This window comes from Kordia sp. SMS9, from assembly GCF_003352465.1.
Lineage (GTDB): Bacteria > Bacteroidota > Bacteroidia > Flavobacteriales > Flavobacteriaceae > Kordia.
The window spans coordinates 1,345,757-1,461,099 of the sequence record NZ_CP031153.1; the positions used below are offsets into that span (position 1 = coordinate 1,345,757).

Below are 115,343 nucleotides of genomic sequence, written 5' to 3' on the forward strand. Positions count from 1 at the left end.
CGTAGCTGATACAACAATCACAACGACAACAACTGCAGCAGACGGAACCTATAGCTTTGCTGGTGTAACCGTACAAAATACGTTAACAATTGTAACTGTACCAGGAAATACAGCAACTTTCACATACACATTAACAACACCAAGTCAAGTAAACACAAGTTCAACAAATGTAAATGTTGACAATGTAGACTTCGGAATCAATGAAGTTGAAGTAATTGACTATAACATTTCAGGTGTTGTATTTGATGATGATAACGAAGATGGTAACAATGATGCTTCTGAAGGTAGAATTCCAAACGTAGTAGTAAGATTATACGAAGACGTTAACGAAGATGGAGCATTAGATGCAAACGATGTTCAGTTAGCTAACAGAGCGACAGGTTCTAGTGGTGAGTACCAATTTGAAAACGTAGCTAAGAAGAAAACCTTAGTTGAATTTACAATCCCTGCAAACTCACCAAACTTTACGTATACAGCAACAACTCCAGACGTAGTTGCGGTAACAGGAACAATCAATGATGTAACAGATGTTGATTATGGAGTGAACCAACGACAAGTTATCGACTACAACATCTCAGGAACTGTATTTGATGACGATAATGAAAACGGAACACAAGATGCTGGTGAGCGTGATTTAGACAATATTACGGTTACTTTATATGCTGATAACAATGATGACGGTGTGGTTGACGCAGGAGATACAGTAATCTCTACAGCTACAACAGCTAACGATGGTGTATATAACTTTACAGGTGTAACAACAGAAAACACAATTGTAGAGGTAACAGTACCAGGAGACACTGCAAACTTTACTTACACATTAACTACGGCAGGTGCTGTTGACACAAGTTCATTAATTACAGATGTTGTTGCTGACTTTGGAATCAACCAAGTAGAAATCATTTTATACGATATCTCAGGAACTGTATTTGACGACGACGATGCAAACGGAGTAAGAGACACAGGAGAAGGATTTGTACAAGGAGTCGTAGTTACTTTATATGCAGATAACGACGGAGACGGAATCCTTGGAGGAACAGATACTGTAATCGGTTCTACAACTTCAAGCACAGCTGCTGGAGATTATACTTTTGCAGGTGTAACAGTAAGAAACACTATCGTAGAAGTAACGGTTCCTGCAAATCAACCATCTTTAACATATACATTAACAACAGCAGCTACACAAGCAGTAAGTTCTGCTATTACAGATGTAACAGGTGTTGATTTCGGAATTGACGAATTCTTAATCGTAAATTATAACATCTTCGGAACTGTATATGATGACGATAACGAAAATGCAGTATTAGATACTACTGAAACGGGTAGATTAGCAAACGTAACCTTAACATTATATGTTGATGATGATGCAGACGGAAGAGTTGGAAGTGGAGATACAGTAATCGCTACAACAACTTCAGCAGCAGACGGAACGTATTCATTTCTTAATGTAACCATTCAAAACACATTAGTTTCTGTTACAATTCCTGCCAACGATGTTAACTTCAACTACACGTTAACAACTGATGCAAGAATAGATACAAGTTCAGTAAGTACTGATGTAACAGATGTAGACTTCGGTATCAATCAAGTATCTACTACGTATACTGTATCTGGAAATGTTTTCAACGATGTAAACGCTGATGGAGTAAACGAAGCAGCAGAAGCTGGATTAAATGGTGTAGTAATCAACTTATTCGATGACGTAAATGGAAACGGAAGAGTAGATAGAGGCGAGCCATTAATTGCAACTACATCATCTGATAGAAGTGGTAACTATCAATTCGGTGGAATTACAGCACCAAATGTAATTCTTCAAATGGTATTACCAACCAACACTCCACAGTTTACTTACATAGCAACAACACCAGTAAGTGTCGTATTAACTGGAGGTGTTTCAACAACTGTAGACTTTGGTATCAACAGACAATTAGTAGTTTTATACAATGTATCAGGTGTAATTTGGGATGACCAAAATGCTGACCAAATCAAAGATGCAAACGAGCCTAGATTATCAGGAATTGGAGTAACTCTTTTCCATGATGTCAATGCAAACGGAGCGTTAGATACGAGTGATATCTCACTAAGTACTGTGGTAACTGGAACAAACGGTGGATACATATTCACAGGAATCAACCTTAGAAATGTATTAGTAGTTCCAACAGCACCAGCAGACGGAACATTTACAACACCAAATACAAGAGCAGTTTCAAGTATCAGTACCGATGCTATTGATGTTGACTTTGGTATTAGCATTGCTTCCTCATTATTCCAAGTAACAGGAGTTGTATTTGATGACCAAAATGAAAACGGTATTCTTGATGCAGGAGAAAATTCTATTGATGGATTGCCAGTTGAAATTTATGCGGATACTGATAATTCAGGAACACTAGATACAAACATAGATTTACTAGTAGCATTTACACAAACATCAAACAATGGGTTCTTAATTGAAGATCCTAACTATGTAGTGGATTCTGTACCAGGAGGTCAAGTATTAATCAGAATCGTAGTTCCAGAAGATACACTTCTTGTAACATACACCATCACATTTGATCCAGATTCAGGAACAGCGGCACCAGACGGAGTATTTGCAACGTTTATGTCGGGTAACTTATCAAACATCAATTTCGGTCTTAAAATTGAAGATACGAGTTCTACATCAAGAGCAGCAAACGATGCAGACGTAATGTTTACGCAAGATGGAGCTCCAGAAGATGTATCAGACAGATTGCGATTATATCCAAACCCAACAGTACAACAAATTGCCATCAATGCAGAAGAGTTTGCAGGCGATGTTACTGTTGAGATTTACAATGATAGAGGATACAGAGTATTAACTACCACAGTAAGTCCATTTGGAAATGAAGTTAAAGTAGACGTTCAAAGGTTAGCGCCAGGAATGTACTACGCTAAATTCGGATCTAGAAACAAAGTTGCTAGTAAGAAGTTTATTAAAAAATAATTAATAGCAAGTACCCTATAACCTCAAGAAGAGCCGCTGAAAAGCGGCTCTTTTTTTTTATAAAAGTTTTTATAAAATTGATAGTACACAATAAATAGTAATACCAATGTACACATAAAATGATGTTTATAAACTCGTTCATTTGACAGTCTAGTTCTTTGCGAATACGTTCCGTAGCTACGGCTATGCAAATCATTCACAGCATCCTATACAGCCAAAGCAACTTCGTATCCAAAACACCATTTTAAATGTAATTGGTATTATAACTTTTATAACCTAAACCAAATAATGAGTTAAATTGGTATTATATCTTACTTGTAGCTACATTGTAAACATTCCGTTTGTAGTAGCTAGTAGTGAACGAATTTTTAGCGTTTTCTGACAAGAGCTAAATATCTGTTTTTAAAGTCAAGCATAAATTTTCTAATGAATATCAAGTTGTATAAAAATGTAGTTTAGGACAAAATTAGGTTCGTACAACAATATAATTAACACGAAAAAACTTAATCATCATTTTTTAAATTTATCGGTGAAAAGATAAAAATTATTTAAAATAAACGATTTAGTCTTCTAAACCTAAAAAAAGACTATCAAAAAGTTTATTTTACATACAAACAATATAAGTTTATAGCTATAAAATGCTTTTTTATCGAGCTAAAAAGTTGTTTCATCTAATTACACAATTAAAGTAAGGCAAGTCTTATTAAAAATATTTATTTTCGTGATCGAGACATAAGCCGCTTATCCCGAAACCTAGTATTAATCTTTTTTATTGTGTAAAAAAAATACCCACGATAACTAACTAAACAACAATCGATTTAATGAAAAAAATCACACTAAATGCATTGGTGATGCTCTTCGCATGCCTTACACTCAATGCATTTAACTCCCCAACAAATGAAGCCTCTAAATCTCCAATTGCAGAGAACATTTCAGAAGACAACGCTTCAGACACAGTAGACCTAAACGGTTTCTTATTTGAATTTTTAGGTGTTCAGTACAACCTTAACGGAACATCCACTTGGACCTACAAAGTTACAGGTGTTGGTGCTAGAAGAAACCTATCACACTGGAAACTAAAATTATTTGATGAACACAATGTTACAACTTCATCTCCCAACACTTGGGAAGTACATGTAGATCCTCATTTTGAATATTACGGTATCAAATGGGATTCCTCTGTACATAAAAATGGAGGTGTCAAAACATTCTCTTTTACCTTAAATGGTTGGTATGATGTAGGTGACGTAGATTTCGGCTATAAAGCTGGAAGAAAGTTATTTCACGGAATCATTCACGGACCAACAAATCTCTCTACGACTTCTATTTCTGGAACCGTATTTAACGATACCAATGCGAATGGAATTCAAGATGGTGTAGAAGGTTTTCTTCCAAATGTACAAATCAATCTCTATAATGATACCAATGGAAATGGTCTTATTGATGCTGGAGAACCAGTATTAGAAACTACAACAACCGATGGAGTTGGTGGATACATATTTGATAACACCAGTGCTTTACATATTATTGTTGAAGCGGTGCCACCTTCTAATACTGCCGATTTTTCATACCAAGCAACAACACCTTCCATAATAACACGATTTTTGACTATCAATGACGTAATGAATGTTGATTTTGGAATCAAAAGATCACAAATAGCTTTTTACAATATTTCAGGAGTTGTCTATGATGACAACAATCAAAATGGAATGAACGAAAGCGAAGTTGGCTTGAGCGCTGTTGTCCTAAAAATGTACAACGATACCAACGCAAACGGTACGTTAGATGCAGGAGAATTGCAAGTAGCAACCACAACCACAGACGCAAATGGGGCTTATATATTTGCACAAGTTATGTACACTCACGTTATTATTGAAGTAGTAGTACCAGGAAACTCGTCTTCGTTTGACTATATCGCTACAACAGATACGCAAGAAGCAATCACAATGTTAAATCAAAATATCATTGATGTTAACTTTGGAATTTTTAAAGTACAACAAGCAGATTACAACGTCTTCGGAACGGTATATGACGATGATAGTGAAAATGCAGCATTAGATACTACTGAAACAGGAAGATTAGCAAACGTAACCTTAACATTATATATTGATGATGATGCTGATGGAAGAGTTGGAAGTGGAGATACAGTAATTGCAACAACAACTTCAGCAGCAGATGGAACATACTCATTCCTTAATATAACCGTTGAAAACACAGTAGTTGCTGTTACAGTTCCTCAAAATACAACGAACTACACATATACATTAACAACAGCTGCAAGAGTAGATACAAGCTCTATAAGTACTGATGTTACTGGCATTAACTTTGGAATCAACAAAGTAGCGGCTACTTTTGTTGTTTCTGGTAATGTATTTAGTGATGAAAATGCTGACGGAGTAAATGCTGCAACAGAAGCTGGATTAAATGGTGTAGTAATCAACTTATTCGATGACGTAAATGGAAACGGAAGAGTAGATAGAGGTGAACCATTCATTGCCACAACGACTTCTGATAGAAGTGGTAATTATCAATTTGGTGGAATTACAGCACCAAATGTAATTCTTCAAATGGTATTACCAACCAACACTCCACAGTTTACTTACATCGCAACGACACCAGTAAGTGTTGCAATAACTGGCGATGTTTCAACAACTGTAGACTTTGGTGTCAACAGACAATTAGTAGTTTTATACAATGTATCAGGTGTAATTTGGGATGATCAAAATGAAGATCAAATAAAAGACGCTAATGAAAATAAATTAGCAGGAATTGGAGTTACTCTTTTCCATGATGTCAATGCAAACGGAGCGTTAGATACCAATGATATCTCACAAAGCACTTTAGTAACCGATACAAACGGATACTACCAATTCACAGGAATCAACCTTAGAAATATATTGGTAGTTCCAACGATGCCATCTAACGGAACATTTACAACATTTAATACAAGAGCAGTTTCAAGTATCAGTACCGATGCTATTGATGTTGACTTTGGTATTAGCATTGCATCTTCATTATTTCAAGTAACAGGAATTGTATTTGATGACCAAAATGAAAATGGAATTCTTGATCTAGGAGAAAATCCTATTGATGGATTGCCAGTTGAAATTTATGCGGATACTGATGGCTCAGGAACACTAGATACAAACATAGATTTACTAGTAGCATTTACCCAAACATCAAACAGTGGGTTCCTAATTGAAGATCCTAACAACTACATAGTAGATTTTGTGCCTGGAGGTCAAACATTTATCAAATTGGTAGTTCCAGAAGATACACTTCTTGTAACATACACCATCACATTTGATCCAGATTCAGGAACAGCGGCACCAGACGGAGTATTTGCAACCTTAATGACGGCTAGTATATCAAATATCAATTTTGGACTTAAAATTACGGATTCTACCTCTGTATCAAGAGTAGCAAACGATGCAGACGTATTGTTTACGCAAGATGGAGCTCCAGAAGATGTATCAGACAGATTGCGATTATATCCAAACCCAACAGTACAACAAATTGCCATCAATGCAGAAGAGTTTGCAGGCGATGTTACTGTTGAGATTTACAATGATAGAGGATACAGAGTATTAACTACCACAGTAAGTCCATTTGGAAACGAAGCTAAAGTAGACGTTCAAAGGTTAGCGCCAGGAATGTATTACGCTAAATTCGGATCTAGAAACAAAGTTGCTAGTAAGAAATTCATCAAGAAATAATACATAGCAAGAATCTTATCAATCCAAAAAGAGTCGCTGTAAAGCGGCTCTTTTTTTATGTGAAGTTTAGATTGAAAAATCTATAGGACGAGAGTTCATTAGCTAAAAATTATAAGTGTGAAAACTCCGAGAAACCGAATCTACTACTGAACTTGATTCGCGCTACCATCTAATACGATTCAATTCCTATACGAAACTCAAATATTAGCGTATATTTGCATCAAAATAATTAGCATTATGTTTAGTGATCTCGCAAATACCATATTTCAAGAAAGCATTGAAAAATACCATATCATAGATGATGTAGACCAACCGTTTGAAAATCCGTATCCAAAAGATAAAATAGAACACTTATTGTACAGAAAAAATTGGATTGATACCGTGCAATGGCATTATGAAGACATCATTAGAGATCCAAACATCGATCCGGTAGCTGCACTAAAATTAAAACGATTGATTGATGCGTCTAACCAAGACAGAACCGATACTGTAGAATATGTAGATAGCTACTTTCTACAAAAATACAACGACGTTCAAGTAAAAGATGCTGCAACAATCAACTCGGAAAGTCCTGCGTGGGCCATAGATCGTTTGTCTATCCTAGCCTTAAAAATATACCACATGCAAGAAGAAGCAGCTCGTGAAGATGCTTCAGACGCACACAGAGCAAAATGCCAAGAAAAGTTAAACGTACTGCTAGAACAACGTGTAGATCTTTCTACCGCAATTGATCAACTCATCGCCGACATTGAAAGTGGCGACAAATACATGAAAGTCTACAAGCAAATGAAAATGTACAACGACGACGACCTCAATCCCGTATTATACAACAAAAACAAATAAAGGCGTTTTGCATAGCTAAACACTATGGAAAAAGCTGGCAAACATATTTTAGTCATACGACTCTCGGCCATGGGAGACGTGGCAATGACGGTTCCTGTCATCAATGCCATGGTTCGCATGCATCCCGAGGTGAAAATAACGGTAGTTTCGCGCGCTTTTTTCAAACCAATCTTTCAACACATTCCCAACGTATCTTTTTACGCAGCCGATGTCAAAGGAACACACAAAGGTGTTTTGGGACTTTTCAAACTATACAAAGAACTTAAAAAACTAAAAATTGATCTCGTAGCAGATATGCACAATGTCTTGCGATCCAAACTGTTGCGTTTTTACTTTTCGTTTGGCAAATACAACATAGCTTCCATTGACAAAGGCAGAGCGGACAAAAAAGCATTGACCAAAGCAGAAGGCAAAGTTTTCAAACAACTCAAAACGACACACGAGCGATATGCGGATGTTTTTACAAAACTAGGATACAGTTTAGAGTTTACAAAAGAAGATGTATTACCGCAGCTAAAAATGACGGAAAACATCGCTGAGTTCATTGGGAAGTCTACAAAAAAATGTATTGGCATTGCACCTTTTGCTGCTTTCGCGGGAAAAACCTATCCAGCATCACAAATGGAAGTGGTAATTTCAAAACTAAATGCAACCAATCAATATACAATTATCCTTTTTGGTGGTTCAGCAGATGCAACACAACTATCTACATGGCAAGAAACGTACGAACACGTACAAAGTTGTGCAGGTGTATTTTCTTTTGAAGAAGAACTCAAGCTGATTTCCAACCTAGATCTCATGCTTTCTATGGATTCGGGAAACGCACATTTGGCGGCAATGTTTGGCAGAAAAGTAGTTACAATATGGGGCGTAACACATCCGTATGCTGGCTTTTACCCATTTGGGCAACCTGAAGAATACGCCTTATTAGCAGACCGATCAACATATCCACTATTGCCAACGTCTATCTACGGAAACAAATATCCAGAAGGCTACGAAAACGTCATGCAAACCATTACGCCTGAAGCGGTTTTTGATAAAATTTTGGATGTAGTTTAACATTAATCATATAATTATATTAAATTGATTTTTAAGCATTTATGCCAAATCGAGCATTATTGAAATCTAAATATATTTTGATTGAAAATACTTAGCGAAGCTATCGAGATTCAATCGAAACTTTAGTTTTTTAACTGTTCTCATAAGCGACGTTCGGTAGCTACGATAATGCTTAAACAAGAAAGCCCTGAGATTAAATATCACAGAGCTTTCAAGAGAATTATAACTACTTTAAATTACTTTTTTATCAATTTTTTAGTCGTAGTACCTTCATCGGCAGTTAGTTTTATAAAATAAGTGCCAGCATTTAAGTAAGATACATCAACACTTATGGTATTCGTTGTATTTTTAAGATGTACCGTATTGACCAATCGCCCTGTAATATCATAAACTTCAAGCTTTTGTAAAGCAAGATTATTGTCGTTTACTACTGTAATTTGACGCGTTGCAGGGTTAGGATAAAGGGTTAAGTTACTTATGTCTACGTCAAAATCTGTAACATCTAATGTTGATGCATCTGTTTCATAAGCACCAACATCAATAGCACTATCTTGTATTCTTATTTGCCCAGTAATATCTGTAGCTTCTGTGTTTAAACTACTATTACCCGCATCAATAAGTACACTATTTGCTGCTGGCACTAAACCATCGTCTTCGGTTCCTAACAGGTTATCGACACCATCTATGTCTGCACTGTTGGTAAATGGGTCTGTTGTTAAAAGGGTAAAGCCAGCATCTGTAAAATCTTCAGAAAAATTATTAGTTCCTGTGATGGTACCACCAGAAACATTTTCTATGTCTGTGCTATTATTATATAATACACTATTATTCAATGTTGCAGAAGCACTAAGAGCATTACGTATACCACCACCAGCAGATGTTGCTCTATTTCCATAAAAAGTACTGTTAGTTATACTTGGCGAAGCACCTCCATTATATAACGCGCCACCAGTTGGGCATAAATTAAAAGCAAAAACAGCATTAATTAATTGAGGAGAAGCACTCTCATTATACATTCCACCGCCTCTAAAACTAGCTCTATTACCAACAAATACAGTATTCGTTACAGTTACAGAAGAAGCAACATTGCTCATTCCACCGCCACTATTGCCTGAAAAATTTTGGCCGCTGTAAGTGATGGACCCACCATTAGCAAAACCTCTTTGAAATATAAACCCATCTATTAGTGCAGCGTTACTTAAACCTGTAGTTATCATTACGTGGTAGGCATTTTCGGTATTGTTAGTAATACTTAAGTTAGAACCAGCTCCTGCTATGACATCATCTCCATTAAAATCTCCACTTAAAATACTAGGATTGTTATACTCTTGAGTATCTGTAGTTGGGTTATAACTTCCTTTGATAATTACATCACTATCTAAGTGAAAAGCATTGTTTCTGTCGGTGGCAGTAGTTGCACTACCATCTGGTTTTTCTGTAGGTAAGTAGATGCCAGACGCTACACGTATTTCGGTAATAGTAGCACAAATAATCGCTTGGTCTATAGCTTGTTGTAAATCTGTAAAGGCATTTGCCCACGAAGAACCATCTTGTGTCCCACTCGTAACCGAGGCATCTACATACATAACATTAGAACTCGGACAAGGCTTTGTTTCATAAGCTCCGACATCTATAGTATTATTTTTTATACGTAGATTCCCTGTAATATCTAAAACTTCTGTATTTAAGCTACTATTACCAGCATCTACAAGTACACTATTTGCTGCTGGCACTAAACCATCGTCTTCGGTTCCTAACAGGTTATCGACACCATCTATGTCTGCACTGTTGGTAAATGGGTCTGCTGTTAAAAGGGTAAAGCCAGCACCTGTAAAATCTTCAGAAAAATTATTAGCGCCTAAAATAGAACCAGAAGAGGTGTTATCTATATCCGTAGTATTACCATAGAAAACAGTATTGTTTAAATTAGCTGATGAAGGGTTAGAGCCATTACCGATACCTCCTCCAGATGAGGTTGCTCTATTTCCATAAAATGTGGCGTTAGTAATGTTTAAGGAAGCACTATTGGAAATTCCACCACCAAAAGAAGCAGTGTTAAAAGCGAACACAGTATTGGTTAATGATAGGGAGGCATTGTTACCATTTAGAATGCCACCACCACCAAGAGCCGAATTGCTGGTAAACACCATATTTGTGAGTGAAGGAGAAGATTGCCTATTTTGCAATCCACCTCCGTTATTACGGAAAAAAAGCACACTATTATATGTATATCCTTGCACTAGATTGGCGTTTCCTCCTTTAATAGTAAATCCATCTATTATAGTAGCGTTGCTTAGATTTACGCTAATAAATACACTATACACATTCTCGTCATTGCCTGTAATAGTTAATGTGTTTCCACTACCAGTTATCACATCATTTCCACTGTAATCACCACTTAAAATACTTGGATTGTTATACTCTTGAGTATCTGTAATTGGGTTATAACTTCCTTTTAGGATGATATTTGTATCTAAATGAAACGCGTTGTCTCTATTCGTTGCTGTGGTTGAACCACCAACAGGTTTTTCTGTAGGGAAATAGATGCCAGACGCTACACGAATTTCGGTTACATTAGCACAAATGGCTAAGTCTAAAGCTGGTTGTAAGTCTGTTAAGGCATTTGCCCACGAAGAACCATCTGCCATTCCACCAGTCACAGCAGCGTCTACATAGATAATACTGTTAAAAACTGCGCATGGAGTTCTCTCGTAAGCACCAACATCAATGGCGCTTTCGTTGATTCTAGCTTGCCCAGTAATATCTATTGTTTGTGTATTTACACTACTATTGCCAGCGTCTATAAGTGGACTGCCAGCTGCAGGTACCAAACCATCATCTACAGTACCTAGCAGGTTATCTACTCCATCTGGATCTGCACTATTGGTAAATGGATCTGTCGTCAAGGTTGTAAAACCTGTTTGTGCAAAGTTTTCAGAAAAGTTGTTAGCTCCTGATACAGAACCCGAAGCTGAGTTTTCGATATCGGTGCTGTTTCCATATAATACAGTATTCTCAATAATCGTAGGGGAAGTATTCACAATATTACGCATTCCACCACCATTTGCAGAAGCAAAATTACCATAGAAAGTGCCATTAATGATGCTAGGTGAAGATGAATCATTATACATTCCACCTCCTAATTGTGCTGAATTAAAAGTAAACACAGTATTTGTAAGCAAGGAAGAATTTAATAAATTGTACATACCACCACCTGAAAAAACGGCTGAATTACCAGAAAAGGTTATGTTGCTTAAGCTTGGGGAAGAGGTATCATTATACATTCCACCACCATACCCAGCAAAAAAACTTTTACCACTATAGTTAATAGAAACGGACGAACTATTAGCATTTCCGCCTTCGATGTTAAGTCCATCTATGACTGTGGCATTGCTTAAGCCAGTAGTTATAAAAACGTGATAGGCATTTTCTGAATTGTTGGCAATAGTTAAGGAAGCACCAGCTCCTGTTACAATATCATTTCCATTAAAATCGCCACTTAAAATACTGGGATTGCTATACTCTTGAATATTTGTACTTGGGTTGTAACTTCCTTTGATAATTACATCAGTATCTAAATGAAAGGCGTTGTTTCTGTCGGTTGCTGAAGTTGTTGTACCGTCTGGGTGCTCCGTAGGCAAGTAGGTACCAGAGGCTACACGTATTTCGGTTACATTGGCACAACTTGTGGCTAGGTCTATTGCTGGTTGTAAATCTGTAAAGGCATTTGTCCATGAAGCACCATCTCCTGTCCCTGTAGATGCGGCATCTACGTATACTGTGTCAAAATTATCTGCTACTACGGTAACAATAGAGGAACAGAATCTTTCTTCCCCTGAAGAACTCAATGCTCTATAACTAAACACAGTAGATCCTATTGGCAAGAAAGAGGTACCTACAGGACCACCAATTTGGGTAACAGTAACTGTTTCGCAAATTTGTGTAGCGGTTACTATTGGCGGTGTATATAGTATGCCAGCATCGCAATTAGCAATAAGTGTTAGAGGTAAACAACTGCCTGTATTAAATTCTATGGGTGATATTTCAACAGTTATTGTCGCTGTACAGGTAGATTCGTTACCAGCCTCGTCTACAACTCTTAAAGTTACAGGGTTATCACCAATACTACCACAGCCAAGAAGTATATCGGTCGTAAATCCAGATGCTCCAAAGAAAAGGGAAAGATCTCCACCTGCATTATCAAAACTACCATCGTTAATGGCACTAACGGGAACCGATATTATCGGAGTTCCGGTATTTGGTAACGTTACTGTAATGTCTTTACATATTGCTGTAGGTGGAGTTGTGTCGCCTATTGCAGAAAGACTAAATGCCATATTGTTGAAGTTCCAATCTGGTACAGCGAGGTTACATCCTGAAGAAGTAATATTGGGACCACAAAGAGTTATTCCTCCATTTCCCAAAAATGGATCTGCACCTACGGTTACAGGAACATTACCCAACACAAAAACATTTGCATTACTCACAGCTTGAAACATTACGGTGATTTCATCATCTACAGGATATAAATTTGCTTGTGTTGGATCTATATTTAGATCAACGGTATATGCTCCAGAAGCAGGAGGCGTATAAGAGATACTACCTTCAAGAAGAAGATTGTTTCCTTCAGTACAAGGAGAACCTGATACACCGGTAGCTGCACATTGATCAAATATAGATACATAAAGCGTTACAGGTTGCAAAGCATCACCAGGGTTGTGGAATAAGTTAACCGTAATATTTGTAAGCAATCTATTTGTACCATCAAGAGTTACAACATCTCCAATCCTAGTAGCGTCGTTTTTATTAGGAGCGCTTATAGGAATCGCTAAAACAGATCCAGAAGCAGCAGTTGCTTGGTATATTACTGCTTCAGTCATTTCTGTTTGGTAAGCACTAGTAGCTCCATTAGATATGGTTGTTGCATTTTCAATAGTTACGTGTTCATTTTGTTGCATTCCATTAGTTATTGGAACAATATTTTGACTTTGTACAAGAGGACCTACAAGTACTAACAGCAATAGGATTTTAATTGAGATACTCTTTTTAGGGGTATTTGTTTTCATAATACAGGAGTTATAATTTCAACTGTAAAATTAGAGGTCTTAAAGAGTATTTAAAATACGTAATCAGCGCAAATATTACGTAGGATACGTAGTTTACTGAATCGTTATTGCGTAGAAAAGAGCGTTAAAAGAATTTGAGATACTTGCTTTGCTTTACAGTGATAAAAGAATCTCTTTATGTTCTTTTGCCCATTGAGATAAGGTATCAGCAGCAGGATCTAAGTCCAATTTGAGTATAATGTTAGTACGGTGTTTTTGTACAGTTCTTGGGGAGACTTTTAAAATTTCTCCCACTTCCGTAGAATTTTTACCTTGAGAGATCAATCTGATAATCGTGCGTTCCGAAGGTGTTAATTGTGCTACTTTTTTAAGTTCATTATCCACTACTTTTTCAAAATTAGATTCAAAAGAGTTGCTAAAGTAGATATCTCCATTCATGACAGCATTGATACAGTTTTCAATTTCCTCAATACTATCTTCTTTTAGCAAATAGCCATCAATACCTACTTTCTTTGCTTGTATCACAAAACTTTTTTGCTTGTGATAGGACATTATGATAAACTTAGTTTTTAGTTTCTCTATTGTTTTGCAATGTTTAATAACCTCAAAACCATTCAGTAATGGCATTTCTATATCTAAAATAGCGATTTCGGGTTGTAGGTTGGCAATACTATCTACTGCGGCAGCACCATTTTCTAGCGCAGCTTCAACGGTGTATCCTGCATGCTGTAACTCTTGTAATAGACCATTGCGCATAATTGGATGGTCTTCGGCAATTATAATAGTAATGTTTTTTTTCAGCATAATTTTTCAGCTTTCTTCTATGCAAAATAGATTTTTATTTTAATAAATAATTAAGTTTTCTACGAAGTAAACATGAACTAAAGCACAACTTTTATGCTTGTATTAGTCCCTCTGTTTAGTTGTGAATCTATATTTAATTTTGCATTGATGATTTTAGTGCGCTCCAATAAGGACTTCATTCCTAAACTCTTGGAGGATGCTATTTTTTTAGAATATTCAAACCCTTTGCCATCGTCTTTGATACGAATCAAAATAGTATTCTTTTCTTTTGTAATGGTTAGGAAAACAGTATTAGCATTTGCATGTTTTAAGGTATTATGGAGTGTTTCTTGAATAATTCGATACAAATGTAACGCCTGATCTTTGGTGATGAACGTATCAATATTTTCAATGTCGCTCGTAAAAAATATATCTGAGTTTTCATCAATAGTGCTCACTAAATCTTCAACTGCTGCCGTAAAACCCAATCGCTCTAAAACAATAGGATGTAGCCCTTGTGATATCGTACGCACAGTATCTAGCGTATCCTTCGCAAGATTTTCTAACATAGGATCGTTGTAGTTTTTAGAGCGCCTTGTTAATAGCATCAATTGTTGTCCTACACCATCATGAAGTTCTTTTGCTACGCGACCTCGTTCTTCTTCTTGCGTGTTCAAAATATCTTGCGTAAAATTTTCTTGTAATTTTTGTTTTTTACGAGCAAAATTTCGAGAGCGTATTACCCATACAAAAGCAAAAACAGCTAACAGTCCCAGTCCGCCAAAAAACAGCCATTGGTTTTTAACTTTGTTTTCAGCATCTAATAATGCAATATTTACTTGTTGATTTTTAATGGTTAAATCGCGCTTTTCAGTTTCATAAATCGTTTGATAATAGACCAACTGATTTTTTAAAGAATTTTCTTTGGTATCATTCAAATATTTTAAAACAAAATAATCTTGTTCTTTAGCCTTGACAGTTTGTCCAGAAGCTGTGTAAATTAGTGCTAATAGTTCATGCGCTTCTTGCAAAATTTCTTTAGAATTAAAAGATTCTGAAAGTTTTAATTTTTCTAAAGCAAATTTTTCTGCGGCATCATAATTTTTTAAAGCATATTGATGATATGCTTGTACTTCTAAAAATAATATCTTGTGAAAAACACTATTTTTAAATTTTGGAAAAATCTCCTTTATCTTTTCAAAATAGGTGCTTGCAAGTGCTGCTTTATCTTGTTGGGAAGCAAAAACGACATAGCCGTGATAGCATAAAAATGTATAATGGTCTATATTTAAAAGTGCTGCATTTGCCAAAGCTTTGTCTAAATATTCTTGTTGTGAGGTGTAATTTCCTTGTAATTTTTCATCTAACGCAGCATTCAAATAATCTATAACTAAGGTTGGATAGTTTTTTATTTTCTTATTGTATAAGATAGATTCATCACGCAAAGTTTTAGCGGGTTTATAAAGACCGTTTAAGCTGTAAGATACTGATAATGAAGAGTGGAAGTCATTTAGTTTTTCATCGTTTTTTTGATATTTATATAGTTTCATAGCAGAAAACGCATGCGGAATAATGTTAGAGAAGTTATTAGATATAGTAGCATTATCTACTCTAAGCGCATGTGCATTGGCCCAGTCATAATATGATGAGTCGTTTGTCTTTTCAAAAAGTTGAATACTTTCATCACTATATGCTATTGCTTTCTTTGGGTTTGTATTTATATAAAACAAACAATGCGATAGTACAGATTTTGTAGTTGCTCTTAAAGCTATGGGAACATTTGTTGTTAAAAGTGGTGCAATGGGTTTTACTTTTAAAATGGAATCAAATCTACCATTTCTTGCCCAGTCCAAACCTAGTGTTTTGAAGGTGTAAAGGGTATTAATGGTATCTCCTTTACTATAATATTCATTGAACTTTGTGGTAGCATACGCCTTATATTCTTTTCTATCTTTAAAGATGCCTTGACTCACAAAAGTATTGAATAGCGTGTCAGCTACTACCAAGTTTTTTGTAGTAGCGATCGTTAGCAAAGCTTTTTCCTTATCTATTTTGTTTTGCGAATAGCAGAAGTTAGATAGTAGAATAATAATGTATAGTAATTTTGTTCGCATTTGATAAGTGCTTTTTTTGTATGCTGACTGCATTCAATTATTGACTCCAAATGGTATTAAAATTAACTAAAAATAGTATTCGAAATGCTAAATATCATCAAAATCCACCGCAATTGTTGCTGTTGTAGGGTGCGACTGACAAGCCAAGACCATGCCTTCTTCAATTTCACTATCCGTTAAAATCTGATTCTTTTCCATCACCGCTTTTCCTTCGGTAATTCTACAAATACAACTGCTGCAAATTCCTCCTTGACAAGAGTATGGTGCGTCAATTTTTTGTTTCAATGCAGCATCTAAAATGGTTTCACTGGCGTCCATTTCAAAGGTAAATTCTTCATCATCAACCGTCACAGAAATCGTGGATGTTCCAGAAACATTTTCAGCGGCTTCATTGGTTTCTGAAGATGAGGTAAACAATTCAAAATAAATTGTATCTTTTGAAATACCGTTATTTTCTAAGGTTTCAGAAACGGTATGAATCATGGCTTCTGGTCCGCAAATATAATAATGTTTAAAATCAACAGCTTTCATTTGATTTTTGATCACATAATTTACCGCAGTACTATCAATACGTCCAGGCAATGCATTTTCGGCGCGTGCCTGACTGTATACAAATTTTAAATAAAAATTAGGATACTTCTCCGCCAAAGCGATCAATTCGTCATGAAAAATAGTTTCTTCCGTTGATTTATTTCCATACAACAATGCTACTGTATTTCCGTAGTCCAACGCTGTTTTTAAAATACTCATGATTGGCGTAATGCCACTTCCGGCGGCAAAAAGCGCAATCGCACCTGGATGCGTAGAAGGCGTGTATACAAAATTTCCTTCTGGCGAATGTACGTCTAGCGTAGTTCCTTCGGTCAACGATCTATTAGCATAAGTAGAAAACACACCGTCTTCCACTTCTTTAATAGCAACGCGAAGCTTATTTTCTTTTGGCGCGGCACATAACGAGTACGCTCTGCGAACTTCTTCACCGTTTAACTGCGTTTTTAAGGTAATATATTGTCCAGCTTTAAACGAATACGAAGGTTGTAATGCTTCTGGAACATGAAATTCTACGCTTACTGCGCTTGGGGTTTCTCTATGAATATGACGTACTTCTAGTGAACGAAAATCTGACATTGTGCAATTTTTTTAAATAAGTCATCGCGTTTTGCGAATTGTTCTGCAAAAATAAACAATACCGAAAGGCTTTTAAAATGATTTTAATAGAAATTATACCTAAAAAACTTATGCATAAGAAAATTATGTATTATATTTAGATCATAATTTTGATTATGGGAAATTCAAAACTCTATAAAGGAAGTCTAACAACCATCATTTTAAAGCTCTTGGAGGAGCATGGAAAAATGTATGGATACGAAATCACACAGAAAGTAAAAGACATCACAAAAGGCGAATTAATGATTACAGAAGGTGCCTTATATCCTGCCTTACATAAACTTGAAGCAGAAGATTTACTAGACGTAGAAGTGGTCAAAGTGGACAATCGCATGCGGAAATACTATAAACTTACTGAAAAAGGGAGTGAAGAAACAGTTAACAAGCTAAAAGAATTGGAACAATACATTCGAAATATGCACGTATTGGTAAATCCAAAATGGAGTATTGACTAACATTCATCAAATATATATTTAACACAAAAGTGATGCAACTCAATTATATACAAATACAAGAACTCTACAAGTTTACAAGAGAGCAAAAGGTAAAGCACTTTGATTTGCAAACAGAATTAGTAGATCATTTAGCTAATGGTATTGAAAAACAATGGAAAGAAAATCCAACATGTACGTTTCAGGAAATATTAGCACTAGAATTTGAAAAATTTGGACCTGATGGTTTCAAAAAAGTAATTGAAAAGCACGATGTTATTTTAGACAAAAAATATAAAAAATTACTAATAAGATTTGCATTAGAATACTTAAAACTGCCAAAGATTATTGGTACAATTGCAGGAATTTTTATTTTAGTGTATCTTCAACAGTATGAGGAGTATTTTAAAGGTTGGGGAATAATATTTTTCGTTTTTATGCTGATACCTTACATTTTTCTTGCTTCTTTTCAGTTAGAACTACAATACAAGCGAAAAGTAAAAAAAACGAAAAAGTGCTGGAAATTGGAAGAGATGATTTTTAATTCAGCGTATGGATTTACAATAATATTGTTCTTTATTCAATCTATTTATAATTTTGACTTGCATGAAATTGATAGTATATACATACAACTTTTAATTGCTATTTTGATGATGTGCTGCCTAATCTTTACATATATTGTCTTTATTGTATTGCCCGATAAAGCTTCAGAACTTTTACGAGAAACCTATCCTGAGTATGAACTTTTGGCGTAAACTGTAACAAATTCAAAAAACGGCTACTAACCATAACAACTAAATTAACTATACAATGATTCAAAAATTTATCAGTCTTCAATGGAAAGAATTTCTCCGATCTGCTTCTTTCCAAAAAGGAGTCGCTATTAAAGTATTGCTTTTTATTGCCGCCGCGTATGTTGGTGGAATGGCAATAGTGACAGGAGCAGGATTGTACTTAGGAATTAAAAAAATGATTCCTGGTGTAGATCCTATGTTGATTGTCAACAGCTTTATTATTTTTTGGTTTATGGCCGATTTGCTACTTCGGTACTTCATGCAGCAAATGCCCGTCATGAATATTAAACCACTGATGATTATTCCCATCAAGCAAAAAAATATCATTCACTTTTTACTAGGAAAATCGGTCATTTCATTCTTCAATCTGCTACCGTTATTGGTGGCCATTCCTTACTGTATTACCGCATTAATAAATGGAAATCATTCGCCGCTTAATGTTATTTTGTGGTTGCTTTCCATTATTATAATTACACTTTCTATCAACTTTTTAAACATGTTGGTCAATAAAAGCAATACCGTATTTTATATTGTAGCAACGGTATTGGTTTCATCCATAGCATGTCAATATTTTGGAGTTTTCAATATCGCACAATATGGCGGAATGGTTTTCTACGGATTGTATATGAATCCATTCTACATCGTAGTTCCTATTGCGATTTTAGCATTGCTATATTACGCGAATTTCAACTATTTAAACAACCGTTTTTATTTGGATAGTGCCATTTCTAAAAAAGTAAAAGAAGTCAACGCGTCCGATCTTTCATGGCTTGACCGTTTTGGTTCGATGGCAACTTTTTTAAAAAACGATGTACGTATGATTTGGCGAAACAAACGTCCAAGACAAGTAGTAATCATGTCGTTTCTGTTTTTGTTTTATGGAGTTATCTTTTTTACGCAAAAAGTATACAATGATATGCCTGCAATGTTAGCGTTTGCTTCTATTTTTATTACGGCAGGATTTTTATTCTCGTTTGGGCAATTGGTGCCTTCTTGGGATAGTGAACATTACAAAATGATGATGAGCCAAAACATTCCGTACCGACAATATTTGGAGTCCAAATGGTATTTAATGGTGTTGGCAGTGTTGGTATCTTTTATATTAAGTACGCCGTATATTTACTTTGGTTGGGATAAATACGCCTTAATTGCCGCAGGTGCATCGTTCAATATCGGAATCAACACGTTTGTCACACTATTTGGTGGCGCGCTTAACAGAGTTCCTATCAAACTGAACGAAAAAGCAAAAGCATTTAGCAATACCAATGGTTTCAATCCGACACAACTGTTGATTGCGTTGCCAAAATTACTATTGCCTGTAGGACTTTTTTGGCTACCTTATTATTTGGCAGATTATAATTTAAATGCAGGCATCATCACGCTGGCAGTCAGTGGCTTGTTAGGATTGGTGTTTAAAGATTTTTTCTTGACGAAAATAGAAAAAGTATATCAAGACGGAAAATATAAAACCATTGCCGCATTTGACGAAAAATAAAAAATTACTAAACATACAAACATGATCAACATACAAAATATATCAAAAACATACGGACAAAATACCGTTTTAAAAATAGATTCACTCGACATTCCAAAAGGACAAAGTTTTGGCTTGGTAGGAAATAATGGAGCTGGAAAAACAACACTTTTTAGCTTGCTGTTAGATTTGATTCAACCTACTACAGGTCACATTGAAAATAACGGAATTACCGTTCACGAAAGTGAAGCATGGAAACCGTTTACCTCATCATTTATTGATGAAAGTTTTTTAATTGGCTATTTGACACCAGAAGAATACTTTTACTTTATTGGCGATTTGCGCGGACAAAACAAATCGGATGTAGATGCCTTATTAGCTCAGTTTGAAGATTTCTTTCACGGGGAAATTCTCAATCAGAAAAAATACCTGCGCGATTTGAGTAAAGGAAACCAGAAAAAGGTCGGAATTGTAGCGTCATTTATTGGAAATCCGGAAGTCATTATTTTAGATGAGCCTTTTGCCAACTTGGACCCAACTACGCAAATTCGACTCAAAGGAATCATTAGAAAACTATCAGAAGACAATCAAGTCACAGTTTTAGTGTCTAGTCACGATTTAATGCATGTAACCGAAGTTTCTGATCGTATTGTAGTGTTAAACAAAGGCGAAGTTGTCAAAGATATTGAAACGTCTGAAGCCACTTTAAAAGAGTTAGAAGCATTCTTCGCAAGCTCGGCGGTTGCTGCTGCTGCTTTGGAAGAGGAATAATTTTATATCACTTTATTATAAAAAAAGCACTAAACCATACATTTATGAGTATGTTTTAGTGCTTTTGTTGGTGCTATTACCAATAGTTATGTTCTTACGACAACCTTAGCTATACTTACGTAAAGGAAGTTAGTTTTAAGGTGTTACTTGCATATTAAACAAAGTTACAGACTCCCTCATGCCTGACTCTATTCTACACAAATAGAAGAACGTATCTATTAATTCCATTGTTCATTTTTCTTTTCAACTTTTTAAGGTCAAAAATTTTCGACATTGATACTCTGAACAATTCATTCGAGGGTAATAGCATTGATTTACGGTTTAACCACAAACTATAAATTATTTGTTTATCGGTAAGTACTAACACCTCTTCAATTTGTCAGTACTTTATGATTTTTTTTTGTTTTTCACTACACCAAACATGAAAATAAAAACACTAGATATCAAGACAATTAATGAAGGTACGTTGTAGCTAAGCGATAAGAGTATAATTCCTATAAACATGCATACCATTCCTAGTAAAAAATATCCTGGTATATTTATCTTTTCTTTCATTTTAAAACGTTTTTGTAACGTGTGTTGTTAGTAGTGTATTACTACATTGAAATTAACACTGAACACGGATATGTATGATCACTTTTTTAGTAAAGTGTTAATTTCAATTTTAGTGTATTGATCCGATTGAGTGATTTTAGAAATACTTATCTAAAACTGCTGCTGTTCCAAATCCTGCGGCGATACTAACTACTGCTACAATTGTTGCTGTAACAATAATTCCACCAGATACAGTTTCTAACTGCTCATCACTAAGCTCCATATTGTCTACGGTTACTTTACGTGGAATGTTTAAGTAAATTACAGAATCATCTGATTGGTCTTCTACTACAATTTTTTGAGATGCAGGCATTTTAAATGCTGGTGCAATTTCTCTAATAGTTTCTTCAGGATTTGAGATTAAACGATCTTTGAAAGATGCATTTTCCCATGCTTTGCTTACGAGCTCTTGAAACACTTCCGTGCTTTTATCCATTTGTTTTTGTGTAATCATCTTATATATGTTTTAATGTTAATACTTTAGCATTTGTGTTTACTACACATTAGTTTTTAACAGATGCATATAATGCAATTCCAGCACTAAATCCTGCAACTCCTAATGCTACCAATGCGATACTAGCAGAAACGACTAATCCTCCAGCAACTTTTTCTAATTGCTCATCCGTTAATTCCATTTCATCTAAGTTTGGTTTCGCTGGAATGTTGATATATACCACATTATCATCAGATTGATCTTGTACTACCACTCTTTTACCTTCTGGCAATTCAAATGACTTTCCTGTTACACTTTCAATTGCTGCTTTAGGATCATTGACCAATTGCAGTTTAAAAGTTTCACTTTCCCAAGCTCTAGTAATAAGCTCTTGCATTAACTCTTGTCCTTTTTCTCCGTTATTTTGTGTATTTCCCATGATTTTCTTTTTTTGAATGGTTTAATAAATTTTATGTTGGTTGATTAGCTTTTTGTGTATACGATTGGTTTGATTGGAAAACAATCAATCGGTGGAAATGTTGGGTAAATCGTAACGTCAATGAAACTTGCTACTGATTGTCCTCCAGCAACTAACTCTAACTGCTCTTCGTTTAACTCCACGTTATCCGTATCTTTTGCAGCAGGAATGTTAATATATGCAGTAGATTCTTCTGATTGATCTCTCACTACAATTCTTTTTCCAGCAGGAATATTCAATCGTACACCTGTTACACTTTCAATTGCCGCTACAGGATCTGCCATTAATTCTTTTTTGAAATCTGCATCTTCCCATGCTTTTTGTACTACATCTCTGTATAATTTTTGGTCTTGTGTATTTTCCATGATTTATTAAGTATTTATTTGGTTCTTATTATATATGTGTTGCATGTATATTAACTAAAAGCTTCTTCAATTGCATGCCCTGCCATAGCTCCGATAAGAACTCCTCCAGGACCTCCAATAGCTCCAACAGCACCACCAATTGCAGCACCTAACCAACCACCACCAGCAACTAATTCTAATTGCTCGTCAGTCAATTCAAGATCTTCTGGGTTTGGTAATTTTGGAATATTTAAGTAGAAAACATTATCTTCTGTTTGGTCCACAACTTGCATCTTTGTTCCTTCTTTCAAGCTCAACTTTTCTCCTGTTAAGTTTTCGATAGCCTCAAGCGGATTTGTCATTAATTCTTGCTTAAACGTTTCGTTTGTCAAAGCCTCTTCTAAAGCTTTTGCAAGCAACTGTTGTGTGCGCTCTTGTTTTTGAGATGTTTCCATGATTTAAAGTTTGATTATGAATAAATTTGTGTTTAAAAATGTGAATTATTTAAAACCATCTTTTGATGGATTGGTTGGTAAATTTATAATGGGAAAAGTCCAAACAGCCGATCCACCTGCTACAGCTTCCAACTGCTCTTCATTAAGTTCCATATCTTCAATATTTGGTTCGGCAGGAATATTTATATAAATAGCAGAAGTATTGGTCTGATCTTTTACTATAAGTGTTTTTCCTTCTGGTAATCGGATACGCTCTCCAGTCGCTCTTTCAATGGCATCAATTGGATCTTCAATTAATTCTTGCTTGAAATTTTCATCTTCCCAAGCTTTAGTGATAATTGTTTGTAACAATTCTTGCGATTTTTGTTGTTGCGCTGTCAGTTTCATTTTTATCTAATTAGCGTTGTTCTTTCTTAACTACAGTGTAAAGATACTTGCATGAATAGTGATAAAAATGCCGAAAAAACTGATAAAACTGTTAGGAGTAATTTTATGTAGCGTTTGTAAAAAAAGAAGTAAGTATTTCTATTTCATTTACACGCTTATAGGATCTACTTTCTGTGGAATAGGCGTTGTGGTAGTCAAATCTTTCTGCTCTTTTGCATGCTGTACATAGTACATTTGAAGCTCTCCTTTTCCTTTGGCTGTAATTTTTCCGCGGTATTCAAAAGTGAAATCAGGATCATCTTTAACCAGCGCAAACGTATTGCTGCTAATATTTACTTTACCAATAGTGCCATTACTTTCCATTCGACTCGCAATATTAACCGTATCGCCCCAAACGTCGTATTGAAACTTTTTCACACCCACAATTCCTGCCACAATAGGTCCTACATGAATGCCTACACGCATATCAAAAGCAGGTTTGTCTAGTAAGGTGTTTTCTTGCTTTCTTTTGGTCACAAATGCTTGCATGTCTAAAGCAGCTAAAATGGTTTTTTTCACGGCGTTGGCATCTGGTTTTGGCAATCCTCCAGCAGCCATGTATGCATCTCCAATGGTTTTTATTTTTTCAATCTTATAATGTCCAATGATGGCATCAAATGCTTTAAAGTAAATATTGATTTGTTCTACAAGTTGTTGTGGTGTTAAGTGTGAAGCTGTCTCTGTAAACGATTTAAAGTCGGTAAACAATATGGAAGCAGTTTCAAAATCTTGTGCATCTACAAATCCTTTTTCTTTCAATTCGTCCGCAACTTCTTCAGGAAGAATATTGTGTAATAAATGTTCCGAGCGATCTTTTTCAATCTGAAGTCTGGCTTTCGATTTTCGCATGTAATTCAATCTACCAAAAATTGCCAACACAATGATAACCGCAAAACAAACTGCAATGATGAAAATATTGCGTTGCTTTTCTTTCTTTGCCACTTCTTCTTTGTGTTGAAGTTTTAGAATGCGTTCTTTTTCCACATTGGCAATACTATCAAGAATCATTTCCTTTTCAAACTCCATGTTCAGTATTTTGTCAGAAGTTTGTTTGAGGTTCAGACTGTCTCGTAACAAATACATGCGTTCATTGTATTGCAATGCTTTTATAGGATTGTTTGTAGCTTTATATGCATTGTACAAACAATTACAGGCTTCTTCCTGAATAGATACTGAATTTATTTTTTTGGCAATTTCCAATCCTTTTTTACATCTCGCGACAGCGTTTTGCTTCTTCCCAATTTTTAGATTGATGTTGCCCAGAGCAATCAACGCTGAACTTTCATTCAAATTACTTTTGGAAGTTCTGGAAATAGTTAGTGATTTGTTGTAATAGTTTACAGCTGTGTCGTACTCGTTTTTGTCTTCGTGTAATTTTCCTAAATTGAAAAGTACTTGTGCTTGTGTTTGCGTAGCTTTGTTTTTAGTTGCCAATTCGAGTGAAACTTCAAAGTTTTGCAGTGCTTCGGTATAGTTTTTCTCCTTTGCGTACACATCACCCAAACTACTGAGTACTAATGAAAGTGCTTTTTCGTCGTTGGATTTTCTGTAATTTTTCTCGGCGATGCCAAAGTATCTTTTTGCCTCTTCAAATTCATTTAAGATGGAATAAATGTTTCCTATATTTTGTGTAGTTCCCGCAACTTGCTTTTCGTTATTCAAGTCTTCGTGAAGTTGTACTGCAATCTTGTAATGATCAAGTGCTTTGGAGTAATTTCCCAAAAAGTAATAAATAGCACCAACATTATTGGTAGCAGACGCAAGTCCATTTTTAAAATTGGCTTTTTTAAAATAGGAAGCGCTTTTTTCAAAATTTGTGAGTGCTTTATACGGTTCGCCTTGGTAGTAAAAAATGGTGGCTATTTGATTATAGCCATCTCCAATAGCTTTGTAATCTTGTATTTCCTGATATATGGATACACTTTGGTTTGCTAAAGTCAATGCTTTGCCAAAGTTTCTATTTTTTATTTCCTGCTTGCAATCTGCTATCAAACTATCGGCCATACGTTTCTGTTTTGATTGCCCAAGGATGATTAAGGGCATCAAGACAAAAAAGAGAAACATATATATTTTGTGTTTCTCCTTTTGTAAATAGCGTATGTGTGTAGCTTTAAGCATAAAAGTGGTATGTAAGTTTATCCGCCAGTCGTTCCAGGAGGTGGCGGTGGTGGTGGATCGGTTACCCCTTGAATTACGGGAAGTGGATCACCTCCGCCAGCAAGAATTTCTAATTGATCGTCTGTCAACTCCATATCATCTAACGATGGCATTGGACTGATGTTGATATAAATAGTATCACTATTTGTTTGGTCACATACTTCTACTGTTTTTCCTTCAGGAACATCAAAATGCTCACCGGTTAAGGCTTCGATGGCATGTACTGGATCTTTAATCAATGCAGTTTTAAAAGCATCGTCTTCCCACGCTTTTTCTACAATAGTTCGAAATAATTTTTGTTCTTTTGTAAGTTCCATAATATCAGTTATATGTTCAGTTAATACAACTTTAAAATTACGCTTTAGGGTAGGTAAGAAAATGCCAAAAAGACTGACAAAAATCACAGAAGTATGAAATCTAAACGTATAAAATTCAATTGGCGAAAGTATTTTTTTGAAACACTCTCTATGTTTATTGCGGTGATTTCTGCATTTGCTCTTAACAATTGGAATCAAGAAAGAAGAGATTATAAAGCAGAGAAAGAAATCATTAAAGCGGTAAAACTGGCGGTAAAAAATGATCTTCAAACCATCAAAACAAATAAAGCTGGCTACAAATTGTCTAAAAAGTCCTGTGCGCATTTACGAGACTTGATTGATAACAAGCCGATCAACCAAGATTCTATTCACGAATATTATACACACGTATTTGCAAATTTTATCTTCTTGCCAAATAAAACAGGATATGAAGGATTGGCTTCTAAAGGATTGGATATTATTAAAGATGATTTATTGCGCGCACGTATTACGTATTATTACAATTATTATTTTGATTTGTTGGTAAAGTTTGAAGAACAAAGCGATCCAGAAGCGATTTACCTAGAAATCAATACCATTTTAGCAAAATATATGGAGTTTGACGAAGCCGGAAAACTCTCAGGAGTTACACAACCTATTGACATTACGGAAGCGCAACGAAAAAAAATATACAGCTATTTATGGCAAATTGAAGCAAACCGCGATCAAAAAATTCTAGTATATCAATATTTAGAAGAACAAATTACGACGCTGCAATCGCAAGCAGAGAGCATTTTAGAAACGATGGATTAAGCTAAGATGTTACGACAACGTTCTATAAAGACTTTGGTCGGTTTATTGTTTGGAATCAATGCATGTGCGGCTTCAAAATATTGCTTGGCATCTTCTAGTTTGTCTGCTCTAAAAGCCGTTAATCCTTGTAGGTATTTCGTGTTGAAGGCTTCTTGTGTTTTAGACAATGGCGTGGTGTTTTGTCCTAACACAGAAAACACACGTACCGGAATATTTTTTCCTTTTACCAACAAGGTGTCAATTTCGATACAGTGAAAATCATTTTTTACTTCGTGATAGGTGTTTTCACAGATTAATAATTTGACACCGTAAGTTTTCGTAGCACTTTCCAAACGCGCTGATAAGTTTACAGAATCGCCAATTACAGTATATTCAAAACGTTTTTCAGCACCAATATTTCCAGAGACTACATTTCCTGTACTGATGCCAATTCCGATGTTTAATGTGGGTAGTTTTTTGTTGGCTTTATTCAATTCGTCCAACATAGCAAACATATCTAGTGCACAATTGACGGCATTTTTTGAATCGGAAATGTTTGCATACGGAACACCAAAAACCGCCATAATGGCATCACCAATATATTTGTCTAAAATGCCATTGTATGTATGCACTGAAGCAATCATTACTTCAAAATATTTGTTGAGCAATTCTACAATTTGAATGGCGCCAAATTCTTCGGTAAGCGTAGTAAAGTTTCGAATATCGGAGAATAAAACGCTACATTTTGAGAAATTCCCCTTTAAGAGCGATAAATTATCATGATTCATGACTTGCTTTACCAAATGCTGCGGAATGTATCGACTCAAATTTGACTGAATGCGTTTTTCTTTTGAAATATCATTAAAAACGACAATAGCACCAATAATATTTTCTTTTGCGTCTTGCATTGGTAGCACGCTCAAGTTGACGGTAACCGATTTTTTAGTATTGATTTTAACGTTGAGTTCTTCGTAATAGCTTTTTTCTCCAGTTTCAATCGTTTCTTTACAATAGGCAAACAACGGTTTCAATTCATGCGCTAACGTATCAATGTGCTGATGGGTAAAATCTTGCGATTCTTCGATCTGAAACATGCTGTTAAACGTTTCGTTCACCGTACTTATCTTAAAAGATTTATCAACCGTAACGATTCCGTTATCTAAGTTTTGCACCAAAATATCTAAGTGATTTTTCATGCCTTGAATTTCATCAAAGAGTTTGGCGTTTTCAATAGCAATGCGTATTTGACTGGCAAATCCTGTTAAAATATCCAAGTCGTTTTCATCAAAATCGCCCGTTCGTTTGTTGATCGCTTGAATGACACCCAATACCTGATTTTTAGCGTTGAACACCGGAACACTTAAAATAGATTTGGTAACGTATTTTGTTTTTTTATCTACCGCAGGATTAAAATGCGGATGGTTGTACGGATCGTTGACAATAACAGCTTTTTTATTTTTGGCAACTTCTGCTACAATTCCTTTTCTAGTACGTACTACTTTGTCTTCCAAGCCTTTGGCAAAAACGGTCCACAATTCACCCGTTTCTCCATCTACCAAAAAGAGCGAACTCCTATCTGCATTGGTAATTTCGGCTGCTTTGTTCATCACTACTTGGATGAGTTTGTTTAAATTCAACTCGGATGAAACTGCCTTGAAAACATCTAACAGCGTTGAAAAGTTATTTTTAATATGTTCACTAGCTAAGTATAATTCGCTATTTTTTATAATTAAAGTGATTGCTGCTGCAAAGCTGTTCAATATTTTAATGTCTTTTTGTGTGAATGCGCCTTGTTGTTTGTTTAAACATTGCAATGCGCCAACGGCATCTCCTTTTTCATTGAATACAGGCACACAAATGGCGGATTTGGTCACAAATTGCAGTTGCTTGTCGTACGATTTTTCAAAAGCCACGTTGTTTTCCGTATTGTTTACAATGATGGCTTCTTTGTGTTGAAACATAGTTCCTACAATTCCAGTGCCAACAGGAACCGAAATCATGACATTTTCCACACCTTGTGCTACTAAACTTTCAAGTGTATTTGCGGTTTCATTCCATAGAAAAAAAGTACTGCGTTCTACATGCATTAGTGTAGAAATTTGATCTAAAATAGCGTTTACTTCCTGTAATATTTTTTCACTTTTTTGTATCATCATGCTGTAAGTACTTTTTTGCGGTTGTATGTTTTGTGTAATGTTTCCAATCCTTGTGTGGATGCTAAGGTGATCATATCTACTTCACAGATGCTTTGTATTCTGTGTACATGTTCTTGAGCAGAAGTGATGTTGCCTAAAGCAGTATCAAATTCTACAAGGGTATCACTAATTTTATAAATCAACATTTGCAATCCTTTGAAGGCTTCTTCCGAAAGTGCTATGGGCGATTGATAATTTTGCAAACGTCCACCATTTCTATAGTTGGGATAGTTTTCCAATCCCATAAAACGCAAAAACCATTCTTTGTCAAATCGTCCCAATACTTTGGTAATTCCTGCGTAATCGGCAATAATTTCATCGTGCATATTGTTTGCCATACTTCCGTAGTGTTGCAAGGTAAATATATGTGCACATTCATGTTCTCTTCTGATGATGAGCGATGCGTTTTTCCATGCTGCATCGGTCATGCGTACTTCGTGACTTTGAACGCCGCTATAGCCTTTTTTGCTCAGCACAATAATTTTATCTTTGTATAAATGTGGTTTTGGAGCTACTTGTTTTTTAAAGAATTCATTCCAATTGCCCAACGGATTTTTTTGCAACCATGCTGCTTTAAGTGAATGTATTCTGTGCCAATTATTAAGTCCATTAATGCACAACGCGCCCATAGAAGCAGGAAATGCTTTTGGTTCGTTTTTGTTGGCAAGAGCGCAAATAATCGTTGTAAAATCGTCCGTATTTGGAACAATAAGTACAGGAATTTTTCCAATCATCGGACTTTCATACAGCACCAATTCAATTTCATCGGGATGCTGTAGTTGTAAAAAATTGGTTCCTGTTTTTTGTTTGCCTCTTAGGGTTACATTTTTATAAGCTTCTGTTTGAGAGATGCCTTTTGTGATTGGAAATTGCAGTTGCACCAAGTATTTTTTCAGCGTTGCAAAAGCACCTGCTGTTTGTGCTTCTTCATGATAGCGTTCCCAAGTTTCTATAAATTCCTTTGGCAACGTATGTACTGTTGAATTTTTGTTGGTGAATTTATGTTGTGCATACACTACCAACTCATCGACAGCTTTTTCATTGTGGATAAGTTGTTGAATACACAAACGTTTTTCTTTTTGATGCATCATGTATGAGCTTACTAAGCGATTTGTCTTTTTGCTAAACTTGAGAATATGCCGCCTTGCTCCATTAATTCTTCATACGATCCGTGTTCTACAATGGTTCCTTTGTCCAATACATAAATACGATCGGCATTGCGAACCGTACTCAAACGATGTGCAATTACAATTCTGGTAGCTTGTAGTTTGTCTAAACTTTCGGAAACAATGTTTTGGGTTCTATTGTCTAACGCACTTGTTGCTTCGTCCATAAACAACAATCTTGGTTTGTGAACAATGGCGCGTGCAATCATTAAACGTTGACGCTGTCCTCCAGAAAAAGTGCCGGCGCCTTCACTGATCACAGTATGCATTTCCATCGGCATTTGCTTGATGTCTTCTTCCATTCCTGCCATACGTGCTGCTTCCCACGCATCGTCTAAGGTTAATTCAGAGTTTCCCACAATGTTTTGGTAGATCGTTCCCGACATCAAAGCTCCATTTTGAAGCACCACTCCAATTTGTCTTCGCACCAAATCCTTATTCATAGAATCGAACGCATCTCCATCATAATAAATAGATCCTGCTTCTGGCTCTTCAAATCCGAGTAATAAACGCATAATGGTAGATTTTCCAGATCCTGATGTGCCTACAAAAGCAACCATTTCTCCACGATTTATTTTGAAAGAAACATCGTTTAACACCAAGGGTTGTTCGGAGTGATATCTGAACGAAACTGCGTTCATTTCAATATCGCCAACTAATTCTCCTGGATCGGTACTTTGCGTTGAAGATTCAGGAATTTCTTCTAAGATGGGCTTTACACGTTCGTATAATGTAATGATGTTTAACGACGTAATTAAGGCCATGCTCATTTTTAAACAATCGCCTAAAAACTGATTGAACGCACTGATGAATGCCATAAATGCACCTACAGAAATCATGGTGCCAGCCACAGCGGCATTGCTAACGGCATAGTATATGAAAGCGAAGAAAAAGATGCTGGTAAATAACGGATACGAACCATTGAAGATTTCTACGAAGTTTTGATAGCTTCCTGAGGTAAATCCTAATTTTTTTAATCTTGAAAATTTAGTTGCCCATAGTGTGAATATTCTTTTTTCGCCACCTGTGACTCTAATTTTGCTAATTCCAGAAAGGAATTCAAATAGAAACCCTTGCAAATCACCTTGCACGTCCGAGATGTCACGATCGTGTTTTAATTTTAACCAACCAATAATTAGCATGAAGGTAATGGCAAGTACTGCCAATCCTACACCAATCCACGCCAAACTTGAATCGTAATAAAATAACAATCCTAAGTTGACAAATGAAAAGGCACCACTTAATACGGCAGTCATTACGGTACTGGATAATATTTGTCGAATACCGTTGATGCTTAACGCTCTGTTGGTTAAATCGCCCGCGGCATATTTTTTATAGAAGGTAACTGGCAATCGCAATAAATGGTCCATAACACCTGCTTGCATGTTGATACTTGATTTGGTTTCTACTCTAAGTAATAAAACGCCTTGTACCAATTGCAATCCTGCGGTTACAAAACCAAGAATTAACATGATGCCAAATACTTCAAAGTGCAATGATTTGTCGGCTGCGGGAATGACATCGTCAAACATAATTCCTGATAAGATAGGCACGAGCAACCCAATAATACTTCCTGAAAAGGCAGCTAATAATAAATATTTAGCATCTTTTTTGATGCCTTGCGCCGCAAAGTTTGCTATTTTTTTTACGGAAGTCATGGTGCCAGTAAACCCGTAGAAAAACATGTAGCAAATAGGTTCTAACTGTTCTGCAATTTCGTAATTTACTTTGTGTTCTTCACCCGTAGTTATATCTTTCAAAACATAGGAAGTTGGTGAACTTTGAATCAAAGCTACAGGTCTTTTGTCTTGTTTGTAGAACGCAAGTAAATGTCCATTTTCATCTTTCCACCACGTACCTCTTAGGATGATTTTTCGAACTCTCACTTTGGAAGCTTGCGCAATGGCATACAATTGGTTTTTGGTACTGTTTTTATACGACTCCATGTATTTTGGAGCTTCAAAATTGAATCCGACAGCATCTCCAATAGTTTTACAAGCGGCAAATAAGTTATTGTCTATATTTTTGTCTAGAGAAGACGAACCATTACCATCATCTTTTTTACCCATGACAATGGTTCGTAGTTGATTGAGCGTTTTGGTAAGATTGGAAGTTTCTGACTCAACTCTGTCTGCAATACGCAATTTTTCTTCTTCGATGCTTACTTCGTAATTTTTAATGAGTGTGGTGTGCAAATGATTTTGCAGGTCATTCAGTGCCAACATGAAGTCAATTTCATCTTTTAACGCTTCTCTAGTGCTGATGACTTTGACGCTTACGTTGTCTGAAGCAGCAGTTGCCCATAAAGCGTTTGAAACAGGAAAAGGATATTTAAATTCATCATTTGTTGTGACAATTTGATCGCTGGCATATTTTGTAATTTCGCCTTCTTCCAATAGACACCATACCAATCCTTTTGTAGGAAAGGCAATGGTTTCTTTTTTTAAGGTTGTTGTTTCATACGAAACTAAAGGCGTATATACTCTTGGTGAAATTACTTGTTGAATGATACTTGCCGTTTTTAGAATCCAATTCTCCATCATTTTTTTGAGAAAGAGATGATTTATTTCAAACAGCTTATTTTTATTGATGGCAACTAAAGAAGCACCTTTACTAACCACTAATAATTTGATATTTTTTTCTTCCTTTTTAGAAGGAACTAAGCTTAATAGCAATTCGCCCGATTTGGCACTGTATAAATAATTTAAGGCACTTACATACGTTCCATCTTCGTCAATATCAGCATAAAAAACATCGACTTCACCAGCGGTAATCATCCAAAAGCGATTGTATTCATTGAGAACCAATGATTGGTTTGCAGCTAATTTTATTTTTTCATTTTCAAACATAATCTCACTTATTTTGAATCGATTAACTTGGCGTATGTACCATTTTTACTTAATAATTCTGAATGCGTTCCTCGTTCTACAATTTTTCCAAATTCCATAACGATGATTTCATCACAATCCATAATGGTGCTCAATCTGTGGGCAACTATTAAACAGGTGCATCCACGTTTTTTGATGTTGTCCATGACTACTTTTTCCGATTTCGGATCTAAAGCACTTGTGGCTTCATCCATGATTAAGAACGTAGGATTTAGTGCGAGTGCTCTGGCAATTTCGAGTCGTTGTCGTTGTCCACCACTGAAGTTAGATCCGCGTTCCAATACTTCACTATCGTAGGCATTGGTTCTTGCAGCCACAGTATCGTGAATGGCAGCATCACGAGCAGACTGAATGATATGCTTTTCAGGAATTTTGGTGTCCCAAAAGGCGATGTTTTCTTGAATGGTTCCTTTAAACATTAACACTTCTTGGTCAATGACAGCAACGGATTGCGTAATGACGTGTCGCGGTAAATCTTCTCTAAGTTTTCCATCAAATCGAATTTCTCCGCTCCAAGGTTCGCAAAGTCCAGAAGCCAATCGTGCTACGGTTGATTTTCCACTACCAGAACCTCCAACAAGTGCTACTCTGCTTCCTGGTCGTAGGCGTAAGCTAAAATCTTCAATGAGTGCAGGCATGGTGGTATTGTAGCCAAAAGAGATGTTTTTCATTTCAAAATGTCCCGTAAGCTTGTTGAAACTTTCTGGGGAAACATTGTTCTTTTTGGCAGCATTTTCTTCGTTAAATTCCGTGGCAACTTCGTAGTTAAGTACATCATCAATGCGACTCATGTCGCCTTCCGTTTCTTGCAACATTCTACCCATGGTTACTAGCTGATTTACAGGTCCCATAAAGTTGTTCATCAAGTATAAAAAAGCGACTAACATACCAAGCGTCATTTGTCCATCCATTACGCGCATGGCACCAGTTCCTAGTACAATGGTGGTGGTTAACGACATTAATAATGGCGGGATGATGTTTAGACGCGTTGTCAACCAACCGAGTTCTTGTTGTGCATTCATTACTTTTGCCAAATAACCTGTCCACGTTGTGAAGAAGTCATTTTCTCGTCCAGATGCTTTTAGGGTTTCAATCATGCTGATTCCAGAAGTGGTTGTTCCTAATAACTTTCCGTTTTCATTCATGAATCTTCGGTTTCCGTCTTTTCGCGCTCTTGACACAAATTTTAGTGCTACAATATTGAGCGTTGCCATTCCTATTCCGATACAGGTCAATACGACATCATACGAAAACATCAGTAAGGCATAAAAAACAACGACAATTGCATTTAATGCGGAGGTTGCCAAGTCGCCACTGAGTAGTTTGGCTACTTTGTCATTTAAGGAAACTCTGTTCCCGATTTCCCCACTATAACGTTGGGTAAAAAAGGCGATAGGCAAGTGAAATACATGCCATAAAAACTTACTGGAAGTTGTGAGTGCTAATTTTGTTTCTAATCGTAATAAATAGTATTGTTGCAGATAGATGAGGAGCGAATTAATGATTAAAACGCCTCCCATGACCAGTAATAATGGCATGATAAATTCTGAAATACCGTTGACTAGATATTTGTCAATAAACATTTTTGTGAACGATGGAATGACGAGTCCAGGAATGACCAAGAATAAACTTGCCAAAATGATATAGGTAATGCTCATTTTAGAATTGGCAACTCTAGCAGCCAACGAACTCATGAGCCCTTTTTTCTCGTTTCCTTTTTCGAAGTTTTCACCTGGTTTAAAAGTCATGACTACGCCTGTAAAAGCATCGTCAAATTCTTGGTGACTTACATGATATCTACCTTGCGCAGGATCACTCAAGAATACTTTGTTTTTTGTAAATCCTTCAATGACTAAGAAGTGATTGAAATTCCAGAAGATGATGGCAGGCATTTTTACCTCTTTTAGTTTTTCAATGGATTTTGCGTATCCTTTAGCTTCTAATCCGTATTGTCGTGCCGCTTTCAATAAGTTGGATGCTTTGAGTCCATCTCTAGATACACCGCAGGAAATTCTCAATTTTTCTAAGGGAACAAATTTTCCGTAATATCCAAGAATAATGCTCAATGCAGCAGCACCACACTCTACAGCTTCCATTTGTAACACCGTAGGTGTTTTTACTGGACGAGGCAGTTTTTTTTTGATTGGTTTGGTCGTTTTTTTGCTCATGATTCCTAGCGATTAGTATAGATCAAAGAATTTTTTTAGTGCCGGAACGACCACTGCGACAGGCGGTTCGGATTTTACGGTAATTTTCCCCATACAGGATGTTCCTTCGTTGATGGCAATTTCAGGTCCTGTAGCGGAAGTCCATTTGAAACCGCTGTATGAATTTGCATCTTTTTCAAATTCTACATATACTTCAAAGAGTGCGCCTCTGGATAATAATCCGGATACTAATTGATCGTTTTTCACCGTCATCATCATTCCTTTTTGTGTAATAGGAAAGTCAGAAACGTAGGTTACTTTTCCTTTTATAAATCCGTATTCTTGTGGTTGCACTGTTGATGGAACTACTAATGCTTCCATGCCTTCTTTGATTTTTTTACCATCTTGCGAAGGAATATATAATACACCTCTAAGTTTATCATCGCCCGCAATGCTACTTTGATTTTTTAGTTTGAATAATGGTGTTCCTTGTCGTACCACAATTCCAGCTTCTGTCAATACTTCAACTACTTCGCCTGTATACGAGCTTCTGATATTTGTTTGAATGTCATAACGTTCTTTTAAATGTTCCAAACGTCTTTCAGCTTCAGAAATACGTTGTTTGCTAACGTTGATTTTTTGTTGCAAGTCGAACCCAATATTTAGTTTTTGACTTGAGGTTTGCACCAATTGACTTTTTAAGCGTTCAATGGAGTTTTTGGCAGCATCAATTTGTTGTTTGGTGTTCATTAATTGCGTGTTGGTAATGAGTCCTTTTTTTAACAATCCTTCTTCCGTAGCCAACTGCGTTCTTAGGAAACCTAAGTTTTTGTTTTCAGATTGTATTTGTAGTTCAATACTGACACGTTGTTGTTGAATGAGTTCGCCTTGCAAACGCGTATCTTGATTTCCGAAAGAAAGCAAACGTTGCAAATCGTATTCGCGTTCTTTTAAGGAAGCTTTTACTTCTTCAATTTGTTGAAATAATTCGGGTTGTTCAATGGAAGCTACAATTTCACCTTCTTGTACAGCATCGCCAATATTGACATTTAAGTTGATCAATTGTCCTTGTGAGGTAGCGACTACTTCATGAATTTCTCCACCAAGCAAAACGCCCACTACATTGAGTTTGGTTTTGATACTGCCCATAAAAGACCAAGTAATTCCTGTACCTAACACTATTGCGATAGTGAGTAAGGCAATCCATCCTTTAGGACTTGTAACTTTTATAAGCTGATCTAATTTTTCGGGTGTAGATAACTTTTCTAATGCTGCTTTTCTGAAAAATCCTGCTGCCATGATCGTATGTTTTTTTTATTTATATTTAGTTGGGTATCGTAAAGAATAGATCTTTGTTGATACTACTATTTTGATTTTTGTTTGCTACTAAAGTTCCAGTTTCAAATCGGAGGTTTACAATAGCATTTGCAAATTCCTGTTGTGCGCGTAAGTATTCTATTTGTGCAAATGTTAATCGCTCTTGAAATTGTATGAGATTTAATAAAATGGTCATTCCATTTTTGAATTTTTCTTGCTCATTGTCAAATACTTGTTCGTTAAATTCGAGGGCTTCTTTTGCTTTTTCCAACACTTGTACGCTGTTTTCTAAATTGTTAAGCGCAATAGACACATTTAGGTCTATATTTCGTTGTAAGTTTGTGGTGGTAATTTCTTGATCTTTGAAAGCAATTTCGTTCTGAATAAAGTTTCCTTTTGCAAGATTGTTGTTTAGTGGAAATGAAAAACTCAACCGAACACCATAACCAAAATTTCTTCCTTCATTTCTGGAAAAAGCTGCCAATGCTCTGTCAATGCCGTTTCCCATATTCATGCCGCCATAGTTGACAAATCCTGTAAGGTCTAGTTGAGGTCGTTTGTTATTTTCTGTAAATTGTAACTGGAGTTCTATGGCTTCCAGTGTTTGTTTTGCGGCTTCAATATCTGCTCTATTGCTTTGCGCGATTTGTAAAAATGTAGTTTCATTTAATCCTTTTGCATAGCCTGATGCTTCAATGGAAGGAAATTCATCGAGTGGATTTCCGAGTTGTTTGCTGGTTTCTTCGCTGAGTCCAACAACACGACCTAAGTTTAATTTGGCGGCGTATAATATTTGTTCTGCAACTCTGGTTTGCCGTTCTTGATTAGCCAAATCTGCCTTTACCTGGGCTAAATCTCCAGCAGGTCTTTTATCAGCCTTTACAAGTTCTTCAGTGATTTCTAACACACGTCTTACTCTGGCTTCATTTTCGTTAAAAATTTCTAAGCTTTTATACGCGGATACATATTGCCAGTACGCCGTACTCATTTGAAACAGTTCAAATGAATTTGCAAAATTTGCATTGTTATCGGCACTTTCTATATCTAATTTTGAGGCTTCTTCTAATGCTGTGGCAATGCTTCTTCCTCTGCCTCTCAATAACGGCTGCGTTAACGAGAAGGTACTTGAAACCGTATGATTGTCAATAAAAGCACCTACATTTTGGTTGAACGTATTGATTGGGAAATTGTCCGTAGCCAATGTATAATCTACCGATAACGCGGCGGTAAGACTGGAACGAAATGTTTTTTGCAAACCAACAGAAACGCCTGCGCCTCTTGAATCCAGCGGATCATTGAAGAAACTATTTCTTGGATCTGCTGTAAAAAGATTAAATTCATCACGATTCCAGGAAATGCCCGAAGTCAATTGATAGTCAAAAATACTTTTTTGCACCAAAAAACCACCTTCAGCACTTGAAATGGTTAATATATTTTGCTTTACGATGGGACTTTCCGCTAAGGTAATCTGCGATAGTTTTACCAAATTTACAGGTGTAGTGCTTTGGCTGAACATTTGGAAAGTTGCCAACAGTACTATCAATTGTATATAAAAGGCTTTTTTTGTCATTACGATGGGATTTATACTTCTGAAAATTTTTGAAGTATTTGCCCAAATCGAGAACCTGCCTGAGAAATACCGTCTAATACATTTTCGTCGATAACGTCAACTTCATCAGGGTTTCCATATCCTAATTGGCTTGTTGTTTTACGCAATCTGTTTGATAAGAATAGTGAGATAGCGTAGTAAAAGTTGGCTCTGAACTCTAAATTTGTTGCCAATCGGCTATTCATTAATTCTCTGGAAATACAATATACAGTGGTAGGTTGTGTTGCAATTACAGAAACGGATGGTGGTCTGGATTCTAAGAAAGACATTTCGCCCACAATTTCTCCGGCTCCAATAAGCGCAATATGTTTTTCACTGGAACCGTCATTAATTGACAATTCGCCCGATAATACAATATAAAGGTTCTCAATAGTTTTTCCTTTGCGAATTAATCGGTCTCCTGTTTCTAAAGACGCTTTATTTCCATTGTTAATCATCCATTCAATATCCAAATCATTTAGATGTCCTAATAAAAAGAGTACACGTTTCATTTCCTTTTGTATTAAAGTTAGTGACGCTAAGGTATATTTTGATACCATTGTAAAACTGACAAATACGCAGAAGAATATGACATTTATAGTAAGATAAGTACAAAGAATTCTGAAATTAGATTGCTTTTATAGATTCAAGAAATTAGTGTACGCGTATATATAATGTTAAAAATTCAGTTGCGACAGGTCAAAAGAAGCATGACTATTTTTCGAATAAATTCTGAATTTCCTTTTTAACACCTCTATACAAATAATACCAAGACGTTGCTTTTGTATGGTTTCCTGCGCCTGTAACCGTATCTAGCTGATCTTCATTCAAATCAGTATCATCTGTATGTACAGGTTTTGCAGGAATATTTAAATAAATATGATCAGGATTTGTTTGATCTTCTACAATTAATACCTTTCCATTAGGCAATGCACCGTTCTTTCCTGTAAAACTATTGAGCGTTTGTATAGGATTTTTGACTAATTTTCTCAAAAAAACCTTATCTCTCCAAGCTTTCTTGTAGATGCTTTTTAGGAAAAAATTTGCTTTATCTTGCTTTGCGTGTTCCATTATTGGTAGTAATCTGTAGCAAAAGTACAGGCAAAAGCTCATGTGAAACTGCCAAAAATACTGTTAGATACCAGCGGCTGCTATAAATTTTGGCCATTTACAGCTTCCGTTCTCTCAGCAGTTCTTTTGGAAATGCTCCATATTGCTGACAGAATAGTTTTGAAAAATAATGTGTATCGTAATAGCCAACAGCATACGAAATTTGAGAAATGGTATCGTACATATAATCGTCTATAAACTGTTTTGCTTTGTGCAAACGCAAGATTCTAATGTACTTATTGGGCGTTAAATGCAGTAAACTTTTAATCTTACGATGCAATTGTCGCTCGCTTACTGCCATTTTATACGACAAATCGTAGAGGTTTAAGTCTTTGTGTTTAATGTTTTTATACACTTCACTCTCCATTTCAATCAACCAAGAAGTATCTTGTTTTGAAATTTTATTCGGATTAATCTCTTGTTTACACATAGATTTTACACGTTCATTTCCGTGATAAATTTCATAAATGATGGGAAGCTTTTCTACAGGTTTGTTGTTATTTGCCAACTTGACAACCTCTTCAATTAAACTAGCAATCTCTTGACTGCTAGTAAAAATAACTTCGTTCGTATCATTCTTTTCCATTGAAGTACCAACATTGGTCAATCGTTTGTTGGCTTCCATTAAAGAAGCCAAAGGCACTTTCATTTCCTTCACAAGTTGCATTAAAACATCGGAAGAGTTTGTTCCTATAGTATTCTTGCTTTCTAAATTCATATCAGTAGATATTTATGCGCTAAATGACATTGTGTTATTTCCATTACTTAGTGCCTTGATGTAGGCAGCGTTAATTCGCTCATTTAAGATTTCAGCAGCTAAGTGCTTATTCTTATTGTAAAATTCAATCAATCCGTCATAGCTCATTGCTACAGGAATCGTTTCAGAACCAAGATAATTCAGCGGTTTTCCAATAACCTTTGTTTTGATGCCCATGAGGTTGAGCACTCGCAACAGTTTACTATCACATTCAGCAAAAGCGATATTGTGTTCGTGTTGACAAACAGGAGTAATAGCGCAAATCATCAATTGTTTAAAAAGGTTGAGGTTGGTGATGTCTTTGCGAATTGCGAAACGTCCTATGTGGTATATTTCATTGATGTTTGGTGTAGTAATGGCAAGGAGAGGATTAATGCCAAAAATCTTTTGTAGAGGGAGTGTGTCAATAAAATTCCATTTCAATACTCTAATAGAGCCAAAAATAGCTCCAGAATAATCCTTGCTTACAAAAACTTCTGAATTTTCGTAATACTTTAGTTCTTCTTTTTGAATAGAAATGACATCCTTTTTGTAATTTTGTGGAAGTTTTCCATCCGTATGATATTTAAAGTTTTCCGCTACAACGAATTCTGCTAAATCATACATTTGATGAGGTTTCAATTTTTCTAAATAGTTTTGTGTAAGTATCATGTCGATTGGTTTTATTCAAAATTATCCATGAATCGAGCGACTTTCATTACACAAAAAGGTAGTAGATGCAATACCTCTAAAAAACCACACAAAAGGGTAGGTTTTAAAAAAATAGGTATATTTGTAGCAAAAAGGAAACCTTGGCAAAAATTGATGACTTTTTCTCTGGCAGAAATACTGTGAATGATATTTCTAATACAGAAAGAGAACAAACCGCGAATTACTTAGTACCAATTGAAGCTTTTGCAAGGACAACTTACAAAAGTATTTACGTCATTGACTATCAGGAAAAAGGATTTGAATATGTATCAGATAATCCTTTATTTTTGTGTGGACATACGTCAGAGGAAGTAAAAGAAATGGGATATGCATTTTACTTCAAATACGTAATTGAACCCGATTTAAAACTATTGCTCAAAATAAACACAGTAGGGTTTGACTTTTATGAAACCATTCCCTTAGAAGAGCGTAAAAATTATACCATCTCTTACGATTATCACCTTAAAACTCAAGAAGGCAAAAAGATTCTCATCAATCAGAAACTTACACCTTTATTTCTTACAGGTGATGGAAAAATATGGAAAGCCATCTGTATCATTTCACTCTCCGCAGAAGAAAAATCTGGAAATATTAAAATTCATAAAAAAGGAGATAATAAGTTGTTTAGTTACGATTTAGAAGGAGAATTTTGGAAAGAAAGGGAAGTCATAAAACTAACGAGCAGAGAGCGAGAAATTCTACAATATTCTACTAGAGGATATACCATTAATGAAGTAGCAGAAGCTATTTTTGTTTCTCCTGATACTGTTAAGTTTCACAGAAAAAAACTATTCGAAAAACTGGATGTAGCCAACATTTCAGAAGCCATTGCATACGCAACAAACAACAAACTCATCTAGTTATCCGTTCATAAGGGTAGACAAATAAAACTCTGGAAACTTCTTAATTTTATTGCCAGTAGCAATATTAAACAACAAATGTGCACACATAGAGGCAACGGTCCATGAAGCAATGGATAATTGTGGTGGCGGAAGTTGTGCAACCTCACGTTTATACTTTTCTATAATTTCGTCAATCCATATATGTGGAGTACGCCAAAATTTTAGATAACTGGAAGCATACTCTACCATGGTAACTTCGTTGAATTTCGTGTCTTCTTTGGCTATAGAACTCAAGGACAATCCGTCAGGTGTAATGACAGTCACCAATCCTCCCCAACCCAAATTATACGGATGCAACACAGGAATATCATTGTCTTGACAAATGCTATCAAACACTAAAGGAACATCTGAGGAGAAATCCAATGCATTAATGGCAATCTTATGTCCTAAAACATATTCTTCAACATTTTCGGTAGTCAAAAAACAATTATGGGTTGTAATCTTAGCATTTTCATTAATTGACAACAAACGATTCTTAATGGCATCAACCTTATGTATTCCAACATCGTGACTGGTATAGTTTTGCCGATTTAGATTTGAAGTTTCTACCACATCACCATCAATAATGGTAATATGCTCAAAACCTAGCCGCAATGCACATTCTGCAATTACACTTCCAATGCCTGAGCCACCCAAAATAATGGGACAATTCTTTATAGTTTCTTGTTCGTTTTCTGTGAGGTAAATTCTATTCCTACTATACCTTGATTCCATTTACAATTGTTTATCCCAAAAATAATGAGCAATTAGCAGCAATGCCTTACTCAAAAGGGTAGTTTTACTTCTTATAAGCTTGTTTTTAATTTCCCTTAAAATTAATTTTTGGATCTAAAAGTCAACCTTAGGTAAAAAATTCCCCCTTTAAGTTGAGTATATTAAATCATTAAGTAGGTATGATTTCAAAAATAGTAAAATACCTACAATTACTATAATTTTTTATAAAAAAAATTTCTTAAAAAAGTTGATTTTTTTTAAAACGAACAGTACAAAATTTTAACAAGTAGTAAGCTTAAAAGTGCACCTATCTGATTAAAAGAAGTTTATGGAATTCTTTGGGCGTTTCCATACTAGCGCATTTCAAGTGCCTCAATGTGCTAGTATGGTTAGGCTATCCGCGTTACACAATAACTTGCTCCTATCCTTAACGCGAAATAGCATCTTGTTATGCTGAGCCAAGTCAAAACAACATTCTCAAAAACCTTACAAAGACACAGGATGAGCATCGCTGCAAATAACATTATACCAATTCTACTATAATCTTAATTCTAATACATCGCAGATTATTGTAGAATTGGTATTGTATCCTAAAACCGATCCAAGTTGATCTTCACACTCTAACATATAGACAACTGCACAAATAATAAAATAGTGTTGTTTATCAAGTTGCCGCGTACAAAAACGGGCAAATTTTCAGCTTTTGGTTCCACATAAAAAGTCTTTTGCTTTTTATGCGATTGCAAACTGAGTGATAGTGATCAGTAAAAGGCTTAAAATAAATACTGTCTTTTTCATTTTTTTGATAAATAGAGAGGAATGATTTTTTGATCTTGAGTTGTGATAAAAAGTGTGTCTTGATGCAATAGTTTTGAAATGTTCAAAAAATAATCACAATGAGAAGTAAAGAGCGCTTTTGGTGCAAATCCGTTAATAGCTTTCAGTGTATCGCCCAGCTGTAACTTTGAATTTGGAACAGTTCTATTTACAATCCAAAGGGAATCGCTCAGAATGCCAGGAATGAACTTGTGTTCTTTGGAAATTGCTACCTTTTCTAACGGTTGCAGGATGATTTTTTGGTGATCATAATCCAAATAAATTGTAAAATGTTCCAAAAAATCAGTTCCCAACAACGCTTTATGTAGCGAAGAAAATTGCACTGGAATTTCCGTGTGGAAATCGCCCAGTTGCACCTTTAATTTTTTAACGATTAATGTATCGCGATTGCTTCCAAAAATTCCTGAAGTCGATTGATCAAAAAAGAACTCCGACGCTACATTTGGAAACTGTGAAACATAGTTCTCAGGAATGACCAATCCGCCATTAAAACCTACATCGAACAGCACATTTTTAATTAGTTTTCCATTCACTTCAATGTCAATTTTCGGAATCCCAGATCTAAAAGAAGTTCTAAAATCCAACCTGTGATAGCGTGTATTTTCTGGCGGAAACAAAGTATTTTTGGAAGCTGTTAAAAGCTGTTTTTGAAAATCAATCTTCCAATTTGCCAATTTGATAAGATTGGCACCAATAATGCCATCTGGAGCTACACACGGACTGTACGATTTGGCATCATATTTTAGTTTTCCTGCGGAAATTCCGTAAAAAACCACATCGTCAAACAAAATAGAATCTACAACGGTAGTTTCAATCGTGCGTCGAATGCCTTGCGCAGTTCCATTAGATCGTCTGGATTTTGTGAGCAATTGTAAGTGTTCTGCCAGCGAATATTCTACTTTGCTTTGAAAAGCACCTGTGTCAAAAATAAAGCGATTTTTAGTAGTTTTTTGCTGCAAATTTGCTTCGACAACCATCAACCCTTTTACATAATCAAACGGAATTTGGTGGGTGTTTTGATCCGCTGAAATTGCTGTGTCCGACCGTAATTGTTGATACGCACTGCAACTCACGAATACGAGAATCATCCCGAAAAGGGAATACTTATAAAATGGGTGCATACAATGGAGTGTTTTATCGTTGAAATGATTTTTCTACCTTTTTTTGCCAAAAAATCAACAATGGAACTCCAATTAATGAAGGCAGCGCAAATGCCAAAAACGGATTCATCAAGTCGAAACGTGTCACCATTGTGGATAAAAATGCCGTGAAAGTCGCAATATAGCCGCCCATCATATTCCCAATATGCGCCATATACCAATGATAGGCTTCTTTTGGGCGAATGACAAACGGTTTCAAATTGGCATACGAAATTGCCAAACCGCCAATGCCAAAACCTACGGTGAGCAACGCACCGCCTGTGGAAACTATATCGAAAAGGAAATAATACAATCCCAAGCCTAAAAAGACAGCATTTGCCAAGGTATTTAGGATTCCAGCAAACCAATCGTACCATTTGGGCGATTGTGTTTTGTGTAATTTTTTCAGTTTCAAACTGCGCACACCGCAAAACACACTGTAATAACTTAGAAACGCGATTAAAAACAGAAAGCGATTCATTTTATACCCTGCAATGACGATTCCCGTAATAAAAACGGCAGTCATCGCGTAAAAATAGATTTTTCCCGATTGGCGATGCCACATTTTTCCCTTCGCACTAAAAATAGCAATGGCTCCAGAAATTAATGAAATCGTGCCGACAAAAATGTGCAAATACAACGTATATTGAATAACTTTTTCCATCTGTTTTATTTTTTTGATGGAACAAATCTGCAAATAAAACCTTGGAAATGTCTTTTATATAAAGGCTTTGGTGTATTTGGGACGTATTTGGGAAGAATGGTCTTTACAACACTTGAAGATACTCAGAAATTTGACTGGCTTTGCTGCGCGATACAGGAATTTTAAAGGCAATTCCACGCAAACTCAACTCTAAATTTCGCGCATTTCCTTCAATTTGTACAATGTAATTTCCATTGATAAGGAAGCGATTGTGACATCTAAAAAAAGTCGTTATTGGCAACTGTGCTTCCAAACTTTTCAGTCGATTTCGGATGAGTTTTTTATGTACGGTTGTATCTATCTCATAAAAAACTTCTACATAATTTCCGTCGGATTGCAAGCAGATAATTTCAGAAGCAAATACTTGCAATTCCACCTTTCCGTTTTCGGCTTTGAGTTGTAATTGTTGGTTTGAAACCGTTTTTGTTTGCAATTTTTGATTTTCCGCTTTTAGCGATTGTGTCAACTGTTGCGCGTAAGTAAATTGTATTTTTTGTTGACGATATTGTTCAAATAAGACTAAAATTACTATCGGAAAAAAGCTGATACACAATGAAATAAACGTCGTTTTTGCAAACACTTCCCAAGCAGATTGATTGGCGCCGTACAAAGTGAAAATCCCTAAAAAAACGCCCAAAATAATCAGCAAAACCACGATGAGAAATAGCAAAATTTCGCGTCCAACAGTCCAACGATCTTCTTGTGTAAACGTTGGAAATAGCTTTTGGAGCAATTTTACCGTTAAAAAGATAATCATGGAGACAAAAACACCAATACAAAGCGCGTACAGACTTCGTGATGTGAGTTCCAATTCTTTAAAATCGAGCGGTGCTAATAACAAAATGATCAAAAAACTCGCTGCGCCAGGAATGACAACGCTGTATGCGTTAAAAATAAATGGATGTGGTTTTTTTAGAAATTGAAACATGATTCGGTAAAGTTAGAAAATCGAGTGATTTTTTGGAATAAAAAAGAGTTTTGAGTTGAAAACTGTTGCTTCAAAAAAGCACTCTTTTTTATTTTCAAGAATTTCTAACGGTGAAAAACCCCAAAAAACGCGAGTTTATCACAGATTTTATCGAATTTTTCAAAAAGAAATGTATTTTTACCTTTCTGTATACTAAATACTTCAAATTTTAGTTTTACAATTACTAAATAGATCACCTTGAAAAAAACACTTTATATATCGGTAACGCTATCAGTATTAGGCATTTTGCTCTTTAGCTGCTCTACCAGAAAAGATTCATTCATCAACAGAAATTGGCATTCTGTCACCACCAAATACAATGTAATGTTCAATGGAAAAGTGGCTCTTGAAGAAGGACGCACTGCTTTGATGAACGCGTACATTGATAATTATTGGGAAATTCTTCCGATAGAACGCATGGAAATTTTGGACGATGTAACGCTTCCTGGACAAGGAGGAAAAAACCCAAATTTTAAAAGAGCAGAAGAAAAAGCCGTAAAAGCCATTCAGAAGCATTCGATGGATATCAAAGGACGTCAGCGAAATCCGCAAATGGACGAAGCCTATTTATTGTTAGGACAAGCGCGCTATTTTGATCAGCGATTTATTCCTGCATTAGAAGCCTTCAATTATACCATTGGTGAATATCCAGATAGCGATAAAATCAATTTGGCGAAAATTTGGCGCGAAAAAACACATTTGCGTTTGGAAAATGAAGAGTTTGCTATTGCCAATTTGAAACGCTTGCTAAAGTTTGAAGAATTGGAAGATCAAGAATATGCAGATGCCAATGCCGTGTTAGGTCAGGCATACATCAACCTCAAACATAAAGACAGCGCAGTTCAAGTACTAAAACGTGCGGCGGCGGCTACGGAAATTCGTGAAGAGCAAGGTCGTTTCAATTATATTATTGGACAGTTATTTAATGAATTGGGCTATAAAGACAGTGCCAATATTGCCTTTGACAAAGTGATTGCTTTAAACAGGAAATCGCCACGTGTGTATATGATCAACGCGAAAATTCAAAAAATAAAAAATGTTGATTTAGATACGATCAATAAAGAAGAATTTTTAGAAAAGTTAACAGATTTAGCGGAAGATCGTGAAAACCGACCGTTTTTAGATAAAATTTACCGTCAATTAGCAGAATATCATCTAGCACAAGATTCGCTAGAATTGGCAGAAGAATATTTCAATAAATCGCTTCGCAAAGTACGAACAGACAAATTTTTAAAAGCATTGGATTACGAAAGTATTGCTGCGTTACGTTTTGACGAAGCCCTGTATAAAGATGCAGGAAAATATTACGACAGTACCTTGCGTAATTTAGAAAAGAACACGCGAAAATTTAGACGAATTGAAAAGAAAAGAGCCAATTTGGAAGATGTAATTGCGTATGAAGATGTTGCCAAGGCAAATGACAGTATTTTGCAATTGGTCAATTTCTCGGATGAGGAACGCACCGCGTATTTTCAAGAATATATTGACAAATTGAAAGCGGAAGAAGAAGCCGCAAAAGCACTTGAAGAGCAAAAACAAGCCATTGCTGATAACGAATTTGCTTCTAGTAGAGGAAAAGATAGTAGAGGCGGCGGTAGTGACGAATTTTACTTTTACAATCAAACGACGGTAGCGTATGGAAAAAACGAATTCCGTAAAAAATGGGGCGATCGTGCCTTGGAAGATAATTGGCGTTTGTCTGATAAAGGTGTCATTGCCAAAACCAGTGCTGAATCTGCCGTAACAGAAACGAAAGATACTGGAACAAAAGATATATATTCTGTGGCTTTTTATACTGATAAAATTCCAACCGACGAAAAAATTCTTGACAGCATAGGCAAAGAACGCAACTTTGCATATTATCAATTAGGCTTAATTTACAAGGAAAAATTTAAAGAATACGAATTGGCGGCAAACCGTTTGGAGCAATTATTACAGAACAATCCTGAAGAAAAACTTGTGCTGCCATCAAAGTACAATTTGTATAAAATTTATGTGCTTTTAGAGCAACCAACAAAAGCCGATCAGTGGAAAAACGACATTCTAACGAATCACGGCAGTACGCGTTATGCGCAAATTCTTCGCAATCCGCAAGATGTCATCGCGTCTGATGAAAACAGTCCTGAAAGTTTGTATGCCAAAACCTATAAAAAGTTTACCACACAAGATTTTGAAGCCGCATTGAATGATGCCGAAACATACATCCGACAATTTACAGGCGAACCGATAGTGCCTAAATTTGAAATGCTCAAAGCAATCATTACAGCTCGATTAGATGGTTTTAACGCCTATAAAGATGCGTTGAATTATGTAGCACTGAACTATCCGAATGACGATGAAGGAAAACGCGCGCAGGAAATTTTAAAATCTTCTTTGCCAAAAATAGCCAACAAAGCGGTAGTAAATGATGACAAATCTACCAGTTTTAAAATCATTTATGCATTTCAAAAAAATGACACAGAAGCGATGGAAGCGTTGGAAAAAACCATCAATCAAATGATTGAAGATAAAGGATACAATTCGCTTTCAATTTCGCGTGATGTATACGATAGAAGCCAACAATTTGTAGTGGTTCATGGGTTTAAAACCAAATTAGCGGCCATTACCGTAGAAGATTTATTGGAAACAGAAGAATTGTATTTAGTAGAAAAGGAAAACACAATTGTATCTGCGGAAAACTATCAAACCATTCAAATTCATAAAAACATAGAAGAAATCAAATAATACCCCAAATTAGAACAAATTAATCTCTCAAAACGAATAGCCATGTTTTCAGAATCAAAAAAAGGTCGCAACAACGAAACTACGCGTGGACAATCAAATCGAATAGGAAAATCAACAAGTATCAAAGGTGAAGTTGTTTCGCAAGCTGACTTTCGCATTGATGGTAAGTTGGATGGTAGTGTAGAAACTACGGGAAAAATTGTTATTGGTCAAAGTGGTGTCATTACAGGAAAAGTTATCTGTGCCAATGCAGATGTTGAAGGACGTTTTCAAGGCGAATTGGTGGTAACGAATTTGTTGACGTTAAAAAGTTCGGCAATCATTGAAGGCGATGTGACTGTAAGTAAATTATCTATAGAACCAGGCGCTACGTTTAATGCTACCTGTACGATGAAAACAGGAATCAAGGAACTCAAAACAAGTGAAGGAAAAAAAGCCGATAAAACCGCTTAACAGCTATGTAAAATTTACAGGAATAGCATTTCAAATGGCAGTTGTCATTGGACTTGGTGTTTACCTGGGAATTTGGCTTGATGAAAAATACCCTAATAAACACCAACTTTTTACAGTTATATGTTCTTTCGTATTTGTAAGTTTGTCCATGTGGCAAGTCATACGACAACTCAAAAAATTCAATAAAGACTAAAAAGAGTGAAACAAAACGTACTCAAATTCCTTACACATTTTTCTATTTTTACAATTTCGCTTTTCGCGATACATCAAGTATTGCATTCATGGGTACTTACAGAAATGGCATTCTTTTACAATCCTTGGAGCATTCACCTCTTTCTCTTTCTAATTACTTTTCTCTTGTATGTCGGAGTAGCCTATATAAAAACCATTTTTAAGGACAAAGCCGCGTTGGTATTTTTAGGTGGAAGTTTTTTAAAAATGCTCGCTGCAATTCTATTTTTAGTGCCTTATTTTAAAAACAGAGACTACTTCAATATTGAAAATATTTTGGCATTTTTTATACCTTATTTTCTATACTTAGCCTTTGAAGCCTTCTATGTGCTAAAGCTCATAAACCAAAAATAAAGGACTCCTAAACAAACTTTGAAAAAAACTTTTATTTGAATCGAAAAAAAAATAGTTATTAACGTTGTATTGTTAATTAAAAACTTACCTTTGCACCGAAATTTAGGAACCATATATTTATATACAATACAATAAATATGATAGCTAAAAAATCTATCAAGAATCTAATTCTAGCAGTGCTTTTTGCATTACCACTATTCGCAACGGCAAGTGGAAGTACAAAAGAAGGAGAAGAAAAAGAATTTAATGTAGTAGAAATGATCATGCACCATATTGCTGATTCGCACGAATGGCACTTATGGGGAGAAGGTGATAATTCAGTATCTATTCCACTACCTGTAATTTTATATACGGACAATGGTTTGGTAACTTTCATGTCTAACGAATTTCATCATGATGATTCTGGTCATCATATTGTGACAAAAAACGGAATGAATTTCGTGAGAAATCACGGGAAAATTTACCAATTAAATACTGGTGAAACTTCTGTAAAAATGGATGCTGAAAAGCATATCACAAATGGAGTAAAGCCACTAGATTTCTCTATCACAAAAAATGTAGCGTCAATGTTTGTATCAATCTTCTTGATATTATTCATATTTACAAGAATCGCTAGATCATACAAAACATCAAAAGTTCCAACAGGATTTGCAGGATTAATGGAGCCGCTCATTCTTTTCGTAAGAGACGACATCGCAAAATCATTAATCAATGAAAAAAAGTACATGAAATATGTACCGTACTTATTAACGTTGTTCTTCTTTATTTGGGTAAACAACTTATTAGGTTTAGTGCCAACAGGAGCAAACCTTACAGGGAATATTGCTACTACAATGGTATTAGCCGTATTAACGCTATTAATTGTAAACTTTAGTGGTAATGCACATTACTGGAAACACATCTTTTGGATGCCAGGCGTACCAGCACCCATGAAGTTAATTTTAGCACCTATTGAATTTATAGGAATCTTTACAAAGCCGTTCGCATTAATGATTCGTTTATTTGCAAACATTACCGCAGGACACATTATCATTTTAAGTTTAGTATCATTAATATTTATCTTCCAATGGGCAGGAACACCTTCTATGCTATTGGCCATCTTTATTATGATATTAGAATTTGTGGTAGCATTTGTACAAGCATACATATTTACCTTCTTAACAGCATTATTCATCGGAATGGCTGTAGAAGAAGCACATCACTAGAATTAGAGAAACAAAAGAAATAAAGAATTAATTTTTAAATTTTATTATTATGATTGGTAGTATCGCAGCATTAGGAGCTGGACTTGCAGTATTAGGAGTAGGTCTTGGTATCGGAAAAGTTGGTGGACAAGCAATGGAAGCTATGGCTAGACAACCAGAAGCAGCAGGTAAAATACAAACAGCAATGATTATTGCTGCCGTATTTATCGAAGGTGCAGGAATGTTTGGTATCGTAGTATCATTGTTAGGTCTTAGATAATCTAACTAAAAATATAACTCTTGTAGTACGGTTGGTATTACAAGAGTTATTACTATTTAAAATTTAAAAAAAGATAAATAATAAATACTATGGATTTAATTACACCTGCAATTGGATTGGTATTTTGGGTAGCAATTGCTTTCTTAGCATTAGTAGTAATTCTAAGAACAGCGGCTTGGAAGCCAATCTTAGGCGCTGTAAAAGATAGAGAAGACTCTATCAAAAACGCTTTAGAAGCAGCAGAAAATGCAAGAAAAGAAATGCAAAATTTGCACGCTGATAACGAAAAGCTATTAAAAGAAGCTCGTGCAGAAAGAGAAGCGATGTTGAAAGACGCCCGTGAGATCAAAGACAAAATGATCGCTGATGCGAAAGGAGAAGCACAAGTGCAAGCAAACAAAATGATTGCACAAGCGCAAGAAAGTATCCGTAGCGAAAAACAAGCCGCATTAGCAGAATTGAAAAACCAAGTAGCCAACATTTCTGTGGAAATCGCAGAAAAAGTGGTGCGAGGCGAATTAGCAGATAAAAAGAAGCAATTATCTTTAGTAGATAAAATGCTTGGAGACGTTACATTAAATTAATAACAACACTATCATGGCAGGATCTAGAGCAGCAATACGCTATGCAAAAGCAGTTTTGGCATTGGCACAAGATCAAAAGGCAGGAGAAACGGTAGCAACTGATATGGACAGCATCGTAAAAACAGCTGCAAACAGCAAAGACTTACGAATGATGTTAAAAAGTCCGATTGTAAATCTGGAGGATAAAAAAGCTGCGTTACATGAAATTTTTGCAAAAGTTCATACGATCTCTGAAGGACTAATCGATGTTCTTATTGCAAATAAGCGTGTTGATTTATTAGAAGATGTAGCAACACAATATGGAATCTTACACGATGCGTTACAAGGAAAAGAAAAAGCAGTCGTTACCACTGCAGTTCCGCTAACAGACGCGTTAAGAGAAAAGGTATTACAAAAAGTAAAAGACCTTACAGGAAACCAAGTAACAATAGAAAACAAAATCGACGAAAGTATTATCGGTGGATTTATTTTACGTGTGGGCGATTTGCAATACAATGCAAGCATCGCAAACCAGTTAAATACACTCAAACGAACTTTCTCTCAAAATTAAATACTAAATAAAATGGCAGAAGTTAAAGCTGCTGAGGTATCAGCAATATTAAAAAAACAACTTTCAGGATTTGAAGCAACTGCTTCACTTGACGAAGTTGGAACTGTACTACAAGTAGGTGATGGTATCGCTCGTGTGTATGGATTGGCTAACGCTCAATACGGAGAATTAGTAGAATTCGCAACAGGCATGGAAGGTATCGTATTGAACCTTGAAGAAGACAATGTTGGTGTAGTATTATTAGGACCTTCAAGAGGAATTAGTGAAGGTGCTACGGTAAAACGTACACAACGTATTGCTTCTATTAATGTAGGAGAAGAAGTTGTAGGACGTGTAGTTGATACTTTAGGAAATCCAATTGATGGTAAAGGGCCAATCGGAGGGAAATTGTATGAAATGCCTTTGGAGCGTAAAGCACCAGGTGTAATTTTCCGTCAACCCGTAGATGAGCCAATGCAAACTGGGATCAAGTCCATCGACGCCATGATTCCTGTAGGTAGAGGTCAACGTGAGTTGGTCATTGGTGACCGTCAAACAGGTAAAACCACCGTTTGTATTGATACAATTCTAAACCAAAAAGAATTCTATGATGCTGGTGAACCTGTATTTTGTATTTATGTAGCTATTGGACAAAAAGCGTCAACAGTTGCAGCAATTGCAAAAACATTAGAAGAAAAAGGAGCATTAGCATATACAGTTATTGTAGCAGCTAACGCATCAGATCCTGCACCAATGCAGGTATATGCACCATTCGCTGGAGCAGCTATCGGAGAATATTTCCGTGATACAGGTCGTCCTGCATTAATCGTGTATGATGATTTATCAAAACAAGCGGTTGCATACCGTGAGGTATCGTTATTATTACGTCGTCCTCCAGGACGTGAGGCGTATCCAGGTGACGTTTTCTACCTTCACTCTCGTTTATTAGAGCGTGCGGCAAAAGTAATTGCCGATGATGATATCGCTAAAAACATGAACGACTTACCAGATTCTTTAAAGCCACTTGTAAAAGGTGGTGGATCGTTAACAGCATTACCAATCATTGAAACACAAGCAGGAGATGTATCTGCCTATATTCCAACAAACGTAATTTCGATTACGGATGGACAGATATTCTTAGATGGTGATTTATTTAACTCTGGTGTTCGTCCAGCAATTAACGTAGGTATTTCAGTATCTCGTGTAGGTGGTTCGGCGCAAATTAAATCCATGAAAAAAGTAGCAGGTACGTTAAAACTAGATCAAGCGCAGTTCCGTGAATTAGAAGCGTTCGCAAAATTTGGTTCTGACTTAGATGCGGTTACTTTAAACGTAATTAACAAAGGTAAACGTAACGTTGAGATCTTAAAGCAAGCGCAAAACGATCCGTATACAGTAGAAGATCAGGTTGCAATCATTTATGCTGGATCTAAAAACTTATTAAGAGATGTTCCTGTAAATAAAGTAAAAGAATTTGAAAGAGATTTCATTGAATTCTTAAACGCAAAACACAGAGACATTCTTGATACATTAAAAGCAGGAAAACTAACAGACGAAGTTACAGATACGTTAACGCGTGTTTGTAAAGAGATGTCTGCGAAATACAATTAGTAATTAGTATTGAGTACAAAGTATTGAGATAGTTCGATACTTTGTACTTTCAACATAAAAATATGATATTGAGTTTCAGTCTCAACACTAACAACTCAATACTCAATACTAAAAACAAATGGCAAACTTAAAAGAAATACGTAATAGAATTACTTCTGTAAAATCAACAATGCAGATAACGAGTGCTATGAAAATGGTATCCGCTGCAAAGTTGAAAAAAGCACAAGACGCCATCACAGCGATGCGTCCGTATGCTAACAAACTTACAGAATTACTACAAAGTTTAAGCGCAACCTTAGATGCAGATAGCGGAAGCAAATTTGCAGACCAACGTGAAGTAAACAAAGTATTAATAGTAGCTATTACATCTAACAGAGGATTGTGTGGAGCGTTTAACTCAAACATCATCAAACAATCCAACCATTTAATCAACAATACCTACGCTGGAAAGCAAGTAGATGTATTGACGATTGGTAAAAAAGGAAACGATATCCTATCTAAAACAAACACGATCATTGAAAATCGTAGCGATGTTTTTGATGCGTTAACCTTTGATAATGTAGCTGAAATTGCTGAAAAATTAATGGAATTGTTTGAAAACGGATCGTATGATAAAATCGAGATCGTTTACAACAAATTCAAAAATGCAGCGACACAAATCGTCATGACGGAACAATTTTTACCAATTGTCCCAATGGAATCAGAAGAAAACGTTCAATTAGATTATATTTTTGAGCCATCAAAAGAAGAAATCGTTGAAGGATTGATTCCGAAGTCGTTAAAAACACAGTTATACAAAGGAATCAGAGACTCTTTTGCAAGTGAACACGGAGCGCGTATGACAGCGATGCACAAAGCAACCGACAACGCTGCAGAATTGAGAGATTCCTTAACATTGACCTACAACAAAGCACGTCAGGCAGCCATTACAAACGAAATCTTAGAAATCGTTGGTGGAGCGGAAGCGCTGAATAACTAAATAGTATTATTTTGTCGTTCCTGCGAAGGCAGGAATCTAAAAGAATTACTGAATATATAAGTCTAAAACCTCATGTTTCCATGAGGTTTTTTGTTTTTATACCTATTTTGAAACGTCATTGCGAGAATTTCAAAGAAATTAGTGGCAATCTGTGAGTTTCAAAACACAATTATCATATGATATAAACAGATTACTTCGTCATACTTCCTCGTAAAGACGTATCAAAATCCAAACCGTCACTTCGAGTGGTTTTTCTGTCATATTGAGCGCAGTCGAAATAGATAGAAAAATTGTATCGAGAAGTACTATGAAAACGAATTGCTTCAAAGCAATTCTCGATACAATTCGCTTAGGCGAATCACTCGAAGTGACGATCAGTAATAAAAACAAATTCACAAATTGACGAATCCACAAATTGACAAAAATAAAACCCAAAACACAACGTTATCATTTTAACACTAAAAACCTTAATTCTGTATCTTTGTAAAAACTGTTACCAATCGCATGCGCCAAAAATCCCCTTATTTCCTCTTTCTAATGCTATGTTTTAGTTTGAATACCTTTTTAAACGCACAAACCGAAAATGATTCTTTGGCGAAGTATAGTTATGAGGAGTTACATGCGCTAATTGATAGTACAAAATATGATAAACAAGAATTGTCAAAATTATATACAGAAGAATATTTAAAACGAGCTAAACTAGATGGAAATGAGATAAAAATATCTAGAGGGTATTTTTATTTGACATATTATTATTATGATAAAAATATTCTTTTAGGATTGAAATACGCAGATAGTATTATAGATACATGTAAAGACTGTAGGCATAATAAATATCCAGCTCTAGGTTACTACTTCAAAGGATATTTTTATAGTTTGGATGGACTTACTAATACTTTAGCTTTAAATAACTTTTTAAAAGCATTAAAAGTTTTAAGTAAAAATAGAAATGTTGAGTTAGAGCTTGATACTAGAAATGCAATAATAAGTATACAAGGAAATTGGTCAGCGAATGAGGAAACCCTTGATTTTATTAAAGAAGATTTGGAATTTTTAATTACCAATAAAGAAAACATTCAAGATTTTAAAATAAAGTATTTGTATGCTTTAGGAAATCTATGTAAAGGATATATAAAAAATAAAAAGTATAATGAAAGTTTGAAAATTTCTAAACAAGGAATTCAAGAAAGTTTAATCTTCAAAGACACTCTAGAGTCTTATGATTTTACTTCTTTAGCAGGACAAACTCAATATTATTTAGGAAATTATCAGGCAGCTATAGATAGCTCTTTAAAAGTATTACCTCATTTAATTAAAATTGATGACAGAGATTTAGTAATGGAATACTATTACTTAGCCAAAAGCTACAACAAACTCAAGCAACCAGAAAAGGCACAATTTCATTTCTTAAAAACAGATTCCATTTACCAAGCTACCAAAGACATTTTCCCAGAAATGCGAAATGTGTATGAACATATCATCGAGTATTACAAAAGCAAAAATGATGTTGAAAATCAAATCAAATATTATGATCGATTAATAGAAACGGATAAAATTATTGATTCAACGTATACATACGTAACAGAAACTGTCAACAAAAAATTCGACACACCACAAGCCATTGCAGAACGCGCACGTTTGCTAGAAGAAGCGCAAGCCAAAGAAAACTCTTGGAAATATCGTTTTGGAGCTATTAGTGGAATTTTGTTAATCATTCTCGGTATTTTAATCGCAGCATTTCGTCGTCAAAAATACTATAAAAAACGTTTCGAGAATTTGATGAATGTAGAACAGCCTCAGAATACTCCAAAAAAGAGCGCTGAGGCTCTCGAAGCGCGGAAAACACAAACCAAAGAAATCGACGTTCCACAAGAAATCGTGGAAAACATTCTAACTCAATTGCAAAAGTTTGAAGCTTCTCAAAAATTCACCAAACAAATTTCTTTAGCAGACTTAGCAAAAAAGCTAAAAACCAATCCAAAATACTTATCAAAAGTCATCAACGGACATTACGAAAAAAACTTCAGTTCGTATATGAACGAATTGCGCATCGAATATGTCATTTCCAAACTAAAAACAGATTCTAAATTCAGAAACTACACCATCAAAGCCATTGGAAAAGAAGCAGGTTTTGGGAATACAGAATCGTTCTCCAAAGCATTTCATAAAATCACAGGAATCAAGCCTTCATACTTCATCAATCAATTACAAAAGCGCTTGGAAAGCAAAGACTAAAAGTAGTTTTAAGAAAATAAGAATTTTGTTTTTTCTTTACATCAGCTATTCTACAAACTCATACCATTTTATAGTCTGATTGGTATTACTTACGACTTATTCATCAAACCAAGAATAAGAAAAATAGGGAAAACAACATATCCAGAATATAAAAACCACGGATGTTTTGCATCTTCAAGAACGGCTTCAATTCGGTCTTTGGTTCTTCTTGGAAAAGCGTCTGCATCCTTTTCAATACGATGACAAGAAGTACACTCAATACGAACTTTTTTACCATACGCAAAGAATAAAATTTTCAATGCAAAAAACTTGGAATGCACTTTTACGTTCAGACTTTCCTCAGTATTGCAACGATCACAAGAAGTTTTTTTTACAATTTCATCAGCAATAAGACGTTCAGCAATGAGAGGCATAAAGGTAAATTTAGAGGTGTGAATGTATCAAAAATAACAAAAAATAACTATTCTGCAACAGCATAAAAAAGTTCAGCATAGAAAATGAATCAATACGTTTGAATTTATAGAGAAAAGACAAATCCAAAAAACAATAAAAAATTCGTGCATTCGTAGTAAAAACGCATAAGAGTGCGCAAAACAAAAACACAACAGGAAGCAATCTAAAAGCAAAGCGGTCCAAAAATGTTCACACTGAGCGGAGTCGAAGTGTAACATTTTCAAAAAACTGCATCTAAAGGGAAAATCAAAAAAACAAACAGATGAATATCTTTAGAAAATTAATCGTTTTATTCGCCGTTTTTGTGAGTTACACAATGCAATCACAAGAAACCGCATTTCAAGTAAAAGTCACAGGAAAAGGAAATCCAATCTTACTATTTCCTGGTTTTAGTTGTACAGGCGACGTTTGGAACGAAACCGTAAAAGAACTTTCCAAAACGAATGAATGTCACATATTTACCTTTGCAGGATTCGGAAACGTTCCCGCAATAGAATCTCCATGGTTGGAAACCATTAAAAATGAGGTCCAAAAATATGTCGCTCGTAAAAACTTAGAAAAACCAACCATCATCGGACATAGTATGGGCGGATCGTTGGCACTGTGGTTAGCTTCCGAAAATCCAGAAACCTACAAACAATTAATCATCGTAGACGGACTGGCAAGTATTGGCGCACTTATGATTCCTGACTTTTCACCAGAAAAAGTAAGCTATGACAATCCGTTTGCCAAACAACAATTGGAAATGGACGCCACAGCATTCAACAAAATGGCAACACAAATGGCAGCAGGAATGACCTTGACCAAAGAAAAACAACCTACATTAGTTTCTTGGATGGAACAAGCCGATCGAAAAACCTATGTGAACGGGTATATTGACCTTATGAAGTTAGACTTACGAGAAAACATCAAAAGTATTCAAATTCCGGTAACAATTATGGCGTCTGTGAGCTTCTACCCAAAACCACAAGTAGAAAAACTATACACAGAACAATATCAAAAACTAACAAATAAAAACATGCTATACGTTGAAAATTCGGCGCACTTTATTATGTTTGATCAAGCGGAATGGTTTCTGAAAGAAGTTAAAAAGTTAATTCGTTTATAGTTGTGAGTTGTCGGTTGTCAGTTAGTTCAAACAAATTTACTACGAACCGACTAACAACAAAGAGCCAAAAAAATATAAAGAATCTAAAAGCGCAGCGATCTAAAAACAAAAAAGTGAATCCACAAACCAACAACTTCAAAAATATATACCAAGATCATTATGAAAAGGTCTACAGACTCTGTCTAGGATACGTCAATGGTGACGAAACGTTGGCGAAAGACTTAGCACAGGAAGCGTTTATTAAAGTTTGGGAACATTTGGAGCAATTCAAACAAAAATCGAGCATTGGCACTTGGATCTATCGTATTACCGTAAATACCTGTTTGCTATTCATTCGAAAAAACAAAAAAGGAAGCTACAGTTTGCCCGAAATACAACAAGACGACACCAATGTAGTGGAAGAAGAAAAAGTGCGTCAAACGCGTTTACAACAAATGTACGCGTGTATTCAGCAACTCAAACAAACCGAACGAATTGTCATCTTACTGGTTTTAGAAGGCATACCACAAAAAGAAATTGCGGACATCACAGGACATTCACACCAAAACATTCGTGTGATGGTACACAGAATCAAAGAAAAACTCACAAAATGTGTCACTCATGGAATTTAAAGACATACAAAATACTTGGCAACAGCAATCGGGAAAAACAACGATACCCGATTTTACACCTGCACAACAAAAACTTCAAAAATTACGCAAAGAACAACGCATCACACAACTAATTTTGGGCGTTACAGGAATCATACTCATTGTATTCTTCTTTTACATTTCAGCCTACAAATACAGCGGAACGCTCTTAGGAATGTTACTCATGATCAGCGTCGTGGTCATCCGTGTGTTTATTGAAATTAGAAGCAGGCAAAAACTGCGAAAAATCAACGTATTACTTACGTTAGAAGACTTCAAAGGGCAACTCATTCATTACTATCAAAACCGTAAAATATTGGCGTTTAGAACCATTCCAATCCTATTGATTGTGTACAATCTTGGTGTTGGCATCATGATGTATTATTTTTATTTATATCTTTCAAGAGGATTTTTCTATTACGTGTTAATCTCGTATTTAGTTTCGTTTGTCGTACTGTTTTATTTCATCCGCAAACAAGTCTTGAACGAACTTTCAATACTTAAAGCCCTGCAAGAATCATAGAAACTATTTCGTGTTTTGTTATTGGTTGTCAGTTTTCAATTCATTCATACAAAATGCTATTTGATACGAAAACCATTCGTGCCAATTAAAAAGTAAAAAACGACCAAAAAACCATTCGTGAATTCGTGGTTGAAAAAGTTATCAGTTTTCAGTTATTTAAAAGAAAATGCACAACGAACCGACTAACAGCCAAAAGCAAATTAATAACAAATAAATGCACAAACACGTCACAAAGATATTATTAGTAATACTGATGACCAGTTTCAGCAACTGCTCCTCACAACAAAAAACGATGAAACTTCAAGAAAACACACCGTTTACAATTGAAGCTGCTTTTTCACAAGTATGGACAGGCGGACAACCCGATAGTGGAAGCGGCATCAATGTACACATCACCATTCAAAATCCAAACAACAAAGAAATTGAACTTCAACATTTTTACTTCAGAGGAAAAAAGACAACGCTGGAAGACAATACAAAACGCACCAAAGGATTATACATAGCACGCTTCATCAAACTGGCTGAAAAAGAAATCATTTTACACAACGATCCTAAAAAAGAAGCCCAAAACGAGCCGCCAAAATTACAAGCTAAATTTCCATTCACGCTAAAAGACAATGAAGGTGTGTTAAGTTATGAGGAAAATGGCACGCTAAAATATGTCAAACTTAAAAATATCGAGGAAAAACTTCCAAATTACTATCCAAGCGCTCCGCAAAACAAACAATAACCGAACTTGGGAAATCCCAAAGAAATCAATACATTTGGGCGTAAACAAAACATTCCTTGAGCGCACTACAAAAGTTCTTCAAAGACACCATTATCTACGGAATTGCAGCAATTCTGCCACGAGCCATCAATATTGGCTTGGTAGGTTTACATACCGATGTTTTTGGACCAGAACGGTATGGTGTCAACACAGAATATTATGTATACGCAGCCTACCTAAATGCCTTGCTCACGTACGGAATGGAAACCGCCTTCTTTCGCTTCTTCAGTAAAGAACAAGAAAAAGGGAAAATCATTTCTACGTCGTTTATCAGCTTATTAGCTACAACGGTGATCTTTTTGATAGTAGGATTGACGTTTGCACCTGAAATAGCACAAACGTTTGGTTTTGAAAAAGTAATGTATGTCAAAATTCTAGTGTGGACAGTATTTTTAGACACGATTGTCGTCATTCCATTTGCCTATTTGCGGGTCACCAACAGACCGATTCGCTTTGCAGGAATCAAAATTGCCAACATTCTATTTTTAGCAGTGCTAAATGTACTGTTCTTATGGGCAATTCCAAATGGAATCTTATCCAAAGAAATCCTGCCTGATGTGCTCAATTTCTATGTAAAAGATACGCCAGAAGTCATCTATATATTTTTAGCGAATGTCTTTGCAAGTTTCTTCACACTCCTATTATTACTACCGAATATCCTAAAAATAAAATGGACGTTTGATAGGAAAATATTGCAAAAACTACTCATTTATGGTTCGCCCATCATGATTGGAAGTTTGGCGTATGTAACCAACGAAAACATTGACAAACTCTTCTTAGGCGACATCATCGGGAAAACAGAAATGGGGAAATACGCAGCTTGTTACAAACTCGGCGTATTCATGACGTTGTACATAACGGCATTTCGTTTGGGTGCCGAACCGTTCTTTTTCAATCACGCGAAAGAAAAAAATGCCAAAAACAACTATGCAACGATTCTCAAATGGTTTACAATTTTGGGAGCAATTTTTATGTTGGTTGTGGTGGCATATATTGATCTCTTTGCCAGTATCTTAATTCAACAAAAACAATACTTAGATGCGTTGGCAATTGTTCCAATCATCCTGTTGGCAAACCTCTGTTTAGGAATTTACAACAACCTATCAATATGGTACAAACTTACCGACAAAACTCGGTACGGCATGTATATCTCTATTTTTGGTGCGATTGTGACGATTCTGTTCAACATTATTATGATTGACAAAATAGGATTCATGGCATCTGCGTGGGCAACTTTGGTCGCGTACGGAAGCATGATGATCATTTCGTATGTATTGGGACAAAAACATTACAAAGTACCGTACAATGTCAAGCAAATAATCGGTTATATTGTCTTAGCGGCTGTACTGTCAGCAATAGCATTCTATGATGGAATTCGTGGAAACTATATCATGGCAACTGTATTAGTTTTAGTATTTTTGACAGTGATTTACATAGTTGAACGAAAAGAATTAAAACGCTTATTGCGGAAAGGCTCATAGTTTATAGTAGTATTGAGTATTGAAAAGCCCAAACGTCACTTCGAGTAATTTTCCAAAGGAAAATTGTATCGAGAAGTACTATAAAACTTAAAATGCAAAAAAACAAATCAACAAAAAAGAAGAGTAAAGCGATAAACAAATAATAAAAACAATAAAAAGCTAGAAGCAAATAGCTAATAGCCAAAAGCTATCAAAAAATGACCATAAACATCATCAACAAATCTCAGCACGCATTGCCGCATTATGAAACGCTGGCTTCCGCCGGAATGGACTTACGTGCAAACCTTACGGAATCTGTAACCTTACAACCAATGGACAGAGCCATTATCAAAACAGGTTTGTTTATAGAATTACCCATTGGATACGAAGCACAAGTTCGCCCACGAAGCGGTTTAGCCGCCAAAAAAGGAATCACTGTACTCAATGCGCCTGGAACGATTGATGCAGATTATAGAGGTGAAATTGGCGTAATTCTGGTCAATCTATCCAAAGAAAGCTTCACTATTGAAAACGGAGAACGCATTGCACAAATAGTCATCGCACAACACGAACGCGCCGAATGGCAAGAAGTATCCGAACTCTCAGAAACCGACAGAGGCGCAGGCGGATTTGGAAGCACAGGAACGAAGTAGCTTAGAAATTATAAATGCTAAATGTAAAATTATAAATCGAAAACTATTTTTGAATAACGAATTGACAAGTCAACGTATCAGCAAATTAACAGAAAAACCAAACGTCACTTCGAGTAATTTTAGAAGAAAATTGTATCGAGAAGTACTATGAAACGGTAAAGAGATTAGGTTTTAGACAATAGGAATTAGTAAGTTTCTCAATAATCAACAGATAACAAATAATAAAGTTTATAAGTTTAAGTTTTGGATTAAACATCCAATAAAGGAAACAACAAATTGACAAATCAATAAAAATAAAAAGTAAAAGTAATCAAGAAATATTCGTGAATTCGTGACAAAAAATAAAAAGCAAGAGTAAGCTAAACAAATCGAAAAAAAACGAATCAACAAAAAAAACAGACAAATGAAAATAATAGTTCCCATGGCTGGAAGAGGTTCACGCCTTCGTCCACACACACTTACCGTACCAAAACCATTAATTCCCATTGCAGGAAAACCCATTGTACACCGACTCGTTTCTGACATTGCCAAAGTATTAGGCGAACCTATCGAAGAAGTGGCGTTTGTATTAGGAGATCCAGCGTTTTTTGGCGACGATGTAGTACAAAGTTTAACGGAACTGGCAGAAGGCTTGGGCGCAAAAGCAAGCATCTATCGCCAAGATGAACCACTAGGAACTGGTCACGCCATTATGTGTGCGAAAGATTCACTATCTGGTCCAGCAGTCATCGCGTATGCAGATACCTTAATTCGTGCCGATTTCAATCTGGACAAAGATGCAGACGCTGCCATTTGGGTAAAACAAGTAGACAAACCCGAAGCGTATGGAGTTGTGAAACTAAACAATCACAATGAAATCGTAGAATTGGTAGAAAAGCCAGCCGAATTTGTCTCAGATTTAGCCGTGATCGGAATCTACTATTTCAAAGATGTAGCGGTATTAAAAGAAGAATTACAATACGTATTAGACAACAATATCATTCACGGTGGCGAATACCAAATCAATGACGGAATCAAAGGAATGATGGCAAAAGGACGTCGTTTTGTTACGGGAAAAGTAGATGAATGGATGGACTGTGGAAACAAAAACGTCACCATAGAAACCAACGGAAAAATGCTAGGCTTTTTACAAGCTGATGGCGAAAAATTAGTAGCAGATTCTGCTCAAATCATCAACTCTGAAATCATTTCGCCTTGCTACATTGGTGAAAATGTTGTGATTAAAAATGCGACGGTTGGACCAAATGTTTCTGTGGGAGACAACACCACATTAGAAAACGTAACTCTTAAAAATAGCTTAATACAAACCAATACTACCGTAAAAAATGCTAATTTAGACGAAGCAATGATCGGAAACCATGCAACATTTGACGGAAGCTTTACGAAAATAAGCATTGGCGATTATTCAAGCTTGGAATAATAATTGAAGACAAATACACATGAAAAAAATTGTATTACTATTATGTATTTTTATAAGTTTTCAAACCTTTGCACAGCATGGCTGGACAGAAGGAACGCTGTATTTAAAAAACGGAACCGAAAAAAATGGACTCATTAAGTTTCCAAGAGTTTCAAAAAATCTAATTTCTTTCAGTGGAAAACAAAAAGTAAAATTCAAAACAAACAAAAAGGCAAAAAAAGAACAATTCGATCACAAACAAGTAGATAAAATTGTCTTTACGTATGCTAATTCGGAAACTGCTGTTTACAAATACATTACAGTTTCTAAAAACACACACGAGCTTTTTAAGCTTATTACTAAAGGAAATGCAACCTTATATGCCCGAAGTGTCAGTTATACATCATCGCCAGCAGTATTTCATCCTGGAACGATGCAGCCCATAATGTATGACTTTAATGATTTTGATGAATTTTATGTATTAAAAAAAGGTGAAAAAATAGCACAACCTTTAATCACCATGCGTATTTCTAGATCGTTTAAAAAAAGAGCGATGGAATATTTTGCCGATTGTCCAAGTATAGTAGCGAAACTAAAAAACAAAACTTACAGAAAACAAGATGTAGAAACAGTTATAAAAGCGTATAATAATTGCAATTAAACTAAAAGACAGATGAAAAAATACATGTACATACTTTTACTCTCAGGAATATTCACGTTTATTCCTAAGTATGTGCATGCGCAAGAAGAAGAAAGTGCCGAAATATCGCTAGAAGAAAACATTGACGAATTTCAAGAACATTTCTTTGAAGCCTTAAAACAACGCGGTATTGAAAACTACGATCGCGCTGTGGACGCATTGCTAAAATGTCAAAAAATTGACGACAATGCGACCATCGCTTTTGAATTGGGGAAAAACTACTTTTCGCTGAAAGACTATGAAAAAGCGAAAGAATCGTTTCAAAAAGCAGTCAACAAAAAACCACAAAACCAATGGTATCTTACTGGCTTATTCAACGTGCAAGTCAAAATGGGTGAACGTGAAGAAGCCATAGAAACGGGTAATAAAGTCGTTCGACTCAATTCTGGTTTTAGAGAAGATGTAGCCAAAGTCTATGTGAGCATGCGCGAATATAAAAAAGCACTCAAAGAACTCGAAAAACTTCAAAAAGATGGCGGACTGACTTTTACAGCTGCAAACATGAAAGACATGTTGGAAAAGCAAGTAAAACGCAAACGCAAATCTGACGGTAAAGTTGCCGAGGTTATTGACCAAACCCCAACACCAAGAGTTAGAGGTGACGGGAAAATCATAGATCAAGTAAAAGATGCGTTGCAAACCAAATCCTATGAAGCAGCCAATAGACTTGCAAAAATGGGCTTAAACGACTTTCCTTCGCAACCAAAACTCTATTTATACAATGCAAAGGCATTAACTGCGTTAAAAGAATATGGAAAAGCGATAGAAATGCTAGAAATTGGCTTGGATTACATTGTTGATGATGCCGCGCTTGAAAAAGAATTCTATCAAACTTTTGCAGCTGCGTATAAAAAAATGGGCAACTCCAAAAAGGAAAATTTCTATCGTAAAAAAATACAATAAACGTTCGCGTGAACTAAAAAACACACACTTGAAAAACAGCATTCACATCTTTATTACAAGTTTCGTATTGCTCTTTTTAGTCGGTTGCAAATCGTCTAAAACGATCGTGTCTTCGGGACAAGTAGCCAATCTGTCTGCCAAAAATATCATTAAAAATCATTACCGAAACGCAGTAAACTTTAAAACGATTCGCGGAAAGCTCAAAGTGGATTTTGACGATGGTAAAATGCAGGATAATTTCACGCTAAATCTCCGCATGGAAAAGGACAAAAATATCTGGATCAGTGCAAAATTAGGAGTTGTTAAAATTCTCATCACACCTAAAAAAGTAAGTTTCTACAACAAATTGGACAATACCTATTTTGAAGGCGATTACAAACTGATCAGTAAATTTATAGGCACAGCACTAGATTTTGAAAAAATACAAAACTTACTAGTGGGCGAAGCGTTATTCAATCTAAAAAAAGAACGATTTACTTCTGAAATTGTAGATAAAACCTATGCATTATCGCCAAAACGCGATTTGGAACTTTTCACTCGATTGTTCTTCTTAGATGCGTTTCATTTCAAAGTAAAAAAACAACAACTTGCACAAGAAAACGAAAATCGCTTATTAACGATTGATTATCCAGCGTATCAAAAAATAACGGGACAAGCATTTCCAAAAAATATAGCAATACAAGCGGAAGAAATTCATAAAACCACCACAATTCAAGTCGAATATCGCAAAGTGACATTCAATGACAAGGTGCGTTTTCCGTTTAAAATTCCAAGTGGATACCGAGAAATAAAAATATAGTGAAGTTACAATTTAGCAAACATATTCATACAAAAATCCTCCTCGTACTGCTGTTATTGGCAAGTACGGTCAGTGTTGCGCAAGAAGATAAAAAAAAGGAACTAGAAGCAAAGCGATTGCGTTTGCAAAAGGAAATACGATTGATCAACAAGCTGATTCGCAAAAACACCTCGAAAACAAAATTTATAGTTGATGACGTACAAAGCATCAATCATAAAATTCGCGTCAAGCGCGATTTGATCAAAGTAATGAACCGCGAAACAAATCTGCTCACAAGTCAAATAAACAGCAACATTAAAAAAATAGGACAATTACGGAACGATTTAACGAAGCTAAAAGCGGATTACGCTGAAATGATCCGAAAGACGTACAAAAGTCGCTCTGAGCAAAGCAGATTGATGTTTTTACTTTCGTCAGAAAGCTTCCTGCAAGCCTACAAACGTGTGCAATACATGAAGCAATATGCGAATTACCGAAAGGAGCAAGGCGAAGCGATTGTGGCACGAACGCAAGAATTACAAGCATTGAACAAAACCTTTTCCAAACAAAAAAAGCAGAAAGAAGCATTGATTGTGGAAAATCGAAACGTGCAAAAAGAGCTTGAAAACGAAAAAAAGATTCAAAATGAAATGTTGGCTTCCTTGCGAAAAGATACGAGCAAATACGCTGCACAAGTAAAAAAGAAGCAGCGACAAGCCGATGAAATTGATCGTCAAATTGATAAAATAATTCGTGATGCCATTGCGAGTTCCAATGTAAAAGCAGGAAAAACAACTACGAGTAAAACATACGCATTAACGCCAGAAGCGAAAGCCATTGGAAACAGTTTTGCAGCAAACAAAGGAAAACATATTTGGCCAGTTTCCGAAGGAACCAAAGTGCGCGGCTATGGAAACTATCGTGATGTGGTCAACCCGAATGTAACGAGAGTCAGTAACGGAGTTATTATTGCGACCAATCAAGACGAAACGGTGCGCGCGGTGTACAACGGAGAAATCACGCGAATATTTGCAACGAAAGAAGGTGTAAAATGTGTATTAATTCGCCACGGAAGCTACTTTACCACGTACTTCGGACTCAAAACAGTTTCGGTAAAAACGGGTGATACAGTTTCCAAAAAGCAAGAAATCGGAACCATGTACACCAACAAAAGTACGGGAAAAACCGAACTCAAATTCACGGTTTTCAAAAACACCACACGACTCAATCCAGAAACTTGGTTGTATCGAATGTGACGCACTAAGCGTGCGTCATGCTGAACTTTTACACTGAGTTAAATCGAAGTGTGATTCAGCATCTATTCTGTCATTGACTTCGTCGAATCTTCGATTTTCTGGCACTTGTACTGAGTTTGCCGAAGAAGGGCAGGAATACAATCTTAGGAAAAATAAAATCACAGGATATCTCGACACACATTTTTTTCAAAATTTACTCGATATGACAGTTTTGAGATCAATAAGAAAATTAGGAGTTCTGTGTAAAATCTACAAATCCACAAACAAAAAGAGTCTAAAAGCGATCTAAAACAAAGTGCACCTATGAATTAAAAAACAACGCTTTCAATTCTGTAGCTTCAGCAGGTTTCATCTTTCCAGCCAATACTAAGCTTAATTGACGACGACGCAATGCACCTTCAAAACGTTCTTTTTCCAATTCCGTTTCAGGAATCAACTCAGGAATGCGAACAGGTCTTCCGGTATCATCTACAGCAACAAAGGTATAAATAGCTTCATTGGCTTTGTCGCGCATGCCCGATTCACGATCTTCAATCCAAACATCAATATAAATTTCCATCGACGATTTAAACGCGCGTGAAATGTTGGCTTCTACCGTTACCACACTTCCCACAGGAATGGAACGATTGAACGCTACGTGATTTACAGAAGCGGTTACGACAATACGTCGCGAATGTCTACGTGCGGCAATACTTGCAGCTCTGTCCATACGTGCTAATAGTTCACCACCAAATAAATTATTTAACGGATTGGTTTCACTTGGCAATACCAAGTCAGTCATAATCGTTTTCGAGGCTTTTGGATGTTTTGCTTCCATCAAAAAAAGTTTTTGCAAAGGTACGGAGATTCGTTTTGAAGCAACTTAAAAAAATGTGAATAATTGTCATAAAAAAAGACCGCTTTTGCAAACAGTCTTTTATAAATATCTAAAAATGGATTCTTTTATTTCGTCACTAACAACCAAGCTTCTGGAGCTGTGTTTCGTTTTATTTGTGCCAATGCCGTAATGGCTTCTGCACGTGTAGTATAACTTGCGTATGATACTTGATGCAATCCGTAGCGATTTTTTCCTAGCAATTCTGCTTCAAAACCTTGCGTTTGCAATTCGGCTACTTTTTCGTGTGCGTTTTTTTCAATTCGAAAAGCGCCAGCAACTACGTGATAGTTTTGAATTTCTTTAGCAACTTGCAATGTAATTGACGGCAATTCTACAGGATTGGCACTAAAAAAGGTCGCTTGTTGAATGTACTGATCAATAGATTTCTTCGCTTTTTCATGCTCCACAACTTGTTGTTTCTTTTGTTGTGTGTTGCTGTATTCGTTAAAACCGAAAAAACCTGCGCTCAAAATGATAGCGGCTGCGGCTGCGTATGTCCAAGGAAAACGTTTACGACGTGTTTCTTCCACAATTGGCAACGGAATGGCTTCTGCAACTTCTTCTTTGATGACCAAAGGTGTTTTTTCTTTCTGTACTTCTTCCACAATACGCTCTATTTCAGAAGAAACAAACGAAGACAATCCGAATGATGAAGTTAAATAATTGAGTTGATATGATGGCTCAAACTGCATTTTTCCTTCCATATTCAAGAAAAGATCACCCACATTTTCAAGAGAAATAATCTCAGAATTATCCAAGCGCTTTTTCCAAATCGCAACTTCCGATTGTACTTTTTGAAGTGTAGTTTCATACTCTTCTTTGGTCACATCGGCAATGTATTTTACCAACAAACCGTCATTAGAGTTCAATTGTGCATTGAATGATAATTCTTTGGTTGGTGGATAAAAAGCATTGGTAGTATGGTGAACTTGCGCTCCTTTTCGTTGCGTTAAAAAAGCACCGAAGTTAGGAATTGTCACACATTCATATCTGTATAAAAGGTCGCTTATGTATAATTCTAATCTCATTAAAACAAATTTAGAAAAAAAAGAAAGCCGATCACATATCGACGTAACTTTTTATTAACATTCGATTTTGTGTATTTAAATGATTGGTGATGCATTTACTTCTCCAATAAAGCCCAATTCTTCCTCTTCTTCTTCTGTAAAGAATACCATATCAATGGGAAGATGCGATGCATCAAGCAATTCTCTGATCATTTTTGGTTCTTGCGCGTTTTTATAAATGATTAAAATATCAATATCGTTTTGTTCTTTATGTGACTTTAGTGAAGACCCAAATACATAGAAACGAATATGCGCATGCGTCGTGGTAATAGTTCGTATTTGAGAAACTAGGCTTTGTTCCATGCTTTTGATAAATTTGTTAGTAATTCGCCCCAATAATAGATTTTAATAGCATGATTTTTAGCATAAGTTTGCGCTTGGCGAGTAATTCTTGCTTTTGAGTTTAGAGATAATATTGCGTGAAAGTTTTGCTGTTTAGATTTTGCATACCGAAGACTTTCTATACCAATGTCATATTCTTTCAATGTACAAATAATTATAGTAGGCAGTTGATGTCTGGTTATTTCATACCGATTGGAATCTAATTGCTTCACATTTTTCACAGCATCGTGTTTCAATAGAAAACTTATGGTAAAATCATATTTTGTGAGTTCAAACGTCCAAATGGCGTCTTGTTTTATTATTTTTTTGAGCTTACTAAAGCTGCCATGATCAATTTGCATCTGATTTAAAAACTGCAATGTATCAGCAGATGCATACGGTTTTTCTACAAGATTGAGAATGAAGTTGGGTGTATGTAACTGCAATTCATGTTTTATAGTCGTTAGATGCATATTTCTAACAGCGATGATCAGTACATGAATCGTATCGCCATTATTTTTATAAATCTGAAACCGATTTGTGTCCGTTTTTTTAATGGATTTAATGCTTGGCAATTTGCTAATTCTATGGAGTACCCAATTTGCTATGTTCGATTGATTTTTGATACGATTATAATGAAGTTTTATGTATAAAATTAGTCAATTTTGAGTGTTATATTTTTGCTCATCCAAGTGGTGACTTTATCAAGCGTTTGTTTAGAGTTTACCATTAATTCAAGTAATTTTTCATTGTAGGGATGTTTATAAAGTTTTTCGGTTTTTACATCTTTTCCGAAAGCGTATTTTAATTGTTTTTGAATGACTTTAGGATCGCTAAGCAAAGTTTTCAGTGTATAAGAGCGATGAATAGTTCCTAATGAATTTATGTTTCGCTCCACATGATGACAAGAAGAATAATAGGTTCCTTTTGACGTAACAACACCATATAGTAAAAAAGCAGGACAAGGTTCTGATGTTTCTTCAAAAGCATCTGAGTGAGATATGTTTGCGCTTATTGGAACATTTGAACCTGTATGATTATTTAAAATTGCTTTTACTTTTTTATACATAGCAATCTGTGATTTTAAAGGAGCTAAGGTATTTGTGGTAATATTTACAGAATTTGGTTGTAAGGTGGTTGCAATTTCTATGAATTGAGGTAGCGAATCAATGTTTTCCGAAGTTGCTACAAAAGAAAGTTCAACGAGTGGTGTTATTGCCTTGCCTTTACTTTTGATAAGTTTAGAAATATGATGCAACGTTTTGTCGAAACTTTTATGAGAAGTTCCATGCATTTTTGCATATACTTCAGCATTTCCTGCGTCTATAGAAAATCGGACATCATTGCAATGATTTACAATAGCTTCTCTCATTGCATCTGTCATTAACGATCCATTCGTAATTAAACTAACGGATTCAATATGTTGAGAAGCAAAGGTTATAAAGTTTACAATAGATTTGTGTAATAAAGGTTCGCCGCCGCCACAAAGTCTAATTTTTGAGACGCCTCCTTGCGCAGCTTCACGAATTGTATTGTAAAAAACTTCAGTATCTATAAAACTTTTAGCACTATTTGATTCAGCAGAAATGCAAAACGTACAATGATGATTGCATATATTAGATGGAAAAATTTCAATCAGTTCTGGAAAATAGGGTTTTCCATCAATTAAAGCATCAATTTTTTGCACATGCCTTTCATTCAAAATAAAATCATGCGCTTTACCCACAAACTTACTTGCCTTTTCCATAATTACATCAGTTTTATAATTCCTTTATTACAATCCATAGAAATTGAGGTCATTTCAGGAATAATGGATCGTACTCCTACAATACATGGAATTTGCAATTCTCGGCTCACTATTGCCAAATGCGATAGCATTCCTCCATACGTGCAAATTATTCCATCATACGCTTTCAAATTGTTGGTGTTTTCAACATTAGCCTCTTTGAGCATTAGTATCTTTTTTGCGCCTTTTGGCAATTGTAGATTGGAATTTTTATAAACTACAACACCTGTTAGCTTTCCTTTAGAAGCTGGAATTCCCTTTAAAATATTGGGAGTTTTTTCAATTTCTGTTGTATATGAAGTGATTTCAAAATCTATCGGACTCGTTAAATCCCTAATTTGAAATATGTAGAGTTTACCTTGCTTGTCAATTCCCCATTCCATGTCAATACCATTTGGATATTCAGATGTAAACGAAGAGGAAATCGCATGTAGCTGCAAAAGTTTTTCAATAAAAAAATTAGGCGCTTTACGCGGACAATTGCCATATACAGATATTTCATTATCCATTGTTTTTTGAAAGTATCGTATTCTTTTTGGAAAATCAGAAAGGCTGGTAAGTAAGATATTTCCAGACGTTGCTATTTCAAAATTCGTTTTATCAAACAATGTAGGATGTGTAATAAATTGATGATATTGATCTCCTGTGTTGTTTAGGTGTCGCCATGTTTCGTTGTTGTAATGAGAAATATAGGGCGTTGTAATGCCATCTACAACAGTTCTACAACCTCCAAAGAAAGATTCTGTGTATATTTTTAACAAATCATCATGATAAGAAGCAAAAGTGACGCCACTATACATGCTTGCTACGGTTTTTTGTATTAAAATGTGGCAAGGATTGGAAGTGTTATTTTTTTCTTGAAAGTCACGGATAATAGCTTTGGAAGCATTTACAATTTCATCAAAAGATTGTAAGTTGTTAAATGACAAGTATTTTCCAGCGTTTGAATTGGTTTTTGTGTCTTCATCCATTGAAGCAGAACGAATGGAAATACCTGTAGTGGGAATTTCGAGACTCTCTAAAATTCGCGTTATTTGGCGCTCAACATTTTTTAAATCACCAAAAAAATAGTCAAAAGCTGGTACCTCAATTCTTTTTTCTTGTAAATTGAGTAATCCTTTGATTTTTGAAGGAAGTTCTAGTTTATGTTGATGATACAATGGATTCTAATTTAGTTCGTATAAAATTTCTTTTGGTATCATTTTATGATACAGTACTTTGTTCTACTTCATTTATGATATTTTGTAAGGATGAAAAGCTGCTATTTTGCAACACTTTCTCATCTTTAAAAAATAAGTGCATCCATCTTACAAAACGTGCTTGCCAATAATGCCTGTATTCTTCATTTACTTGTAGTACATGCAACATGTAAAATATAAATTCAATATCCGAAATGTCAGCATCAGGCATTTTGTTGCTCATAGCTGTAGGGTTATTGTTCAAAAGTTCTTCAGCTACTGTAATATTTTTAAGGAAGTGCGCTACATCATAACTAGAATTTGTTTTTTCATTTATAAACTTGATTGTTGCACTTACATCGTCATTCTGTATACTTTGTCTTAAAAAAGCAGTATTCCAAAAATAATGTGCGGCATTGACTGCACAAACAGTTTCGGTTTCAATTCTTTTTTTAGTTTCGTCTCCATACCATTTTAAATGCGAAAAAGTAGGAGTTTCTATATACGTACGTTGAAATTTTTGAAATAATTCATCATTAGATGTGTTTTCGTTTAAAAACAAATAAAAGGTTTCAAAAACTTGGTTGGAAAGATTGATAGAAATAAGCGTTACCAGCTCTATATATGTTTTTTCAAACAGATTTCCTATGTTCTCATTGCAAACGTATCGTCTTTCCAGTTCAATGCAATTTTGGGCAAATGAATTGCGTGTTTCAATACTTAATTGTGCAATGCGAATAGCATACTCTGTATAGCCTGATAGCTTTTTTAAAAGTTCGAACTTAAAAGGCTCGTATTGACTGCTATTAAATTTAAAAACGCAGTCATCTACAATTTTTAATTGTAAACTATCATCAAAACCCAGAAGCTTTACAAAATGTGAAGCGGCTCTAGCATAAGCCTCTAATTCCGCATACACGTTTGATGCGTAAATTAGAGGCAAATGAACGACTTTTTCTTTTCTTTCATCTATATGTAAATCCAAAATCCATAATGAATCTTTGATTACTGTATTGAATATATCATGTAGCATGAAGAAATAAAGGTAAATATTTAATAATTAAGAACTATTTACCGATGGACTTTTTCTTAGCTTCCTCAGATAGCTCTTTGTACGAATCTAACAACTTAGATTCAAGCTCTTTTACCCTTTCGGAAGAACCTTCACCTTTTTTGTCAAGATCGGACATTTCTGCCTTGATTAATGCTATTTTTTCTAAGTTGTCCCCAAAGGGGAAAGAACTGTTGTTTTCTTTGAGAGATCTTAATATCTCTACTTCTTTTCCGTATGATCCCATATTTGTAAGTGTTTGTGTTAATAGTATCTTAAAGTTAAGCATTTTCTTGCAAAAAATCAACTTTTTTAAGGGAAAATTCATTGCGTAAATATGGTGGCAAAATTCTAATTTTATCAAAGAATTATAAGGAAATATTTGATGCTCCAAATGCCCATAACAAAAGGCGTTCACGACAAATATATGAGTATTGAAACATTAAAATGCACTTGTGCATATTCAATACAGTTATTCATGTTTAAGGACGCCGTTTTACGTTTATAAATTAAATGGTAATGTATGGGAATAATCTGTAAAAATCCTGTAACTTTAGTAGTTTAAAATGAATTGAATATGCATTCGGAAGAAGAATTATTGGCTGCGTTAACACTTCAAAAAACGGCAAAAGTTGGAGATGTGATTGCCAAAAAACTGATACGTCATTGTGGAAGTCCAGAAGCGGTATTGAAAGAGAAGAAAGAAAACTTACTCAAAATAGACGGAATTGGTACGTATGTGTTGGCAGATTTGCAACATAGTGAAAACAGAAAAGCAGCGGAAAACGAATTGAAATTTATTCAAAAAGAAAACATTCAAGTACATTATTTTTTAGACAAAAGCTATCCGATGCGTTTACAACATTGTGCTGACGGCCCTATTTTATTATTTCAAAAAGGAAATGCCAGTTTAAATGCTGCAAAAATGATTAGCATTGTTGGCACACGAAAAGCGACGAGTTATGGAAAAGAATTTTGCGAAGAATTGATTTCAAGTGTATCACCATTACAACCCACAATTGTTTCAGGTTTTGCCTACGGAATTGATATTGTAGCACAACGCGCAGCAGTCAAAAATAACATTCCAACCATTGGCTGTTTGGCGCATGGTTTGAATCAAATGTATCCGAAAGTACATGCGAAATATGTAAAATTTGTAGTAGAAAATGGAGCGTTTGTTACGGATTTTTGGAGCACGTCCAATCCCGATCGAGAAAACTTCTTGAAGCGCAATCGTCTTATTGCAGGAATGTCGCAAGCCACCATTGTCATTGAATCTGCTGAAAAAGGCGGAAGCTTAGTCACGGCGCATATTGCCAATTCGTACAATAGAGATGTATTTGCTGTGCCAGGCAGAGTAGGCGATTCGCAAAGTATTGGATGTAACAATCTCATCAAACAGCAACGCGCACATCTTTTAACCTCTGCAGCTGATCTTGTCTATCTTTTAGGTTGGGAATTGGACGCAGAGCCGTTTCAACCTGTGCAAAAACAACTTTTTGTCGATTTAAGTCCAGAAGAAGCTAGTATTCATTCGTATTTACAAGAAAAAGGACAATCGTTACTAGACAGCATTGCGCTCGAATGTAAATTCCCCATTCATAAAATTACGCCTATTTTATTGCAATTAGAAATGAAAGGCGTAGTAAAACCGTTGCCAGGAAAACTGTTTGAAGCGTTGTAGTTTTTCACTAAAATATCATTTATGAATCCGATTTCAACCTTAATTAATAAAATACACGAAAATGATCTTTGGGATGAAGAAATCACGCTCAAGCGGAATGAATATTTAAAAGTTAAGGGAAGCATTGATACGAATCTTTACTTTGTAAAAAGTGGAAGTTTGCGCATTTTTGTCATTGACGCAGCGGAAGAACACACCATCCGATTTGGGTATAAAAACAACCTCATTGCGGCTTTAGATTCTTTTTTGAATGGCAAACCTTCAGAACTGTACATCCAAGCACTTAAAAAAACGGTGATAAAGTCTATTCGTAAACAAAAGTATGCCAACTTCATTGAATCTTCTGCGGAACATAAAAAATTGTGGCTTGCCATTTTAGAAAGTTTTGTGTTGCAACAAATGGAAAGAGAGCGCGATATTTTGACGTCATCTCCGTTGGAACGTTATCAAAGAGTATTGCAAAGAAGTCCGCAACTATTTCAAGAAATCCCGAATAAATATATTGCTTCTTACTTGCGCATGACGCCCGAAACATTGTCAAGAATTAAAAAATCTTAATTTGAATCAATTTTTTTGCGCGCGTCAATTCTGAAATTTGCCATAAAAAAGATCATGGTATCCACTTCAGAACAATTATTGCAAGACTTACTAGAACTTACACAGGCAAATTTGAACGCTATAGAAAACTTTAAAAACCAATCGAAGGACATTCTAAATTGGAAAGAAAACCCAAAAAGTTGGAGCGTTTTAGAATGTATTGCACATTTAAATCGTTATGGAGATTTTTACATTCCAGAAATCAACCAAAAAATAGCCAATGCTAAGCACAAAAGTGTAGCTATTTTTAAAAGCAATTGGTTGGGAAAATACTTTAGCAAATCTGTTGCATACAGCGAAAACGTACACAAAATGAAAACCTTTAAGGCTATGAATCCTTTACATTCAAACTTGAACGAGCAAACACTTGAAACATGTATCTACCAACAACATCAAATCATTGAATTGTTGAACAAGGCAAAACACGTACATCTTGACAAAACAAAAACGGCCATCTCTATTTCAAAGCTTATTAAATTAAGACTGGGCGATACTTTTAGAGTGCTTATTTACCACAATGAACGACATGTAAAACAGGCAGAAAAAGTAGTGCAAATGGCAATGAAAAGAGTTGTTGAGAACGAATGAGAATTGGTGTAAATTGTATAAAAAAAGGTGAACAATTGAAAACTCCAGCTAAAATAGTAAGATCGACGGCATTTCCAAAAGTGAAGCGGTCTAACAATCAAAAAGCGTTAGCACGTCTAAAAGTCTTGTTTCTAAATTAATATCCCACTTTCTTACGAACTCTAGCCAGCACTTCATTAGCAATTTTGTGTGCTTTTTGAGCACCAATCGCTAAAGCATCATCAATTTTGTTTTTGTGTTCCATATAATGATTGAAACGTTCGCGTTCTGTAGCAAATCTTTCTACTACCAATTCAAAAAGTGCTTGTTTTGCATGTCCGTAGCCGTAATTTCCGCCCGTGTAATTTTGACGCATGGTTGCAATTTGAGCTTCGTTCGCTAACAATTTATACAACGCAAATACATTATCCGTATCAGGATCTTTCGGATCTTCCATTGGCGTACTATCGGTTTTAATACCCATAATTTGCTTGCGCAATTTCTTATCTGTTTGAAAAATATCGATCACATTATTCTTGCTCTTGCTCATTTTGGTGCCGTCCGTTCCAGGAATTAACATGGTATTTTCCTGAATCTTGGCTTGCGGCAATACAAACGTTTCTCCCAATTTTTCGTGGAAACGTGAAGCTACAACACGTGTAATTTCCAAATGTTGCTCTTGGTCTTTTCCTACGGGAACAATCTCTGCATCGTATAACAAAATATCAGCCGCCATCAACATTGGATAGGTAAACAAACCAGCATTTACATCGTCCAAGCGATCGGCTTTGTCTTTAAAACTATGCGCCAATTTCAAACGATTGTATGGAAAAAAACAACTCAAATACCAAGAAAGTTCGGTGACTTGTGGCACATCACTCTGGCGATAAAAAACGGTTTTATTGATGTCTAATCCAAAGGCAAGCCAAGTTGCTGCCGTTTTGTAGGTGTTTTCTCGTAACGTTTCTCCGTTTTTAATCTGTGTGAGCGAATGCATGTCTGCAATAAACAGGAAAGAATCATTCTCCGCATTTTGAGCCATTTCAATTGCAGGAACAATTGCTCCCAAAATATTGCCCAAATGTGGGGTTCCTGTGCTTTGAATTCCTGTAAGTATTCGTGCCATAGGTCGTGTTTAATTATGAAATTTTGACAAATGTACTTCATTTATCAAGAATTTTTTAAAAATTGTCGTGTGACATTTCATAAAAATAAAATTTAAATGCATTTTCGAAACTTTAGTGTATTTTTGGCGACGATGATAACGTTTATTCAGCATATTGGAAGAATTTTGTGGCGGAGTTGGTTCTATCTTTTAGTTCTGATTCCCATACTTTTATTTTTTCCCTTATTAGTACTTTTTAGTGCGAGCCAAAAGTGGTATCCGCAGTTTTTTTGGGTTGCTAGAAATTTATGGGCAAGACCTATTTTATACGGAATGGGCTTTTTTCCAAGATTCAAATGCCAAGAAAAAATTGAAAAAGGAAAGAGTTATATGCTCATTGCCAATCATACAAGTATGACGGATATTATGCTGATGTTGATCGCATCTAAAAACCCATTTGTTTTTGTAGGGAAGAAAGAACTCTCCAAACTGCCTATTTTTGGCTTCTTTTACAAACGAACGTGTATTTTGGTAGATAGAGGAAGCGCTCGAAGTCGAAAAGCCGTGTACGACAGCGCGCAAGAACGTTTGAATCAAGGGATGAGTATTTGTATTTTTCCAGAAGGCGGCGTACCTAAAGAAGACATTGTGTTAGATACCTTTAAAGATGGCGCTTTTCGTTTGGCAATAGAACACCAAATTCCGATTGTGCCGATGACTTTTGCAGACAACAAAAAACGCTTTCCGTATTCGTTTTTTAGCGGCTCACCAGGTCGTATGCGCGTGACGATTCATCCGTTTGTAAGTACCAAAGACAAGAAAATAGCTGACAAAAAAGAAATGAGTGAGAACGCCAGAAATATGATTTTGAGCGAGTTGACGGCGTATGGAATTTCTTGAAAATAAGGGGTTTTGTGCTTACTTTCCCGTAAAAAAACTTTTCAATTTGCTAAAGAAGCCTTTGGATTCGTTTTGACTTTTATCTAAAATTTCTTTTTCTTTTTTATGAACTTCCGCAGCCAGTTTTTGAGCGAGTTCACTGTCGTTTACAGACATTCTTTGTTTTTCCGGGAATTCTTCTCCTGATAATTTTTCAAATTCCGCTTTTGCTTTTTCAAAAACTTCAATTTCTACTGCTGGTCTTGTGTCTACTTGGTTTAACTCAGGGAAAAGTCCACTGGAATTTTTAACAGATTCAGATTCAAAATCATTCATAATTCCTTGGTAAATTTGCATCGCATGTTCCGTTTGTCCCACAGCTGCATACGATGCTGCAAATTGAAGCATATCATTTCCAATTGCTTCTTTTGGTAGTAAATTTGCAACTGAAGTAGTAATTTGTGCTTTAGCAGCACTAATATTTGCGACAGATTTTACATCATCTTTGGCTTTTAAAAGATCAATAAATTCTTGAAAACTAGCTCTTAAATTTGGAGAAACTTGATATGTTTCAGGAATATCCGAAAGAAACACTCCTTTTTCCATCGCAGTATTGGCGAGCAATCGGATAAATCCAGCAGTTTTAAAAGCTAATTTCACCAAAACATCTGAATATGCTGTAAATTCCTTTTGGGAAATTTTGGAAGTTTTCAATGCTTTGTAAATTTTCAAACCTTCAAAAAATTCTTCTTGATACTTTTTCGAATCAAAACTTTCGCCGTCAATTTCTATATTTTCTTCACCATTCAGAATCGCTACCAAAAATTGCTGGATGGCTAATGCATCTTCATCATTTTGAATTTTTTCTTTTAGTTCTTGAAATTTATTTTGTGTTATTAAATCTATCATTTTATGAAAGTATCAAGTGAATTATAAACTTTGCAAAAGAAGTGATGCCGTTTTGAAAACAATTATCCGTATTCTTTTTTCAAATTCCTGCTTTTCGATAAAGCTAACGCAATCTGTAAAAACCTCAAAAAGGAAAGGATATTTTTTAGGTTTCCCAGAGAAGGACAGTTAATTTAAATTTTTATGAGCTCTCAGATTTTTCGTTGTCAACGTTATGTTGCCGTTCAAATTTTTCATGTATTATTTCACCAACTTCAAATCCTATCAAAATCACAAAAACCCATAAAGGAGTTAGTATGTTTAATCCAGTTATTACAATTACAGTAAGAAATAGCAAGTTCATTAAAAAATAAATACTATTGAATACAAAATTGTCAGCATCCATTTTTTTGAAAATAGGCATGCGAATCAGAAAGAAATATATTGAAAAGAAAATAAGTAAAAGGCTTGCGTATACTATGAATGAAAAAAAGAAACTTAATTGATCAGAATAGTAAGTAATAAAGTGTTCTAAATATGGAAACAACAGGATTCCAAACATCACTGCTAAAGTGATTTTAACACCTCGGAATATGATTTCTTTTATCATTCTATGAAAATAAGAAGAATTTGAATAAATTTCAAAAAAAGCATTAAAAAAACCGCTTTCTTAAACCACTAAGAAAACGGTTTTTAAACATCACTGCTTTTAAGGTATATATGGCATACCTAACCAACTAAAAAACTAAAACCTAAAACTGACTCCTGTATAAATCCCTACAGAGTACGGATTGAAGTTGCCAGTATTTCTTGAAAATGTATTTAACTGATATTTTAGCATCGGCTCTAAGTTGAACTCCAATTGATCGGAAAATTTGTAATCAATTCCGAAGCCAATATTGGTACTAAAACTCACGTCATTTACATTGGTAGCTTCTCCCAATTCTGTCAATAATAGTGGAGAATCTAATATGATGCTATTCTCTGTTAAGAGCAGCGTACTCATACCGCCAATAACATTAATACCTATTTTTTTATCTAAAACTGCGTATTTTACTTCTACGGGAACTTCTATAAAACTCATGCGTTGATTTAAGTCTCCTTCAATTTGTTTTTGAAAAATGGACGATTCTGCCGTAGATGCCATTTGATATTGTGAAAATGTTTCATTAGATGGCGCTTGACGATCTTGAATCTTAAATGCTACATTATTTGCGCGGAAATCAATAGTTGTTATGTTTGGACCATCAATGGAAGGCACAATTGCAATATCTTTCGTGCTATAACTATAATCCACGCGGTGAATTCCAGAACGAACCGTTAAGCGTTTTGATACATCATAGCCAACATTGACACCATAACTCAAATTGATATCACCGCTTTTGGTATTGTCCTCAAACGATTCGTGAATTGGGGAACCATTGCCAAGTGTATTGTAATACACAGGTGAAGCATTTGGTGAAATGGTCCATCTGCTAAACGGAACATCTACAACTTCTTTTTTGTTCTCTTCTAAGTCATGCAAATCGTTGATGACGTCTAAAATGGATCTTTTGATTGTTTCTTCTTTCTCGTCTTTTTCAGTAGCTGCTACTGCATTTTCAATAGTTGTTTCTGCATTTTTGAGCGTGCTACTTTTTAAATCTGTTGTGTTTGTATCACTAGAATTGGCTTTGTTCGGAAGTTCATTTTGTGCAACTGCATTCTTATTAGCAATTGTGTTTGAAGTTGAATTTACTTCAGAACCTTTACTATTTACTTTATTTGAAGTGTTGTTAGTTGCGCCATTCTTCATATTCTCTACAATTGCTGTTACTTCGGCATTGCCAGAAACATAATCACCTTTTCCATTGATTTTATAGTTTCCACCTTTAAAGCGTTTTCTTTGCTTTTGAGTCAAGGTTTTATCTTTTTCATTGACAGTAGTTGCAACCGCATTTTTGGTATTTCCTAAATTCTTATTTTGAATGTTGTTTGGATTTTCACCGTTGTTTTTATGTTGCGAAGTTGTGTTTGAACCTTCTTGCTGAGCAACAGAATTTTGCAATGCATTTCCTTGTGTTACACTATTTTCTTTTGTTCGTTGCGATGAATTGTTTACTGCATTTGTAGCATCTTCCGTATTTTCATTCGCAATTTGGTCTGAGTTTGACAATACATTTTTTGGAACAGTATTGTTATTTTTTTGGGATGAATTTTCTTGGGAACTGTTATTAGTATTTGTTATTTGGGAATTGTTCTGAGTTCCATTAAGGTTTTCGTCGGATGAATTCTGTTTCGTCGTTGAAGTGGTTTGTTCCTCAGAATTGATATTACCATCATTCGTATTAAAAATAGCATTTCCTGCAAAAAACAGCAATGCAATCGCAGCGGCAATTCCTGCAGCTCTGTACAGCCAAGGCAAAAATACAATGCCTTCTTTCTCTTCGTTGGCTTCCTTTTCGTCTAATCGCTCAGAAATTTTGTTCCAAACCTCGGGATCGGGTTCGGACTCAAAATCTTTGAACCGATTTCGAAAGAAATTATCTATATCATGTTGATCACTCATTTATGGCGATTTTTTTTTTAAACGATTCTACTTTCTTCTTTAAAATCATACGTGCGCGTGCTAAATTCGACTTTGAGGTTCCTACGGAAATGTCTAGCATTTCTGAAATCTCTTGATGCGAATAATCATCCAACACATATAAATTAAATACCAATCGATACCGATCGGGTAATTCTTGTACGATGTCCAACAAAAAATCGATGGAAACATCTTCTTCATACACGGTTACAGGTTCATCTTTGAGTACGCGTTCATTCACAACTTCAAAAACACCTTTACTTCTATATTTTTGAAGCACGGTGTTGATGGTAATTCTCCGCAACCAACCTTCAAACGAGCCTTTAAAGGTGTACTGACCAATTTTTTCGAAAATAACTAAAAAGCTATCTTGCAGATTGTCTTCCGCTTCAAGCCTGTTCCGAGAGTACTTTAAGCTGGTAACGTATAGTTTTTTGGCATAATCTCTATACAATTGTGCTTGCGCATCGCGGTCGTTATTCGTACATTTATGTATGAGTTGTTCTAAACTCACTCGTTTTGTTGGTTTTTAGTAGCGTATAATTTTTAGTTATTGTTCAACAGGCACTTCATACGTTAAAAAAATATCCTGTCCTTCATCATCTTTTCCTTGCCAAAACCTAAATGTATACGGTTCTAGATCAAGAGCACTAAAGTTAAATGTTTCGGTTTTAAACTCTTCTTCTAAGGGCTCACAGTTGTTTCCAGGGGTAACAAAATTTACCACGGCAACAATTCTTAAATTCTGTGGTTGTTGTTGATAATCAAAGTTACTAAAGGTATGACATGTTGATGGACGCTTGTATGTCACACTGATAGTATGTGTGCTTCCAAGATTGAAAATAGAAGGCATTTCCACACTCTCAATAGGAATAAATTCAAATTGAAATTGAATATCGGAAGCAACATCATCAACCGAACACGAATTGAAAAGCACCGAACTTAGTATCAAAGCTAGAAATAATATCTTCTTCATAATCAAAATTATAAACTACTTTTCAAGTAGATGTGCAAAATAGTAAAAGGTTGCGTCTAAAAATAAAAAAAATCCCAAGAAGGGATTTTTTAAATTTAATGAACTTATACTCAAATGCTTTCGCATATAAATTTGTATGGGTTTTTAGCTATTGGCAATAGCATCTTTTATTTTAATTTCTAGTTCTTCCAATAATTCTGGATTGTCTTCTAATAAGGTTTTTACAGCATCACGACCTTGTCCAAGTTTGGAGTCGCCATAACTAAACCAAGAACCACTCTTTTTTATGATTTCGTAATTTACACCGATGTCTAAAATTTCTCCTACTTTAGAAACTCCAGCGCCATACATAATGTCAAACTCAACCGTTTTAAATGGTGGTGCAACTTTGTTTTTCACCACTTTTACACGTGTTTTGTTTCCTTTTACTTCGCCATCCGTACTTTTTATTTGTGTAGAACGTCTGATATCTAAACGAACAGAAGCATAAAACTTTAAGGCATTTCCTCCAGTTGTAGTTTCTGGGTTTCCAAACATCACACCAATTTTTTCACGCAATTGGTTAATGAAGATTACTGTACAATTGGTTTTGCTGATAGAAGCTGTTAATTTACGTAAGGCTTGCGACATCAAACGCGCATGCAATCCCATTTTAGAATCTCCCATTTCACCTTCAATCTCACTTTTTGGCGTCAATGCGGCAACAGAGTCAATTACTACAATATCAATCGCGCCAGAACGAATTAAATTATCAGCAATTTCCAAGGCTTGCTCTCCATGATCTGGTTGAGAAATAATTAAATTATCAATATCAACACCTAAACTTTCAGCATAAAAACGATCAAAAGCGTGTTCTGCATCAATAAACGCTGCAATTCCACCTTTTTTCTGAGCTTCTGCCATGGCATGTAAAGTCAACGTTGTTTTACCTGAAGATTCAGGCCCATAAATTTCAACAACTCTTCCTCTTGGATATCCACCAACGCCTAAGGCAATATCTAAACCAAGCGAACCTGTAGGAATGGTATCCACTTCTTCTACAACAGAATCACCCAATTTCATCACAGCACCTTTACCGTAGGTTTTGTCTAGCTTATCGAGGGTTAATTTTAACGCTTTTAATTTTGCTTCTTTTTCTTTATCTGTACTCATTATGTCAATTTTCTATTAATTTGAACGTTGCTAAATTACCATTTCTTTTCGCTGAAAACAATTCGCGCTTTCTCATTTTAAACAAATCCACCAGAAAAAATACAAATAGACGCAACCTTTTTCAAAATCATGTATCTATTAAGTATAAAAATGATTCAAAAAAATGAGAGTATTTAATAAATTTGTTTATCAAACACAGGACAACGCTTCGTTCCCAATATTCGGGAATTGCAAGCTAGACGGTGGCTAGCTTCATTGTTAATTCTATTCTTTAATAGAGAAATTTTTATATTAACAATGAATTAGCTAGTAAGAGTGCTTCTGTCCACATAGAAGCACTTTTATTTTTCCCGTAGTTGCAGTAAAAAGTTTTTTTCAGTCTTCAAAAACATGCTTTTTTACTTCTTTTCCATCTTTTCCCGACCTGTAAATCATCTTCAATTTTCGTGTTTTTACATACAATTTCATTTTTACTTTCACTAAAATACAGCATTTCTTTAGATACAATCAAATTGACTTTGTAAGCGTCGATTTTTTTTCATAAGCGTTGTTTTTTCTTCGAAAATTCGGTAGTTACCACAAAAAATGTAATTTTGCCGAATATATACACTTTAACCTTAATCATTGATATAGCATGCAACTGTACAATAAATTAAGTGCGAAGGAAAGAGCTGAACTCATCGCTAAAGCGGGAAAAGAACGCCTAACGATATCTTTCTACAAATACGCACACATCGGAAATCCAGAAATTTTACGAAATCACTTATTTATCAACTGGGACAAACTCGACGTTTTAGGTCGAATTTATGTGTCGTACGAAGGTATAAATGCACAACTTTCCGTGCCTGCCGAAAATTTTAATGCATTCAAAGACCATTTGGATACAATTGCCTTTTTAGAAAACGTACGTTTAAATGTTGCCATTGAGCAAGACAATATGTCGTTCCTAAAACTAAAAGTGAAAGTACGCGATAAAATTGTAGCGGATGGATTGGAAGATGAAAATTTCGATGTTACTGACAAAGGCGTACACGTTGCCGCAGAACAATTTAATGCATTGCTCGATGATGAAAATACCATTCTTGTTGATATGCGAAATCATTACGAAAGTGAAATTGGTCATTTTCAAGGTGCCATCACGCCCGACGTGGATACATTTAGAGACTCATTGCCCATCATAGAAGACGATTTACAAGCACACAAAGAAGACAAAAACTTAGTCATGTATTGTACAGGCGGCATTCGTTGCGAAAAAGCCAGTGCATACTTTAAGCACAAAGGGTTTAAAAAAGTATATCAGCTAGAAGGTGGAATTATCAATTATGCGCGCCAAGTAGAAGCGCAAAACTTGGAAAACAAATTCATCGGTAAAAACTTTGTATTCGATCACCGAAGAGGCGAGCGTATTTCAGAAGACATTATTGCCAACTGTCACCAATGTGGAAATCCGTGCGATACGCATGTAAACTGCGCCAATGAAGCCTGCCACTTGCTATTTATTCAGTGTAAATCTTGTGCGGAAGCCATGAATGATTGCTGCTCTGACGACTGTAAAGAAGTACACAGCTTGCCAGCAGATGTGCAAAAAGAATTGCGCAAAGGAAAAGAAGTCAGCAACAAAATATTCAAAAAAGGACGATCAGAAGTATTGAAGTATAAAAAGTAGATTTTCAATGCTACGTAAATAATCCTATCTTTACAACTTTAGAAAACAATACGAACCCTACATCTGCATCCCCGAATTGCAGATTCTATATATAAAAATATGAGTTGTAACAGTTGTTCAACTGGTAAAGACGGCCAGCCCAGAGGCTGCAAAAACAATGGTACATGCGGTACGGATAGCTGTAACAAGCTCACAGTATTCAATTGGCTGTCAAACATGTCATTGCCTAGCAATCAAAAACCCTTTGATTGTGTAGAAGTGCGCTTTAAAAACAGTAGAAAACATTTTTATAGAAATACAGAAAACTTAACCCTAAGTATTGGTGATATTGTAGCTACAGAAGCGTCTCCTGGACACGATGTAGGTATTGTAACGCTTACAGGCGAATTGGTACGTGTGCAAATGCGCAAGAAAAAAGTAAGTCCTGAAAGTGAAGAAATCAAAAAAGTATACCGAAAAGCTTCTCAAAAAGATATTGATGTTTGGTCGCGTTCGCGCGATAGAGAAGAAGAAATCAAAAAGCGTTCGCGCGAATTGGCAATTGCCCTTGGTTTGCAAATGAAAATCTCAGATGTAGAATTTCAAGGAGATGCCTCCAAAGCAACGTTTTATTATACTGCGGAAGATCGTGTAGACTTTCGTCAGCTTATTAAAGACATGGCAAAAGCCTTTAGCATTCGTATAGAAATGCGCCAAATAGGTTTCCGTCAAGAAGCAGCTCGCTTGGGCGGAATTGGCTCTTGTGGACGCGAATTGTGTTGTTCTACATGGTTGACCGATTTTCGTTCTGTAAATACGGCTGCCGCCAGATATCAGCAACTTTCGTTGAATCCTCAAAAATTGGCAGGACAATGCGGAAAACTTAAATGTTGTCTCAATTTTGAATTAGATGCCTATTTAGAAGCCTTGCAACAATTTCCAAAAAGTGATGTAAAATTATACACAGAAAAAGGAATTGCCGTTTGCCAAAAAACAGATATCTTTAAAGGACATATATGGTACGCGTATGAAGGTGAATGGATGAATTGGCATAAACTCACTACCGATCAAGCCAATGAAATCATCGCGCTAAATGCGAAAAAAGAAAAAGTCATAAGTTTAGAAGAATATGCTTTAGAACTTATTGAAGAAGATGAAAATACTAAAACAAACTTTGAAAACGTTGTAGGACAAGACAGCCTTACACGATTTGATAAAAAACCCACTCGAAACCGAAAAAGAAGAGGCGCACAACACAAGAAAAAGCGTAGAAACAACAATACCAAAACAGGCGCAACTGCAAAAAATACCAACAACAACCAAAAGAAAGCAGGAACCGCTCCTAAAAAAGGCAATACAGGTGGAAAAAACAATCCTCGAAACAAAAACAACAATCGCAATAAAGCGACTACTGAAAATGCGAGAGGACCAAAAAACACCGGTAACAAGAATAACAACAGACGTAAAAAATCGAACAAAAATGCAAAGCCTAACTAAAAGCGCATTTTTTATAGCTATTCTTAGTATCCTACTCATTTCTTGTGATGGCAACCGTGTGTATGACCAATATGTTTCTACAGGAAACTCTTGGGACAAAGACACGCCTCTGACATTCAAATTCCAACAGCCAGACACGATACACAAATACAATTTGTTTATCAATGTGAGAAACACCAACGAATATGAATTTCGTAACTTGTTTCTCATTGTCAACATGAACTTTCCAAATGGAAATGTTGTCAAAGATACCTTAGCGTACGAAATGGCAAAACCAAATGGAGAATGGCTTGGTACAGGTATGACGACCAAAGAAAGTAAACTTTCATACAAACCAAACGTACGTTTTCCGTTTGAAGGAACGTATGAAGTAAGCATACAACAAGCCATGCGAAAAATTAATGAGCCTCAAGGAATCCAGAGCTTACAAGGAATTACAGAGGTTGGCTTTAGAATCGAAAAAAAATAGTGCAAACAACGTATTAAAATGGCAAAAAAGCAGGTCAACAACAAAAAACAAAAACCTACCAAATTTAGAAAATTCGTCAAGTGGTTTTGGATTGTCTTCGCAGGAGGAATTTCCAGTATCATCTTATTATTTTTATTAGCTTCTTGGGGAGCTTTGGGTGATATGCCTTCGTTTGAAATCTTAGAAAATCCACAAACAAACTTAGCATCACAGGTGATTTCTGCCGACGGAAAAATATTAGGAAAATACTATCTAAAAGATAACAGAACACCTGTTAATTACAAAGAACTACCAAAAGATTTGGTCAACGCACTCATTGCGACAGAAGATGCGCGTTTTCACGATCATTCCGGAATTGATGTACGCGGAACTGTGAGAGCATTTGCATACTTAGGAAGCAAAGGTGGAGCGAGTACCATTTCGCAACAGTTGGCACGACAATTATTTGTAGGTGTCCGATCGAGAAATTTATTCGAAGCTGGGATACAGAAAATCAAAGAATGGGTCATTGCGACACGCTTAGAACGCCAATACACCAAAGAAGAAATCATTGCGATGTATTTCAATATTTACGATTTTGGAAACAACGCCGATGGAATTCGCTCTGCGGCGCGAATTTACTTTGGGAAAGAGCCGAAAGAATTGAAAATAGAAGAATCGGCAATGTTGGTAGGCATGTTTGTAAACTCTTCTTTATTTAATCCAAGAAAAAGACCAGAACGCGTAAAAGCTCGACGAAATGTAGTGCTTGGGCAAATGTATAAATACGATTACATTACCGAAGCAGTAAAAGACTCATTGCAAGAATTACCATTGGTCATAGATTACAATCCAGAATCGCATAATGAAGGTTTAGGAACGTATTTTAGAGAACACTTAAAAGGATTTTTGAAGAAATGGATCAAAGAAAATCCTAAAAATGCCAAAGGTGATAAGTACAATATTTATCTCGACGGATTAAAAATTTATACGACGATTGATTCGCGCATGCAAAAATATGCAGAAGAATCTGTGGAAGAGCACATGAAAAAACTGCAAGCAGAATTCTACCATCAAAACACGAAAAAACGGAATAAAAATGCACCATTTGCCAAAGATGTTGAGCAAAAATCTATTGATTTCGCTTTAGAAAGAGCCATACGACAATCCGAACGTTGGCGCATCATGGAATCAGAAGGAAAATCAGAAAAAGACATCATAGCTTCTTTTGATCGAAAAACACCGATGACCGTTTTTTCATGGACACACAAAAACAATCGCATCGACACCATTATGACGCCGCGTGATTCTATCAAGTATTCAAAATTCTTTTTGCGTGCAAGTTTTATGTCGTTAGAACCACAATCAGGAAAAGTAAAAGCGTGGGTTGGCGGTATCAATTATAGAAACTTTAAATATGACATGGTCAAACAAGGAAAGCGTCAAATTGGTTCTACATTTAAGCCTTTTGTATACGCTACCGCGATTGATCAATTGCACTTATCACCTTGCGATTCTATGCCAAACGGACCGTTTTGTATTGAAGAAGGCAAATACGGTTTGTTAGAACCTTGGTGTCCAAAAAACTCCGATGGAAAATACGAAGGCATGCGAACGCTGAAAGGTGCGTTGGGAAGCTCGGTAAATACAGTGACAGCGCGTTTAATGGACAAAGTAGGTCCAGCCAATGTGCGCTCTTTAGCACAGCGATTGGGTGTAGAATCTGAAATACCAGAAGCACCATCCATTGCTTTAGGAACACCAGATATTTCACTCTACGAAATGTTGGGTGCGTACGGAACTTTTGTCAATAAAGGGGTGTACGTAAAACCCGTAATTGTGACACGAATTGAAGATAAAAACGGAACCATTCTTTACGAATTTGTGCCAGAAACCAAAGATGTATTGAGTGAAGAAGTTGCGTATACCGTTGTCAACTTGATGGAAGGTGTTACCACAAATGGTTCGGGAAAAAGATTGCGCCACAAGGGAATGGAAAGAAACCATGTATACAAAGATATCATGACAGGGTATCCATACCAATTCAAAAATCCAATCGCAGGAAAAACAGGAACCACACAAAACAACAGTGATGGTTGGTTTATTGGAATGGTACCTAATTTAATTTCTGGAGCTTGGGTTGGAGGCGAAGATCGTCAAATTCGCTTTGCGAGCACAACCTACGGACAAGGAGCTTCCATGGCATTGCCAATTTGGGGATTATTTATGAAGAAATGCTATGCAGATACTTCGTTATCTGTTTCGGCAGACAAATTCCCAAAACCTGACGAAGAAGATATGACGATCAGAGTGGATTGTGACAAAGTTACGACCACTAAAGACGATACCAAAGAAGATCCTAATGATAAATTGGAAGGAATTGATTTTTGATTAAAAGAATTCCTGTTGGGCATTACTCAGCACTTGGCAAAAGTATATGAAAGATAAAAATCAGCTCATAAGATTGATTGTGATTTTAGGAATTGGAATCTTTCTAATGTATCAAGTTTATCAGTTCAAATTTTCTTTTTTTGTATTTGATGGAATCATATTTGGTACAATAGCATTTTTTGGTAGTACATATTGGATTTGGGCTGTTTATAAAGATATTCGAGCATATAAATCGACTAAGAACAGTCGTTTTTTAATGATACCAAGTATAGGAATAGCTTTTATAGCAGTAATTGCAGGATTGAACTGGAAAAATAACGCCGAATTCAACAAGCAGACTTTAGTTCGTGCGTATTATGATGGAGATTTTAATGGAACAAGTATTGACTTCAAAGAGGATGGAACCTATATTTTTGATAACCAAGCAATAGGATTTAGCACGTATGTTTACGGTAATTATAAAATCAACGGACAATCAATTCGTTTAGAAAGAAGCGAAATTGATAATGTCATTAAAACCGATTTGCTCGAAATCAAAAATATTGTGGAAAATGGAATTGATCATTTGGCTGGAACCTATATTTTTCAAATAGAACCCAATGGAAATGAGTTAAAACTTGCTACTAAATTTAGAGTTGTTGAAGACAATAGAAAAAAATAGATTTCTCATTATAGTTCTAACCTTCATTACAAAGCTTATTATAGAATTTGGCTTAAACTCAGATTAAATTATTCCTAAAAATTCAAAACATCTTTTAAAAATTTCGTAATTTTCAATCAAACTATTGATTGATGATTAACAAAAAGATACATTCTGTGCAAAAAGCCGTTGCAGGCGTTACTGATAATATGACGTTGATGCTTGGCGGTTTTGGATTGTGCGGAATTCCCGAAAATGCCATTGCCGAATTGGTACAACTTGGTGTTACAAATTTAACGTGCATCTCAAATAATGCAGGTGTGGACGATTTTGGACTTGGATTATTATTGCAAGGACGACAAATAAAAAAAATGATTTCTTCGTATGTGGGTGAAAACGACGAATTTGAACGTCAAATGTTGTCGGGCGAATTGGAAGTAGAACTCACACCACAAGGAACGCTTGCCGAAAAATGTAGAGCTGCACAGGCAGGATTTCCTGCATTTTATACACCAGCAGGTTATGGAACCGAAGTTGCTGAAGGAAAAGAATCCAGAGAATTTAACGGAAAAATGTACATTTTAGAAAAAGCCTACGAAGCCGATTTTGCGTTTGTAAAAGCTTGGAAAGGTGACGAAGCTGGAAACTTAATCTTCAAAGGAACTGCACGCAACTTTAATCCGTGTATGTGTGGCGCCGCCAAAATTACGGTGGCTGAGGTAGAAGAATTGGTGCCTGCGGGCGAATTAGATCCGAATCAAATACACATTCCTGGGATTTTTGTACAACGTATTTTTCAAGGAGCGCATTATGAAAAAAGAATAGAGCAACGCACCGTACGCAGTCGTTAATTTGATGATTTGAAGATGGTTTAATTTGAAAATGATGTATCAAAGAACAGTTGGATGAGAAATGACAGGTATAAGGTAATTGTACAACCAGCGAGATGCAGTTATTAATTTGATGATTTGAAGATGGTTTAATTTGAAAATGATGTATCAAAGAACAGTTTGATGAGAAATGACAGGTATAAGGTAATTTTACAACCAAGCGAGATGCAGTTATTAATTTGATGATTTGAAGATGGTTTAATTTGAAAATGATGTATCATGGACAGTTGGATGAGAAATGACAAGCATAAGGTAATTGTACAACCAGCGAGATGCAGTTATTGATTTGATGATTTGAAGATGGTTTAATTTGAAAATGATGAATCAAAGAATAGTTAAATGAGAAACGACAAGGACAACGTAATTGTACAACTAACTTTTGAATTTTCTCTTCAAGTTATTAAGTTCTCTGAAGAATTAAGGAGTTTGCATAAATACGAAATGAGTTCTCAAATTTTTAGAAGTGGAACGTCCATAGGAGCGAACATAAGAGAAGCGCAAAATGCAGAAAGTAAAGCAGATTTTATTCATAAGTTTAAGATTTCTGCGAAAGAAGCAGACGAATTGGAATATTGGTTGTTATTATGTGAGAAATCAGAGTTTTATCCAAATCCGACAAAAAAACTATTTTCAGATTTGACATCCATCATAAAAATAATAAGTAAAATCATAGCAACCGCTAAACGAAGATGAACATGAGCGTTGTTAAAATAAAGTAGTATCTAATTTCAAATCAATACATTTTCAAACAAAAAAAGAATAAAAAGAGTCAAAATATTTAGTTTGATAGAGCAGCGTTTCTAAAGTTGAACAAAATATAGAACGGAAAAGAGTTGCATTATCAAATTTTCAAATCGACATATTTTCAAACAAAAAAAGAATAAAAAAGAGTCAAAATATTTAGTTTGATAGAGCAGCGTTTCTAAAGTTGAACAAAGTATACAACGGAAAAGAATCGCATTATCAAATTTTCAAATCGACACATTTTCAAACAAAAAAGAATAAAAAAAGAGTCAAAATATTTAGTTTGATAGAGCAGCGTTTCTAAAGTTGAACAAAGTATACAACGGAAAAGAATCGCATTATCAAATTTTCAAATCGACACATTTTCAAACAAAAAAGAATAAAAAAGAGTCAAAATATTTAGTTTGATAGAGCAGCGTTTCTAAAGTTGAACAAAATATACAACGGAAAAGAGTTGCATTATCAAATTTTCAAATCGACACATTTTCAAATCAAATAAAAAGATGTTAGACAAAAACGGAATCGCAAAACGAATTGCAAAAGAAGTAAGAGATGGATACTATGTAAACTTAGGAATCGGAATTCCTACGTTGGTGGCTAATTTTGTAAGAGATGATATAGAAGTAGAATTTCAAAGTGAAAACGGCGTGCTCGGAATGGGACCTTTTCCTTTTGAAGGAGAAGAAGATGCCGATATTATCAATGCAGGAAAACAAACCATTACCACCTTGCCAGGCGCTAGTTTTTTTGACTCCGCTACGAGTTTCTCTATGATTCGAGGCAAACATGTCGATTTAACAATTTTGGGCGCCATGGAAGTTGCGGAGAACGGAGATATTGCCAATTGGAAAATTCCAGGGAAAATGGTCAAAGGAATGGGCGGCGCAATGGATTTGGTCGCTTCTGCAGAAAATATCATTGTGGCAATGATGCACACCAATAAAAGAGGTGCTTCCAAACTATTGAAAAAATGTTCCTTACCACTTACGGGAGTTGGTTGTGTAAAGAAAGTGGTGACCAATTTAGCCGTTTTAGAAATTACTTCTGATGGTTTTATATTATTAGAAAGAGCGCCTGGCGTAAGTGTTGAAGAAATTGAAAAGGCTACGGAAGGCAATTTGATAGTAAACGGCGATATTCCAGAAATGCAACTTTAATAAGAATGTGTAATTAAAAAAAGTAAAACTCCTAAGTTATATATTAAATACTTAGGAGTTTTTATGCAATTATTAAGTTTACAAAACCATGTAATAGTTTGATAATCATATACTTATTTTACATAGAATAGCATAAATTAATTACACATAGTTCCTGGCTGTTTTGATGTATCTGTGAATGTTTCTATAGGAGTGGTATCATCATTACAAGTTCCATGAGGGATTTGTGACCTGCATGAATTGCAGTCCGAAGGTCCTTCTTCTGTTTCTCCAAATACTGGACGATTTCCTCCATTGATAACTTGTAAATTAGAAATAGACTTTTTGTTTAGCTCTAATGATTTAAGATTCTTTTTTTTCATTTTGTATTTTATATAAGTTAATATTTTTTCAATTCTACAAATAAAATTTTTTGTATACAAAGTTTTGAGATTAAATTAACACAGGTAAATTGTTATTTTTATGTAAAAAAAATAAGTAAAATTCTTAAAAAAAATGTACATTAATAATTACAAGATTAAATTGTGTTAAAAAATTGTGACAAACCTTGCTGTTTTAAACGTTACAACAGAAGGATTTGAATTGCTCGAAAGAGTTCTTGGTGTTTCAGTAGAAGAAATCAAAAATGCGACTGAAGGAAACTTAATTATAAACGGAGATATTCCAGAAATGCAGCTCGATTAGTATTTTCATAAAAACAATAAATTTTCAAAAAAAAGTGTCATATTCTCAAAAATGCGACACTTTTTTTGTGAATTCATTAAAAAAAGTAATAAATGTTTTAGCCTATATATTTCACAGATAATAATCAGAAAATCAAAGGATTATAAAATTGTTAATTCTTACGAATACTCGAAAGTTTTCGTGCATTTCATCGAAAAAATCAGTATTCTACCGTGTAATTCACAAAAAATTAACATATTTGGGACGCTTTTAACAAATGTGTTAAAAAAATAGAGTGCTAATTAACCTAAATACTTTTTTTATGAAAAAACAAATTACTTTACTCTTATTGAGTTTTCTATTTGTTGGAATGCTATCGGCTCAAGATCGAAATTGTTCCTCAATGGATAACTTACAATACAGAAAACAACTCGATCCACAATTGGAAGCACGCATGCAGCAAATTGAGGATTTTACAAGACAACAAATTCAATTATACGGAACACCTAAAAGTATCTCTGGAAATGTAATTACAATTCCTGTAGTAGTACATGTTGTTTATAGAACCAGCCAAGAAAACATTAGCGATGCACAAATACAATCGCAAATAGATGTATTAAACGAAGATTTTAGAAGAACAAACGCGGATGCGGACAACAGATGGTCGCAAGCGGTAGATACAGAAATTCAATTCTGTTTGGCTTCTGTTGATCCGAACGGTAATCCTACCACAGGAATCACAAGAACATCAACTACTAGAACTTCTTTTGGGACAAATGATGCTATCAAAAGTGCATCTCAAGGCGGAGTTAATGCTTGGGATACTTCTCAATACCTAAACATGTGGGTAGGAAACATTGGTGGAGGAATCTTAGGATACGCACAATTTCCAGGTGGAAATGCTTCTACTGACGGAGTTGTGATGAGCCCACAATATTTTGGAAGTAGTGCTAAAGGATCAGGATTTTACCTGTCAGCTCCTTTCGATTTAGGAAGAACAACTACACACGAAGTAGGTCACTTTTTAAACTTACGTCATATTTGGGGAGATGGAAACTGTAACGTAGATGATTTTGTATCTGATACACCAAATTCCGATGGTCCAAACTATGGATGTACACCAACACACGTTTCTTGTTCAAGTACAGACATGGTCCAAAACTATATGGATTACTCAGATGATGGATGTATGAACTTATATACAGCTGGACAAAAAGCACGTATGCGTGCTGTATTAAATTCTGGCGGTGTACGAAGAAGTTTAGCATTATCAGATAAATGTAGTTCAACACCACCACCGCCACCAACATGTGATGACGGAGTTCAAAATGGTGATGAAACTGGAGTAGATTGTGGAGGTTCATCATGTGCGCCATGTCAATCAGGTTGCTCGGATAATGAAGTAATTTTAACGATTACATTTGATAATTACCCTGAAGAAACTTCTTGGTCGTTAGTAACTGACGGAGGATCAAGCGTGGCATCTGGAAGCTACTCGGCTGCAAATGCAGATGGTTCAACGGTTACAGAAACGTTATGTTTACCAAACGATTGCTATACATTTACAATTAATGATGCGTACGGAGACGGAATTTGCTGTTCTTACGGAAACGGATCGTATACATTAACAGGACCGGGCGGAGTAATTCAGTCTGGAGGAAGTTTTGGTTCATCTGAAACTACAGAATTCTGTGTAGGTAGCACACCGCCGCCAACACCAACTTGTGATGATGGAATTCAGAATGGTGACGAAACAGGCATTGACTGTGGAGGTTCATCATGTGCGCCATGTCAAACTGGAGGAACTACAGTATTACACGAAGGATTCTTTGAAACTGGCCTAGACGGATGGCAAGATGGAGGAAGCGACTGTTTCCGTTACAACGGATCACGTTCGTACGAAGGATCATTCTCTATCCGTTTACGTGACAACTCTGGAACTGCTTCGGCAATGACTTCAGAAACCTTTGATTTAACCCCATTCAATCAAGTAGAATTTAACTTCTATTTCTATCCAAATTCAATGGAAAATGGAGAAGATTTCTGGGTACGTTATTTCGATGGATCTTCTTGGAGTACGGTAGCAACCTATGCGAGTGGAAGTAGCTTTACCAATGGAAGCTTCTATACAGCAACTGTGACCTTAGACAGTAGTCAAGTAAACTTTGCCTCTAACTCACGATTCAGAGTACAGTGTGATGCAAGTGCCAATGCAGATCAAGTTTATATTGATCAAGTAACCATCACAGGTATCAACGGAGGTGCAAGAACAAAAGCGGATGGAATACAAGTATTGCGTAGCGGACCACCAAGCACTTCAAGCAATGATCTTTTAATAACACCAACCATTACACGTGGTGATATTACAGTGAACTTAGCAAGCTATAACGTTAATTCAGCGTATAGAATCTTAAATTTACTCGGTCAAACTGTACAAGAAGGAAGCTTGAAAGACGGGCGACTAAATGTAAGCGTACTGAAAACAGGTGTATACTTGTTAGAAGTAACGGATGAAGAAGAAACAATTATTCAGAAGTTTGTAAAGCAATAAGCGACAACTTCTCAGTATATTTTATACAAATGGAAACTCCCAAGTGTGAACGCTTGGGAGTTTTTTTATGTCGTACAGATATGTTGATTCTTTCTCTGTTTTACCACGAATTCACGAATGTTTTTCAAACTTTTCCTTTTTAGGAATAAACACTAATTTTTTAGGTGTTTCAGTTTGAAGAATTTTGACGTTTCTATTAAAATATAAAATAACAAAGCGGACTCACTAAAAAGCAAGTGCCGCTTTGCTGAACTAAAAAACAGCGTTACCTAAAGATTCCCCAATCCAACGTGATACTTAACTACCAACGGCTGTTTTCTAGCATAATAACCAACTAACTAAATTATGTTATGATATATTTTTTAAAAAATTTGAAACCGTTTTTCCTGTTCTCTTTTGGAATGCTTTTGAGAATGAATCTCGGTTACTAAAACCTGCTTCTTTCGCCATGGCATGTACGGTGTAGTTTCTATAATTTGTGTTGTTTTGTAATTCTTCAATGCTATATTGTACGCGCAAATCGTTGATGTAATTTCGAAATGATTTTAGTTTGTGGGTATTGATTACTTTCGATAAGTATTTGGTGTTTGTCCGTAGTTTTTTTGAAAAAGCATGTAGTGTAATTTTAGTATTTAAAAATCCTTTTTCGTTTTCAAAAGCTTTTAAATTTTCGAGAATTGTATGTACAATTACGGGATCAATATCAAGTTTTTTGTCTTTCGTAATTTCATTTGAATGATGTTCAGTTTTTTGATATTTTTCTAATAGAGACACAATCTTTTCCAGTCGTGTATTGCCGCGTTTATTCCAGAAACATAGTATTCCAAAAAGTATTATTAAAAACAACACAATACCAATGAAGACAAAATACTTACCTTCAAACGCTTCTTGTTTCTCCAGCAAGGTTGCAATCATTTTTTCTTGTTGCTGCAATACGGCTAAACTATCTACTTGTATTTCCTTTTTAGGAACGGATAAATTTTGGAGACTCTTAGATGCTCTCCTGTTTTCACTTCCGTAGCTCGTACTTATATTTACTGTGCAGATGATTACTAATATAAATATGTGATATATGGATTTCATAGTAGTGTGTTTTGTAGTTAAATGTGCTGTTTCAGTTCATTTTCGATTTCTTCATCGACTTCATTTCTTGTTTTTCCTGTATTTTTCTTTGTAGAACTCATTGCATATAATGTCACGAAAACGACAGCAAAAGCAGCAAAAACGATACAAGTTGTTATAAAGAATTCAGTCATGATGTTCATTTTTTTGATTAAAAAATTAGTTTCTAAAAGACATGCCGATGGCAGGCTATGCTATGGAGAGCATGGCTTTTTGAGTTTGTAAAGTGTTTGATTTTTTGGTTTAGGTTTCTACTTATTATCCTTTTTCTTGGTTGTTGAATCTTTTTTCTTCGTGCCCAACATACCATTCATATCTTTTTCAAAACCACCGCCAGGTTGAAAGAACTTTTTCATTTCTTTCATGTCTTTAAATTCAATTCCTTTGGCATTTTTCTTCCTATTCAATTCAACAGGTTTTTTAAAATGTGGAAAATGATAATCAACAAGTAATATTGCCAAAAGTTCTTTTCGATTATAATTATTGAGAAAAAACGAGTCTAACCTTCGTTGAATAAGTGAAAACTTAATATTTTTTTTCAAAGACTTTGCTACAGTGAACAAGATGGAGTCTTCATTTTTCATTTTTTTAAATTCAGCCTTTGTCAAATTAAATGTAGTTTTAATCAATTCTAACTGTGTTTTTTTCTCTTTTACAGAAGCAAACGGTACATAAGATTTGCAAGCAACAATCAGAATAAGTATTGAAATTAAAAATATAAGTTGTTTTTTCATTTGTTGAGATTTGCTCATTTTTGTACAGTCAAAAATAGTTTTTAAAAGCATGGCTTTTAGTTAGTTATTAAAAAGTGATTTAGTGCTTACTTCTTGATGGTAAATTTGTAAATAAGCATTACTAACATTAGTCCAAGCAAGGCGAGTTGTCCATAAAAAAACAAATCATTTGGATAGTATATTTGTATGAATTGTAAAGCTAAAATTAGTATTAATACAACTATAATTATATATTGACTTTTCATTTTTAAAATTTTTATTTATTGCCCTTGATTATTTGCTAGGCATTCTCTTAAATCTGCCTTAGCTTCATATGCGCAGTTTAATGCAATAGCACCTGCAGCGCCAATACCAATAACTGTACCTACTCCAAAACTCCAGAAAGTAGAAACACCTACTGAAGCTAGGGAAGCATAAAAATTTCTATCACATCTTGCAATTGCTTTCCTGTATGCCTCACCACAGTTATGATGATAACTTTTAGATTTGTCTATGAGTTGATCAGAAATTTCGGTTAAAATAATATTTTTGATCTCTTGTTGTGTTAAACTTCCAAAATCATAGTTCTCAAGAAAAACATTTATATTTTTTTGAACATGTAAATACATATTCGCAAATTCATTAGTATTTTCAATATCGGTATTTTCTAAGTTAAAAACAAGATCTTCATAATTTACATAACCTTCTAAATCCAAGGATAAATTCGAAGGAAAATTACTGTAATATTCAGGATTTACCATATAATTGTTTATAATATTTATATGATTGGCAACAAAAATTTCAATAGTTAATTTCTGATTTGCTGTCTTTCCATTGGCAGCCTTATCATTAATATTCTCTGAATTAGCAACTTCTTGTGGTTGACATGATACAAACAATGCCAAAAAAGCTAAAATAATTGATACATACGGATTTCTAAGTTTCTTCATTTTTTTCTTTTTTGTAAAATATACCTACTCATACGTTTTTCGGTTTCCACGACTGTTTTTCGGGGGAAGTACACAGCGATACGTGCAATACAGCCTCAATTATAACACCAAAGTAATTTCTTACTTAAAAAGTTTTTTATTCTAATGGACGTGTTTTGCAGGTTGATAAATCATTGTTACTAGCATACTCATATTTTTATTCGGTTGTTAATTCAAATTGATCGGTTATCTATTGTTTTCTTCTAGTTCCATATCCTTTATTTTAGGTTCACTAACCATTAAAAGCGGTTCTTTTAGGGGGTAAAATGGTTTGGGAAGCTTACGTTTTAATTTTTAACCGTTAAAAAGCTGTAGATAATCGCAGATAACGTTTAATCAACCTAAAAGAACCACTGCTTCACTTGATAAATAGAATAGTCAACCCATTGTAAATTATATTTTACCGTTAACAACCTGTTTTTATTCACTTTCATTAGTTTCTTCAGTACTATCAGTTCTAGCGCTCTTACTAAACAGTACTTTCATATCTTCATATACTGTTTTTGCACCAGCTTCGTTTTCACCTGCTAGGTAGCGCATCATCCGATAAAAACTTAGTGAGTTTGTATAGTTGTCGTGATCTAAAAGTGTTTTGGTGTCTAAAAGTTGTTGGGTGAGATTTTGTAGTAGCTGTGTGCGTTGTTCCATTTGTTGGCGAGCGGCGTAGTCTTTGTCAAATTCAACTTTGTCTAAAAAACTAGGAATCCAATTTGGGTGTTGTTCCATATAGTTTTTGGCTTTGTCTACAATAAGTTTGTTTTGGTTTCCAATACTTCCGTATTGTCTGCGTTGTTCGGGCGTAAGGTTTACTGTTTTCCCGTTTAGGATTTGTTTAATTCCTTCTAAATGTCCATCAAGGTTGGTGAGTTCTTCTTGTGTAAACTCAATACTGATTAAATTTTCTAATGCCATGTTATTGCTTTAAAAATTATACTTTTTATAAAAAATCTGAGTTATTGTGAGAAGTAGTATTTATTTTTAAGATTTCGCTTGTTAAAATTAAAACTCTTATTTTAGCTATCAGATTTTTTTGATTGGTGTAAATGTATTTTTAAAATTAGCATCAAACAACTACATACTTTGAACATTCAATGAATATTCAAAGTAAATTCAATGAATATTCAACCTTAAAAACAAGATTAATAATGATTTACAGGCTTTTCTGTGTTTTTCTTTTTGTAAACTTGGGCTATAGTCAAGTAAATGAAAAGTTGCCTTTAGATTCCCTAAATAAGAAAAGCTATAATGAGCTAATGCATAATATTTATGTATTTCTTTCAAAAAACGATACACTTAATATAAGTGCCTACTCTGACGCTTATTTAAAAAAAGCGAAATTTGAAAAAGATTCTATGCGAATAGCTGAAGCCTATCACTATAAAGCAGCTTCTACGCAGATAGATGAATTAATTCTTAAATATTTAGACACCTCACTTATTTATTCTGAAAAAAATGAGGGATTTATTGTTCCTGCAAGTACTTATTTAACAAAGTCTGTGATTTATTCACGAAAATTAAATTACAAAAAAGCATTAAATTATTTTTTATTAGCTCATAATGCATCCAAAAGAAATAATAATGATTATTATGCATGCTTGGCTAAGTACAACATAGGAGTCATAAAAAGTAGAATAGGTTTACATAAAGAAGCTTTAGAGTACGCCAAGGAGTCTTGGGATTATCAAAAAACAAAGACAATTAATAGTCAATACTTATCTACACTTTCATTGTTATCAAGTGAATACTCTAGCGTAGGAAATTTAGAAGTTGCAACTGAATTAAATAAAAAAGGTATTAGAGAATCTAAAGAGGTAAATGATGTTGAACTCTACGGCATGTTTGTTTTACTTGAGGGAATAAACCTATACCGAAAAAAAAATTATGATGCTGCAATTGACAGTATAACCAAATCTTTACCTACACACATTACTTACAAAGATATGGTATATGAAGCCGCTGCTTATTTATACTTAGGTAAGTCCTATTACAATAAGAGAAAATATAAAAAATCATTATATAATTTCAAAAAAGTAGATTCTATTTTTTCAATTACAGATGGAGATGGTTTATTACCAAAATGTAGGGAAGCATACAATGTTTTGATTAAAGATTCAAAACAAAAGAATGATTTAAATTTGCAATTATATTACACAAATCAATTATTAAAATTTGACAACTATCTTCAAAATAATTATCAATATATAAGTAGTACTATTTATAAAGAACATGAAACACCAATATTAATAGCAGAAAAAGAAGAAGTTATAAGTAAACTTAAAAATAACAATAATGTATATTTATATTTCCTAGTATTATTGATATTGCTTACAATAATCATTTTAGTTATTTTAATAGTTAACTACAGAAATAAGAAAAAATATAAAAAGAAATTTGAATTATTAATGAAATCTAATATTGAGAAAAAAGAAGATAAAAAACTCAATAAAGATAAAAACTCTATTGACTTAGATGAAAATATTGTTAATGATATTTTAAATAAACTAGAACTTTTTGAAAAAAAGAAATCTTTTCTCAAAAAGAAAATATCTTTAAATACATTATCAAAAGAATTTAAAGTAAACTCAAAATATATATCTAAAGTTATAAATGCTTATAAAGAAAAAACTATATCTCAATATGTCAATTCGTTAAGGCTTGAATATTGTATTGATCGCCTTAAAAAAGATAAAAAATTTAGAAAGTATACATTAGATTATATAGCTAGTGAATCAGGTTTTAGCACTAGAAGAGCATTCAATATAGCTTTTTTCAAACAAACAGGTATAAGCCCCTCTTTTTTTATGAAAAACCTAAAAAATTAATATTCAGTATGTTATCATAGAATGTTCAGTGAAAGTTCAAAGTAAACCTTGTTTTTAATTTGTTCTGTACATAATATTTAAAATATATTTATGGAAAATTAATTTAAGATTAAAAGAAATGAAAAAAAAACAAATTAAATTACTTATCTTCAAAAAAGTAAACATAGCAAACTTGGGTGTTGAAAATAAGATTAAAGGAGGAGAAAGTGGTGTGGAAACAGATTGTGGAACTAACACGAATACGAATTCTTTTTTGTGTCCTCCTGAATCTTTAACATGTAGAACACATGTATTAGCAACCTGCCCACCACAATTAGATACTCGTAATGGGTGCTAGAACAATTTAAAAATCAATTTTTATTAATGAAATTCAAAATAGTACAAATATTTATATTAGGCTTAATTTTAACAGGGTGTAAAATACAATTCCCTGTTAAAATTATGCCTAATATGGAAATAAAAAAAAATCAATTAACTGAGCAAGAATTGCAAAGTTGGTATTTTAAAGACATTAAAAAAGATACTGTAATAGGTGCAAGTATTGACAGGGCTCATATAGAACTTTTAAAAAATAAAAAAGGAGATACAGTTATTGTAGCCTTATTAGATAATAGAATAGATCGTTGGCACGAAGACATTGAAAAGTTTATATGGAAAAATGAAAATGAAATCCCAAATAATAAAATTGATGATGACAATAATGGTTATGTAGATGACATTCATGGATGGAATTTCTTGGGTAATACAAAAGGTGAAAATGTCGATAGAGCTACTTTTGAAGCTACTAGGATTGTACGTAAATATAAAAAAAAATTTCAGTCAAAAGAACTTGCAGATATACCAAATAGTTTAAAAAAAGAGTTTGTTCTTTACAAGAAAGCTGAAAAGATATATGAAGATTTCATAAATCTCGCAAAGGAAAGAATAGCTTCTCTTGAATTACTTGATAAAAGAAAAAAAGAGGTTTATAAATATCTTTCTGAGATATATAATGATTCTCTACTATCAGATAAGAATATAGCTAAATTAAGTTCTAAAGATAGTGTTATAAATCTTAAGATTACAAATTATCGTTATTATCTAAAGTACTCGGATTGGATTTTTAAAACTCGTAAAGAATTAGATAAATATCTTAATATTTATTTAAGCTTAAACTATGAAGAACGTTCTGTTATAGGAGATGATATCGATGATATTGAAGACACTCATTATGGAAATGGAAATATTAATGCTAGTAAATCATCTACTCACAACCACGCAATAAAGGTAGCAGGGATATTAGGTGCAAATAGAGAAAATAATATTGGGGTAAAGGGAATTTCGAATGCTTTAAAAATAATGCCTATATGTGTTTCTCCAACAGGAGACGAGCAAGATAAAGATATTACTTTAGGAATTAAATATGCAGTTGATAACGGTGCAAAAATAATCATCATGACATTTACAAAGCCTTTGGTTCAACATGAAGATTGGTTAGTTGACGCTTTTAAATATGCAGCAAATAATGATATATTGGTGGTTCTGTCAGCAGGAAATTCATCTACTAATTCAGATGTTGAAAAAACATTTCCTAATGATTATTTTCTCGATAAAAAAGAATATGTTACTAATGTAATAGTTGTCGGCGGTATTACAAATTCGTTAAATGAAAAACTAGTCGCTGATTTTTCAAATTATGGAAAGAAAAGCGTGGATATTTTTGCTCCATCTGAGAAGATATATACCACAAAAAGAAATAATTCATACGGTTATGAAAGCGGAACTTCAGTCTCTGCACCAATTGTTGCGGGCATTGCCACATTAATTCGCTCCTACTACCCAAACCTAACCGCTACCGAAGTCAAACAAATCATCATGGAATCGGGAGTTTCTTTGGATATTATGGTCAACAGACCGTCTACAAGTGAAGAAAAAGAGTTAGTCCCTTTCAGCTCCCTATCCAAATCCGGCAAAATAGTCAACGCCTATAACGCACTGCTTATGGCAGAAGAAGTATCTAAAAAGAAGAAGCGAAAAAAGTAAAAAAGACTTATATTGTTATTTCATAAAAATAATTCATAAGTGAAGTCAGTAAAACTAGGTATCATTCTATGTTGTTGTATTGTTGTAGCGTGTACTTCTTCAAAGTCAACGTTGCAAAAACCGCAAGCAATTACAACTACTTTTGTCAAAAAACAACCACTTACCAAAGCAGAAAAGCAAAACTGGCATCTCAAAGATATTTATACTGATTCCATTCCTGGGATCAGTTTGGAAAAAGCTTATGATTTTTTAAACGATAAAAAAGGAGATACTATTATTGTTGCTGTTATTGATACGGGAATAGGTATTGACAATGAGGATTTTAAAGGTCTGATTTGGGTTAATAAAGATGAGATTCCTAACAATGCTGTTGACGATGATCAGAACGGTTATATAGATGATATAAATGGTTGGAACTTTCTTCAAACTGAAGTAGGTGGAGATTACCGCTATTCGCACTATGCTTGCATGAGGTACATAAAAAAGTATGATTTACTTTTTAAGGGTAAAAAAAGTGAAGAAATTCCAAGTAGGCAAAAAAAAGCATTTAAAGAATACCTAAGAGCAATAAAAACGTATGAAAAAGAAAAGAAAGATGTTGAGGATGACATTGCTGCATATAAAAGAATAAAAAATAAATTCATTGAAGTAGATTCATTGCTAACAGAATATTTCCCCCAAAAAAAATATACCTTTTCTCAAGTAGATTCCTTATCTAACATATCAAGTGATTCTCTGCTAAAGACTGAACTAAGATTTATGAAATATTATCTAAAAAATAATATAAATCCTAAATGGGCGGATAAACGTATTCAAAGAGAACTCAAAGAACTTAATACGATATTGAACTTTTCTTTTAATGAAAGAGCAAAACAGGGAGATAATATCAATGATCTAAATGATTTTCCTTATGGGAATAACAATGTGCAAGGAACTGAAAAAGTTAACCATGGGACAAAAGTAGTATCCATACTTGCAGCTACTCGAAATAATAATATGGGAATTGATGGTATTACTAATTTAGTTAAAATCCTTCCTTTATGTGCAGCTCCGTACGGTAATGAGCATGATAAAGATATTGCATTAGCTATTCGATATGCAGTAGATAATGATGCGAAAATTATTAATATGAGTATTGGAAAGGAATTTTCAATGCATCCAACATGGTTAAAAGAAGCTATTCAATATGCGGAAAAAAATAATGTATTGATTGTCTCTTCAGCAGGAAATAAAAGTTATAATTTAGATGTTGAATTTGATTATCCAGATGATTATGACGAAAACGGAGAGTATGCAAAAAATTTCATAAAAGTAGGGGCTAGTTCTTACAAAGCAGACTCAACATTGGTTTGGCTTTCTTCTAATTATAGTCAAAAAAACGTGGATATTTTTGCGCCAGGGCATAAAATATATTGTCAGTCAAGAAAACGTACTTCTTATTATTCAGGTACTTCGTATGCATCTCCTATTGTAGCTGGTATTGCAGCCTTAATTCGCTCATATTATCCAAACTTATCTGCTGTGGAAGTAAAAGAAATTATACTAGCATCAGGAATATCTTTTGATGTGGATGTTGTACAACCTTACCCTTATGGAGAAAAACAACCAAAAGATAAAATTCCATTTAGTTCAATGTCCAAATCCGGCAAAATAGTCAACGCCTATAACGCACTGCTTATGGCAGAAGAAGTCTCTAAAAAGAAGAAGCGAAAAAAGTAAAAAGACTTATATTGTAACTTCATAAAAATAATTCATAAGTGAAGTCTATAAAACTACGTATCATTCTATGCTGTTGTATTGTTGTAGCTTGTACTTCTACGAAGTCAACGTTGCAAAAACCGCAAGCAATTACAACTACTTTTATCAAAAAACAACCACTTACCAAAGCAGAAAATCAAAATTGGCATCTCAAAGATATTTATACTGATTCCATTCCTGGAATCAGTCTTGAAAAGGCATATGATTTTTTGAAAAATAAAAAAGGCGATACTATTATTGTTGCTGTGATTGACACGGAATTAGATATTGACCATGAAGACTTAAAAGATCAAATTTGGATTAATAAAGATGAAATTCCGAATAATAACATAGACGATGATAACAACGGTTATATAGATGATATTAACGGTTGGAACTATGTTGGAAGCAAAAAAGGAGATGATGCATTATATACTAGTTATGAATATGTAAGAATTATTAAGAAATATGATTCTTTATTAAAATATTATAATTTACTTAGTGAAGTGCCCAAAGAACATCTTGAAAACTTCAAATTATATCAAAAAGCATATATAAAATATGATTCAGAGGTTGATTATAAAAATTCTGAAATAGCTAGGTATAAAAGAATTAATACCAGATATAATAAGGGAAAATCAGTAGCAAAAAAGTATTTTCCGAAAGAAGATTATACAGTTGCTAAGTTAGATTCCTTAAAATCAACTATCAATAAAAAAAACGAAAAAAAATCAATATCAAATCTAGCTTATTATGTAAAATATGATATTGATGAAAAATGGTGTAATAGTTATATAGAGTTTGAAGAATTTAAACTAAATACTCTGTTTAACTTTAATTATAATGATCGTCGTTCAAGAAAAGATAATACGAATGATATAAATGATTATCCTTATGGAAATAATGATGTTCAAGGGACTCAATTAATAAATCATGCCACTCAGATAGCTTCCATCATAGCAGCTCAAAGGAACAATAAAATAGGTATAGATGGAATAAATGATCTTGTGAAAATAATGCCTCTGAGTATTGCGGCTGTAGGTGATGATTTTGATAAAGACATAGCGTTGGCTATTCGTTACGCTGTAGATAACGGTGCAAAAATCATTAATATGAGTTTGGGTAAAGAGTTTTCAATGTATCCAGAATGGGTGAATGATGCCATAAAATATGCCCAAGACAAAAATGTTTTAATCATTACTTCTGCTGGAAATAATGGATTAAATATAGATAAGAATGATGATTTTCCTACTGATAATTTGAAAGGTGTTGAAACTGTACAAAATTTCATTAAAGTTGGTAATACTTCTAAAAACATCAACTCAAAACTAATTTTTAGTAACTCCAATTATGGAAAAAAGAATGTGGATATTTATGCTCCTGGAACAAAAATTAATTGTTTATCAAGATATGGAGAAATAACAGACACAGGTACATCATTATCTTCAGCTGTAGTAAGTGGAGTTGCTAGTCTATTGTTTTCTTATTACCCGAACTTAACAGCAATAGAAGTGAAAAATATCATTTTAGAGTCAGGCAGTTCTTATGATTTAATGGTGTTAAAGCCATATCCAAATGGAGAAAAAAGAGATCCGAAAAAAGTCCCTTTCAGCTCCCTATCCAAATCCGGGAAAATAGTCAACGCCTATAACGCACTACTCATGGCAGAAGAAGTATCTAAAAAGAAGAAAAAACGATAGTAATATTCCTTTAAAAATAAAAAAGTTATGTGCTCGCTAAGAATACATAACTTTTGTCAATTAATTTTTTAAAAGTATAGTAGCTATCTCTTTACAAACATTTTCGTGGTTTGTCCTTGATTACTCGTAACAACCATCATATAACTAGCGGCTTGTAACTCAGAAATGTCAATACTTTTTATTTGTAAAATAGAAGTCAAATCTACAGTGCGGATCAATTTGCCTTCCATTGTATAAATAGAAGCAGACACTAAAGAAGTCTCCACGTTACTTGAAAGTGTAATTTCATCCGTAGCTGGGTTTGGATACATAACAATCGGCGAAATCAACTTGTTTTCTAAAACATCCAATGTTGTTGAGCCGCTTTCATAAGCACCAATATCAATAGTACTATCTGCAATACGCACTTGTTTAGCAGCATCGCCTGCTTCGGTATTTCTAGTATTATCTCCTGCATTTACAAGTTGACCATTGGTAATATTAGGAAACAATCCGTCATCATTTGTTCCGTAAATATCATCTGCACCGTTATAATCAAAAACGTCTACAAAAGGATTTCCAACCAACGATACAAAATTAGCGCCCAAATTGATAAAACCACCCGTACTATCAGATGCGTTATTGGCAGAGCTAAAATCAATATTATTTCCAGCAATATCATTTATACTACTCGCATTAACATTGGTATAAAAAACAGTATTAAACAATACAGGATTTGGCGAAGTCAAATTGTTATACATACCGCCACCATCAGCTGAACTAGAATTTCGTGCAAAGGTTACGTTTGTAAGCGTCACATTAGAGGTACTAAAATTGTACAATGCGCCACCATTTCCAGTAGCACTATTTCCAGCAAAAACAGTATTGATAAGTTCTATGTTGGTAGTTTCACGTGCAAACATTCCGCCGCCCAAATTAGCCGCATTATTTTGGATAAAAAATACATTTGTCAACGTTGCAGAAGCATTACTCGTAATGGACATTCCTCCACCACTTTGGTCTGCATAATTTTGTTCAAAAATGACATTATTCAATGTAATAACAGAAGCCGTATTCAGAGAGCGCATTCCGCCACCTTGATCTCCAGAATAATTTCCATAAAATCTCACATCAGTGAAAGAAGGTGAAGAATTAATATTATACACACCACCAGATTCAAAAAAAGAATAGTTTCTATCAAACATAACGTTTCTAAGTACAGGATCAGAATTTCTATTGTACAATCCTCCAGCATATCCACTAGAAGTAGCATAATTTCCAAAAAAAGTAATATTAGTCATTGTCGGAGAAGATGAATTATTAGTCATACCGCCACCAAAACGACTTATATTGATTCCAGAATAAATAACATTACCCGATCGTGCTCTTCCTCCCGTCATCATAAATCCGTCAATAAGACAATTAGTTGTTAAATTTCGAGTTAAAACCACAGTAGTAAGACCACTATTTTGGTTGTCAATATTTAGGGTAGCGCCAAAACCTGTAACTGTATTATCGTTGCCGGTATCTCCAGAAAGTATAGAAGGAGTATTAAGGTCTTGTATACCAGAAGAAGCGTCATATCCGCCTTTAAACGTAATATCTTTATCAAAATGAAAACATACTATGGGCGAATACAATGTTGAGGTACTCGCAGGTTCTGTCGGCACATAAGTACCTTGTGCAACACGTACTTCATCTCCAGCCACGGTTGCATCCAATGCTACTTGTATGTCTTTAAAAGCAGTGGCAAAACTCAGTCCATCACCTGAATTGTCTGGGCGATTGATATCCACAAAATACGTAGTTTGTGCAAAACTGTGTAAAGAAAAAAGAAGAAGTAAAAAAAGAAATGATTTAGTAGTAAATGGTAAAGTGGTTTTAAAATGTAATTTTCTGCTCATGTAATGATTTTTAAAAAAAGTTGGAGCGAATATAAGAAAAGTAAAGCATATAAAAACAGATAGATGCCTTTTCAATACCTTGAAATCGCCCTATATTTTATAAAAACAGACTACATTATAACTACTGAATCAAATTAATACTAACAGTCGAAATGTCATCACTCGGAAAACGATACGAGTGATTCGGATCTATGGAAATTCCCGCCTTAGCGATAGCGTCCAACAACACATCCAATTCCACAATATACTGATCCGAAAAACCATGCGTCACATCATATGCAGTACAAGGTGTTTTACCCAAATTCAGCGCGACGGTAGTTGGTGAAACGGTGTGCAATTCAATAAACAACAAACCATGTGTTGAAATATACGGCTTCCACTTTTGAAAATGTTCTATCAAACTCTGTGCAACATCCGCATTGTGCAAATGCTTCCCGCGATGCGCAAAAGCTCCTGTAGACAACAAATTTCCACTATACGTTCCCGTAGGTTCATTAAAAGGACGATTATGATCTAAAAACGAACGAACATTCAACAACTCTTCCAGCTTCACATTATACAATTTCTGCAACTTTGCGTCAATCTCAGCAGGATTTCCAATATCGCCCCACACAACTTCTGCCCATACATTGGCTCTTTCCAAATTTCGTTTGGTACTCAACAACGCTTCCTTATTATAATCGGCACCTATCAAAATAAGTTTATTGTTGTTTAAATCTTCTTTGCGTTGGGTTTTGTTCCAAATCAACTCAAAAATATGCTCTAGCAAGGCGCCATTTCCACAGCCGACATCAATAATTCCTTTCGGTTGTTTGTCCAAAGGTTGATTGAAAATATCAACCAAAACGGCGTCAAACTTATTAAAATAGGTTGCGTGACTTCCACCACTTCCCCAAACATTAATTCCGCGAAACACATGTTGTTCGTTGCCCAAGTGATCTTGCTCAAAAAATGGTAAAAAATCACCTGTCAAATACGTTTCTTTATGGCGCATAATAGGCATGTACGAAGTCGTAACACCATAAGCATAACTCTTGGCAAACAAAAATTCCCCTTTGGTCGTCAATTCATCACCATCGTGCAATTCCAACAATTGCAACACTTGTTGAAGCGACGCATCTTCCAAAAATGTTGCAGTCTCCAAGCTTTCCAAATCTGCATGATAGCCTAAATACACCAACAAAGGCGCTAACAAAACACCTTCCAAATGAAAAGCAACTTCGTTCTGAAAATACGAATCTGTATGCAATTTTTCTTTGGTTTCTATCCAATAGGTAGCATACGAAATCAAGGTGTCCATAGTTGGCAATGGAAACTGAAAAGGCTGTTTCAACAAATCATAATAATAGGCGAAAAGCGCATTAAAATGTAAATAGTGAGGTATATGCTGTTGAAAATCCGTGAATTTTGAAGTGGTTTCAATAGAAACTTCATCAGGAGTTACAGAGTAGTTTAAAACTCCCTGCGAAGCCAAACTGCGCAACGCAATATTCAAATAACCTGCATGAAACTGCGGAAACTTCTCCGTAATTTTTCCCAAAGAAGTATTTCGCTCCGACGCCAAAAAATCAAAAACGGCATACCGTTCCAACACCGCAATAGTCGCCGTAATCGTAATGCCATCTTGATGTTTAAATAATAAGGATCGAAAGGCGCGTTTTTGTTCTCTTGTTAAGTTCATATCTTTTAAAGATACTGAATTTTCAAAAGGAGCAAAAAGGAAAAGTAGTTAAAAGAAAGCTAAATTATTTTAATAATAACATAGCTTTCAAATAGTACTTAGTATTATATGTTAATAGGGCACTCTCCATAAGGTCCTGTGCAAATTTCAGGGCTTGATGCTGGTAGTGGTTCTTGTGGTTTCGGTTTTGGCCCTGGACAATCAAATACTATAGATGTTAAAAAATCCAAAGGGCAACTTGTAGAGCCAGCTGCGCCTCCTTTTACTTGATGAATCTGATCTAAATTAGAAATTGTCTTTTTCTGTAATGCTAAATTCTTTAAAGTTTGTTTCTTCATGATTTTTCTATTTTTTGTTCGATGCAAAGTTGCCACGATTAAGAAGAATATAATAGCGGAAAACAACGGAAAATAATACAGGGAATTCACGGAGACGAATTCCCCTCTAAAATAGAAAAACACCTATAATACAATGCAATCATCAGGACCTACTGTACATACGCGTATGTCTGTCGCTGGACTAGGATCTGGTGGCGCAGGACAAAACTTTAGAGTTTCTGGCCAAAAAGAATCTTCTCCACCATGTATCTTTTGTAATGTTTCTAAACTAGAAATGGTTTTTTTGTGTACTACTAAATTTTTAAATGTTTGTTTTTTCATGATATATAATTTTATGTTTATACCATAAAAGTAGCTGCTTTGAAAGCTGTAAAATTTATATAGTTTCTGAAATGTAGATTTAAGTTGCTAAAAACAAAGCAAATAAGAATTAAATCCCCTTCGGAATAGCATCAATCAATTTCTGTGTGTATTCAGACTTCGGATTGGCATAAATAGCATCGGCTTCGCCCAATTCTTCTATCTTACCGTCATTCATTACCAATAACTGATCAGAAATATACTTGACAACCGCCAAATCGTGCGAAATAAAAATATAGGTAAAACCAAAATTATCTTTCAACTCATTCAACAAATTCAATACTTGTGCCTGAACGGAAATATCGAGTGCAGAAACCGATTCGTCACAAATAATCAACTTGGGTTGCAATGCAATCGTGCGCGCAATACCAATTCGTTGTCGTTGTCCGCCCGAAAACTCATGCGGATATCTTCCGTAATACGAAGCATCCAAACCAACGCGTTCTAGCAATTCGAGCACTTTCTCCTTGCGTTCGGCGTCATTGGCGTACAATCCATGTACTTTCATGGGTTCCAAAATGGCCGTTCCGACAGGAATTCGAGGATTCAGCGATGCAAACGGATCTTGAAAAATAATCTGTATCTCTTTGCGCAAACTGCGAATTTCACGGGTAGACAATTGGGTAATATCTTGCCCTTTATACAAAATTTCGCCTTCGGTGACCTTATGCAACTGTAAAATAGTATTTCCCAAGGTAGATTTCCCGCAACCAGATTCGCCCACCAAACCAAGTGTTTCGCCCTCGTACAATGAAAAACTTACGTCGTTTACAGCTTTCACTTCCGTAGATGTGCCAAAAATACCTGCGCTGCTAAAAAAGGACTTAGACACATTTTTCACCTCCAATAATGGCGCTTTCGCGTAAATGGTCTCATGGTGACGCTTTCGTGCTTCGGCAGAAACAACTTCGGTAGAAACCGTACCCGCCAATACATCTTGAATGGTGGGCAACTTTTGCAATCGAACTTCCAAAGAAGGTTTTGACTGCAACAAGGCTTTTGTATACTCGTGCTGCGGATTTGTAAATAACTCGGAAGTTTCCCCTTTTTCCACAATATCACCTTGGTACATCACCACAATCCGATCGGCAATTTCACTCACTAATGACAAATCGTGTGAAATAAAAATAATGCCCATTTGGGTTTCTTGCTGCAATTCTTTCAACAACAAAATAATTTCCTTCTGAACCGTTACGTCCAATGCTGTCGTGGGTTCGTCAGCAATCAATAACTTTGGTTTGCAGGCAATTGCCATGGCAATCATAACGCGCTGTTTCTGTCCGCCACTCAACTGATGCGGATACGAGCGATACATCTGAGCAACTCTAGGTAACTTTACCTTTTCAAAAAGTGACAAAACGGTCGCTTTCACTTCTTTTTTAGAACAAAATTTATGTTGCAACAATACTTCTTCCACCTGTTTTCCACAGGTCATTGACGGATTCAAAGAACTCATGGGCTCTTGAAAAATCATCGAAATCTCATTCCCGCGTAAGCGTTGAAAATCTTTAGCAGCAAGGGTTACCAAATTTTGATCGTTGTATAAAATTTCACCAGAAATCGTTGCATGCTTTTTAGGCAACAAACCTAAAACAGCTAACGAAGAAACGGATTTTCCACTCCCAGATTCGCCAACAATTCCTAAAATTTCATTAGAAGAAACGGTATAGGAAATTCCATGAATAACTTCATTGCCTTTAAAAGCAATGCTAAGGTTTTGGATATCTAGTAAAGTGTGCATTACTCAAAAGTAAACAAATAGAATTTCACTAAAAAATTAACTTGTAAAATAGCTTTTAAAAAACACCTTAGTTTCTCTTTTAGTATAAAATAAGTAAGGTTTTGACGTAGTTTTTGAGTGTATAAAACAATATCTGTAAGAATATCTTAAAAAAATGAGTAATTCGTCGAAAAAACACATAAATCTTTAAAATATTTGTAAAAAATTAACACTTTTGGCGCGTATTGATGAAAATATGTCAAAAAACAATCATCTACAATACATATTGTACACCAAAACACACCTATTCAATATGTATGTAGCAAGACGTATTTTTTTAAATACAAATTAACCTTAATAACCAAAATAAAACATGAAGAACAAGTACCTTTCACTAGGGCTACTCGCCCTTGGTATGTTCTTTACGCAAACTTCATTTGGACAAACGGATGCTGAAAAGCAGAAGATTGTAAGCCAATATGATCTACAAGCGTTAGGAACTTTAGAAAACAAATTAACCACACAACAAGCACAAGAAAAGCAACGCGCTATTCAACTGGCACAACAAAACGGCTGGGAAATTAGAACCACTTTGCCAGATGGAACACTTGTGGAACTACAACGCGTAACAGCGGATGGACAACCTGTATATTACAGAACATTCAATGTAGACGCGGCACGATCTACAAGAACAGATCACTTAAACGCTGGAGGTTCTTTAGGATTGAATCTTATGGGACAAAACATGACAGCCTATGTTTGGGATGGCGGAGTTGCCAGAGCTTCCCACCAAGAATATGACGGAGCTGGCGGAACCAATCGTTTCTCCACAGGAGATTCTGGTTCGTTAAACTATCACTCAGCAC

At 35.1% G+C, this 115,343-nt stretch carries 103 protein-coding genes (2 of these 103 running past the window's edge); 52 read left to right on the forward strand and 51 right to left on the reverse strand.

Features of this window, described 5'->3' with window-relative positions; translation table 11 throughout:
- The 4 genes from KORDIASMS9_RS05865 to KORDIASMS9_RS05880 form a co-directional block, all read left to right on the forward strand.
- On the forward strand, nt 1–2,962 hold the 3' portion of the coding sequence (locus KORDIASMS9_RS05865; RefSeq protein WP_114901949.1) for an S-layer family protein. It extends 2,861 nt beyond the left edge of the window; only the last 2,962 of its 5,823 coding nucleotides appear in the window; its start codon lies beyond the left edge, outside the window; its stop codon occupies nt 2,960–2,962.
- Nucleotides 2,963–3,783: 821 nt separating this feature from the next.
- A complete protein-coding gene (locus KORDIASMS9_RS05870) occupies nt 3,784–6,678 on the forward strand; it encodes an SdrD B-like domain-containing protein (protein WP_114901950.1) in 2,895 nt (964 codons plus the stop codon).
- A 237-nt stretch (nt 6,679–6,915) separates the two neighbouring features.
- Nucleotides 6,916–7,521, forward strand: coding sequence for a DUF4254 domain-containing protein (locus KORDIASMS9_RS05875; protein WP_114901951.1), 606 nt, complete (start codon nt 6,916–6,918; stop codon nt 7,519–7,521).
- 24 nt (nt 7,522–7,545) lie between these two features.
- Nucleotides 7,546–8,580 (forward strand): glycosyltransferase family 9 protein, encoded by a 1,035-nt coding sequence (locus KORDIASMS9_RS05880; protein WP_240321142.1) that lies wholly within the window; start codon nt 7,546–7,548, stop codon nt 8,578–8,580.
- A 236-nt stretch (nt 8,581–8,816) separates the two neighbouring features.
- Here the strand turns inward: KORDIASMS9_RS05880 and KORDIASMS9_RS05885 are convergent, their stop codons facing one another.
- From KORDIASMS9_RS05885 to KORDIASMS9_RS05900, 4 genes are all read right to left on the reverse strand, one after another.
- Nucleotides 8,817–13,646 (reverse strand): choice-of-anchor Q domain-containing protein, encoded by a 4,830-nt coding sequence (locus tag KORDIASMS9_RS05885; protein WP_114901952.1) that lies wholly within the window; start codon nt 13,644–13,646, stop codon nt 8,817–8,819.
- A 153-nt stretch (nt 13,647–13,799) separates the two neighbouring features.
- Nucleotides 13,800–14,450: a response regulator transcription factor gene (locus tag KORDIASMS9_RS05890; RefSeq protein ID WP_114901953.1), complete on the reverse strand. Its 651-nt coding sequence runs from the start codon at nt 14,448–14,450 to the stop codon at nt 13,800–13,802.
- A gap of 77 nt (nt 14,451–14,527) precedes the next feature.
- A complete protein-coding gene (locus KORDIASMS9_RS05895; protein WP_162819782.1) occupies nt 14,528–16,159 on the reverse strand; it encodes a sensor histidine kinase in 1,632 nt (543 codons plus the stop codon).
- 471 nt (nt 16,160–16,630) lie between these two features.
- Nucleotides 16,631–17,671 (reverse strand): ferredoxin--NADP reductase, encoded by a 1,041-nt coding sequence (locus KORDIASMS9_RS05900; protein WP_114901955.1) that lies wholly within the window; start codon nt 17,669–17,671, stop codon nt 16,631–16,633.
- A 155-nt stretch (nt 17,672–17,826) separates the two neighbouring features.
- Between KORDIASMS9_RS05900 and KORDIASMS9_RS05905 the strand changes: the two genes are divergently transcribed.
- Genes KORDIASMS9_RS05905 through KORDIASMS9_RS05920 form a run of 4 tightly spaced genes read left to right on the forward strand, consistent with a single transcriptional unit; the run spans nt 17,827 to nt 21,180 of the window.
- Nucleotides 17,827–18,165 carry a PadR family transcriptional regulator gene (locus KORDIASMS9_RS05905; RefSeq protein WP_114901956.1) on the forward strand — a complete coding sequence of 113 codons (339 nt, stop codon included), beginning with the start codon at nt 17,827–17,829 and terminating at the stop codon, nt 18,163–18,165.
- Nucleotides 18,166–18,197: 32 nt separating this feature from the next.
- The gene (locus KORDIASMS9_RS05910; protein ID WP_114901957.1) at nt 18,198–18,896 is read left to right on the forward strand and encodes a hypothetical protein; all 699 of its coding nucleotides are present in this window, start codon (nt 18,198–18,200) and stop codon (nt 18,894–18,896) included.
- A gap of 55 nt (nt 18,897–18,951) precedes the next feature.
- A complete protein-coding gene (locus KORDIASMS9_RS05915) occupies nt 18,952–20,430 on the forward strand; it encodes a DUF5687 family protein (protein WP_114901958.1) in 1,479 nt (492 codons plus the stop codon).
- Between the two features lie 21 nt (nt 20,431–20,451).
- Nucleotides 20,452–21,180 (forward strand): ABC transporter ATP-binding protein, encoded by a 729-nt coding sequence (locus KORDIASMS9_RS05920; protein WP_114901959.1) that lies wholly within the window; start codon nt 20,452–20,454, stop codon nt 21,178–21,180.
- A 691-nt stretch (nt 21,181–21,871) separates the two neighbouring features.
- Here KORDIASMS9_RS05920 and KORDIASMS9_RS05925 read toward each other — a convergent pair.
- From KORDIASMS9_RS05925 to KORDIASMS9_RS05955, 7 genes are all read right to left on the reverse strand, one after another.
- Nucleotides 21,872–22,228, reverse strand: coding sequence for an NHLP leader peptide family RiPP precursor (locus KORDIASMS9_RS05925; protein WP_114901960.1), 357 nt, complete (start codon nt 22,226–22,228; stop codon nt 21,872–21,874).
- Nucleotides 22,229–22,277: 49 nt separating this feature from the next.
- Entirely contained in the window at nt 22,278–22,646 is a 369-nt protein-coding gene (locus KORDIASMS9_RS05930; protein ID WP_114901961.1) for a class IIb bacteriocin, lactobin A/cerein 7B family, read from the reverse strand.
- A gap of 44 nt (nt 22,647–22,690) precedes the next feature.
- Nucleotides 22,691–23,050 carry an NHLP leader peptide family RiPP precursor gene (locus KORDIASMS9_RS05935; protein ID WP_114901962.1) on the reverse strand — a complete coding sequence of 120 codons (360 nt, stop codon included), beginning with the start codon at nt 23,048–23,050 and terminating at the stop codon, nt 22,691–22,693.
- Between the two features lie 50 nt (nt 23,051–23,100).
- Entirely contained in the window at nt 23,101–23,484 is a 384-nt protein-coding gene (locus KORDIASMS9_RS05940; RefSeq protein WP_114901963.1) for an NHLP leader peptide family RiPP precursor, read from the reverse strand.
- Nucleotides 23,485–23,529: 45 nt separating this feature from the next.
- Nucleotides 23,530–23,871, reverse strand: a complete 342-nt coding sequence (locus KORDIASMS9_RS05945) for an NHLP leader peptide family RiPP precursor (RefSeq protein WP_114901964.1) — start codon at nt 23,869–23,871, stop codon at nt 23,530–23,532.
- Between the two features lie 147 nt (nt 23,872–24,018).
- Nucleotides 24,019–25,914, reverse strand: coding sequence for an adenylate/guanylate cyclase domain-containing protein (locus KORDIASMS9_RS05950; RefSeq protein ID WP_162819783.1), 1,896 nt, complete (start codon nt 25,912–25,914; stop codon nt 24,019–24,021).
- A 131-nt stretch (nt 25,915–26,045) separates the two neighbouring features.
- Nucleotides 26,046–26,384, reverse strand: a complete 339-nt coding sequence (locus tag KORDIASMS9_RS05955) for an NHLP leader peptide family RiPP precursor (RefSeq protein WP_114901966.1) — start codon at nt 26,382–26,384, stop codon at nt 26,046–26,048.
- Nucleotides 26,385–26,477: 93 nt separating this feature from the next.
- On the opposite strand from KORDIASMS9_RS05955, the gene KORDIASMS9_RS05960 reads away from it, so the two are divergent.
- Nucleotides 26,478–27,176, forward strand: a complete 699-nt coding sequence (locus KORDIASMS9_RS05960) for a DUF6090 family protein (protein WP_162819784.1) — start codon at nt 26,478–26,480, stop codon at nt 27,174–27,176.
- Here the strand turns inward: KORDIASMS9_RS05960 and KORDIASMS9_RS05965 are convergent.
- The 10 genes from KORDIASMS9_RS05965 to KORDIASMS9_RS06010 form a co-directional block, all read right to left on the reverse strand.
- Complete coding sequence (locus KORDIASMS9_RS05965; RefSeq protein WP_114901968.1) at nt 27,173–29,311, reverse strand: GAF domain-containing protein; 2,139 nt, start codon at nt 29,309–29,311, stop codon at nt 27,173–27,175. The genes KORDIASMS9_RS05960 and KORDIASMS9_RS05965 overlap by 4 nt on opposite strands.
- Nucleotides 29,308–30,441, reverse strand: a complete 1,134-nt coding sequence (locus tag KORDIASMS9_RS05970; RefSeq protein ID WP_114901969.1) for a hypothetical protein — start codon at nt 30,439–30,441, stop codon at nt 29,308–29,310. Before KORDIASMS9_RS05970 ends, KORDIASMS9_RS05965 begins: the two co-directional genes overlap by 4 nt.
- Nucleotides 30,442–30,452: 11 nt before the next feature.
- Nucleotides 30,453–33,365 (reverse strand): NHLP bacteriocin export ABC transporter permease/ATPase subunit, encoded by a 2,913-nt coding sequence (locus tag KORDIASMS9_RS05975; protein WP_114901970.1) that lies wholly within the window; start codon nt 33,363–33,365, stop codon nt 30,453–30,455.
- A gap of 8 nt (nt 33,366–33,373) precedes the next feature.
- Entirely contained in the window at nt 33,374–35,572 is a 2,199-nt protein-coding gene (locus KORDIASMS9_RS05980) for an NHLP family bacteriocin export ABC transporter peptidase/permease/ATPase subunit (RefSeq protein ID WP_114901971.1), read from the reverse strand.
- 12 nt (nt 35,573–35,584) lie between these two features.
- Nucleotides 35,585–36,850, reverse strand: a complete 1,266-nt coding sequence (locus tag KORDIASMS9_RS05985; protein ID WP_114901972.1) for an NHLP bacteriocin system secretion protein — start codon at nt 36,848–36,850, stop codon at nt 35,585–35,587.
- A 25-nt stretch (nt 36,851–36,875) separates the two neighbouring features.
- On the reverse strand, nt 36,876–38,438 hold the full coding sequence (locus KORDIASMS9_RS05990) for a TolC family protein (protein ID WP_114901973.1): 1,563 nt from the start codon (nt 38,436–38,438) through the stop codon (nt 36,876–36,878).
- A gap of 11 nt (nt 38,439–38,449) precedes the next feature.
- Nucleotides 38,450–38,968, reverse strand: coding sequence for a cyclic nucleotide-binding domain-containing protein (locus KORDIASMS9_RS05995; protein ID WP_162819785.1), 519 nt, complete (start codon nt 38,966–38,968; stop codon nt 38,450–38,452).
- A 202-nt stretch (nt 38,969–39,170) separates the two neighbouring features.
- The gene (locus tag KORDIASMS9_RS06000) at nt 39,171–39,449 is read right to left on the reverse strand and encodes a hypothetical protein (protein WP_162819786.1); all 279 of its coding nucleotides are present in this window, start codon (nt 39,447–39,449) and stop codon (nt 39,171–39,173) included.
- 175 nt (nt 39,450–39,624) lie between these two features.
- Nucleotides 39,625–40,284 (reverse strand): AraC family transcriptional regulator, encoded by a 660-nt coding sequence (locus KORDIASMS9_RS06005; RefSeq protein WP_114901976.1) that lies wholly within the window; start codon nt 40,282–40,284, stop codon nt 39,625–39,627.
- Nucleotides 40,285–40,296: 12 nt separating this feature from the next.
- Entirely contained in the window at nt 40,297–40,974 is a 678-nt protein-coding gene (locus tag KORDIASMS9_RS06010) for a hypothetical protein (RefSeq protein ID WP_114901977.1), read from the reverse strand.
- 140 nt (nt 40,975–41,114) lie between these two features.
- Between KORDIASMS9_RS06010 and KORDIASMS9_RS06015 the strand changes: the two genes are divergently transcribed.
- Nucleotides 41,115–41,873, forward strand: a complete 759-nt coding sequence (locus KORDIASMS9_RS06015) for a response regulator transcription factor (protein WP_114901978.1) — start codon at nt 41,115–41,117, stop codon at nt 41,871–41,873.
- On the opposite strand, the gene KORDIASMS9_RS06020 is transcribed toward KORDIASMS9_RS06015, so the two are convergent.
- The 4 genes from KORDIASMS9_RS06020 to KORDIASMS9_RS06035 form a co-directional block, all read right to left on the reverse strand.
- The gene (locus tag KORDIASMS9_RS06020; protein WP_114901979.1) at nt 41,874–42,629 is read right to left on the reverse strand and encodes a ThiF family adenylyltransferase; all 756 of its coding nucleotides are present in this window, start codon (nt 42,627–42,629) and stop codon (nt 41,874–41,876) included. It abuts the gene before it with no gap.
- A gap of 794 nt (nt 42,630–43,423) precedes the next feature.
- Nucleotides 43,424–44,587 carry an aspartyl protease family protein gene (locus KORDIASMS9_RS06025; RefSeq protein ID WP_162819787.1) on the reverse strand — a complete coding sequence of 388 codons (1,164 nt, stop codon included), beginning with the start codon at nt 44,585–44,587 and terminating at the stop codon, nt 43,424–43,426.
- Nucleotides 44,588–44,600: 13 nt separating this feature from the next.
- Nucleotides 44,601–45,269 carry a hypothetical protein gene (locus KORDIASMS9_RS06030; protein ID WP_114901981.1) on the reverse strand — a complete coding sequence of 223 codons (669 nt, stop codon included), beginning with the start codon at nt 45,267–45,269 and terminating at the stop codon, nt 44,601–44,603.
- 103 nt (nt 45,270–45,372) lie between these two features.
- Nucleotides 45,373–46,236, reverse strand: coding sequence for a LytTR family DNA-binding domain-containing protein (locus tag KORDIASMS9_RS06035; protein WP_114901982.1), 864 nt, complete (start codon nt 46,234–46,236; stop codon nt 45,373–45,375).
- Between the two features lie 237 nt (nt 46,237–46,473).
- On the opposite strand from KORDIASMS9_RS06035, the gene KORDIASMS9_RS06040 reads away from it, so the two are divergent.
- The 11 genes from KORDIASMS9_RS06040 (at nt 46,474) to KORDIASMS9_RS06095 (ending at nt 57,439) form a co-directional block, all read left to right on the forward strand.
- Nucleotides 46,474–48,999 (forward strand): hypothetical protein, encoded by a 2,526-nt coding sequence (locus tag KORDIASMS9_RS06040; RefSeq protein WP_114901983.1) that lies wholly within the window; start codon nt 46,474–46,476, stop codon nt 48,997–48,999.
- A gap of 42 nt (nt 49,000–49,041) precedes the next feature.
- On the forward strand, nt 49,042–49,452 hold the full coding sequence (locus KORDIASMS9_RS06045) for a polymer-forming cytoskeletal protein (protein ID WP_114901984.1): 411 nt from the start codon (nt 49,042–49,044) through the stop codon (nt 49,450–49,452).
- Complete coding sequence (locus tag KORDIASMS9_RS06050; RefSeq protein WP_240321143.1) at nt 49,421–49,645, forward strand: AtpZ/AtpI family protein; 225 nt, start codon at nt 49,421–49,423, stop codon at nt 49,643–49,645. The genes KORDIASMS9_RS06045 and KORDIASMS9_RS06050 overlap by 32 nt, the downstream gene beginning before the upstream one ends.
- 5 nt (nt 49,646–49,650) lie before the next feature.
- Complete coding sequence (locus KORDIASMS9_RS06055) at nt 49,651–50,037, forward strand: hypothetical protein (RefSeq protein ID WP_162819788.1); 387 nt, start codon at nt 49,651–49,653, stop codon at nt 50,035–50,037.
- A 137-nt stretch (nt 50,038–50,174) separates the two neighbouring features.
- The gene (gene atpB / locus KORDIASMS9_RS06060) at nt 50,175–51,242 is read left to right on the forward strand and encodes a F0F1 ATP synthase subunit A (RefSeq protein WP_114901987.1); all 1,068 of its coding nucleotides are present in this window, start codon (nt 50,175–50,177) and stop codon (nt 51,240–51,242) included.
- A gap of 49 nt (nt 51,243–51,291) precedes the next feature.
- On the forward strand, nt 51,292–51,501 hold the full coding sequence (gene atpE / locus KORDIASMS9_RS06065; RefSeq protein ID WP_114901988.1) for an ATP synthase F0 subunit C: 210 nt from the start codon (nt 51,292–51,294) through the stop codon (nt 51,499–51,501).
- Between the two features lie 89 nt (nt 51,502–51,590).
- Nucleotides 51,591–52,085 carry a F0F1 ATP synthase subunit B gene (locus KORDIASMS9_RS06070; protein WP_114901989.1) on the forward strand — a complete coding sequence of 165 codons (495 nt, stop codon included), beginning with the start codon at nt 51,591–51,593 and terminating at the stop codon, nt 52,083–52,085.
- Nucleotides 52,086–52,098: 13 nt separating this feature from the next.
- A complete protein-coding gene (gene atpH, locus KORDIASMS9_RS06075) occupies nt 52,099–52,635 on the forward strand; it encodes an ATP synthase F1 subunit delta (RefSeq protein WP_114901990.1) in 537 nt (178 codons plus the stop codon).
- A 12-nt stretch (nt 52,636–52,647) separates the two neighbouring features.
- Nucleotides 52,648–54,225: a F0F1 ATP synthase subunit alpha gene (gene atpA / locus KORDIASMS9_RS06080; protein ID WP_114901991.1), complete on the forward strand. Its 1,578-nt coding sequence runs from the start codon at nt 52,648–52,650 to the stop codon at nt 54,223–54,225.
- A gap of 118 nt (nt 54,226–54,343) precedes the next feature.
- Complete coding sequence (gene atpG, locus KORDIASMS9_RS06085) at nt 54,344–55,204, forward strand: ATP synthase F1 subunit gamma (protein ID WP_114901992.1); 861 nt, start codon at nt 54,344–54,346, stop codon at nt 55,202–55,204.
- A 552-nt stretch (nt 55,205–55,756) separates the two neighbouring features.
- A complete protein-coding gene (locus tag KORDIASMS9_RS06095; protein WP_205318034.1) occupies nt 55,757–57,439 on the forward strand; it encodes an AraC family transcriptional regulator in 1,683 nt (560 codons plus the stop codon).
- A gap of 89 nt (nt 57,440–57,528) precedes the next feature.
- On the opposite strand, the gene KORDIASMS9_RS06100 is transcribed toward KORDIASMS9_RS06095, so the two are convergent.
- Nucleotides 57,529–57,852, reverse strand: a complete 324-nt coding sequence (locus KORDIASMS9_RS06100; protein ID WP_114901995.1) for a hypothetical protein — start codon at nt 57,850–57,852, stop codon at nt 57,529–57,531.
- Between the two features lie 302 nt (nt 57,853–58,154).
- Between KORDIASMS9_RS06100 and KORDIASMS9_RS06105 the strand changes: the two genes are divergently transcribed.
- The 11 genes from KORDIASMS9_RS06105 to KORDIASMS9_RS06155 all read left to right on the forward strand — a co-directional run bounded on the left by KORDIASMS9_RS06105 (nt 58,155) and on the right by KORDIASMS9_RS06155 (nt 68,070).
- Nucleotides 58,155–59,000: an alpha/beta fold hydrolase gene (locus tag KORDIASMS9_RS06105; RefSeq protein WP_114901996.1), complete on the forward strand. Its 846-nt coding sequence runs from the start codon at nt 58,155–58,157 to the stop codon at nt 58,998–59,000.
- Between the two features lie 113 nt (nt 59,001–59,113).
- On the forward strand, nt 59,114–59,611 hold the full coding sequence (locus KORDIASMS9_RS06110) for an RNA polymerase sigma factor (RefSeq protein ID WP_114905161.1): 498 nt from the start codon (nt 59,114–59,116) through the stop codon (nt 59,609–59,611).
- Nucleotides 59,601–60,152, forward strand: coding sequence for a hypothetical protein (locus KORDIASMS9_RS06115; RefSeq protein WP_114901997.1), 552 nt, complete (start codon nt 59,601–59,603; stop codon nt 60,150–60,152). Before KORDIASMS9_RS06110 ends, KORDIASMS9_RS06115 begins: the two co-directional genes overlap by 11 nt.
- Nucleotides 60,153–60,444: 292 nt before the next feature.
- Nucleotides 60,445–60,882: a hypothetical protein gene (locus KORDIASMS9_RS06120; RefSeq protein ID WP_114901998.1), complete on the forward strand. Its 438-nt coding sequence runs from the start codon at nt 60,445–60,447 to the stop codon at nt 60,880–60,882.
- 56 nt (nt 60,883–60,938) lie between these two features.
- Nucleotides 60,939–62,402, forward strand: a complete 1,464-nt coding sequence (locus KORDIASMS9_RS06125; protein ID WP_114901999.1) for an oligosaccharide flippase family protein — start codon at nt 60,939–60,941, stop codon at nt 62,400–62,402.
- 197 nt (nt 62,403–62,599) lie between these two features.
- Nucleotides 62,600–63,034, forward strand: a complete 435-nt coding sequence (gene dut / locus KORDIASMS9_RS06130) for a dUTP diphosphatase (RefSeq protein ID WP_114902000.1) — start codon at nt 62,600–62,602, stop codon at nt 63,032–63,034.
- 403 nt (nt 63,035–63,437) lie between these two features.
- Nucleotides 63,438–64,454 carry a sugar phosphate nucleotidyltransferase gene (locus tag KORDIASMS9_RS06135; RefSeq protein WP_114902001.1) on the forward strand — a complete coding sequence of 339 codons (1,017 nt, stop codon included), beginning with the start codon at nt 63,438–63,440 and terminating at the stop codon, nt 64,452–64,454.
- A gap of 19 nt (nt 64,455–64,473) precedes the next feature.
- Nucleotides 64,474–65,094, forward strand: a complete 621-nt coding sequence (locus KORDIASMS9_RS06140; RefSeq protein ID WP_114902002.1) for a hypothetical protein — start codon at nt 64,474–64,476, stop codon at nt 65,092–65,094.
- A gap of 12 nt (nt 65,095–65,106) precedes the next feature.
- Nucleotides 65,107–66,036, forward strand: a complete 930-nt coding sequence (locus KORDIASMS9_RS06145; protein WP_114902003.1) for a lipopolysaccharide assembly protein LapB — start codon at nt 65,107–65,109, stop codon at nt 66,034–66,036.
- A 28-nt stretch (nt 66,037–66,064) separates the two neighbouring features.
- Entirely contained in the window at nt 66,065–66,835 is a 771-nt protein-coding gene (locus tag KORDIASMS9_RS06150; protein WP_240321144.1) for a DUF4292 domain-containing protein, read from the forward strand.
- Complete coding sequence (locus tag KORDIASMS9_RS06155) at nt 66,835–68,070, forward strand: murein hydrolase activator EnvC (RefSeq protein WP_114902004.1); 1,236 nt, start codon at nt 66,835–66,837, stop codon at nt 68,068–68,070. The genes KORDIASMS9_RS06150 and KORDIASMS9_RS06155 overlap by 1 nt, the downstream gene beginning before the upstream one ends.
- Nucleotides 68,071–68,371: 301 nt before the next feature.
- Here the strand turns inward: KORDIASMS9_RS06155 and KORDIASMS9_RS06160 are convergent, their stop codons facing one another.
- The 8 genes from KORDIASMS9_RS06160 to KORDIASMS9_RS06195 all read right to left on the reverse strand — a co-directional run bounded on the left by KORDIASMS9_RS06160 (nt 68,372) and on the right by KORDIASMS9_RS06195 (nt 74,597).
- The gene (locus tag KORDIASMS9_RS06160) at nt 68,372–68,887 is read right to left on the reverse strand and encodes an acyl-CoA thioesterase (protein ID WP_114902005.1); all 516 of its coding nucleotides are present in this window, start codon (nt 68,885–68,887) and stop codon (nt 68,372–68,374) included.
- 125 nt (nt 68,888–69,012) lie between these two features.
- Nucleotides 69,013–69,975, reverse strand: a complete 963-nt coding sequence (locus KORDIASMS9_RS06165; protein ID WP_114902006.1) for an SPOR domain-containing protein — start codon at nt 69,973–69,975, stop codon at nt 69,013–69,015.
- 75 nt (nt 69,976–70,050) lie between these two features.
- Nucleotides 70,051–70,317 carry a nucleotidyltransferase domain-containing protein gene (locus tag KORDIASMS9_RS06170; protein WP_114902007.1) on the reverse strand — a complete coding sequence of 89 codons (267 nt, stop codon included), beginning with the start codon at nt 70,315–70,317 and terminating at the stop codon, nt 70,051–70,053.
- A complete protein-coding gene (locus tag KORDIASMS9_RS06175; RefSeq protein ID WP_114902008.1) occupies nt 70,302–70,910 on the reverse strand; it encodes a hypothetical protein in 609 nt (202 codons plus the stop codon). The genes KORDIASMS9_RS06170 and KORDIASMS9_RS06175 overlap by 16 nt, the downstream gene beginning before the upstream one ends.
- Nucleotides 70,911–70,990: 80 nt before the next feature.
- Nucleotides 70,991–72,082, reverse strand: coding sequence for a radical SAM protein (locus KORDIASMS9_RS06180; RefSeq protein ID WP_114902009.1), 1,092 nt, complete (start codon nt 72,080–72,082; stop codon nt 70,991–70,993).
- A gap of 2 nt (nt 72,083–72,084) precedes the next feature.
- A complete protein-coding gene (locus KORDIASMS9_RS06185; protein WP_114902010.1) occupies nt 72,085–73,281 on the reverse strand; it encodes a PEP/pyruvate-binding domain-containing protein in 1,197 nt (398 codons plus the stop codon).
- Nucleotides 73,282–73,324: 43 nt separating this feature from the next.
- Nucleotides 73,325–74,332: a hypothetical protein gene (locus tag KORDIASMS9_RS06190; protein WP_114902011.1), complete on the reverse strand. Its 1,008-nt coding sequence runs from the start codon at nt 74,330–74,332 to the stop codon at nt 73,325–73,327.
- Nucleotides 74,333–74,366: 34 nt separating this feature from the next.
- Nucleotides 74,367–74,597, reverse strand: a complete 231-nt coding sequence (locus KORDIASMS9_RS06195) for a hypothetical protein (RefSeq protein ID WP_162819789.1) — start codon at nt 74,595–74,597, stop codon at nt 74,367–74,369.
- 330 nt (nt 74,598–74,927) lie between these two features.
- Here KORDIASMS9_RS06195 and dprA point away from each other — a divergent pair, with 330 nt between their 5' ends.
- The 3 genes from dprA to KORDIASMS9_RS06210 are packed head-to-tail and all read left to right on the forward strand — an operon-like array spanning nt 74,928 to nt 77,219.
- Nucleotides 74,928–76,034, forward strand: coding sequence for a DNA-processing protein DprA (dprA, locus tag KORDIASMS9_RS06200; RefSeq protein WP_114902013.1), 1,107 nt, complete (start codon nt 74,928–74,930; stop codon nt 76,032–76,034).
- 21 nt (nt 76,035–76,055) lie between these two features.
- A complete protein-coding gene (locus KORDIASMS9_RS06205; protein ID WP_114902014.1) occupies nt 76,056–76,592 on the forward strand; it encodes a Crp/Fnr family transcriptional regulator in 537 nt (178 codons plus the stop codon).
- Nucleotides 76,593–76,646: 54 nt separating this feature from the next.
- Complete coding sequence (locus KORDIASMS9_RS06210) at nt 76,647–77,219, forward strand: DinB family protein (protein ID WP_114902015.1); 573 nt, start codon at nt 76,647–76,649, stop codon at nt 77,217–77,219.
- A 136-nt stretch (nt 77,220–77,355) separates the two neighbouring features.
- Here KORDIASMS9_RS06210 and trpS read toward each other — a convergent pair whose 3' ends face one another.
- Nucleotides 77,356–78,324 (reverse strand): tryptophan--tRNA ligase, encoded by a 969-nt coding sequence (trpS, locus tag KORDIASMS9_RS06215; protein ID WP_114902016.1) that lies wholly within the window; start codon nt 78,322–78,324, stop codon nt 77,356–77,358.
- A 132-nt stretch (nt 78,325–78,456) separates the two neighbouring features.
- Here trpS and KORDIASMS9_RS06220 point away from each other — a divergent pair, with 132 nt between their 5' ends.
- Nucleotides 78,457–79,203: a 1-acyl-sn-glycerol-3-phosphate acyltransferase gene (locus KORDIASMS9_RS06220; RefSeq protein ID WP_114905163.1), complete on the forward strand. Its 747-nt coding sequence runs from the start codon at nt 78,457–78,459 to the stop codon at nt 79,201–79,203.
- A gap of 18 nt (nt 79,204–79,221) precedes the next feature.
- Here KORDIASMS9_RS06220 and KORDIASMS9_RS06225 read toward each other — a convergent pair whose 3' ends face one another.
- The 5 genes from KORDIASMS9_RS06225 to recA all read right to left on the reverse strand — a co-directional run bounded on the left by KORDIASMS9_RS06225 (nt 79,222) and on the right by recA (nt 84,764).
- Nucleotides 79,222–80,091: a hypothetical protein gene (locus KORDIASMS9_RS06225; RefSeq protein ID WP_114902017.1), complete on the reverse strand. Its 870-nt coding sequence runs from the start codon at nt 80,089–80,091 to the stop codon at nt 79,222–79,224.
- A 724-nt stretch (nt 80,092–80,815) separates the two neighbouring features.
- Complete coding sequence (locus KORDIASMS9_RS06235) at nt 80,816–82,618, reverse strand: hypothetical protein (protein WP_114902019.1); 1,803 nt, start codon at nt 82,616–82,618, stop codon at nt 80,816–80,818.
- Nucleotides 82,611–83,150, reverse strand: coding sequence for an RNA polymerase sigma factor (locus KORDIASMS9_RS06240; RefSeq protein ID WP_114902020.1), 540 nt, complete (start codon nt 83,148–83,150; stop codon nt 82,611–82,613). Before KORDIASMS9_RS06240 ends, KORDIASMS9_RS06235 begins: the two co-directional genes overlap by 8 nt.
- Nucleotides 83,151–83,186: 36 nt before the next feature.
- Nucleotides 83,187–83,612, reverse strand: a complete 426-nt coding sequence (locus KORDIASMS9_RS06245; protein ID WP_114902021.1) for a hypothetical protein — start codon at nt 83,610–83,612, stop codon at nt 83,187–83,189.
- A gap of 144 nt (nt 83,613–83,756) precedes the next feature.
- The gene (recA, locus tag KORDIASMS9_RS06250) at nt 83,757–84,764 is read right to left on the reverse strand and encodes a recombinase RecA (RefSeq protein WP_114902022.1); all 1,008 of its coding nucleotides are present in this window, start codon (nt 84,762–84,764) and stop codon (nt 83,757–83,759) included.
- A 634-nt stretch (nt 84,765–85,398) separates the two neighbouring features.
- Between recA and KORDIASMS9_RS06255 the strand changes: the two genes are divergently transcribed.
- The 8 genes from KORDIASMS9_RS06255 (at nt 85,399) to KORDIASMS9_RS06290 (ending at nt 94,176) form a co-directional block, all read left to right on the forward strand.
- Entirely contained in the window at nt 85,399–86,430 is a 1,032-nt protein-coding gene (locus KORDIASMS9_RS06255) for a rhodanese-related sulfurtransferase (protein WP_114902023.1), read from the forward strand.
- Between the two features lie 99 nt (nt 86,431–86,529).
- Complete coding sequence (locus KORDIASMS9_RS06260) at nt 86,530–87,906, forward strand: regulatory iron-sulfur-containing complex subunit RicT (RefSeq protein ID WP_114902024.1); 1,377 nt, start codon at nt 86,530–86,532, stop codon at nt 87,904–87,906.
- Nucleotides 87,890–88,375: a gliding motility lipoprotein GldH gene (locus KORDIASMS9_RS06265; RefSeq protein WP_205318035.1), complete on the forward strand. Its 486-nt coding sequence runs from the start codon at nt 87,890–87,892 to the stop codon at nt 88,373–88,375. The genes KORDIASMS9_RS06260 and KORDIASMS9_RS06265 overlap by 17 nt, the downstream gene beginning before the upstream one ends.
- A gap of 18 nt (nt 88,376–88,393) precedes the next feature.
- Nucleotides 88,394–90,745, forward strand: a complete 2,352-nt coding sequence (locus KORDIASMS9_RS06270) for a penicillin-binding protein 1A (RefSeq protein ID WP_114902026.1) — start codon at nt 88,394–88,396, stop codon at nt 90,743–90,745.
- A 256-nt stretch (nt 90,746–91,001) separates the two neighbouring features.
- Nucleotides 91,002–91,406: a hypothetical protein gene (locus KORDIASMS9_RS06275; RefSeq protein ID WP_205318036.1), complete on the forward strand. Its 405-nt coding sequence runs from the start codon at nt 91,002–91,004 to the stop codon at nt 91,404–91,406.
- A gap of 131 nt (nt 91,407–91,537) precedes the next feature.
- Nucleotides 91,538–92,236: a CoA transferase subunit A gene (locus KORDIASMS9_RS06280; protein ID WP_114902028.1), complete on the forward strand. Its 699-nt coding sequence runs from the start codon at nt 91,538–91,540 to the stop codon at nt 92,234–92,236.
- Between the two features lie 378 nt (nt 92,237–92,614).
- Nucleotides 92,615–92,968 (forward strand): four helix bundle protein, encoded by a 354-nt coding sequence (locus tag KORDIASMS9_RS06285; RefSeq protein WP_114902029.1) that lies wholly within the window; start codon nt 92,615–92,617, stop codon nt 92,966–92,968.
- Nucleotides 92,969–93,522: 554 nt separating this feature from the next.
- Nucleotides 93,523–94,176 (forward strand): CoA transferase subunit B, encoded by a 654-nt coding sequence (locus KORDIASMS9_RS06290; protein WP_114902030.1) that lies wholly within the window; start codon nt 93,523–93,525, stop codon nt 94,174–94,176.
- A gap of 137 nt (nt 94,177–94,313) precedes the next feature.
- Here the strand turns inward: KORDIASMS9_RS06290 and KORDIASMS9_RS06295 are convergent, their stop codons facing one another.
- Nucleotides 94,314–94,538 (reverse strand): hypothetical protein, encoded by a 225-nt coding sequence (locus tag KORDIASMS9_RS06295; protein ID WP_114902031.1) that lies wholly within the window; start codon nt 94,536–94,538, stop codon nt 94,314–94,316.
- 175 nt (nt 94,539–94,713) lie between these two features.
- Between KORDIASMS9_RS06295 and KORDIASMS9_RS06300 the strand changes: the two genes are divergently transcribed.
- Nucleotides 94,714–94,860, forward strand: coding sequence for a hypothetical protein (locus tag KORDIASMS9_RS06300; RefSeq protein ID WP_371412756.1), 147 nt, complete (start codon nt 94,714–94,716; stop codon nt 94,858–94,860).
- A gap of 301 nt (nt 94,861–95,161) precedes the next feature.
- Nucleotides 95,162–97,390, forward strand: a complete 2,229-nt coding sequence (locus KORDIASMS9_RS06305; RefSeq protein ID WP_114902032.1) for a M43 family zinc metalloprotease — start codon at nt 95,162–95,164, stop codon at nt 97,388–97,390.
- 348 nt (nt 97,391–97,738) lie between these two features.
- Here the strand turns inward: KORDIASMS9_RS06305 and KORDIASMS9_RS06310 are convergent, their stop codons facing one another.
- From KORDIASMS9_RS06310 to KORDIASMS9_RS06325, 5 genes are all read right to left on the reverse strand, one after another.
- The gene (locus KORDIASMS9_RS06310; RefSeq protein WP_114902033.1) at nt 97,739–98,473 is read right to left on the reverse strand and encodes an AraC family transcriptional regulator; all 735 of its coding nucleotides are present in this window, start codon (nt 98,471–98,473) and stop codon (nt 97,739–97,741) included.
- A gap of 17 nt (nt 98,474–98,490) precedes the next feature.
- Complete coding sequence (locus KORDIASMS9_RS23110) at nt 98,491–98,646, reverse strand: hypothetical protein (RefSeq protein WP_162819790.1); 156 nt, start codon at nt 98,644–98,646, stop codon at nt 98,491–98,493.
- Nucleotides 98,647–98,763: 117 nt separating this feature from the next.
- Nucleotides 98,764–99,246 (reverse strand): hypothetical protein, encoded by a 483-nt coding sequence (locus KORDIASMS9_RS06315; RefSeq protein WP_162819791.1) that lies wholly within the window; start codon nt 99,244–99,246, stop codon nt 98,764–98,766.
- 260 nt (nt 99,247–99,506) lie between these two features.
- Entirely contained in the window at nt 99,507–100,175 is a 669-nt protein-coding gene (locus KORDIASMS9_RS06320) for a hypothetical protein (protein ID WP_114902035.1), read from the reverse strand.
- Nucleotides 100,176–100,634: 459 nt separating this feature from the next.
- Nucleotides 100,635–101,126, reverse strand: coding sequence for a hypothetical protein (locus KORDIASMS9_RS06325; protein ID WP_114902036.1), 492 nt, complete (start codon nt 101,124–101,126; stop codon nt 100,635–100,637).
- 179 nt (nt 101,127–101,305) lie between these two features.
- Between KORDIASMS9_RS06325 and KORDIASMS9_RS06330 the strand changes: the two genes are divergently transcribed.
- The 5 genes from KORDIASMS9_RS06330 to KORDIASMS9_RS06350 all read left to right on the forward strand — a co-directional run bounded on the left by KORDIASMS9_RS06330 (nt 101,306) and on the right by KORDIASMS9_RS06350 (nt 108,495).
- Nucleotides 101,306–103,036 carry a helix-turn-helix domain-containing protein gene (locus KORDIASMS9_RS06330; RefSeq protein WP_114902037.1) on the forward strand — a complete coding sequence of 577 codons (1,731 nt, stop codon included), beginning with the start codon at nt 101,306–101,308 and terminating at the stop codon, nt 103,034–103,036.
- A gap of 118 nt (nt 103,037–103,154) precedes the next feature.
- A complete protein-coding gene (locus KORDIASMS9_RS06335; protein WP_114902038.1) occupies nt 103,155–103,373 on the forward strand; it encodes a hypothetical protein in 219 nt (72 codons plus the stop codon).
- Nucleotides 103,374–103,399: 26 nt separating this feature from the next.
- A complete protein-coding gene (locus tag KORDIASMS9_RS06340; protein WP_114902039.1) occupies nt 103,400–105,058 on the forward strand; it encodes a S8 family serine peptidase in 1,659 nt (552 codons plus the stop codon).
- Between the two features lie 39 nt (nt 105,059–105,097).
- Nucleotides 105,098–106,777, forward strand: a complete 1,680-nt coding sequence (locus KORDIASMS9_RS06345) for a S8 family serine peptidase (protein ID WP_114902040.1) — start codon at nt 105,098–105,100, stop codon at nt 106,775–106,777.
- 110 nt (nt 106,778–106,887) lie between these two features.
- Complete coding sequence (locus tag KORDIASMS9_RS06350; protein ID WP_205318037.1) at nt 106,888–108,495, forward strand: S8 family serine peptidase; 1,608 nt, start codon at nt 106,888–106,890, stop codon at nt 108,493–108,495.
- 83 nt (nt 108,496–108,578) lie between these two features.
- Here KORDIASMS9_RS06350 and KORDIASMS9_RS06355 read toward each other — a convergent pair whose 3' ends face one another.
- The 5 genes from KORDIASMS9_RS06355 to KORDIASMS9_RS06375 form a co-directional block, all read right to left on the reverse strand.
- Nucleotides 108,579–110,378 carry a T9SS type A sorting domain-containing protein gene (locus tag KORDIASMS9_RS06355; RefSeq protein WP_114902042.1) on the reverse strand — a complete coding sequence of 600 codons (1,800 nt, stop codon included), beginning with the start codon at nt 110,376–110,378 and terminating at the stop codon, nt 108,579–108,581.
- Nucleotides 110,379–110,499: 121 nt separating this feature from the next.
- Nucleotides 110,500–112,059 carry a class I SAM-dependent methyltransferase gene (locus KORDIASMS9_RS06360; protein WP_114902043.1) on the reverse strand — a complete coding sequence of 520 codons (1,560 nt, stop codon included), beginning with the start codon at nt 112,057–112,059 and terminating at the stop codon, nt 110,500–110,502.
- 104 nt (nt 112,060–112,163) lie between these two features.
- Nucleotides 112,164–112,397: a hypothetical protein gene (locus tag KORDIASMS9_RS06365; protein WP_114902044.1), complete on the reverse strand. Its 234-nt coding sequence runs from the start codon at nt 112,395–112,397 to the stop codon at nt 112,164–112,166.
- Between the two features lie 123 nt (nt 112,398–112,520).
- Nucleotides 112,521–112,718 (reverse strand): hypothetical protein, encoded by a 198-nt coding sequence (locus KORDIASMS9_RS06370; RefSeq protein ID WP_114902045.1) that lies wholly within the window; start codon nt 112,716–112,718, stop codon nt 112,521–112,523.
- 109 nt (nt 112,719–112,827) lie between these two features.
- Complete coding sequence (locus tag KORDIASMS9_RS06375; RefSeq protein WP_114902046.1) at nt 112,828–114,498, reverse strand: ABC transporter ATP-binding protein; 1,671 nt, start codon at nt 114,496–114,498, stop codon at nt 112,828–112,830.
- A 352-nt stretch (nt 114,499–114,850) separates the two neighbouring features.
- Here KORDIASMS9_RS06375 and KORDIASMS9_RS06380 point away from each other — a divergent pair, with 352 nt between their 5' ends.
- Nucleotides 114,851–115,343, forward strand: partial view of a S8 family serine peptidase gene (locus tag KORDIASMS9_RS06380; protein WP_114902047.1) — the 5' portion only. Its footprint extends 3,344 nt past the window's final position; 493 of the gene's 3,837 nt are visible here — the first part of the coding sequence; its start codon is at nt 114,851–114,853; its stop codon lies off the right edge, out of view.

Coding starts and splice junctions, on each gene's coding strand:
- KORDIASMS9_RS05950 (WP_162819783.1), bottom strand. CDS start 25,914: ATGGCCGATAGTTTGATAGCAGATTGCAAGCAGGAAATAAAAAATAGA.
- KORDIASMS9_RS06305 (WP_114902032.1), top strand. CDS start 95,162: ATGAAAAAACAAATTACTTTACTCTTATTGAGTTTTCTATTTGTTGGA.
- KORDIASMS9_RS06260 (WP_114902024.1), top strand. CDS start 86,530: ATGAGTTGTAACAGTTGTTCAACTGGTAAAGACGGCCAGCCCAGAGGC.
- KORDIASMS9_RS06105 (WP_114901996.1), top strand. CDS start 58,155: ATGAATATCTTTAGAAAATTAATCGTTTTATTCGCCGTTTTTGTGAGT.
- KORDIASMS9_RS05870 (WP_114901950.1), top strand. CDS start 3,784: ATGAAAAAAATCACACTAAATGCATTGGTGATGCTCTTCGCATGCCTT.
- KORDIASMS9_RS05990 (WP_114901973.1), bottom strand. CDS start 38,438: ATGACAAAAAAAGCCTTTTATATACAATTGATAGTACTGTTGGCAACT.
- atpB (WP_114901987.1), top strand. CDS start 50,175: ATGATAGCTAAAAAATCTATCAAGAATCTAATTCTAGCAGTGCTTTTT.
- KORDIASMS9_RS05880 (WP_240321142.1), top strand. CDS start 7,546: ATGGAAAAAGCTGGCAAACATATTTTAGTCATACGACTCTCGGCCATG.
- KORDIASMS9_RS05970 (WP_114901969.1), bottom strand. CDS start 30,441: ATGATGCATCAAAAAGAAAAACGTTTGTGTATTCAACAACTTATCCAC.
- KORDIASMS9_RS05975 (WP_114901970.1), bottom strand. CDS start 33,365: ATGTTTGAAAATGAAAAAATAAAATTAGCTGCAAACCAATCATTGGTT.
- KORDIASMS9_RS06115 (WP_114901997.1), top strand. CDS start 59,601: ATGGAATTTAAAGACATACAAAATACTTGGCAACAGCAATCGGGAAAA.
- KORDIASMS9_RS06365 (WP_114902044.1), bottom strand. CDS start 112,397: ATGAAGAAACAAACTTTAAAGAATTTAGCATTACAGAAAAAGACAATT.
- KORDIASMS9_RS06295 (WP_114902031.1), bottom strand. CDS start 94,538: ATGAAAAAAAAGAATCTTAAATCATTAGAGCTAAACAAAAAGTCTATT.
- KORDIASMS9_RS06310 (WP_114902033.1), bottom strand. CDS start 98,473: ATGAAATCCATATATCACATATTTATATTAGTAATCATCTGCACAGTA.
- KORDIASMS9_RS06245 (WP_114902021.1), bottom strand. CDS start 83,612: ATGAAGAAGATATTATTTCTAGCTTTGATACTAAGTTCGGTGCTTTTC.
- KORDIASMS9_RS05930 (WP_114901961.1), bottom strand. CDS start 22,646: ATGGGAAATACACAAAATAACGGAGAAAAAGGACAAGAGTTAATGCAA.
- KORDIASMS9_RS05885 (WP_114901952.1), bottom strand. CDS start 13,646: ATGAAAACAAATACCCCTAAAAAGAGTATCTCAATTAAAATCCTATTG.
- KORDIASMS9_RS06355 (WP_114902042.1), bottom strand. CDS start 110,378: ATGAGCAGAAAATTACATTTTAAAACCACTTTACCATTTACTACTAAA.
- KORDIASMS9_RS06210 (WP_114902015.1), top strand. CDS start 76,647: ATGGTATCCACTTCAGAACAATTATTGCAAGACTTACTAGAACTTACA.
- KORDIASMS9_RS06035 (WP_114901982.1), bottom strand. CDS start 46,236: ATGTTTCAATTTCTAAAAAAACCACATCCATTTATTTTTAACGCATAC.
- recA (WP_114902022.1), bottom strand. CDS start 84,764: ATGAGTACAGATAAAGAAAAAGAAGCAAAATTAAAAGCGTTAAAATTA.
- KORDIASMS9_RS05945 (WP_114901964.1), bottom strand. CDS start 23,871: ATGAAACTGACAGCGCAACAACAAAAATCGCAAGAATTGTTACAAACA.
- KORDIASMS9_RS06315 (WP_162819791.1), bottom strand. CDS start 99,246: ATGAAAAAACAACTTATATTTTTAATTTCAATACTTATTCTGATTGTT.
- KORDIASMS9_RS05925 (WP_114901960.1), bottom strand. CDS start 22,228: ATGATTACACAAAAACAAATGGATAAAAGCACGGAAGTGTTTCAAGAG.
- KORDIASMS9_RS05900 (WP_114901955.1), bottom strand. CDS start 17,671: ATGTCAGATTTTCGTTCACTAGAAGTACGTCATATTCATAGAGAAACC.
- KORDIASMS9_RS05940 (WP_114901963.1), bottom strand. CDS start 23,484: ATGGAAACATCTCAAAAACAAGAGCGCACACAACAGTTGCTTGCAAAA.
- dprA (WP_114902013.1), top strand. CDS start 74,928: ATGCATTCGGAAGAAGAATTATTGGCTGCGTTAACACTTCAAAAAACG.
- KORDIASMS9_RS06370 (WP_114902045.1), bottom strand. CDS start 112,718: ATGAAAAAACAAACATTTAAAAATTTAGTAGTACACAAAAAAACCATT.
- KORDIASMS9_RS06360 (WP_114902043.1), bottom strand. CDS start 112,059: ATGAACTTAACAAGAGAACAAAAACGCGCCTTTCGATCCTTATTATTT.
- KORDIASMS9_RS05955 (WP_114901966.1), bottom strand. CDS start 26,384: ATGGAACTTACAAAAGAACAAAAATTATTTCGAACTATTGTAGAAAAA.
- KORDIASMS9_RS06280 (WP_114902028.1), top strand. CDS start 91,538: ATGATTAACAAAAAGATACATTCTGTGCAAAAAGCCGTTGCAGGCGTT.
- KORDIASMS9_RS06325 (WP_114902036.1), bottom strand. CDS start 101,126: ATGGCATTAGAAAATTTAATCAGTATTGAGTTTACACAAGAAGAACTC.
- KORDIASMS9_RS06335 (WP_114902038.1), top strand. CDS start 103,155: ATGAAAAAAAAACAAATTAAATTACTTATCTTCAAAAAAGTAAACATA.
- KORDIASMS9_RS06170 (WP_114902007.1), bottom strand. CDS start 70,317: ATGGAACAAAGCCTAGTTTCTCAAATACGAACTATTACCACGACGCAT.
- KORDIASMS9_RS06045 (WP_114901984.1), top strand. CDS start 49,042: ATGTTTTCAGAATCAAAAAAAGGTCGCAACAACGAAACTACGCGTGGA.
- KORDIASMS9_RS06140 (WP_114902002.1), top strand. CDS start 64,474: ATGAAAAAAATTGTATTACTATTATGTATTTTTATAAGTTTTCAAACC.
- KORDIASMS9_RS06290 (WP_114902030.1), top strand. CDS start 93,523: ATGTTAGACAAAAACGGAATCGCAAAACGAATTGCAAAAGAAGTAAGA.
- KORDIASMS9_RS05905 (WP_114901956.1), top strand. CDS start 17,827: ATGGGAAATTCAAAACTCTATAAAGGAAGTCTAACAACCATCATTTTA.
- KORDIASMS9_RS06160 (WP_114902005.1), bottom strand. CDS start 68,887: ATGGAAGCAAAACATCCAAAAGCCTCGAAAACGATTATGACTGACTTG.
- KORDIASMS9_RS05965 (WP_114901968.1), bottom strand. CDS start 29,311: ATGATGATACAAAAAAGTGAAAAAATATTACAGGAAGTAAACGCTATT.
- KORDIASMS9_RS06025 (WP_162819787.1), bottom strand. CDS start 44,587: ATGCACCCATTTTATAAGTATTCCCTTTTCGGGATGATTCTCGTATTC.
- KORDIASMS9_RS06265 (WP_205318035.1), top strand. CDS start 87,890: ATGCAAAGCCTAACTAAAAGCGCATTTTTTATAGCTATTCTTAGTATC.
- KORDIASMS9_RS05985 (WP_114901972.1), bottom strand. CDS start 36,850: ATGGCAGCAGGATTTTTCAGAAAAGCAGCATTAGAAAAGTTATCTACA.
- KORDIASMS9_RS05960 (WP_162819784.1), top strand. CDS start 26,478: ATGAAATCTAAACGTATAAAATTCAATTGGCGAAAGTATTTTTTTGAA.
- KORDIASMS9_RS06135 (WP_114902001.1), top strand. CDS start 63,438: ATGAAAATAATAGTTCCCATGGCTGGAAGAGGTTCACGCCTTCGTCCA.
- KORDIASMS9_RS06020 (WP_114901979.1), bottom strand. CDS start 42,629: ATGGAATCAAGGTATAGTAGGAATAGAATTTACCTCACAGAAAACGAA.
- KORDIASMS9_RS06225 (WP_114902017.1), bottom strand. CDS start 80,091: ATGATAGATTTAATAACACAAAATAAATTTCAAGAACTAAAAGAAAAA.
- KORDIASMS9_RS06270 (WP_114902026.1), top strand. CDS start 88,394: ATGGCAAAAAAGCAGGTCAACAACAAAAAACAAAAACCTACCAAATTT.
- KORDIASMS9_RS06030 (WP_114901981.1), bottom strand. CDS start 45,269: ATGGAAAAAGTTATTCAATATACGTTGTATTTGCACATTTTTGTCGGC.
- KORDIASMS9_RS06010 (WP_114901977.1), bottom strand. CDS start 40,974: ATGATACTTACACAAAACTATTTAGAAAAATTGAAACCTCATCAAATG.
- KORDIASMS9_RS06165 (WP_114902006.1), bottom strand. CDS start 69,975: ATGAGATTAGAATTATACATAAGCGACCTTTTATACAGATATGAATGT.
- KORDIASMS9_RS06340 (WP_114902039.1), top strand. CDS start 103,400: ATGAAATTCAAAATAGTACAAATATTTATATTAGGCTTAATTTTAACA.
- KORDIASMS9_RS06145 (WP_114902003.1), top strand. CDS start 65,107: ATGAAAAAATACATGTACATACTTTTACTCTCAGGAATATTCACGTTT.
- atpA (WP_114901991.1), top strand. CDS start 52,648: ATGGCAGAAGTTAAAGCTGCTGAGGTATCAGCAATATTAAAAAAACAA.
- KORDIASMS9_RS05980 (WP_114901971.1), bottom strand. CDS start 35,572: ATGAGCAAAAAAACGACCAAACCAATCAAAAAAAAACTGCCTCGTCCA.
- atpE (WP_114901988.1), top strand. CDS start 51,292: ATGATTGGTAGTATCGCAGCATTAGGAGCTGGACTTGCAGTATTAGGA.
- atpH (WP_114901990.1), top strand. CDS start 52,099: ATGGCAGGATCTAGAGCAGCAATACGCTATGCAAAAGCAGTTTTGGCA.
- KORDIASMS9_RS06220 (WP_114905163.1), top strand. CDS start 78,457: ATGATAACGTTTATTCAGCATATTGGAAGAATTTTGTGGCGGAGTTGG.
- KORDIASMS9_RS05935 (WP_114901962.1), bottom strand. CDS start 23,050: ATGGAAAATACACAAGACCAAAAATTATACAGAGATGTAGTACAAAAA.
- KORDIASMS9_RS05915 (WP_114901958.1), top strand. CDS start 18,952: ATGATTCAAAAATTTATCAGTCTTCAATGGAAAGAATTTCTCCGATCT.
- KORDIASMS9_RS06375 (WP_114902046.1), bottom strand. CDS start 114,498: ATGCACACTTTACTAGATATCCAAAACCTTAGCATTGCTTTTAAAGGC.
- KORDIASMS9_RS06205 (WP_114902014.1), top strand. CDS start 76,056: ATGAATCCGATTTCAACCTTAATTAATAAAATACACGAAAATGATCTT.
- KORDIASMS9_RS06235 (WP_114902019.1), bottom strand. CDS start 82,618: ATGAGTGATCAACATGATATAGATAATTTCTTTCGAAATCGGTTCAAA.
- KORDIASMS9_RS06180 (WP_114902009.1), bottom strand. CDS start 72,082: ATGGAAAAGGCAAGTAAGTTTGTGGGTAAAGCGCATGATTTTATTTTG.
- KORDIASMS9_RS23110 (WP_162819790.1), bottom strand. CDS start 98,646: ATGACTGAATTCTTTATAACAACTTGTATCGTTTTTGCTGCTTTTGCT.
- KORDIASMS9_RS06330 (WP_114902037.1), top strand. CDS start 101,306: ATGAATATTCAAAGTAAATTCAATGAATATTCAACCTTAAAAACAAGA.
- KORDIASMS9_RS05890 (WP_114901953.1), bottom strand. CDS start 14,450: ATGCTGAAAAAAAACATTACTATTATAATTGCCGAAGACCATCCAATT.
- KORDIASMS9_RS06190 (WP_114902011.1), bottom strand. CDS start 74,332: ATGCTACATGATATATTCAATACAGTAATCAAAGATTCATTATGGATT.
- KORDIASMS9_RS06070 (WP_114901989.1), top strand. CDS start 51,591: ATGGATTTAATTACACCTGCAATTGGATTGGTATTTTGGGTAGCAATT.
- KORDIASMS9_RS06275 (WP_205318036.1), top strand. CDS start 91,002: ATGATACCAAGTATAGGAATAGCTTTTATAGCAGTAATTGCAGGATTG.
- trpS (WP_114902016.1), bottom strand. CDS start 78,324: ATGGCACGAATACTTACAGGAATTCAAAGCACAGGAACCCCACATTTG.
- KORDIASMS9_RS05920 (WP_114901959.1), top strand. CDS start 20,452: ATGATCAACATACAAAATATATCAAAAACATACGGACAAAATACCGTT.
- KORDIASMS9_RS06005 (WP_114901976.1), bottom strand. CDS start 40,284: ATGAATTTAGAAAGCAAGAATACTATAGGAACAAACTCTTCCGATGTT.
- KORDIASMS9_RS06100 (WP_114901995.1), bottom strand. CDS start 57,852: ATGCCTCTCATTGCTGAACGTCTTATTGCTGATGAAATTGTAAAAAAA.
- KORDIASMS9_RS06285 (WP_114902029.1), top strand. CDS start 92,615: ATGAGAAACGACAAGGACAACGTAATTGTACAACTAACTTTTGAATTT.
- atpG (WP_114901992.1), top strand. CDS start 54,344: ATGGCAAACTTAAAAGAAATACGTAATAGAATTACTTCTGTAAAATCA.
- KORDIASMS9_RS05875 (WP_114901951.1), top strand. CDS start 6,916: ATGTTTAGTGATCTCGCAAATACCATATTTCAAGAAAGCATTGAAAAA.
- KORDIASMS9_RS05995 (WP_162819785.1), bottom strand. CDS start 38,968: ATGAAACGTGTACTCTTTTTATTAGGACATCTAAATGATTTGGATATT.
- KORDIASMS9_RS06255 (WP_114902023.1), top strand. CDS start 85,399: ATGCAACTGTACAATAAATTAAGTGCGAAGGAAAGAGCTGAACTCATC.
- KORDIASMS9_RS06320 (WP_114902035.1), bottom strand. CDS start 100,175: ATGAAGAAACTTAGAAATCCGTATGTATCAATTATTTTAGCTTTTTTG.
- KORDIASMS9_RS05910 (WP_114901957.1), top strand. CDS start 18,198: ATGCAACTCAATTATATACAAATACAAGAACTCTACAAGTTTACAAGA.
- KORDIASMS9_RS06120 (WP_114901998.1), top strand. CDS start 60,445: ATGAAACTTCAAGAAAACACACCGTTTACAATTGAAGCTGCTTTTTCA.
- KORDIASMS9_RS06195 (WP_162819789.1), bottom strand. CDS start 74,597: ATGGGATCATACGGAAAAGAAGTAGAGATATTAAGATCTCTCAAAGAA.
- dut (WP_114902000.1), top strand. CDS start 62,600: ATGACCATAAACATCATCAACAAATCTCAGCACGCATTGCCGCATTAT.